This window comes from Streptomyces sp. NPDC058646, from assembly GCF_042716875.1.
In the GTDB taxonomy this organism is placed as follows: domain Bacteria; phylum Actinomycetota; class Actinomycetes; order Streptomycetales; family Streptomycetaceae; genus Streptomyces.
The window spans coordinates 1-113832 of record NZ_JBHXRK010000017.1; the positions used below are offsets into that span (position 1 = coordinate 1).

103 protein-coding genes, 1 pseudogene and 1 riboswitch (1 of these 105 only partly in view) are annotated in these 113832 nt (G+C 72.4%); of the genes and pseudogenes, 25 read left to right on the forward strand and 79 right to left on the reverse strand.

The window, feature by feature from the left end:
* Positions 1 to 497 precede the first annotated feature (497 nt).
* From ACFWUZ_RS21090 to ACFWUZ_RS21110, 5 genes are all read right to left on the reverse strand, one after another.
* Positions 498 to 1670 (reverse strand): acyl-CoA dehydrogenase family protein, encoded by a 1173-nt coding sequence (locus tag ACFWUZ_RS21090; RefSeq protein WP_384374838.1) that lies wholly within the window; start codon positions 1668 to 1670, stop codon positions 498 to 500.
* Between the two features lie 181 nt (positions 1671 to 1851).
* Complete coding sequence (locus ACFWUZ_RS21095; protein ID WP_384374842.1) at positions 1852 to 2526, reverse strand: TetR/AcrR family transcriptional regulator; 675 nt, start codon at positions 2524 to 2526, stop codon at positions 1852 to 1854.
* A 586-nt stretch (positions 2527 to 3112) separates the two neighbouring features.
* Positions 3113 to 3265 (reverse strand): SCO1431 family membrane protein, encoded by a 153-nt coding sequence (locus ACFWUZ_RS21100; RefSeq protein ID WP_384374845.1) that lies wholly within the window; start codon positions 3263 to 3265, stop codon positions 3113 to 3115.
* A gap of 137 nt (positions 3266 to 3402) precedes the next feature.
* Positions 3403 to 3834 carry an SPW repeat protein gene (locus tag ACFWUZ_RS21105; RefSeq protein ID WP_384374848.1) on the reverse strand — a complete coding sequence of 144 codons (432 nt, stop codon included), beginning with the start codon at positions 3832 to 3834 and terminating at the stop codon, positions 3403 to 3405.
* A 94-nt stretch (positions 3835 to 3928) separates the two neighbouring features.
* The gene (locus tag ACFWUZ_RS21110) at positions 3929 to 5281 is read right to left on the reverse strand and encodes a peptidase C39 family protein (protein ID WP_384374851.1); all 1353 of its coding nucleotides are present in this window, start codon (positions 5279 to 5281) and stop codon (positions 3929 to 3931) included.
* A 125-nt stretch (positions 5282 to 5406) separates the two neighbouring features.
* Between ACFWUZ_RS21110 and ACFWUZ_RS21115 the strand changes: the two genes are divergently transcribed.
* Both ACFWUZ_RS21115 and ACFWUZ_RS21120 read left to right on the forward strand, forming a co-directional pair.
* The gene (locus ACFWUZ_RS21115; protein WP_384374853.1) at positions 5407 to 6042 is read left to right on the forward strand and encodes a uridine kinase; all 636 of its coding nucleotides are present in this window, start codon (positions 5407 to 5409) and stop codon (positions 6040 to 6042) included.
* Positions 6043 to 6434: 392 nt separating this feature from the next.
* Positions 6435 to 8393 (forward strand): AAA family ATPase, encoded by a 1959-nt coding sequence (locus tag ACFWUZ_RS21120; RefSeq protein ID WP_384374856.1) that lies wholly within the window; start codon positions 6435 to 6437, stop codon positions 8391 to 8393.
* Positions 8394 to 8466: 73 nt separating this feature from the next.
* Here ACFWUZ_RS21120 and ACFWUZ_RS21125 read toward each other — a convergent pair whose 3' ends face one another.
* From ACFWUZ_RS21125 to ribD, 10 genes are all read right to left on the reverse strand, one after another.
* Complete coding sequence (locus ACFWUZ_RS21125; protein WP_384374859.1) at positions 8467 to 9579, reverse strand: hemolysin family protein; 1113 nt, start codon at positions 9577 to 9579, stop codon at positions 8467 to 8469.
* Positions 9576 to 10925 (reverse strand): hemolysin family protein, encoded by a 1350-nt coding sequence (locus tag ACFWUZ_RS21130; RefSeq protein ID WP_384374862.1) that lies wholly within the window; start codon positions 10923 to 10925, stop codon positions 9576 to 9578. Before ACFWUZ_RS21130 ends, ACFWUZ_RS21125 begins: the two co-directional genes overlap by 4 nt.
* A 243-nt stretch (positions 10926 to 11168) precedes the next feature.
* Complete coding sequence (locus ACFWUZ_RS21135) at positions 11169 to 11633, reverse strand: PH domain-containing protein (RefSeq protein ID WP_384374865.1); 465 nt, start codon at positions 11631 to 11633, stop codon at positions 11169 to 11171.
* A 93-nt stretch (positions 11634 to 11726) separates the two neighbouring features.
* Positions 11727 to 12575, reverse strand: coding sequence for an ATP phosphoribosyltransferase (gene hisG, locus ACFWUZ_RS21140; protein ID WP_384374868.1), 849 nt, complete (start codon positions 12573 to 12575; stop codon positions 11727 to 11729).
* 85 nt (positions 12576 to 12660) lie between these two features.
* On the reverse strand, positions 12661 to 12942 hold the full coding sequence (locus ACFWUZ_RS21145) for a phosphoribosyl-ATP diphosphatase (RefSeq protein WP_384374871.1): 282 nt from the start codon (positions 12940 to 12942) through the stop codon (positions 12661 to 12663).
* Between the two features lie 35 nt (positions 12943 to 12977).
* Complete coding sequence (gene ribH / locus ACFWUZ_RS21150; RefSeq protein ID WP_384374874.1) at positions 12978 to 13463, reverse strand: 6,7-dimethyl-8-ribityllumazine synthase; 486 nt, start codon at positions 13461 to 13463, stop codon at positions 12978 to 12980.
* Between the two features lie 87 nt (positions 13464 to 13550).
* Positions 13551 to 14861, reverse strand: a complete 1311-nt coding sequence (locus ACFWUZ_RS21155; protein ID WP_384374877.1) for a bifunctional 3,4-dihydroxy-2-butanone-4-phosphate synthase/GTP cyclohydrolase II — start codon at positions 14859 to 14861, stop codon at positions 13551 to 13553.
* Positions 14858 to 15511 carry a nicotinamide riboside transporter PnuC gene (locus tag ACFWUZ_RS21160; protein WP_384374880.1) on the reverse strand — a complete coding sequence of 218 codons (654 nt, stop codon included), beginning with the start codon at positions 15509 to 15511 and terminating at the stop codon, positions 14858 to 14860. Before ACFWUZ_RS21160 ends, ACFWUZ_RS21155 begins: the two co-directional genes overlap by 4 nt.
* Entirely contained in the window at positions 15508 to 16131 is a 624-nt protein-coding gene (locus tag ACFWUZ_RS21165; protein WP_384374883.1) for a riboflavin synthase, read from the reverse strand. Before ACFWUZ_RS21165 ends, ACFWUZ_RS21160 begins: the two co-directional genes overlap by 4 nt.
* The gene (gene ribD / locus ACFWUZ_RS21170; RefSeq protein WP_384374886.1) at positions 16132 to 17271 is read right to left on the reverse strand and encodes a bifunctional diaminohydroxyphosphoribosylaminopyrimidine deaminase/5-amino-6-(5-phosphoribosylamino)uracil reductase RibD; all 1140 of its coding nucleotides are present in this window, start codon (positions 17269 to 17271) and stop codon (positions 16132 to 16134) included.
* Positions 17272 to 17426: 155 nt separating this feature from the next.
* A riboswitch (FMN riboswitch) is annotated at positions 17427 to 17557 on the reverse strand.
* A 374-nt stretch (positions 17558 to 17931) separates the two neighbouring features.
* Between ribD and ACFWUZ_RS21175 the strand changes: the two genes are divergently transcribed.
* Together ACFWUZ_RS21175 and ACFWUZ_RS21180 are read left to right on the forward strand one after the other, a co-directional pair.
* Positions 17932 to 20289, forward strand: coding sequence for a chitinase C-terminal domain-containing protein (locus ACFWUZ_RS21175; RefSeq protein ID WP_384374889.1), 2358 nt, complete (start codon positions 17932 to 17934; stop codon positions 20287 to 20289).
* 186 nt (positions 20290 to 20475) lie between these two features.
* On the forward strand, positions 20476 to 21219 hold the full coding sequence (locus tag ACFWUZ_RS21180; RefSeq protein ID WP_384374892.1) for an SDR family oxidoreductase: 744 nt from the start codon (positions 20476 to 20478) through the stop codon (positions 21217 to 21219).
* 104 nt (positions 21220 to 21323) lie between these two features.
* On the opposite strand, the gene ACFWUZ_RS21185 is transcribed toward ACFWUZ_RS21180, so the two are convergent.
* Positions 21324 to 22490: an ROK family transcriptional regulator gene (locus ACFWUZ_RS21185; protein ID WP_384374895.1), complete on the reverse strand. Its 1167-nt coding sequence runs from the start codon at positions 22488 to 22490 to the stop codon at positions 21324 to 21326.
* Between the two features lie 56 nt (positions 22491 to 22546).
* Between ACFWUZ_RS21185 and ACFWUZ_RS21190 the strand changes: the two genes are divergently transcribed.
* The 3 genes from ACFWUZ_RS21190 (at position 22547) to ACFWUZ_RS21200 (ending at position 26020) form a co-directional block, all read left to right on the forward strand.
* Positions 22547 to 23773 carry an MFS transporter gene (locus ACFWUZ_RS21190; RefSeq protein WP_384374898.1) on the forward strand — a complete coding sequence of 409 codons (1227 nt, stop codon included), beginning with the start codon at positions 22547 to 22549 and terminating at the stop codon, positions 23771 to 23773.
* A 74-nt stretch (positions 23774 to 23847) separates the two neighbouring features.
* Positions 23848 to 25242: a uracil-xanthine permease family protein gene (locus tag ACFWUZ_RS21195; protein WP_384374900.1), complete on the forward strand. Its 1395-nt coding sequence runs from the start codon at positions 23848 to 23850 to the stop codon at positions 25240 to 25242.
* Positions 25243 to 25318: 76 nt separating this feature from the next.
* Positions 25319 to 26020: a DUF5995 family protein gene (locus tag ACFWUZ_RS21200; protein WP_384374903.1), complete on the forward strand. Its 702-nt coding sequence runs from the start codon at positions 25319 to 25321 to the stop codon at positions 26018 to 26020.
* A gap of 242 nt (positions 26021 to 26262) precedes the next feature.
* On the opposite strand, the gene ACFWUZ_RS21205 is transcribed toward ACFWUZ_RS21200, so the two are convergent.
* The 3 genes from ACFWUZ_RS21205 to ACFWUZ_RS21215 form a co-directional block, all read right to left on the reverse strand.
* The gene (locus ACFWUZ_RS21205) at positions 26263 to 27960 is read right to left on the reverse strand and encodes a flavin monoamine oxidase family protein (RefSeq protein WP_384374907.1); all 1698 of its coding nucleotides are present in this window, start codon (positions 27958 to 27960) and stop codon (positions 26263 to 26265) included.
* A gap of 39 nt (positions 27961 to 27999) precedes the next feature.
* Complete coding sequence (locus ACFWUZ_RS21210) at positions 28000 to 28800, reverse strand: carbon-nitrogen hydrolase family protein (protein WP_384374910.1); 801 nt, start codon at positions 28798 to 28800, stop codon at positions 28000 to 28002.
* A 178-nt stretch (positions 28801 to 28978) separates the two neighbouring features.
* A complete protein-coding gene (locus ACFWUZ_RS21215; RefSeq protein WP_384374913.1) occupies positions 28979 to 29362 on the reverse strand; it encodes a hypothetical protein in 384 nt (127 codons plus the stop codon).
* A 648-nt stretch (positions 29363 to 30010) separates the two neighbouring features.
* On the opposite strand from ACFWUZ_RS21215, the gene ACFWUZ_RS21220 reads away from it, so the two are divergent.
* A complete protein-coding gene (locus tag ACFWUZ_RS21220) occupies positions 30011 to 30310 on the forward strand; it encodes a WhiB family transcriptional regulator (protein WP_384374916.1) in 300 nt (99 codons plus the stop codon).
* A 202-nt stretch (positions 30311 to 30512) separates the two neighbouring features.
* Here the strand turns inward: ACFWUZ_RS21220 and ACFWUZ_RS21225 are convergent, their stop codons facing one another.
* Positions 30513 to 30968: an Lrp/AsnC family transcriptional regulator gene (locus tag ACFWUZ_RS21225; protein ID WP_030027017.1), complete on the reverse strand. Its 456-nt coding sequence runs from the start codon at positions 30966 to 30968 to the stop codon at positions 30513 to 30515.
* A gap of 10 nt (positions 30969 to 30978) precedes the next feature.
* Complete coding sequence (locus ACFWUZ_RS21230; protein ID WP_384374919.1) at positions 30979 to 32433, reverse strand: amino acid permease; 1455 nt, start codon at positions 32431 to 32433, stop codon at positions 30979 to 30981.
* A 375-nt stretch (positions 32434 to 32808) separates the two neighbouring features.
* On the opposite strand from ACFWUZ_RS21230, the gene ACFWUZ_RS21235 reads away from it, so the two are divergent.
* From ACFWUZ_RS21235 to ACFWUZ_RS21265, 7 genes are all read left to right on the forward strand, one after another.
* A complete protein-coding gene (locus ACFWUZ_RS21235; protein ID WP_384374922.1) occupies positions 32809 to 33822 on the forward strand; it encodes a GDSL-type esterase/lipase family protein in 1014 nt (337 codons plus the stop codon).
* A 117-nt stretch (positions 33823 to 33939) separates the two neighbouring features.
* Complete coding sequence (locus ACFWUZ_RS21240; RefSeq protein WP_384375286.1) at positions 33940 to 34875, forward strand: SCO0930 family lipoprotein; 936 nt, start codon at positions 33940 to 33942, stop codon at positions 34873 to 34875.
* A 168-nt stretch (positions 34876 to 35043) separates the two neighbouring features.
* The gene (locus ACFWUZ_RS21245) at positions 35044 to 35886 is read left to right on the forward strand and encodes a LytR/AlgR family response regulator transcription factor (protein ID WP_384374925.1); all 843 of its coding nucleotides are present in this window, start codon (positions 35044 to 35046) and stop codon (positions 35884 to 35886) included.
* Between the two features lie 186 nt (positions 35887 to 36072).
* Positions 36073 to 36348: a hypothetical protein gene (locus ACFWUZ_RS21250; RefSeq protein ID WP_384374928.1), complete on the forward strand. Its 276-nt coding sequence runs from the start codon at positions 36073 to 36075 to the stop codon at positions 36346 to 36348.
* Between the two features lie 117 nt (positions 36349 to 36465).
* Positions 36466 to 38199 (forward strand): cation acetate symporter, encoded by a 1734-nt coding sequence (locus tag ACFWUZ_RS21255; RefSeq protein ID WP_384374931.1) that lies wholly within the window; start codon positions 36466 to 36468, stop codon positions 38197 to 38199.
* Entirely contained in the window at positions 38196 to 39431 is a 1236-nt protein-coding gene (locus ACFWUZ_RS21260; RefSeq protein WP_384374934.1) for a histidine kinase, read from the forward strand. Before ACFWUZ_RS21255 ends, ACFWUZ_RS21260 begins: the two co-directional genes overlap by 4 nt.
* An 87-nt stretch (positions 39432 to 39518) precedes the next feature.
* On the forward strand, positions 39519 to 39926 hold the full coding sequence (locus ACFWUZ_RS21265; RefSeq protein ID WP_384374937.1) for a DUF1992 domain-containing protein: 408 nt from the start codon (positions 39519 to 39521) through the stop codon (positions 39924 to 39926).
* Between the two features lie 127 nt (positions 39927 to 40053).
* Here the strand turns inward: ACFWUZ_RS21265 and ACFWUZ_RS21270 are convergent, their stop codons facing one another.
* From ACFWUZ_RS21270 to fmt, 8 genes are all read right to left on the reverse strand, one after another.
* Positions 40054 to 41496: a GuaB1 family IMP dehydrogenase-related protein gene (locus tag ACFWUZ_RS21270; RefSeq protein WP_384374940.1), complete on the reverse strand. Its 1443-nt coding sequence runs from the start codon at positions 41494 to 41496 to the stop codon at positions 40054 to 40056.
* Between the two features lie 206 nt (positions 41497 to 41702).
* Complete coding sequence (locus tag ACFWUZ_RS21275; protein ID WP_384374943.1) at positions 41703 to 42122, reverse strand: barstar family protein; 420 nt, start codon at positions 42120 to 42122, stop codon at positions 41703 to 41705.
* On the reverse strand, positions 42119 to 42592 hold the full coding sequence (locus ACFWUZ_RS21280; protein WP_384374946.1) for a ribonuclease domain-containing protein: 474 nt from the start codon (positions 42590 to 42592) through the stop codon (positions 42119 to 42121). Before ACFWUZ_RS21280 ends, ACFWUZ_RS21275 begins: the two co-directional genes overlap by 4 nt.
* A gap of 49 nt (positions 42593 to 42641) precedes the next feature.
* On the reverse strand, positions 42642 to 42863 hold the full coding sequence (locus ACFWUZ_RS21285; protein ID WP_031145007.1) for a CarD family transcriptional regulator: 222 nt from the start codon (positions 42861 to 42863) through the stop codon (positions 42642 to 42644).
* 296 nt (positions 42864 to 43159) lie between these two features.
* Positions 43160 to 44182 carry a sugar-binding transcriptional regulator gene (locus ACFWUZ_RS21290; RefSeq protein WP_384375289.1) on the reverse strand — a complete coding sequence of 341 codons (1023 nt, stop codon included), beginning with the start codon at positions 44180 to 44182 and terminating at the stop codon, positions 43160 to 43162.
* Positions 44183 to 44317: 135 nt separating this feature from the next.
* Positions 44318 to 45004, reverse strand: coding sequence for a ribulose-phosphate 3-epimerase (gene rpe, locus ACFWUZ_RS21295; RefSeq protein WP_384374949.1), 687 nt, complete (start codon positions 45002 to 45004; stop codon positions 44318 to 44320).
* A gap of 130 nt (positions 45005 to 45134) precedes the next feature.
* Positions 45135 to 46604, reverse strand: coding sequence for an RsmB/NOP family class I SAM-dependent RNA methyltransferase (locus ACFWUZ_RS21300; RefSeq protein WP_384374952.1), 1470 nt, complete (start codon positions 46602 to 46604; stop codon positions 45135 to 45137).
* A gap of 89 nt (positions 46605 to 46693) precedes the next feature.
* Positions 46694 to 47638, reverse strand: a complete 945-nt coding sequence (gene fmt / locus ACFWUZ_RS21305) for a methionyl-tRNA formyltransferase (protein WP_384374955.1) — start codon at positions 47636 to 47638, stop codon at positions 46694 to 46696.
* A gap of 262 nt (positions 47639 to 47900) precedes the next feature.
* On the opposite strand from fmt, the gene ACFWUZ_RS21310 reads away from it, so the two are divergent.
* Positions 47901 to 48422 carry a hypothetical protein gene (locus ACFWUZ_RS21310; RefSeq protein ID WP_384374958.1) on the forward strand — a complete coding sequence of 174 codons (522 nt, stop codon included), beginning with the start codon at positions 47901 to 47903 and terminating at the stop codon, positions 48420 to 48422.
* A gap of 148 nt (positions 48423 to 48570) precedes the next feature.
* On the opposite strand, the gene ACFWUZ_RS21315 is transcribed toward ACFWUZ_RS21310, so the two are convergent.
* The 14 genes from ACFWUZ_RS21315 to pyrR form a co-directional block, all read right to left on the reverse strand.
* Positions 48571 to 50706 (reverse strand): primosomal protein N', encoded by a 2136-nt coding sequence (locus ACFWUZ_RS21315; RefSeq protein ID WP_384374961.1) that lies wholly within the window; start codon positions 50704 to 50706, stop codon positions 48571 to 48573.
* Between the two features lie 135 nt (positions 50707 to 50841).
* Positions 50842 to 52050: a methionine adenosyltransferase gene (gene metK / locus ACFWUZ_RS21320; protein WP_384374964.1), complete on the reverse strand. Its 1209-nt coding sequence runs from the start codon at positions 52048 to 52050 to the stop codon at positions 50842 to 50844.
* 194 nt (positions 52051 to 52244) lie between these two features.
* Entirely contained in the window at positions 52245 to 53459 is a 1215-nt protein-coding gene (gene coaBC, locus ACFWUZ_RS21325) for a bifunctional phosphopantothenoylcysteine decarboxylase/phosphopantothenate--cysteine ligase CoaBC (protein ID WP_384374967.1), read from the reverse strand.
* Between the two features lie 127 nt (positions 53460 to 53586).
* On the reverse strand, positions 53587 to 53859 hold the full coding sequence (gene rpoZ / locus ACFWUZ_RS21330; protein WP_004948662.1) for a DNA-directed RNA polymerase subunit omega: 273 nt from the start codon (positions 53857 to 53859) through the stop codon (positions 53587 to 53589).
* A gap of 69 nt (positions 53860 to 53928) precedes the next feature.
* Positions 53929 to 54492 (reverse strand): guanylate kinase, encoded by a 564-nt coding sequence (gene gmk / locus ACFWUZ_RS21335; protein ID WP_384374970.1) that lies wholly within the window; start codon positions 54490 to 54492, stop codon positions 53929 to 53931.
* Positions 54493 to 54553: 61 nt separating this feature from the next.
* The gene (locus ACFWUZ_RS21340) at positions 54554 to 54877 is read right to left on the reverse strand and encodes an integration host factor (protein ID WP_008740406.1); all 324 of its coding nucleotides are present in this window, start codon (positions 54875 to 54877) and stop codon (positions 54554 to 54556) included.
* 403 nt (positions 54878 to 55280) lie between these two features.
* The gene (pyrF, locus tag ACFWUZ_RS21345) at positions 55281 to 56123 is read right to left on the reverse strand and encodes an orotidine-5'-phosphate decarboxylase (RefSeq protein ID WP_384374973.1); all 843 of its coding nucleotides are present in this window, start codon (positions 56121 to 56123) and stop codon (positions 55281 to 55283) included.
* Positions 56120 to 57229: a quinone-dependent dihydroorotate dehydrogenase gene (locus tag ACFWUZ_RS21350; RefSeq protein ID WP_384375292.1), complete on the reverse strand. Its 1110-nt coding sequence runs from the start codon at positions 57227 to 57229 to the stop codon at positions 56120 to 56122. The genes pyrF and ACFWUZ_RS21350 overlap by 4 nt, the downstream gene beginning before the upstream one ends.
* 94 nt (positions 57230 to 57323) lie before the next feature.
* On the reverse strand, positions 57324 to 60632 hold the full coding sequence (carB, locus tag ACFWUZ_RS21355; protein WP_384374976.1) for a carbamoyl-phosphate synthase large subunit: 3309 nt from the start codon (positions 60630 to 60632) through the stop codon (positions 57324 to 57326).
* Positions 60625 to 61773, reverse strand: coding sequence for a glutamine-hydrolyzing carbamoyl-phosphate synthase small subunit (gene carA, locus ACFWUZ_RS21360; protein WP_384374979.1), 1149 nt, complete (start codon positions 61771 to 61773; stop codon positions 60625 to 60627). Before carA ends, carB begins: the two co-directional genes overlap by 8 nt.
* Positions 61770 to 62351 carry a hypothetical protein gene (locus ACFWUZ_RS21365; RefSeq protein ID WP_384374983.1) on the reverse strand — a complete coding sequence of 194 codons (582 nt, stop codon included), beginning with the start codon at positions 62349 to 62351 and terminating at the stop codon, positions 61770 to 61772. The genes carA and ACFWUZ_RS21365 overlap by 4 nt, the downstream gene beginning before the upstream one ends.
* Positions 62348 to 63634: a dihydroorotase gene (locus ACFWUZ_RS21370; RefSeq protein ID WP_384374986.1), complete on the reverse strand. Its 1287-nt coding sequence runs from the start codon at positions 63632 to 63634 to the stop codon at positions 62348 to 62350. Before ACFWUZ_RS21370 ends, ACFWUZ_RS21365 begins: the two co-directional genes overlap by 4 nt.
* 2 nt (positions 63635 to 63636) lie before the next feature.
* A complete protein-coding gene (locus ACFWUZ_RS21375; protein WP_384374989.1) occupies positions 63637 to 64623 on the reverse strand; it encodes an aspartate carbamoyltransferase catalytic subunit in 987 nt (328 codons plus the stop codon).
* Positions 64624 to 64748: 125 nt separating this feature from the next.
* Positions 64749 to 65318 (reverse strand): bifunctional pyr operon transcriptional regulator/uracil phosphoribosyltransferase PyrR, encoded by a 570-nt coding sequence (gene pyrR, locus ACFWUZ_RS21380; RefSeq protein ID WP_384374992.1) that lies wholly within the window; start codon positions 65316 to 65318, stop codon positions 64749 to 64751.
* A 247-nt stretch (positions 65319 to 65565) separates the two neighbouring features.
* Between pyrR and bldD the strand changes: the two genes are divergently transcribed.
* A complete protein-coding gene (gene bldD / locus ACFWUZ_RS21385; protein WP_030841550.1) occupies positions 65566 to 66066 on the forward strand; it encodes a transcriptional regulator BldD in 501 nt (166 codons plus the stop codon).
* Between the two features lie 163 nt (positions 66067 to 66229).
* On the opposite strand, the gene nusB is transcribed toward bldD, so the two are convergent.
* The 14 genes from nusB to ACFWUZ_RS21455 form a co-directional block, all read right to left on the reverse strand.
* Complete coding sequence (nusB, locus tag ACFWUZ_RS21390; RefSeq protein ID WP_384374995.1) at positions 66230 to 66658, reverse strand: transcription antitermination factor NusB; 429 nt, start codon at positions 66656 to 66658, stop codon at positions 66230 to 66232.
* Between the two features lie 3 nt (positions 66659 to 66661).
* Complete coding sequence (efp, locus tag ACFWUZ_RS21395; RefSeq protein ID WP_030706328.1) at positions 66662 to 67228, reverse strand: elongation factor P; 567 nt, start codon at positions 67226 to 67228, stop codon at positions 66662 to 66664.
* Between the two features lie 59 nt (positions 67229 to 67287).
* Complete coding sequence (locus ACFWUZ_RS21400) at positions 67288 to 68394, reverse strand: aminopeptidase P family protein (RefSeq protein ID WP_384374999.1); 1107 nt, start codon at positions 68392 to 68394, stop codon at positions 67288 to 67290.
* A 325-nt stretch (positions 68395 to 68719) separates the two neighbouring features.
* Complete coding sequence (locus ACFWUZ_RS21405; protein WP_384375002.1) at positions 68720 to 69457, reverse strand: AAA family ATPase; 738 nt, start codon at positions 69455 to 69457, stop codon at positions 68720 to 68722.
* A 119-nt stretch (positions 69458 to 69576) separates the two neighbouring features.
* Positions 69577 to 70017, reverse strand: coding sequence for a type II 3-dehydroquinate dehydratase (aroQ, locus tag ACFWUZ_RS21410; RefSeq protein WP_384375005.1), 441 nt, complete (start codon positions 70015 to 70017; stop codon positions 69577 to 69579).
* Positions 70014 to 71105 carry a 3-dehydroquinate synthase gene (gene aroB / locus ACFWUZ_RS21415; RefSeq protein WP_384375008.1) on the reverse strand — a complete coding sequence of 364 codons (1092 nt, stop codon included), beginning with the start codon at positions 71103 to 71105 and terminating at the stop codon, positions 70014 to 70016. Before aroB ends, aroQ begins: the two co-directional genes overlap by 4 nt.
* Positions 71102 to 71620: a shikimate kinase gene (locus tag ACFWUZ_RS21420; RefSeq protein WP_384375011.1), complete on the reverse strand. Its 519-nt coding sequence runs from the start codon at positions 71618 to 71620 to the stop codon at positions 71102 to 71104. The genes aroB and ACFWUZ_RS21420 overlap by 4 nt, the downstream gene beginning before the upstream one ends.
* On the reverse strand, positions 71617 to 72801 hold the full coding sequence (aroC, locus tag ACFWUZ_RS21425) for a chorismate synthase (RefSeq protein ID WP_384375014.1): 1185 nt from the start codon (positions 72799 to 72801) through the stop codon (positions 71617 to 71619). Before aroC ends, ACFWUZ_RS21420 begins: the two co-directional genes overlap by 4 nt.
* Before the next feature lie 180 nt (positions 72802 to 72981).
* Complete coding sequence (locus ACFWUZ_RS21430) at positions 72982 to 73803, reverse strand: shikimate dehydrogenase (RefSeq protein WP_384375017.1); 822 nt, start codon at positions 73801 to 73803, stop codon at positions 72982 to 72984.
* A 7-nt stretch (positions 73804 to 73810) separates the two neighbouring features.
* Complete coding sequence (mltG, locus tag ACFWUZ_RS21435; protein ID WP_384375020.1) at positions 73811 to 75496, reverse strand: endolytic transglycosylase MltG; 1686 nt, start codon at positions 75494 to 75496, stop codon at positions 73811 to 73813.
* Positions 75497 to 75624: 128 nt separating this feature from the next.
* Positions 75625 to 76095 (reverse strand): Holliday junction resolvase RuvX, encoded by a 471-nt coding sequence (ruvX, locus tag ACFWUZ_RS21440; protein ID WP_384375023.1) that lies wholly within the window; start codon positions 76093 to 76095, stop codon positions 75625 to 75627.
* Between the two features lie 2 nt (positions 76096 to 76097).
* Positions 76098 to 78767, reverse strand: a complete 2670-nt coding sequence (alaS, locus tag ACFWUZ_RS21445) for an alanine--tRNA ligase (protein WP_384375026.1) — start codon at positions 78765 to 78767, stop codon at positions 76098 to 76100.
* Positions 78767 to 79129 carry a DUF6167 family protein gene (locus tag ACFWUZ_RS21450; protein ID WP_384375029.1) on the reverse strand — a complete coding sequence of 121 codons (363 nt, stop codon included), beginning with the start codon at positions 79127 to 79129 and terminating at the stop codon, positions 78767 to 78769. The genes alaS and ACFWUZ_RS21450 overlap by 1 nt, the downstream gene beginning before the upstream one ends.
* An 8-nt stretch (positions 79130 to 79137) precedes the next feature.
* Positions 79138 to 79566 (reverse strand): DUF948 domain-containing protein, encoded by a 429-nt coding sequence (locus ACFWUZ_RS21455; protein WP_384375032.1) that lies wholly within the window; start codon positions 79564 to 79566, stop codon positions 79138 to 79140.
* 147 nt (positions 79567 to 79713) lie between these two features.
* Between ACFWUZ_RS21455 and ACFWUZ_RS21460 the strand changes: the two are divergent.
* Positions 79714 to 81961 (forward strand): annotated as a pseudogene (locus ACFWUZ_RS21460) (ATP-binding protein).
* A gap of 114 nt (positions 81962 to 82075) precedes the next feature.
* Here ACFWUZ_RS21460 and rpsD read toward each other — a convergent pair.
* A complete protein-coding gene (rpsD, locus tag ACFWUZ_RS21465) occupies positions 82076 to 82687 on the reverse strand; it encodes a 30S ribosomal protein S4 (RefSeq protein ID WP_150520470.1) in 612 nt (203 codons plus the stop codon).
* A 55-nt stretch (positions 82688 to 82742) separates the two neighbouring features.
* Between rpsD and ACFWUZ_RS21470 the strand changes: the two genes are divergently transcribed.
* A complete protein-coding gene (locus ACFWUZ_RS21470; protein WP_384375037.1) occupies positions 82743 to 83651 on the forward strand; it encodes a DUF2470 domain-containing protein in 909 nt (302 codons plus the stop codon).
* A gap of 221 nt (positions 83652 to 83872) precedes the next feature.
* Here the strand turns inward: ACFWUZ_RS21470 and ACFWUZ_RS21475 are convergent, their stop codons facing one another.
* The 4 genes from ACFWUZ_RS21475 to ACFWUZ_RS21490 form a co-directional block, all read right to left on the reverse strand.
* Complete coding sequence (locus ACFWUZ_RS21475) at positions 83873 to 85222, reverse strand: replication-associated recombination protein A (protein ID WP_384375039.1); 1350 nt, start codon at positions 85220 to 85222, stop codon at positions 83873 to 83875.
* Positions 85223 to 85263: 41 nt separating this feature from the next.
* Positions 85264 to 85881 carry a vitamin K epoxide reductase family protein gene (locus tag ACFWUZ_RS21480; protein WP_384375042.1) on the reverse strand — a complete coding sequence of 206 codons (618 nt, stop codon included), beginning with the start codon at positions 85879 to 85881 and terminating at the stop codon, positions 85264 to 85266.
* 232 nt (positions 85882 to 86113) lie between these two features.
* Positions 86114 to 87376: a histidine--tRNA ligase gene (gene hisS, locus ACFWUZ_RS21485; protein ID WP_384375045.1), complete on the reverse strand. Its 1263-nt coding sequence runs from the start codon at positions 87374 to 87376 to the stop codon at positions 86114 to 86116.
* A 10-nt stretch (positions 87377 to 87386) separates the two neighbouring features.
* A complete protein-coding gene (locus ACFWUZ_RS21490; protein ID WP_384375048.1) occupies positions 87387 to 88100 on the reverse strand; it encodes an MBL fold metallo-hydrolase in 714 nt (237 codons plus the stop codon).
* A gap of 153 nt (positions 88101 to 88253) precedes the next feature.
* Here ACFWUZ_RS21490 and ACFWUZ_RS21495 point away from each other — a divergent pair, with 153 nt between their 5' ends.
* Together ACFWUZ_RS21495 and ACFWUZ_RS21500 are read left to right on the forward strand one after the other, a co-directional pair.
* A complete protein-coding gene (locus ACFWUZ_RS21495; protein ID WP_384375051.1) occupies positions 88254 to 89036 on the forward strand; it encodes a peptidylprolyl isomerase in 783 nt (260 codons plus the stop codon).
* A gap of 193 nt (positions 89037 to 89229) precedes the next feature.
* Positions 89230 to 90459, forward strand: coding sequence for a DUF349 domain-containing protein (locus ACFWUZ_RS21500; protein WP_384375054.1), 1230 nt, complete (start codon positions 89230 to 89232; stop codon positions 90457 to 90459).
* A 92-nt stretch (positions 90460 to 90551) separates the two neighbouring features.
* On the opposite strand, the gene ACFWUZ_RS21505 is transcribed toward ACFWUZ_RS21500, so the two are convergent.
* The 12 genes from ACFWUZ_RS21505 to ACFWUZ_RS21560 all read right to left on the reverse strand — a co-directional run bounded on the left by ACFWUZ_RS21505 (position 90552) and on the right by ACFWUZ_RS21560 (position 103145).
* The gene (locus ACFWUZ_RS21505) at positions 90552 to 92975 is read right to left on the reverse strand and encodes a RelA/SpoT family protein (RefSeq protein ID WP_384375057.1); all 2424 of its coding nucleotides are present in this window, start codon (positions 92973 to 92975) and stop codon (positions 90552 to 90554) included.
* Between the two features lie 228 nt (positions 92976 to 93203).
* Positions 93204 to 93758 (reverse strand): adenine phosphoribosyltransferase, encoded by a 555-nt coding sequence (locus ACFWUZ_RS21510; protein ID WP_384375060.1) that lies wholly within the window; start codon positions 93756 to 93758, stop codon positions 93204 to 93206.
* Positions 93755 to 94822, reverse strand: a complete 1068-nt coding sequence (secF, locus tag ACFWUZ_RS21515; protein WP_384375063.1) for a protein translocase subunit SecF — start codon at positions 94820 to 94822, stop codon at positions 93755 to 93757. Before secF ends, ACFWUZ_RS21510 begins: the two co-directional genes overlap by 4 nt.
* Positions 94823 to 94825: 3 nt before the next feature.
* Positions 94826 to 96607 carry a protein translocase subunit SecD gene (secD, locus tag ACFWUZ_RS21520; protein ID WP_384375067.1) on the reverse strand — a complete coding sequence of 594 codons (1782 nt, stop codon included), beginning with the start codon at positions 96605 to 96607 and terminating at the stop codon, positions 94826 to 94828.
* Positions 96608 to 96758: 151 nt separating this feature from the next.
* Positions 96759 to 97238 (reverse strand): preprotein translocase subunit YajC, encoded by a 480-nt coding sequence (yajC, locus tag ACFWUZ_RS21525; protein WP_384375070.1) that lies wholly within the window; start codon positions 97236 to 97238, stop codon positions 96759 to 96761.
* 165 nt (positions 97239 to 97403) lie between these two features.
* Positions 97404 to 98477, reverse strand: a complete 1074-nt coding sequence (gene ruvB, locus ACFWUZ_RS21530) for a Holliday junction branch migration DNA helicase RuvB (RefSeq protein WP_384375073.1) — start codon at positions 98475 to 98477, stop codon at positions 97404 to 97406.
* Between the two features lie 365 nt (positions 98478 to 98842).
* A complete protein-coding gene (ruvA, locus tag ACFWUZ_RS21535) occupies positions 98843 to 99475 on the reverse strand; it encodes a Holliday junction branch migration protein RuvA (protein ID WP_384375077.1) in 633 nt (210 codons plus the stop codon).
* Positions 99472 to 100002 carry a crossover junction endodeoxyribonuclease RuvC gene (ruvC, locus tag ACFWUZ_RS21540; RefSeq protein WP_384375080.1) on the reverse strand — a complete coding sequence of 177 codons (531 nt, stop codon included), beginning with the start codon at positions 100000 to 100002 and terminating at the stop codon, positions 99472 to 99474. The genes ruvA and ruvC overlap by 4 nt, the downstream gene beginning before the upstream one ends.
* A gap of 128 nt (positions 100003 to 100130) precedes the next feature.
* Positions 100131 to 100883, reverse strand: coding sequence for a YebC/PmpR family DNA-binding transcriptional regulator (locus ACFWUZ_RS21545; RefSeq protein ID WP_384375083.1), 753 nt, complete (start codon positions 100881 to 100883; stop codon positions 100131 to 100133).
* Between the two features lie 57 nt (positions 100884 to 100940).
* Positions 100941 to 101531: a pyridoxal 5'-phosphate synthase glutaminase subunit PdxT gene (pdxT, locus tag ACFWUZ_RS21550; protein ID WP_384375086.1), complete on the reverse strand. Its 591-nt coding sequence runs from the start codon at positions 101529 to 101531 to the stop codon at positions 100941 to 100943.
* An 8-nt stretch (positions 101532 to 101539) separates the two neighbouring features.
* Complete coding sequence (gene pdxS, locus ACFWUZ_RS21555; protein ID WP_215018835.1) at positions 101540 to 102457, reverse strand: pyridoxal 5'-phosphate synthase lyase subunit PdxS; 918 nt, start codon at positions 102455 to 102457, stop codon at positions 101540 to 101542.
* A 145-nt stretch (positions 102458 to 102602) separates the two neighbouring features.
* Complete coding sequence (locus ACFWUZ_RS21560; RefSeq protein WP_384375090.1) at positions 102603 to 103145, reverse strand: hypothetical protein; 543 nt, start codon at positions 103143 to 103145, stop codon at positions 102603 to 102605.
* A gap of 101 nt (positions 103146 to 103246) precedes the next feature.
* Here ACFWUZ_RS21560 and ACFWUZ_RS21565 point away from each other — a divergent pair, with 101 nt between their 5' ends.
* Entirely contained in the window at positions 103247 to 103756 is a 510-nt protein-coding gene (locus tag ACFWUZ_RS21565; protein ID WP_384375092.1) for a hypothetical protein, read from the forward strand.
* Here ACFWUZ_RS21565 and ACFWUZ_RS21570 read toward each other — a convergent pair.
* The 3 genes from ACFWUZ_RS21570 to pgsA are packed head-to-tail and all read right to left on the reverse strand — an operon-like array spanning position 103666 to position 106405.
* The gene (locus ACFWUZ_RS21570; RefSeq protein ID WP_384375095.1) at positions 103666 to 104829 is read right to left on the reverse strand and encodes a glycosyltransferase family 4 protein; all 1164 of its coding nucleotides are present in this window, start codon (positions 104827 to 104829) and stop codon (positions 103666 to 103668) included. The two genes, ACFWUZ_RS21565 and ACFWUZ_RS21570, sit on opposite strands and share 91 nt — an antisense overlap.
* Positions 104829 to 105740: a phosphatidylinositol mannoside acyltransferase gene (locus tag ACFWUZ_RS21575; protein ID WP_384375098.1), complete on the reverse strand. Its 912-nt coding sequence runs from the start codon at positions 105738 to 105740 to the stop codon at positions 104829 to 104831. The genes ACFWUZ_RS21570 and ACFWUZ_RS21575 overlap by 1 nt, the downstream gene beginning before the upstream one ends.
* Complete coding sequence (gene pgsA / locus ACFWUZ_RS21580; RefSeq protein WP_384375102.1) at positions 105740 to 106405, reverse strand: phosphatidylinositol phosphate synthase; 666 nt, start codon at positions 106403 to 106405, stop codon at positions 105740 to 105742. Before pgsA ends, ACFWUZ_RS21575 begins: the two co-directional genes overlap by 1 nt.
* A gap of 271 nt (positions 106406 to 106676) precedes the next feature.
* Between pgsA and ACFWUZ_RS21585 the strand changes: the two genes are divergently transcribed.
* Both ACFWUZ_RS21585 and ACFWUZ_RS21590 read left to right on the forward strand, forming a co-directional pair.
* Positions 106677 to 108881, forward strand: a complete 2205-nt coding sequence (locus tag ACFWUZ_RS21585) for an elongation factor G-like protein EF-G2 (protein WP_384375105.1) — start codon at positions 106677 to 106679, stop codon at positions 108879 to 108881.
* 128 nt (positions 108882 to 109009) lie between these two features.
* Positions 109010 to 110689: a hypothetical protein gene (locus ACFWUZ_RS21590; protein ID WP_384375108.1), complete on the forward strand. Its 1680-nt coding sequence runs from the start codon at positions 109010 to 109012 to the stop codon at positions 110687 to 110689.
* Between the two features lie 48 nt (positions 110690 to 110737).
* Here the strand turns inward: ACFWUZ_RS21590 and ACFWUZ_RS21595 are convergent, their stop codons facing one another.
* A complete protein-coding gene (locus ACFWUZ_RS21595; RefSeq protein ID WP_384375111.1) occupies positions 110738 to 111298 on the reverse strand; it encodes an HIT family protein in 561 nt (186 codons plus the stop codon).
* Between the two features lie 82 nt (positions 111299 to 111380).
* Positions 111381 to 113357, reverse strand: a complete 1977-nt coding sequence (thrS, locus tag ACFWUZ_RS21600; protein WP_384375114.1) for a threonine--tRNA ligase — start codon at positions 113355 to 113357, stop codon at positions 111381 to 111383.
* A 201-nt stretch (positions 113358 to 113558) separates the two neighbouring features.
* Between thrS and ACFWUZ_RS21605 the strand changes: the two genes are divergently transcribed.
* Positions 113559 to 113832 carry the 5' portion of a GNAT family N-acetyltransferase gene (locus ACFWUZ_RS21605; RefSeq protein ID WP_384375117.1) on the forward strand. 197 nt of this gene lie beyond the right edge of the window, so only the first 274 of its 471 coding nucleotides appear in the window; it begins with the start codon at positions 113559 to 113561; its stop codon lies beyond the right edge, outside the window.

Consider the following 113832-nt stretch of genomic DNA (forward strand, 5'->3'; position numbering starts at 1 on the left):
CGGTCAAGGGGGGCCGAAGGCCATCGCGAAGCGACGCGACGAAGGAGCGCCCTTGACCGCCCGCCCCGCCACGGAGAGACGATAGGACTGGCGGGAAACCCCCAAACCCTCCCTGATCCCGAGAAGGGGTAACAGCCCCCCGAAGCCCAACCCCCACCCCCCACCCCCACCCCGGGGAGCTGTCGAACGGATGGGCGGGGGTGGGGGGCGATTACCCCGTGCTGGGGTGGGGCGTTGGCCGGGCATGACGATGCTTCAGTCTTCAACGGGCCGGCGGCGCCGCCCGGTGCAGCCGGGTTACGAAGAATCGGTTCAGCGCGATCCCGGCCAGCAGGGCCAGGCCCCCGATCCGCCCATCTACCGTGCGCTGCTGGCCCGCTGGGCCGATGACGGGCGTACGCTGCCCGGCCGGCGGGATCCGGAGTGGTCGCGCCTGACCGGGTCCCCGGTCTGGCCCGCCGGCGGCAGCGGGCTCTACCAGGCGCCGCGGGGTACGGTCAGCGGGTTTCCGGGCCAGCCAGGTGGCGGGCGATGACCATGCGCTGGATCTGGTTGGTCCCCTCCACGATCTGGAGCACCTTCGCCTCGCGCATGAGCCGCTCGACGGGGAAGTCCGCCGTGTAGCCGTAGCCGCCGAGGATCTGGACCGCGTCCGTGGTGACCGCCATGGCCGCGTCGGTGCAGAACAGCTTGGCCATGGCGGCCTGCCGGGAGAAGGGCTTGCCCGCGTCGCGCAGCCGCGCCGCGGCCAGGTAGAGGGCCCGGCCCGCTTCGATCTTGGTGGCCATGTCGGCCAGCATGAAGCGCAGCCCCTGGAAGTCCGCGATCGGGTGTCCGAACTGCTTGCGGTCCAGGGCGTACGTCACGGCCTCGTCGAGCGCGGCCTGGGCGACGCCGATGGCGCAGGCGGCGATGCCGAGGCGGCCCGCGTCCAGGGCGGCGAGGGCGATGGTGAAGCCCTGGCCCTCCTCGCCGATGCGGCGCGCGTCGGGTACCCGTACGCCGTCGAAGTGCAGCTGGGCGGTGGGCGAGCCCTTCATGCCCATCTTCTTCTCGGGCACGGCGGCGGTCAGGCCCGGGGCGTCCCCGGGGACCAGGAAGGCGGTGATCCCCTTGGGGCCGGCTACGCCGGTGCGCGCGAGGACGGTGTAGAAGTCGGCGACTCCGCCGTGGGTGATCCAGGCCTTGGTGCCCGTGATGATCCAGTCCTCGCCGTCGCGCTCCGCCTTGGTGGTCAGCGAGGCGGCGTCGGAGCCGGCGGCCGGCTCGGAGAGGCAGTAGGCGCCGAGCAGGCCGCCGCCGAGCATCGCGGGCAGGTGGGCGCCCTGCTGCTCCTTGGTGCCGTAGCCGGCCAGGCCGTGGCAGGCGAGCGAATGGACGCTGACGCCGAGGCCGACGGTCAGGCGGGCCGCGGCGAGCTCCTCGAGGACCTGGAGGTAGACCTCGTACGGCTGCTCGCCGCCGCCGTACTCGCCCGCGTACGGGAGGCCGAGCAGGCCGGCCTCGGACAGCAGGGTGAAGATCTCGCGGGGGAACCGGCCGGAGTCCTCTTCCTCGGCGGCCCGGGGGCGGATCTCCCGCTGGGCGATCTCGCGTACGAGGGCGAGGAGGTCCCGGGACTCCTCGGTGGGCAGCTGACGGTCCACCGGCTGCGGGGCGCGGTCAGTCATGGCGGCGCTCTCCTCCCTGATCGGGCACGGCGGCGACGCGTGAGGTGTGGGACGCGGCGCCGGGTCTCGGTGCTCTTACAGCCGATGGTGCCCTCCCGGGTCGCGGAAGGGCCTGTTCAGTGGCTGCGGCGGGTTGAGTATGCCTGATCAGGCGCCTCCCGTCACCGGTGCAAGATCGTCCCTATGGCCGGGCTGCTTCCCCCGGGACGGGCGGAGCGGGGCACTCCGGGACGAACTCCTCGATGACCGTCAAGGTCGCGCGCAGCTGGCGCACGAGCAGGGCTCCGAGCCGGGCCCGGCCGGGCCGGTCGGCGGCCGGGTCGGCCGGGCCGACGCCGGGGGCGCCGATCCACTCCAGGGTGATCCCCTCGACCGAGGAGAGCCAGCCGACGAGCGCCAGCCGGGCGACCGGCGGGACGGTGCGGCGTCCGTACGCGCCTTCGGCGATGGTGGCGACCAGTTCCTCGCGGACGGCGTCGCGGATGGCCAGGACCTCGGCGTCGGATCCGACGCCTCCGGTGACGATGGTCCGGTAGGCGGCGTGGTGGTGCTCGGCGTAGTGGAGGTAGCCGTCGACGGTGCGGCGCACCCGCTCGGCGGCCGGCAGGTCGGTGTCCCCGCCGGCGCGGGCGACGAGTTCGGCGACGGAGTCCTCGACGATGGCGAGGTAGTACCCGCGTTTGCTCTTGAAGTAGTAGTAGATCAGCCCCTTGGCGACGCCCGCCTGCTTGGCGATGTCGTCCATGGAGAGCGCGTCGTACGAGGTGTCGGCGAACAAGGTGCGCCCGGTGGCGATGAGTTCGGCTCTGCGGACCTGCGATCGGCCGGTTGCACCGCGCTGTTGACTGTGATTCAAAGTCAGCCCTAGCCTCGAACTGCCACGGGATGCCCCGAAGTATGGCAGACCTGCGCGTCGAGCTCGCTCCGCGCTTCCCCCTGCGCACCGGACGACGTACGGGGGGACAGTCACCAGGTGGACGGGGTCGGGGCGAGCCGGGGAGGTTCGGCCTCCGGGCCGGAAACATCGACGTGGCGGGTGACGTCGCACGGCCGGTCCGCGACGGGCGGCAACCTCGGGCTCAAGGGCATGAGGCTGAGCGTCGGCCCGGACGGCGGGTGTTTCCGAGGGGCCACGGCGGGAGGCCGCTGAGGGTGCTGGTGCTCAGGGTGCGTGCGGCCTCGCTGCGCGACCACCGGCTGCGCACCCGTGACGGCGGGGACGAGTACGGGCTCGGTGCGGCGCCCTGTCCCTGGAACCGGGGGGAGACGTGACCTCGTACCTGACGAGGTCCGGCGGCTGCAACGAGGGGCGGATGTGCGTCACCTTCAGCCCCGGGGGCTGCCCGCTCCCCCGGTCGTCCCGCCGTTCGTCTTCCTGCCGCAGGTCCGTGCCGAGCGGGCACCGGTCACCTCCGGCGTGATCGTCACCGGCGGTCTGCGGGTTACAGCCAGCCGACCTGGGTGACGAACATGGCCACGACGACCACGAGGGTCCAGCCCAGGACGTGTTCCAGCCAGGAGGAATCCTCCGTGGGGCCCCCGGTACGGACGAGGTTGCGGGCGCGGGCGGTCGGGGCGGCAGTCGTCGCGGTCATGGCGTCCAATGTGCCAGCGTTCGCGGCCTTCGCGGTAGATGACGAGGGTCACTGGTGGCACGCGTCACGTCGCCGGGCCCCGGCCGCTCCGGGGTTCCGGTGCGGTCGGGGCCCGGCGGCGGGTCCGGTGTCCCGGGTCAGACGCGGGTCTCCCGGTTGCGTCGGGCCATCGCCGCCATGGCGAGGCCCAGGCACAGGGCGACGAGGCCGGTGATCACGTTGTTGACCACGGTGCGGGTCGTGTCCATCTCACCGGCGATGGCCCAGGGGGCGATGATCGTCCACGCACCGAGGGCGACCGCCGTCCAGGCCATGGCATGGGTGCGTTCGTAAGCGGAACCCAGGCCGCCCATGCACAGGCAGAACGCCAATCCGGCTATCAGGTTGTTGACGGCGAGCGGGGTCAGGACGCTGAACCCGGCGATCCAGGGCGAGGCTGCCAGGTACAGGCCCGTGACCAGGGCCAGTGCCTCCACGGCCTGCGCGGCGGGAGTGCTGGTCACCCGCTCGAACCGGGAGCGCATCTCGGCGAGGTCGGGGTGGTGCTCGATGCTGGGATGGGTGGTCATGGCGGGCCGCCTCCTACGAGAAGCCTTTATCTGCCATTTACCCCAGCATGTTCTGTATATCCGGATTTCGGTCGACGGACAGGAGTCGTCGGGGTCAGATCAGTCCGACCGCCGCCAGCGCCGCGGCCTGGACGGGGCTCGGCGCGGCGGGCGCGTAGAGGTAGCAGACGCCTCCGCTGCCCGAGGCGACCTTGCCCGCCGCGTTGTAGCGCTTGGTGCGCAGCCAGATGTTCTCGAACTCGCGGCGCTTGTAGACGCGGCGGACGGCCGCGTTGTCGGGCGAGTTCGGGTCGTTGGCGACCACGTCTCCGGCGGCGGTGAAGCCGATGACGGTCATCAGGTGGCCCGCGGTGCCGTAGCCGGCGCCGGTGAGCTCCTCGGTCCGGAAGGACTGGGTGGTGATGGCGGGGATCCCGGCCCGGACCAGGACCTCCAGGTCGGTGAGGGAGGTGAGGCGGGTGACCACTGCGGCGAGCCGGCTGTAGGTGGCGGCGTAGGCGGCGTTGAAGGGCCAGTTCCCGCAGCCCTGGTAGGCGGCGTCGTAGGTGGAGCGCGCGGCGTGGCACACCTGCGGGTCGGAGTAGTCCGGGTCGACCCAGGCCAGGTCGGAGGCGGCTGCCCTGCACCCCCAGTACTCGACGACCATCTGGGAGGAGGTGGGGCTGCACCAGGCTTCGCCGCCGTTGTCGTACTGGGGGTAGCGGCCGGCGTGGACCTCCTGCGAATAGCGCGGGACAGCCAGCTCGTGGGCCTGGCCGGAGGGCGTGGAGGCGGGGACGGTGAAGCGGTCCGGGACGTCGGAGGCCATGGCTCCGGCCAGCCGGACGGTGGGCCCGTCGGTGGCGCCGGGCCTGCGGTACAGGGTGAGGCGCAGCTGCCAGTCGGTGAGGCGCAGGCCGCTCGTGGGGGCGTCGACGGCCAGGGTGTCGGTCCAGAAGGTGGAGCGGCCGTCGGTCTGGCCGTCCACGGAGGTGCGGCGGATGTCCGTGTCGGCGGAGGCCCAGCGGCCCATGACGTACCAGGGGGTGGTGGTGCCGTCGGTGTAGGTGCCGCGCAGTTCGGTCTGGATCCAGGTGCCCGCGGGGGTCCGGGCGTTCCAGGAGGCGATGGCCTCGGTGGCGGGCACGGTGGAGCGGTGCACGGGTGAGGTCCAGGCGGCGTACTCCCAGGTGCTCCTCCTCCCGGTGTGCGGGTCGGCGTACTCGGTGCGGCCGGCCGGGGTCCTGATCTCCAGGCCGGGGCGGGTGCCGGGGACGGCGTGGGTGCCCTGGTGGCGGCCGGCGAGCCAGTGCTCGTACGCGTACCAGAACCGGTTGTCGACGGTGCGGCCCGGGCCGCGGGGGGCGGGCGGGGCCGCCGCGGAGGCGCTGCCCCCGGAGACGGTGGCGGCGGTGGCGGCCGCGAGTGCGGCGACGAGTACGGCCCTGCGCGGTGTGGGTGCGGTCATCGCGGGCTTCCCCCAGGGGTGGGTCGGTGCATCGGTGGCTTCACCCTTCCAGTTCCCGGCGGCCGGGGGCCGAAGCCGCGTGCTCGTGTCGTGGGTGACGACCGGTCCGGCCGTAGGGTGGCGGGGTGGAGCCGCACCGGTCACTCGATTCCCTCGCGCGGGAGCTCGCCGCGCTGCCCCCGTCCCTCGGTCCGGTCCGGCTGATCGGCATCGACGGGCACGCCGGCTCGGGCAAGAGCACCTTCGCCGGGCGGCTCGGCGAGGCCCTGGGCGGGGCCCCGGTGCTGCACCTGGACGACGTGGCCACCCACGAGGAGCTGTTCGGCTGGCAGGAGCGGCTGCGCGCCCAGGTGCTGGAGCCGCTCGCCGCGGGGCGGCCCGCGCACTGGGCCCCGTACGACTGGGTGGAGCGGCGCTTCGGTGCGGAGCGGGTGCTGGAGCCGGCGCCGGTGCTCCTCGTCGAGGGGGTCGGGGCCGGGCGGCGGGCGCTGCGCCCGCACCTGGCGCGGCTGCTGTGGATGGAGACCCCGCGCGAGCGGTCCTGGGGGCGCGGACGGGAGCGGGACGGGCGGGAACTGTCCGGCTTCTGGGACGGATGGGAGCGCGCGGAGCGCGCGCACTTCTCGGATGACCCTTCGCGCCCCTTCGCGGACACCTTGGTGCGGCAGAGCGGTACGGGATACGAGTGGTCTTCCGGGGCCGGTGCGACGGCGGGAACCACCCGTTCCGTCACCGACGGTGACGACCTCCCCCGGGCCTGAGCGGGCCTGGACCCGGGCCCCACCGGGCCTCCGCCGGCGTGCTTGACCGGGGCCGGGCGGCGGCCTTACGTTCTGAATGCGGCGCCGTCACCGGCTGCCGCGGATGCGGAGCCCCCGATCGTTCCCCCGTGATCGGGGGCTTCGCTCTGCCCCCGAAAACGCCGGGGCCGCCGGTGTCCGGCGGGGTGGATCGCCCCCCGTTTCCTCACCCTGAGTCACGTGACGGGCTGGGCGGCGGCGTCCGAACCCGGGCCGTCGCCCCCTACGTAAGGTGCGAAACCGCAGGTACGATGCAGCCCTGATTTCAGCGACGCCAGTCGGGGCTCCGGACAACTCCCGTGCTCGACGCGGGGGTTGCCGCGCACCACGGGGGCAGGCTTGTGGGGGACGTGATGGATTTCGGCATGCCGGGCAGCACCCACGCCCCGGCCGAACTCGCCTGGCTGCGCGGGGTCGACGCCTGCACCATGGGCGCCTACCCGCAGGCCGAGGAGGAGTTCCGGGCGGCCGTACGACTCGATCCCGCGATGGCCGACGCCTGGCTGGGTCTGCACGCGCTCCGGGTGGACACCGCCAACGCCTTAGTGCGCATGTACGCGCACCGGGACCGTTTCGGCGAGCAGCGGGCCAGGCACCGGCGGACGCTGAACTCCTGGTACTGGCTGGGCTGGTGGGTGCAGCCGGTGCTGGAGAGCAGGCGGGACCTCCTGCTGGCGCACGCCTCGCACTGGCTCGACGGCCGCCACGTGCCGGAGCTGGACCAGGCGCTGGCCGCGCTGCCGCCGGTGGACACCGATCCGCAGGTCCGGTTCCTGCACGCCTGCCGGGCGTACCTGGTCAAGGACTGGGAGCAGTTGGTGCGGCACACCGAGCCGCTGGTGGACGATCCGCTGCTGGGGATCGAGGCGGGGCTGTTCGGCGGGATGGCCCGGGTCCGGCTGGAGATGTACGGGCAGGCGGAGCCGCTGCTGTCGGCGGCGCTGATGCGGTGCCGCAGCGAGCAGCCGCAGCGCAAGGAGCTGCGGTACTGGCTGGCGCGGGCGCACGAGGGCACCGGGCGCAGTGCGGCGGCGCTGCCGCTGTACCGGGCGGTGCACCGGGTGGACCCGTCGTTCATGGACACGGCGGCCCGGCTGACGGCCATCGAGGACGGTGACGACACCGACGGCATGGCCGGGCTGGCCGGTCCGGCGGGGTTCACGGGCTACGGGGCGTGGGGTGGGCACGGTCCGTCCCCGGCGGGCGGGGACTTCGCGGCGGTGGCCCTGGGCGGCGGGCCGGTCCCGGACACCGCCGCGGACGGCCAGCCGGAGGGGGATCCGCTGGCGGCGGCCGAGCCGCCGGATCCGCGCTACGGCCCGGGTTCGCCCGGGGTGCCCCCGGCCGGGCGGGGCGGGGGCACGCGGCGGAAGGCACCTGTCCCCCCGCAGGTCACGCCGGCGGGGCTGCCGGCCGGTCCGGCCGATCCGGCGGCGCTCGCCGAGGCGCTGGCGGAGCTGGAGCGGATGGTGGGTCTGGAGCCCGTCAAGCGGCAGGTGAAGGCGCTGTCGGCGCAGCTGCACATGGCGCGGCTGCGCGCCGGGCAGGGGCTGCCGGTGCAGCCGCCGAAACGGCACTTCGTGTTCTCCGGTCCGTCGGGTACGGGCAAGACGACGGTGGCGCGGATCCTGGGCCGGGTCTTCTACGCGCTGGGTCTGCTGGGCGGCGACCACCTCGTGGAGGCCCAGCGGGCGGACCTGGTGGGCGAGTTCCTGGGGCAGACGGCGGTGAAGGCGAACGAGCTGATCGATTCGGCGATCGGCGGGGTGCTGTTCGTCGACGAGGCGTACAGCCTGTCCAACTCGGGTTACAGCAAGGGCGACGCGTACGGGGACGAGGCCCTGCAGGTGCTGCTGAAGCGGGCGGAGGACAACCGGGACCACCTGGTGGTGATCCTGGCGGGCTATCCGGCCGGGATGGACCGGCTGCTGGCCGCCAATCCGGGGCTGTCCTCGCGGTTCACCACCCGGGTGGACTTCCCGAGTTACCGGCCGCTGGAGCTGACCGCGATCGGCGGTGTGGTGGCGGACGCGAACGGGGACCGCTGGGACGAGGAGGCGCTGGAGGAGCTGCGCAGCATCAGCGGTCACGTGGTGGACCAGGGCTGGATCGACGAGCTGGGCAACGGCCGTTTCCTGCGCACGCTGTACGAGAAGAGCTGCGCCTACCGGGACCTGCGGCTGGCGGGCTTCGCGGGCGAGCCCTCGCGGGACGACCTGGCGACGCTGCGGCTTGCGGACCTGATGCAGGCGTACGGGGAGGTGCTGTCGGGCCGGGGTCCGCAGGACCGCCCGGAGTCGCCGCCGCTGTGAGCGGGGGCGGCTGCGGGCGGTGGCGCCGCGGGTGGCCGTGGGGCGGGCCGCGGCGCTGCGGCGGGCGGCTCCGTCAGCCGGTCAGGGCACCCTCGGAGCTGTGTTCCGCACGCTCCGGGCGGTGCTCGAGGCGGGGCTCCGGGCGGCGGGCCGCGGGCGCGGTGCGGTGTGCGGGGTCGCGTACTTCGCCGACCAGCTTCTCCAGGACGTCCTCCATCGCGACGAGGCCGAGCACGCGTCCTGCGGCGTCCGCGACCTGGGCCAGGTGGGTGGCGTCCCGGCGCATGACGCTCAGCGCGTCGTCGAGCGGGAGGGTCGCGGACAGGGTGGTCATGCGGCGCCAGACCCGCTGGGGCACGGCCCGTTCCCGGTCCTCCAGGTCCAGTACGTCCTTGACGTGCAGGTAGCCCATGAAGGCTCCGCTGGCGGCGCGGACGGGGAAGCGGGAGTAGCCGGTGCGCACGGTCAGCTGCTCGATCTGCCGCGGGGTGGCCGAGGGGCCGACGGTGACGATGCGGTCCCGGGCGAGGAGGACGTCGGTGACGGGGCGGCTGCCCAGTTCGAGGGCGTCCTCCAGCCGTTCCTGCTCGCCCGGTTCCAGGAGCCCGGCCTGCCGGGAGTCCTCGACGAGGCGGCCGAGCTGGGCGCGGTTGCAGACGGCCTCGACCTCGTCCTTGGGCTCGACCTTGAAGAGCCGCAGGACGAGCGTGGCGCAGGCGCCGAGCGCGGTCGTGACCGGCCCGCACAGGCGGGCGAAGGCGACCAGTCCGGGGCTGAGCCACAGGGCGGTCTTCTCGGGGGCGGCCATGGCGAGGTTCTTGGGGAGCATTTCGCCGATGACCAGGTGCAGGAAGACCACCGCGGCGAGCGCGAGGGCGTAGCCGAGGGGGTGGACGAGGCCCTGCGGCACGTGGAGGGCGTGGAAGACGGGCTCCAGGAGCCGGGCGACGGTGGGTTCGGCGACGGCTCCCAGGGTGAGGGAGCACAGGGTGATGCCGAACTGCGCGGCGGCCATCATGCGGGGCAGGTTCTCCAGGCCGTGGAGGACCTGGCGGGCCCGCTTGGAGTCGGCGGCGAGGGGTTCGATCTGGCTGCGGCGTACGGAGACCAGGGCGAACTCGGCGCCGACGAAGAAGCCGTTGGCGAGGACGAGGAGCAGGGCGAACAGGAGCTGGAGGGCGTTCACCGGCCCACCGCTTCCAGTGCGGCGGGGGCGGTGGCGGTGGCCGTGCGCACCAGCCGGACCCGTTCGGCGCGGTAGCGGCCGACCTGCCGGACGGACAGCTTCCAGCCGGGGAGTTCCGCGCGGTCGCCGGGGGCGGGGATGCGGCCGAGCAGGTCGGCGACGAGGCCTGCCACGGTCTCGTAGGGCCCTTCGGGCACTTCGAGGCCTATGCGGCGCAGGGTCTGCACCCGGCAGCTGCCTTCGGCTTCCCAGGCGGGGCGGCCGTCTTCGGCGGGTACGGCGGCCAGCTCGGGGCGGCCGTCCTCCGCGTGGTCGTGTTCGTCGCGGACCTCGCCGACGAGTTCCTCCACGATGTCCTCCAGGGTGACCACGCCGGCGGTGCCGCCGTACTCGTCGACCACCACGGCCATGGGCTGTTCGCTGCGCAGCCGCTCCAGCAGGGGCTGGACCGGCAGGGAGCCGGGTACCAGCAGGGGGGAGACGGAGATCCGGCCGACGGTGGTGCGGGCACGTTCCTCCTCGGGTACCGCGAGGGCGTCCTTGAGGCAGACCACGCCGGTGATCTCGTCGATGCGCTCGCGGTAGACGGGGAAGCGGGACAGGCCGGTGGCCCGGGTCAGGTTCAGCACGTCGGCGGCGGTGGCCGTGTGCTGGAGGGCGCTGACCTTCACCCGGGGGGTCATGACGTGCTGGGCGGTGAGCTCGCCCAGCGAGAGGGTCCGTACGAACAGGTCGGCGGTGTCCTGTTCGAGGGCTCCGGCCTGGGCCGAATGGCGGACGAGGGAGACCAGTTCGCCGGGGGTGCGGGCGGAGGCCATCTCCTCGGTGGGTTCCACACCGAGGGCCCGTACCAGCCGGTTGGCGACGGCGTTGAGGCCGGCGATGACCGGTCGCAGGGCGCTGGAGAAGGCCTGCTGGGGGCCTGCGACGAAGCGGGCGACCTGGAGCGGCCGGGAGACCGCCCAGTTCTTCGGGACGAGCTCGCCGACGACCATCTGGACGGCGGAGGCGAGCAGCATGCCGATGACGACCGATACGCCGGCGGTGGCGCCTGCGGGGAGGCCTGCGGCGGTGAGCGGCCCGGCCAGCAGTGCGGCGAGGGCGGGCTCGGCGAGCATGCCGACCACGAGGGAGGTGATGGTGATGCCGAGCTGGGTGCCGGAGAGCTGGAAGGACAGCTCCCGCAGGGCTTCGACCACCGTGCGGGCACGTCGGTCGCCGTCGGCCGCGGCGCGTTCGGCCTCGGGCTTCTCCACGGTGACGAGGCCGAATTCGGCCGCCACGAAGAAGCCGTTGGCGAGGATGAGGGCGAATGCCGCCATGAGCAGGAGTAGCGGGGTGGTCATGCCGCCGCCTCCGGGGGGAGGGCGGCGCGGGTATTGCCGGACGTTCCGTCCATTGCTGGAGGGAGTCACTCCTCAAGTCGCAGGGGCCCGCGGGCCTCGGGGTCCCGGGGCCGGTGGGAGGGCGCACGGCGTCGCCCCGCCACCAGGGTAGTCACTGAGGTCGCCGCCGCAATGGGACGCAGCGGCGGGGCGCGGCCGCTCGGGTCCGTCGCGAGGACGGCTCCGGTGCGGCGCGGCGCGGGCTCAGTGGTCGTGCGCGCCGGTTCCGCGGGTCTCGGCGAGGGCGCGCAGGGCGCGGGCGTCGGCGACGGCCTGCTGCCTGGCCACGCCGGGCTGGATGCCGAGGGCGGGGAGGCTGGTGCCGTCGCTGAGGTCGAGGAAGACCCAGGGGTCGCCGGGTCGCAGGTTGACCCGCAGGATCTGGGCCCATTCCAGGCGGCGCGTGGTCGTGAGGTTGACGACGGTGACGCCGCTCTCGTCCGCGACCACCTTGGGGCGGCTGAGCAGGACGAGGACGGAGGTGAGGAGCGCCGCCGTGAAGACGAAGCTGACCCGCTCCCCGGGGCTGAGGTTCTCCAGGAGGACGGCGACCGCCGTGATGGTGACGAACATGGCGAGCCCGACGCCCAGCAGGACGACCCGGGTGCGGGTCGGCCGGAAGGTGACCGGCAGGGCGGGCGGTGCGGGCTGGGCGGCGGACTCGGCCATGTGCGTGCGATGCCTTCGGGAGGGGGCGTACGGGTGAGGGGGTGTCCGGTGGAGCGGGCGGGGCGGGCCCGGCCGTGGTCCGCCGGACGCCTCCTACAGACGGCAGGCGTGGATGGAGGTGGTGAGGATGGCGCGGGCGCCCAGCTCGTACAGGTCGTCCATGATCCGCTGGGCTTCCTTGGCCGGGACCATGGCGCGGACGGCGACCCAGCCTTCGTTGTGCAGCGGGGAGATGGTCGGCGACTCCAGGCCCGGGGTGAGGGCGACGGCGCGTTCCAGGTGCTCGGCGCGGCAGTCGTAGTCCATCATCACGTAGCTGCGGGCCACCAGGACGCCCTGGAGGCGGCGCAGGAACTGCTGGGCGCGCGGGTCGTCGGCGTCGGTGCCGTTGCCGCGGATGACGACGGCCTCGGAGGTGAGGATCGGTTCGCCGATGACCTGGAGGCCGGCGTTGCGCAGGCTGGTCCCGGTCTCGACGACGTCCGCGATGATCTGGGCGACGCCGAGCTGGATCGCCGTCTCGACCGCGCCGTCCAGGTGGACGACGGAGGCGTCGATCCCCTGGTCGGCGAGGTGCTTGGCGACGATTCCCTCGTACGAGGTCGCGATCGTCATCCCGTGGAAGTCCTCGGGGCCCTTCGCGGTGCCGGGCTTGGTGGCGTAGCGGAAGGTGGAGCGGCCGAAGTTCAGCGGCAGGATCTCCTCGGCGCTGGCGCCGGAGTCGAGCAGCAGGTCACGGCCGGTGATGCCGATGTCGAGCTTGCCCGAGGAGACGTAGATCGCGATGTCCTTGGGGCGGAGGTAGAAGAACTCCACCTCGTTCTCGGGGTCGACGACCACGAGCTCCTTGGACTCCTTGCGCTGGCGGTAGCCGGCCTCATGGAGCATCGCCGACGCCGGTCCGGAGAGTGAACCCTTGTTGGGGACGGCGATGCGCAGCATGGTGCTTCCTTGGGTGCGTAGGTGCGTGACGTGGGGTGCGGCGGTCGGCCCGGAGGGCCGGCCCGGCCGCGGGGGGGGCTCCGGCCTAGAGGTGCGCGTAGACGTCGTCGAGGGAGATCCCGCGCGCCACCATCATCACCTGGACGTGGTAGAGCAGCTGGGAGATCTCCTCGGCGGCGGCTTCCTTGCCCTCGTACTCGGCGGCCATCCAGACCTCGGCGGCCTCCTCGACGACCTTCTTGCCGATGGCATGGACGCCCTTGCCCACGAGTTCGGCGGTGCGGGAGGTGCTGGGGTCGCCGGTGGCGGCCTTGAGCTGGAGCTCGGTGAAGAGCTCTTCGAAGGTCTTCGAGGGTTGGTTCGCCATGATGGTCCTCAGAATACGGGGTTCCCGTGCGCCACTCAGCGCCAGGGTTCGCTGACGGTCCGCAGGGTCATGGCGGTGGAGACGGCGGCGGTGACCGCTTCGTGCCCCTTGTCCTCGTTCGACCCCTCGAGTCCGGCGCGGTCCAGCGCCTGCTCGTCGTTGTCGCAGGTCAGGACGCCGAAGCCGACGGGGACTCCGGTGTCGATCGACACCTGTACCAGGCCCTGGGTGACGCCCTGGCAGACGTAGTCGAAGTGCGGGGTGCCGCCGCGGATGACCACGCCGAGGGCGACGACGGCATCGTATCCGCGACCGGCGAGTACCTTCGCCACGACGGGGAGCTCGAAGCTTCCGGGGACCCGCAGCAGGGTGGGCTCGTCGATGCCCAGCTCGTGCAGGGCCCGCAGGGCGCCGTCGACCAGTCCGTCCATGACCTTCTCGTGCCACTGGGCCGCGACCACGGCGACTCGCAGGTCTCCGCAGTTCTTCACGCTCAGTTCGGGTGCGCCCTTGCCGCTCACAGCTCTGCTCCTCGGTTCCTCGGTGGTGGTGCGGTCACTGCTTCGGTGACCGGTGCTCGCTCGCTGGTACTGGTTACTGGTTACTGGTTACTGGTTGCCGCAGGCGGAGGTGGTCACGGCCCCCTCCAGCCAGGGCAGGTCGTGTCCCATCCGGTCCCGCTTGGTGCGCAGGTACCGCAGGTTGTGCTCGCCCGCCTCGATGGGCATGGCCTCGCGGCCGCTGACCGTGATGCCGTGCCGGACGAGGGCGTCGGACTTGTCGGGGTTGTTGGTCAGCAGCCGGACGCTGTGCACGCCGAGGTCGGCGAGGATCTGCGCGCCGGCGCCGTAGTCCCGGGCGTCGGCGGGCAGGCCCAGTTCGAGGTTGGCGTCGAGGGTGTCGCGGCCGCGCTCCTGGAGCTCGTACGCGCGCAGCTTGGACAGCAGTCCGATGCCGCGGCCCTCGTGGCCGCGCAGGTAGACGACGACGCCGCGGCCCTCGGCCTGGATGCGTTCCATGGAGGCGTGCAGCTGGGGGCCGCAGTCGCAGCGCTGGGACTGGAAGATGTCGCCGGTCAGGCACTCGGAGTGCATCCGGACCAGGAGGCCCTCCGTCCCGCCGCCGTCGCCGATCTCGCCGTGGACGAGGGCGACGTGCTCGACCCCGTCGACGGTGGAGCGGTAGCCGTACGCCGTGAAGTCGCCGAAGGCGGTCGGCAGGTTGACCTCGGCCTCGCGGCGGACGGTGGGCTCGGCGGAGCGGCGGTAGGCGATCAGGTCCTCGATGGAGATGATCGTCAGGCCGTGCTTGCGGGCGAAGGGGATCAGCTCGGGCAGGCGCAGCATGACGCCGTCCTCGCCGGCGATCTCCACGATGGCGCCGGCCGGGCGCAGGCCCGCGAGGCGGGCGAGGTCGACGGCGGCCTCGGTGTGGCCGTTGCGGACCAGGACGCCGCCGGGCTTGGCGCGCAGCGGGAAGACGTGGCCGGGGCGGACGAAGTCGCCGGGCTCGGAGGTCCCGTTCGCCAGGAGGCGCAGGGTGGTGGCGCGGTCGGCGGCCGAGATGCCGGTCGTGACCCCGTGGGCGGCGCTCGCGTCGACGGAGACGGTGAAGGCGGTCTGCATGGACTCGGTGTTGTGCTGGACCATCTGGGGGAGTTCGAGCCGGTCCAGTTCCGGACCCTCCATGGGGGCGCAGATCAGGCCCCGACACTCGCTCATCATGAAGGCGATGATCTCGGGGGTGGCCTTCTCTGCGGCGATGACGAGGTCGCCCTCGTTCTCGCGGTCCTCGTCGTCGACGACGACGATCGGCCGTCCGGCGGCGATGTCGCGGATGGCCTGCTCGACGGGGTCGAGGCGGAAGGTCTCTTCGGGGACGTCGAGGACGTCGGGCACGGGCTTGAGGGTGGGGGTCATGCCGTTGCTCCTTCCAGGGCCGGGGCGGGGGTGGTGCGCGAGCGCTGGTACCAGTCGTAGGCGCCCCACAGGACGAGGGCGAAGTAGACGACGTAGACGAGGCCGGAGAAGGCCAGTCCGCCGCTGAAGGCGAGGGGGACGCCGACCAGGTCGACGAGGAGCCAGGCGAACCAGAACTCGACGAGGCGCCGGGCCTGGGCGATCATCGCGACGACGGTGCCGACGAAGATGTAGGCGTCGGCCCACGGGCTCCAGGACAGGTGCGGGAAGAGGGTGAACAGCCCGCCGACGGCGAGTGTGCCCAGGGCCGCACCGGCGAGGAGCAGGCCGCGCTCCTTCCAGGTGGCGGTGCGCACGGCGATGGAGCCGTCCTGGGCCTGCTGCCGGCCGAGCTGCCAGGCGCGCCAGCCCCACGCGGCCACGCCGATGACCAGGAGCTGCTTGCCGACGCCGCCGGAGAGGTGGGCGGAGGCGTAGGCGGCGATGAGGATCAGGCCGGAGAGGAGCTGGGCGGGCCAGGTCCACAGGGAGCGGCGCCAGCCGAGGGCGAGGGCGGCCAGGCCCATCAGGTTGCCGATCATGTCGGACCAGATGACCTTCTGGCCGAAGACGGTGAAGGCCTCCGCGTTGAGCCAGGTCAGGGCGGTCACCGGTCGGCTCCTTCGGCGTGCAGCGGGTCGACCCCGGCGGCCAGCAGGCGTTCGACGTACTTCGCGAGGACGTCGACCTCGAGGTTGACGGGGTCGCCGGGCTGCTTGATGCCCAGGGTGGTCAGCGCGAGGGTGGTGGGGATCAGGCTGATGCTGAACCAGTCGGCGGCGGCCTCGACCACGGTGAGGCTGACGCCGTCCACGGTGATGGAGCCCTTCTCGACGACGTACCGGGCGAGGCTGTGCGGCAGCGCGATCCGGACGATCTCCCAGTGCTCGGAGGGGGTCCGGGAGAGGATCTCGCCGGTGCCGTCCACGTGCCCCTGGACCAGGTGTCCGCCGAGCCGTCCGCCGAGGGCCATGGGCCGCTCCAGGTTGACCCGGGAGCCCTGGGTGAGGGCGCCGAGGCTGGAGCGGTTCAGGGTCTCCTGCATGACGTCGGCGGTGAACTCGCCGTCGGCGGTGTCGACGACGGTGAGGCAGACGCCGTTGACGGCGATGGAGTCGCCGTGCTTGGCGCCCTCGGTGACGAGGGGGCCGCGCAGGCGGAAGCGGGAGGCGTCCGCGAGCTGCTCGACGGCGGCGACCTCGCCCAGTTCTTCGACGATTCCGGTGAACACTCAGTGCTCCTTGGTGGGGGTGGCGGCGGTGACGGGGACTGCGGTGATGCGGAGATCGGGGCCGATGCGGACCACCTCGGTGATGTCGAGGCGCTGCGCACCGGAGATGCTGCTGATTCCGGCGTCGGCGAGGGCGGCCGGGCCCGCGCCGAGGAGGGCGGGGGCGAGGTAGCCGATGACGCGGTCGACGGCTCCGGCTTCGAGGAAGGCACCGGCCAGGGCGGGTCCGCCTTCCAGGAGGACGGAGCGGATGCCGCGGTCGTGCAGCCGGGCGAGCAGGTCGTGGACGCCGATGCGTCCGTCGTGCAGGGGCAGGCGCAGGGTGTCGACGCCGGGCAGGTGGCGGGTGTCGGCGTCCTCGCCGACGACGATCAGGGTGGGCGCCGCCCCGTCGAGGATGCGGGCGGTGGCCTGGACCGTGGCGCGGGCGTCGAGGGCGATGCGCAGCGGCTGCCCCGCCCCGTCGATGCCGCGGACGGCGAGGTGCGGGTCGTCGGCGCGCAGGGTGCCGGAGCCCACCAGGACGGCGTCGCATTCGGCGCGCAGCCGGTGGACGTCGGCGCGGGACCCGGCGGAGCTGATCCAGCGGCTGCTGCCGTCCGCGGCGGCGCTGCGGCCGTCGAGGGTGGCGGCGTACTTCCAGGTGACGTGGGGGCGGCCCAGGCGTACGGAGGTCAGCCAGGCGGCGTTGCCCTGCTCGGCCTCGTCGGCGAGGAGTCCGGCCTCGGTCTCGATGCCGGCGGCGCGCAGGGTGGCGGCTCCGCCGCCGGCCTGCGGGCTCGGGTCGGACACCGCGTACACCACGCGGCCGACGCCGGCCCGGATCAGGGCCTGGGCGCAGGGGCCCGTACGGCCGGTGTGGTTGCAGGGTTCGAGGGTGACGTAGGCGGTGGCGCCGCGGGCGGCGTCTCCTGCCGCGCGCAGGGCGTGGACCTCGGCGTGGGGGCCGCCGGCCCGCTGGTGCCAGCCTTCACCGACGACGGTGCCCGCGGCGTCGAGGAGGACGCAGCCGACGACCGGGTTGGGCGTGGTGGAGCCGAGGCCACGGGCCGCGAGCTCGACGGCTCGGCGCATGGCGCGGATGCCCGCGTCGGGTGCTGCGTTCGTGGTGTGCGTCGCCACCGGGTCCTCCTGCCTCATCGGGCACGGACTCCGGGGCCTGTCGGGACACGACAGATGAAGCAGGCCGGCGCACACGGGGACGCCGATGCCGGAAAGAACGGTCCGGTCCGGCACGTATCCCGCAGGGAATACGCCGACGAACCGCCGACGGCGGCGTACCGGTCACTGGCCTGCCGCGCACTGCCTCCCATCCGGACTTTAACCGTCGGTCCAGGAATCTCACCTGGTCAACCGGCCGCTGGCTGCGGACGGGTCGCGGACTATAACCGCCGGTTCGGAATTACACCGACCCCGGAGTGCGCTGCTTACTGGTACTGGAGCCAGTCTGCCACGGGTGATCCGCGGCCGTCCGAGTGATGTCATGTGGCCTGGCTCACAGGGGGGCGGATCACAGGCGGACCCGGCCGGCCTGCCCAGCGGGAGAGCTTCCGGGAGTCGCGGCGGGCGGGGTGGGCGGCGGCCAGGCGCCGCACGGGTCGTGACCCGTTGACTCGCACTTTGGTCCAGACCTATTGACGGGTTGGTCTAGTCCTCTTAACGTTCCCTTCATCTTGCCGGGAACGGCTCGTCAGATGTGCGCACGTCACGGGCCAACACGAGTCAGTCACCTTGCTGTTGCCCTGCTCCTCTCCGTTGTGCTCCGCCATGTCCTGCCACCTCCCCTCCCCAGGAGGCACCATGCTGTCCCCCACACGTACGAGAGCGATGCTCCTGGCATCCGGCGCCGCAATCGCCGGTCTGCTGGTGGGCGGGCTCTCCGCGGGCGTCTCGCACGCCGCCGACAACGAATCCTGTCGCCCGGACGGTCTGTACAAGACGGCCGGCGTCGACGTCCCGTACTGCTCGGTGTACGACACCGAAGGCCGCGAGAAGATGGGCGCCGACCACCAGCGCCGTGTGATCGGCTATTTCACGGGCTGGCGCACCGGCAAGGACGGCACCCCCGCCTACCTCGCCAACAACATCCCGTGGTCGAAGATCACCCACATCAACTACGCCTTCGCGCACGTCGGTTCCGACAACAAGATCTCGGTCGGCGCCGACGGCACGAACAACGCGGCCACCGGGATGACCTGGCCGGGCGTCGCGGGCGCCGAGATGGACCCGTCGCTCCCCTACAAGGGCCACTTCAACCAGCTGACGAAGTTCAAGAAGCAGCACCCCGACGTCAAGACGCTCATCTCGGTGGGCGGCTGGGCCGAGACCGGCGGCTACTTCGGCGACGACGGCAACCGCGTGAACTCCGGCGGCTTCTACTCGATGGCCACCAACGCCGACGGTTCGGTCAACCAGGCCGGCATCGACACCTTCGCGGACTCCTCGGTCGAGTTCATCCGGAAGTACGGGTTCAACGGAGTCGACATCGACTACGAGTACCCGACCACGATGAAGGACGCGGGCAACCCGCTCGACTGGCAGCTGGCCAACGCCCGCCGGGCCGGGCTGGTCAAGGGCTACGACGCCCTGATGAAGAGCCTGCGCGAGAAGCTGGACCGGGCCGGCGCCGCCGACGGCAAGCACTACCTGCTCACCGTCGCCGCCCCCTCCTCCGGTTACCTGCTGCGGGGCATGGAGACGTTCCAGATGCAGAAGTACCTGGACTACGTCAACATCATGTCCTACGACCTGCACGGCGCCTGGAACGAGTACGTCGGCCCGAACGCCTCGCTCTTCGACGACGGCAAGGACGCCGAGCTGGCCGCCGCCAACGTCTACGGCAGCTCCCAGTACGGCGGCATCGGCTACCTCAACACCGACTGGGCGTACCACTACTTCCGCGGGTCCATGCCGGCCGGCCGCATCAACATCGGCCTGCCCTACTACACCCGCGGCCACAAGAACGTGCAGGGCGGCACCGACGGCCTGTGGGGCAAGGCCGCCGCGACCACCTGCCCGGCCGGTGCGGGTCTCACCAAGTGCGGTGACGGCGCGGTCGGCATCGACAACCTGTGGCACGACAAGGACACCAACGGCGTCGAGTCGCCCGCCGGATCCAACCCCATGTGGCACGCCAAGAACCTGGAGAAGGGGATCGTCGGCGACTACGTCACCAAGTACGGCTTCCCGGCGAACACCACCCTGACCGGCACCTACGCACGCAAGTACGACTCCACCCTGGTGGCGCCGTGGCTGTGGAACGCACAGAAGAAGGTCTTCCTCTCCACCGAGGACGAGCAGTCGGTGGCGGCCAAGGCCGACTACGTGGTCGACCGCGGCATCGGCGGCACGATGGTCTGGGAGATGGCCGGCGACTACGGCTGGAACGCCGCCAAGGGCCAGTACGAGACCGGCGACACGCTCACCTCGCTGATGTACGACAAGTTCAAGGCCGCCGCCCCGTACGGCGCGAAGAAGTCCGACACCGCGCTGCCCGCGCAGGCCGTGGACATCAAGACGGAGTTCACCGAGTTCAAGCTCGGCGACTCCAACTACCCGATCACTCCGAAGATCAAGATCACCAACAACACGGGGTCCGCGCTGCCCGGCGGCACGGAGTTCCAGTTCGACTACGCCACCGCCGCCCCGGGCAACGCCTCGGACCAGTCCGGCTTCGGCACCAAGGTGATCAGGAGCGACCACACCGGGAGCAACGCCGGCGGCCTCAAGGGCAACTTCCACCGGGTCTCCCTGAAGCTCCCGGCCTGGCAGTCGCTCGCCCCCGGCGCCTCGGTCGACCTGGCGTTCAACTACTACCTGCCGGTGTCCACCCCCTCCAACTGGACGGTGAACATCTCCGGCACGGCGTACGCCCTCGCCGGGGACCTGGCGCGCGGCACCACCGTGGTGCAGCCGGGCGGCACCCAGCCGCCGACCACGCCGCCCACGACTCCCCCGACGACACCTCCCACCACGCCCCCGACGACCCCGCCGGGCGGGACGTGCACGAGCCCGGCGTACGTGGCGGGCACGGTCTACAACAGCGGCAACCTCGTCTCCCACAAGGGCCGCAACTGGAAGGCCCAGTGGTGGACGCAGCACGAGGAGCCCGGCACCACCGGTGACTGGGGTGTCTGGAAGGACCAGGGAGCCTGCTGACTCCCGCAGGTGACCTGACGTGAGGACCCGGTGGCCCGGCGGCCACCGGGTCCTCGCGTACGTCCCGCCGTATGATCCTTCCGCGGTTCGGCTGCCCGTGCGCGGGGCGCCCGGCGGCGCCGCAACCGCCCCGGGACCTCCCGGTCCGCAGCGGTGAACGCTTTCCCCCCAGGAAGGACCGACGTCATGAGCACCGTCCTCGTCACCGGAGGCACCGGCACCCTCGGCACTGCGGTCGTCACGCGGCTGCGGGCCGCCGGGCACGACGTCCGCGTCCTGAGCCGGCACTCCCCGGACTTCCCGGTCGACCTGCGCGACGGCAGCGGACTGGACGCGGCGACGGCGGGCGCGCAGGTGGTCGTGCACTGCGCGTCGTCCCCGCGCGGCGGGGACGACGCGGCCGTCCGTCACCTGATCGCAGCAGCCCGGCGGGCGGGGACGGTCACGAACCTCGTCTACATCTCGATCGTCGGGGTGGACGTCGTGCCGCTCGGCTACTACCGGACGAAGTTCGAGGTGGAACGGCTGCTGGAGGCCTCGGGCCTGGGCGTGACGATCCTGCGCACCACGCAGTTCCACGACCTGGTGGCGCGCCTGGTGGACACGGCGGCGAAGCTGCCGGTGGTCCTCCTGCCGTCCGGGGTGCGGGTGCAGCCGGTCTCCGTCGGGGACGTGGCGGACCGGCTGGCCGAGCTCGCCGTCCCCACCCCGGCGGGCCGGGTCCCGGACATGGGCGGCCCGGAGATCCGCACCCTGCAGGAGTGGGCCCGCATCCAGCTGGACGCGACGGGCCGCCGGCGGCGGCGGGTCGTCGGACTGCGGCTGGCCGGAAGGGCGTACGCGGGCTTCCGGCGGGGCGGAAACCTGACGCCGTCCCACGGAACGGGCCGGGGGACGTTCGCCCGGTTCCTGGCGGAGCGGGGGCGGTAGCCCGGGCGGAGTCCGCGGCCGCGGGGCGGGCCCGGGCCTCGGGACGGGCCCCGGCCGCGCGGCCGCCGGACAGCAGGTCCGGCGCCGCAGGGCGGGGCGCCGGATCAGCCGCCGAACAGCACCTCCTGGGCCGCCTCGCGCGCCGCCAGGCGGGCCCCCGCCAGGACGGCCGGGCCGCCGAGGGCCGTGGCGCGGACCTCCGTCGGGACCGGGGTCAGCGCCGTGAGGCGGCGGGCGACCCGGGCGGCCAGGGCCGGGCCGCCCGCACGGCCGAGTTCGCCCGCCAGGACCACGCAGCCCGGGTCCAGGACCGCCGCGACCGCGGCCGCGCCCAGCGCGAGGCGCTCGGCCAGGGCGTCGAGGAAGGGCTCGCCCGCCGCGCCGGCCACGGCCTCCTCCGCCGGGCCCCGGAATCCGTGCTCGGCGGCCAGCGCGGCCACCGCGTCCCGGCCCGCCAAGGCGTGGAACCCGCCCCCGCAGTCGGTGGCGGAGGGCAGGGCGCCGGTGCCCGGGACCGGGAGGAAGCCGATCTCGCCCGCACCGCCGGAGGCTCCCCGGCGCAGCCGGCCGTCCAGGACCACGGCCGCGCCCACCCCGGCGCCGAGCCACAGCAGGACGAAGGAGTCGAGGTCGCGGGCGGCGCCCAGGCGCTGCTCGGCTAGGGCGGCCAGGTTGGTCTCGTTCTCGACGACGACCACGGCGGTCAGGCTCCGCTGGAGGGCGGCGACCAGGTCCCGGTGCCAGCCGGGCAGGCCGGTGGTGTCCCGCAGTTCGCCGCTGCCCGGGGCGACCAGCCCGGGGGCTCCGATGACGACGGTGTGCAGCGCGCCCGCGCCGGCTTCGCCGGCGGTGCGCAGCAGGGCGGCCACGGCGTCCTCGGGTGCCCCGACGGGCAGGGCGGCCTCGGCCAGGGGATGGCCGAGCAGGTCGGTGATCACCGCGGTGACGCTGTCCGTGCGGACGTCCAGGGCGGCCAGGTGGGCCCGGCGGGCGACGATCCCGTACAGCCGGGCGTTGGGGCCCCGCCGTTGTTCGCCGGCCTCGCCGACGACCTCGATCAGCCCCGCTCCGGTCAGCCGCTCGACGAGGTCGGCGACCGAGGGCCGCGAGAGGCCGGTCAGCGTCTTGAGCTGGGTGGCCGTCAGGGGGCCGGACTCCTGGAGGTGGCGCAGGGCGAGGCGGTCGTTGATGGCCCGGGCCGTGCTCGGGGAGGCGGGGGACGGAACGGTGGCGGCGGTCGCGGGGGCCTTGGCAGGAGTCACGGCGCCCATCTTAGGGAGGTCGGAGCCATTAACCATCAGGCAGGGTTCCTGATAATTTACCGCTCATGACCGGGGAAACAGAACTCAGCCCGGCGCGCCTGCGCCATGCCCGCTTCGCGATCGCCGCCGTCTTCTGCGTCCACGGCGCCGTCACCGGCTCCTTCGCCACCCGGATCCCGTGGATCCAGGAGAACGCTCAGCTCGGTGCGGGCACCCTGGGGCTGGCCCTCGCCTTCCCCGCACTGGGCGCGGCGCTCGCGATGCCGCTGGCGGGGCGGATCAACCACCGCCTCGGCGCCCGCACGGCGCTGCGGGCGCTGCTGGCGCTGTGGACCCTCTCCCTCGTCCTCCCGAGCCTCGCCCCGAACCTCCCGGTCCTGTGCGGTGCGCTGCTCGTCTACGGAGCCACGGCCGGCATGTCGGACGTGGTGATGAACGCGCTGGGCGTGGAGACGGAGAACCGGCTCGGCCGCTCGGTCATGTCCTCGCTGCACGGCATGTGGAGCGTGGGAGCGCTGCTCGGCTCCGCCGCCGGGACGCTCGCCGCGCACACCGGGACGGACGCGCGGCTGCACCACCTGATCGCCGCTCTGGTCCTCACTGCGGCCGGACTGGCCGCCGTACAGGGGGTGCTGGATCTGAAGAGCGCCGAGGACGCACCGGCACCTCCGCATTTCACGCTGCCGCCGAAGTCGGCGCTGCTCATCGGTGCCATCGGGTTCGCGGCGGTGTTCGCGGAGGGTGCGAGCCTGGACTGGTCGGCGGTCTACCTCAGGGACGTCCTGCACACCGATGCCGGTCTGGCGGCCGCCTCCACCACGGCGTTCGCGCTCACCATGGCCGCCGCGCGGCTGGCCGGGGACCGGGTGGTCGACCGGTTCGGGGCGGTGCGCACGGTCCGGGTGGGCGGTGTCCTGGCCACCGCAGGCGGGCTGCTGGTGGTCGCGGTCCGGGAGCCCGCCGCGGCCCTGGCCGGTTTCGGCCTGATCGGGCTGGGCATCGCGGTGGTGGTGCCGCTGGCCTTCGCCGCCGCGGCGCGCAGCGGTCCGAACCCGGCGCAGGCGATCGCCGGTGTCGCGACGATCACCTACACCTCGGGGCTGATCGCCCCCTCGGCGATCGGCGCGGTGGCCGACGCGACCTCGCTGGTGGTCTCCTTCGGGCTGGTCACCCTGCTGGCCTTCGCCCTGGTGGTGGGGGCGGCGGTGCTGCGGCCGGGAGCCGCGGTGGGGCAGGCTACGGGGGAGGCCGGTCCGGCCAACCGGGACGAACCTGCTGGAACCCGGCCGTAATACATCGCCGGCCGCGGCGGCACCTCCTGCGCCGCGGCCTCGACGTGTGAGCAGCCGGAGAAACGGAGCGGAACATGGGCCTCGGCGTGCGCTGGACCCTGCACGGCGACGGGAGGACCCCCGCCCCCGGCGCGGTGGTCCGGCCGGAGGAGCGGCTGACGTGGCCGCGGACCGCGGGGCTCGGCGCCCAGCACGTGGTGGCCATGTTCGGTGCGAGTTTCGTGGCGCCGGTCCTCATGGGCCTGGACCCGAACCTCGCCATCATGATGTCCGGCGTCGCCACGGTGATCTTCCTCCTCGCGACGCGCGGCCGCATTCCCTCGTACCTGGGCTGCTCGCTCTCCTTCGTGGGCGTGGCGGCGGCGATCCGGGCCTCGGGCGGCGACAGCGCGGTGGTGACCGGCGCCGTCTTCGTGGTCGGAGCGGCCCTGTTCCTGTCCGGTCTGGCCGTCCAGCGGTTCGGCGCGCGGATCATCCACGCGGCGATGCCTCCGGTGGTGACGGGCGCGGTGGTCATGCTGATCGGCTTCAACCTGGCCCCGGTGACCGCTTCGACGTACTGGCCGCAGGACCAGTGGACGGCCCTGCTGACCATGCTCTTCACCGGGCTCGCCGTGGTCTGCCTGCGCGGGTTCTGGTCGCGGATCGCGATCTTCCTCGGTCTGCTCTTCGGGTACGGGATCTCCTGGATCTTCGACCTGGCCTTCGGGAAGATCCACTCGACGGCGGGCGGACCCGAGGCCGTCGACCACTGGCGCCTCGACCTGTCCGGGGTCGCCGAGGCCGACTGGATCGGCCTGCCCTCCTTCCACGCCCCGGTCTTCGAGTGGTGGGCGATCCTGATCGCGCTGCCGGTGGTGATCGCGCTGATCGCGGAGAACGCCGGGCACATCAAGGCCGTCGGAGAGATGACCGGCGACCCCCTCGACGACAAACTCGGCACGGCGATCGCCGCCGACGGGGCCGCGTCCATGCTGTCCACCGCGGTCGGCGGCCCGCCCAACACCACGTACTCCGAGAACATCGGCGTCATGGCCGCCACCCGCGTCTACTCGACCGCGGCCTACTGGGCGGCGGCCGGCTTCGCGCTGCTCTTCGGCCTGTGCCCCAAGTTCGGCGCGGTCGTCGCCGCGATCCCCGGCGGGGTCCTCGGCGGCATCACCGTGATCCTCTACGGCATGATCGGACTGCTCGGCGCGCAGATCTGGATCAACGGCCGGGTGGACCTGCGCAATCCGCTGAACCTGGTGCCGGCCGCGGCGGGCATCATCATCGGCGTCGGCGGGGTCGAGCTCCAGATCACCGACAGCTTCGAGCTCGGCGGCATCGCCCTGGGCACGATCGTGGTGATCACCGGCTACCACGCGCTGCGGTACTTCGCCCCCGCGCACCTGAAGGAACAGCAGCCCCTGCTCGACGCGGGCACCTCGGCCTACGACGGCGAGGAGCCGCAGGACAAGCAGCGTTGACGGGGTTTCGCCCGAACCGGGGAAGCGTACGGCCAAGTTCCCCGGATCCCCGGCGGGGCCTGCGACGCTGCCTCCCATGGAAGCGGTGCTGGCGCGGATGAGCGCCCTGGACGAGCGGCTGCCGCCGCAGGACGGCGTCGCCGTCTTCAACCGGGTGTACCTGACGGTGACCCGGAACCTGCACCGCCGGATCGAGAGCGGGGAGTTCCCCGCGCCACGGGCGGCGCAGACCCTCGGCGTGCGGTTCGCCCAGCGGTACCTGGCGGCGGTCGAGTCGGACCGCGCCCCGGCCTGCTGGCGCCCCCTGCTCCAGTACCGGCGTCACCCGGGGGTGCGTCCGCTCCAGCACGCCCTGGCCGGGATCAACGCGCACATCGGCCACGACCTGGCGCTCGCGGTGGTGTCGGCCTGCCGGGCCCTGGACTGCGAACCCCGCGCCCTCGAAGCGGACTTCGACCGGGTCGGGGACACCCTGGTCGCGCTGGAGGAGCAGATCCGGGAGGAGCTGATGCCGGGCCCGGACCTGCTGGAGATCGCCGACCCGCTGACCCATCTGCTCGGCTCGTGGAGCCTGGAACGGGCCCGCGGGGGCGCGTGGGCCTCCGCCCGGCTGCTGTGGACCCTGCGCCGCTCGCCCGAACTGGCCGGTGAGTTCCGCGAGTCCCTGGACGCGAGCGTGGGCCTGATCGGCCGATGCCTGCTCACCCCCCTCCCGGCCGCGGCGGTCCCCTGCCGGACGGGGCCGCCGGTCGGCGCCGGGGGGCCCGGCTTCCGCTGACGGCGGCACCCGTCGCGTGCCGTGTCGTGCCGGTCGGCCCCGGGCGGAGTCCGGACCCGGGAAGAAGCCGGCGCCCGCGCCGTACTCCGTCGCCGCGGTGGAATCCGGGTCCCGGGACCGGCGCTCCACGGGCCGGACAGCTCCTGCGCGCCGGCGTGCCGCCGGGCATGAGAACGGGCCGCCGCCGCGCTGTTCGCGCGGGGACGGCCCGTGGTCACGGGGATCCGGGGATCCGGGAGGGATCAGTCCTCCGGGAGTTCCACCGGGGCGATCTCGTCGTAGAGGTCGCCCGGGCCCGGGTTGGTGGCGTCGGTGGAGCCGCCGAGGTGGTGCATGACGCCCCAGACGGCGTTCAGGGCCGTCTGGACGGCGCCCTCGGCCCAGCCGGCCGTCCAGGAGATGTCGTCGCCCGCGAGGAAGATGCCGCGCTTGTCCTCGGGGAGCCGGTCCTGCATGAAGTGCGTGAACAGGCGGCGCTGGTAGCGGTAGTGGCCCGGGAGGTTGGCCTTGAACGCGCCCATGAAGTAGGGCTCGTTCTCCCAGGACACGGTCACCGGGTTGCCGATGATGTGCCGGCGGATGTCGACCTTGGGGTAGATCTCGCCGAGGGACTTCAGCATGACCTCCATCCGCTCGTTCGCGGACAGCGGCAGCCACTTCAGGCTGTCGTCGCACCAGGTGTACGAGAGGCAGATCACGGCGGGCTTGTCCGGCCCGTTGTCCAGCAGGTAGGTGCCGCGGGTCATCCGGTCGGTCAGCGTCATCGACATGACGTCGCGGCCGGTCTCTTCGTCCTTGTCGAGCCAGAACGGCCGGTCGACGGGGACGAAGAGCTTCGAGCTCTCCATGTAGTGGGTGCGCTCGATCGCCGTCCAGTGGTCGATCGGGAAGAGCGTGTCGTCGCACGCGATCTTGGACAGCAGCATCCAGGACTGGGCCGTGAAGATCGCGGCCCGGTAGGTGCGGATGTCGCCCGAGGAGTCGGTGACCGTGATGCGGTTGCCCGCGGTGCGGTGCAGGCGGGTCACCGCGGGGCGCGGGGTGCCGTCGTGGAGCGAGGACAGCGAGGTCCCCTGGGCCCAGTGGATGATCTTCTCGGGCTCGCGCTCCCACAGGCGCAGCGGCAGCTGCTGCGAACCGCCGACGATGCCGCGGTGGTGGTCGTCCGCCTCGGTGTAGACGACGCGCAGGATCTCCAGGATGGAGTTCGGGAAATCGGTGTCCCAGCCGCCGGTGCCGAAGCCGACCTGGCCGAAGATCTCGCGCTTGCGGAAGGACTGGAAGGCCTCGGACTTGCAGAGGAACCCGTAGAAGGTCTCGTCGTCGAGCTTCTCGACGAGCTTCGCCCAGATCTCGCGGATGCGCGGGACGTCCCGCTCGCGCATCGCGGTGTTCATGTCGGAGAAGTCGGCGCCCTCGTCCAGGCAGGCGTTCCAGGCGGCGGACACGTCGCGGTAGACCTGCGGCAGGTCGGCGATCGTCTCGGCGTAGTGCGTCTCGCCCTTCAGGTCCACGACCGTCGAGGGGGTGGCCTCGGCCAGCGGGTTCGGGAAGGGCTCCGTGACCAGGCCGACGAGGTCGATGTAGTGCTGGAGCGCCGTGGAGGACGGCGGGAAGCGCATGGCGCCCATCTCCGCGGTCAGCTCCTCGGTGCCCGCACCCTCGAAACCGACGGTGCGCAGCCGCCCACCGATCTGGTCGGCCTCGTAGACGACGGGCTTGAGGCCCATCTTCATCAGCTCGTAGGCGGAGATGATGCCGGACAGGCCGCCGCCGATGACGGCGACCTCGGTGCCGTGCTCGGTCGCCGGTATCTGACCCAGGCCCGCGGGGTGGGCGAGGAAGTCGTCGTACGCGTACGGGAAGTCCGGGCCGAACATGGTGATCGGCGGCTGTCCGTCGCTGTGCGGGACGGCGGTGGTGGGCACCGTGGACGTCATGGGGGTACGTCTCCTTGCGGCAGAGCTGGGGGAAGGGGGTCAGACGAGGGAGGCGTAGAGCCCGGGGCGGCGGTCGCGCAGATAGGGGTTGGTCGCGCGGGACGCCGCCAGCAGCTCGGGGTCGGCCTCGCCGAACACCAGCTCCTCGCCGCGTCCGGCCCGGGTCCTGGTGGTCCCGTCGGGGCTCGCCAGGCAGCTGAGTCCGACGAACTCGAACTCGCCTTCCGGGCCGGTGCGGTTGACGTACGCGATGTACATCTGGTTCTCGAAGGCCCGTACGGGGACGAGCTGTTCCGCGACGAACTGGAACGGGTGCATCTGCGCGGTCGGCACCAGGAGGAGGTCGGTGCCGGCGAGCGCGTGGGCCCGGACGTTCTCGGGGAACTCCACGTCGTAGCAGATCATGACGCCGACCCGGAGGCCGTTCAGGTCCGCCTGGACGACGGGGGCGTCGCCGGGGGTGAAGGCCTCCTGCTCGAAGCTGCCGAAGAGGTGGGTCTTGCGGTAGTTCGCGAGCGGGGTCCCGTCGGGGCCGATGAGCTGCGCCGCGTTGAAGACGGCGGTGCCGGCGCGCTCGGGGTAGCCGTACAGGACGGCCACCCCGTGGCGGCGGGCGATCTCGCCGATGGCCCGGGCGGACGTGCCGTCGGCCGGTTCGGCGAGTGCGGCGATGTCCTGGACGTCCAGCGCATAGCCGGTCAGGAACATCTCCGAGGTCACGAGCAGCCCGGCCCCGCCCTGTGCGGTGCGTGCCGCTGCCTCGTCGAGCACCTTGAGGTTCTCGGCGGTGTCGCCGAGCCGTCCGGAACTCTGGAGGAGGGCGGTGCGCAGCGGGGGCATGGGCGTACCTCAGTGGCAGGAGGGGTGGGGGTGTCCCAAAACGGTACGTTCGCGCGTTCGATCCGGACAAGCCGTGACCGTTGCGCGGCGCGCATCGAATCGTTGCGTGTTCCGCGGCGTGCGCGGCGATTCGTTGCGCACACCCCGTGGAGCCCCGTTCCCCTCCGTCCCGGCGGCCCTAGGCGGCGGCGCGGAAGGCCGGATGCGCGGCCAGGAGCCGCAGGTCCTCGAGTATGTCGGGGGTGTGATGGGTCACTATGCGGCCGCTCCAGGTGTCGCACAGGGCGGGGACGGTCAGCGCGCCGTCGAAGTGGTGACCGGCGGCCTCGTAGGCCCGGCGCAGCGCCGTGTGTCCGGGGGCCGCGGGGTCGGGCCCGAGGACGGTGGCGGCGACGGTGCCTTGGAGGCCCAGCAGGGCGCGGGCTGTGAGCGCGCGCAGGGAGCGCGGACAGTCCGCGGAGAGGTAGAGGTGGTAGCGGTGCGGGACGGGTGAGAAGCCGGTGCCGATGCGGCCGCGCAGGGCGGGGGCCGGTCCGGTGCGGGGCAGGGCGGTCGGGGACATGGCTCTCCAGGGGAGCGGGTACGAAGACGCGGGCGGGGCGTGCCGGGGCCGGCTGGGCGGCCTCGGGCACGGGGGCCGTACGGGATCGGCCGGCACGGGCCGGGGCCTGGTGCGGGCCTGGCGTACGGGGGCCCGTACGGGATCAGCCGCGCGGGACCGGGCCGGGCGGCGGGCCTGGCGTACGGGGGCCCGTACGGGATCGGTGGCCGGAGCCGGGTGGAGGGCCTGGGCCGGGGTCCGTACGGGGTCAGCCGCGCGGGCCGAAGGCGCTGCAGACGCGCTGGAGGTCGATGTGCAGGCGCCGGGTCAGCCACCAGCGGCGGAGGGTCCGTGCCCCCGCAACCGCCGTCCGGGCCGTGTCCACCGGTGCCGTCCTCCCGCTGGGGCCCGTCCCACGGGATGACCTTCCCGCGGCGGGCGCTGTCCGTCGTGTCCGTCCCCCGCAGTCTCGTGGCGGGTGTGCGGGGCCGTCAAGAAGGCGGCGGCGCCGCGCTCCGGCGCGCGGCGGTCGCGCACGCATGTCCCCCGGGACGGGCCGCAGTTCGGCCGCCGCGTCCGGCGCCGACCGCGCGGGCCGGGGTTTCAAGGCGCGGTGGGTGGTCAGACGCGGATTACCGACACGGACTGACCCCACGGGAGGGAACTGCCATGACCGACGTCTCACGCCTGCCCGGCGCCACACACCACTCCTGGCAGTGGCAGTCGCGGGCGGCCTGCCGGGATCTGGGGACCGGCCGGTTCTTCCATCCCGCCGGTGAGCGGGGCGAGGACCGCGAGGAGCGGGACGCGGCCGCGAAGCGGGTCTGCGCGGGATGCCCGGTACGGACGGCGTGCCTGGAGCACGCGCTGCAGACCCGCGAGCCGTTCGGGGTCTGGGGCGGTCTGACGGAGGAGGAGCGCCGCGCCCTGTCCGGCCCCGCGGAGGCCGCACTGGCGGGCCGCCACTGAGCCGGCCCGCGCCGTCCGCTGCCCGTCGGGGGACCCCCGAGGCACGGCCTTCGGGCGCGGGGGTCCGAAGGGGGCCGGGCGTAGGCCTCAGGCGCGAGTATCCGCAACGGACGCCAGGAGCGTGCCCAGGGCGCGGGCGGCCGCCACGGACCCGGGCGCGAGCGTCAGGTAGGGGCCCCGGAGGGGCTTCAGGCGGGGGTGCTCACGCCGGGGCGCCGGAGGTGAAGCGGCGCAGGAGGGGCGAGAGGACCAGCACCGACTTGGTGCGCTCCACGAAGGGCTCGCCCGCGATCCGCTCCAGTACGCGCTCGAAGTGGCGCATGTCGGAGGCGAAGATCTGTACGAGGGCGTCCGCGTCGCCGGTGACGGTCGACGCGGACACCACCTCGGGGTACCGCTCCAGCCCTCGCCGGATGTCGTCCGGCGAGGTGTTGTGGCGGCAGTAGATCTCGATGAAGCCCTCGGTCTCCCAGCCCATCGCGGCGGGGTCCACCCGGACGGTGAAGCCGGTGATGGCGCCTTCGGCGCGCAGCCGGTCCACTCGCCGCTTGACGGCGGGGGCGGAGAGACCGACCTCGGAGCCGATGTCCGCGTAGGAGCGGCGGGCGTCCTCGGCGAGGGCGTGCACGATGCGTTCGTCGAGATCGTTCAGTCGCACTGCGGGTGGATCACTTCTCTGCTGTGGCCAGTCGGGAGCGGCGGATGCCGTACTGGAAGTAGAACACGAGGCCCGCAACCATCCAGCCACCGAAGACGATCCACGTGGCGGTGTCCAGGCTGAACATCATGTAGCCGCAGGCGAGCAGGCCGAGGATCGGCGTGACCGGGAAGAGCGCCACCTTGAAGGTGCGCGGCATGTCCGGGCGCGTCCGGCGCAGGATGACGACGGCGACGTTGACCAGGCCGAAGGCGAAGAGGGTGCCGATGCTGGTGGCGTCGGCGAGCTTGCCGAGCGGGATGAAGGCCGCGAGCGTGCCGCAGAAGAGGGAGACGATCACCACGTTGGCGCGGGGCGCGCCGGTCTTCGCGTCGACCCGGCCGAAGACCTTGGGGACGAGGCCGTCGCGGGACATGGCGAAGAGGATGCGGGTCTGGCCGTAGAGGACGGCGAAGACGACGGAGGCGATGGCGACGACCGCACCCGCGGCGAGGACGACGCCCCAGAAGGTGTGGCCGGAGACGTCGGTCATGATCTGGGCGAGCGCGGCCTCGGTGCCCTCGAAGTCCTGCCAGGGCATGGCGCCGACGGCGACGAAGGCGACGAGGACGTACAGCACGGTGACGATCAGCAGCGAGAGCATGATCGCGCGGGGCAGGTCGCGCTTGGGGTCCTTGGCCTCTTCACCGGCGGTGGAGGCGGCGTCGAAGCCGATGTACGAGAAGAAGAGGGTGGCGGCGCCCGCGCTGATGCCGGCGACGCCGAGCGGGGCGAGCGGGGCGTAGTTGCCGCCCTTGATGCCCAGGAAGCCGATGCCGATGAAGAGCAGCAGGGTGACGATCTTCACCGCGACCATGATCGAGTTGATCCGGGCGCTCTCCTTGGCGCCGCGCATCAGGAAGACCATGGCGAGGAGCACGACGACCAGGGCCGGCAGGTTGATCAGGCCGCCGTCGCCCATGGGCGAGGACAGCTGTTCGGGGATGGTGACCCCTATGGTGCCGTCGAGGAGTTCGTTGAGGTACTCGCCCCAGCCGACGGCGACCGCCGCGACGGAGACGCCGTACTCCAGGACCAGGCACCAGCCGCAGATCCAGGCGATGAGCTCGCCCATGGTGGCGTAGGCGTACGAGTACGAGGACCCGGAGACCGGCACCGATCCGGCCAGCTCCGCGTAGGACAGGGCGGAGAAGAGGGCGGTCAGGCCCGCGATCACGAAGGAGATCGTCACGGCGGGGCCGGCCTTGGGGGCGGCGGTGCCGAGGACGACGAAGATGCCGGTGCCCAGGGTCGCGCCGATGCTGATCATCGTCAGCTGCCACATGGTGAGCGAGCGGCGCAGCATGCCGCCCTCCCCCTGACCGCCCTCGGCGACCATCTGCTCGACCGGCTTGCGGCGGAGCAGCGGGTTGACGGGCCTGGGGGGCTCGGTCGTGACGGATGGCGCGTGGCCGTGGTCGAGCACGAGGGGACTCCTTCTTCACTGCGGATGGGGACTGTCAGGCGTCGACCGCAGCGGTCCGGAGCAGGAGCAGGCGAGCAGAAGCCTGCCTGGGCATGGGGGACCGCCGAGCAGGCGATCCGCGCCACTCCACGTACAGCGAGTGAGCCTACGAGCTGAGTGATACCGCCCGTAATGCACCATCCTTGCACATTGCCGCACGATCGTTGCGCGGATCTGTCCCGGATGGTCCTTTGTTGCGCGCGGATGATCGATCAGTGCGCAGGGGCCTCCGACCCCCCTTATTGACACCCCGTCAGATCTACCGCAGCGTGCCGCCATGACGTGGAACGGACCCGCACGGGGTACGGGGGCCGTATCCGACGAGCGGAGGCGAAAGTGAGCGGACCGAGCCCTGACGGGCGGTGGCTGGACCCCGGGCCGTTCCTGCGCGGGGTCGCCTGGCTGGACGAGGGCCGCCCGGTCCGGGCCGACCCGGCGGACACCATGCGGCTGCCGTGGGACACCGGCGAGCGGGCCACGCTCCCCATCGGGGTGCGGCTGGAATTCACCACCGGGACCGCCTCGGCCGTGGAGGTCCGCTACCGCGGGACCGTCCCGGGACCCACCGACGCGCTGCGCGACCTGTCCCACGGCTTCGCCCTCTGGGACCGGCACGGGGTGGTCACCGAGGTGTTCACGGAACCGGCCGCGGAGGCCGTCGTGCGGATCGAGCTGCCGGGCGGCCCCGGCCCCTTCACCGTCCACCCCCCGGAGGCCCAGTCACCGCTGATCCTGGGCCTGCGCGGGATCGGCGGCGCCGTGACCCCGGCGCCGGCCGCCCCGCGGTGGGTGGTGCACGGCGATTCCATCACCGAGGGCTGGTGGTCCACCCGGCCCGCGCACGGCTGGCCCGCGGTCGCCGGCCGCGCCCTGGGCTGGGACACCGTGAACCTCGGCTACGCGGGCGCCGCGCGCGGCGAACTCGCCACGGCGGAACAGCTCGCGACCCTGCCGGCCGATGCCCTCACACTTGCCTTCGGCACCAACTGCTGGTCCCGGGTGCCCTTTTCGGCACCCCTGCTGTACGAGACCACGCGCACCTTCCTCGAACTCGTCCGGCAGGGGCATCCGCGGACCCCGCTCCTGCTGGTCTCCCCCCTCCTGCGGCCCGATGCCGAACGCACCCCGAACCGGCTCGGCGCCACCCTGGGCGCCCTGCGCGACGCCATGGAGCGCGCGGCCCGGGACCGGATCACCGCCGGGGACGACCGCCTCGCCGTGCTCCCGGGCCGGGACCTCCTCGGTCCCGAGCACCTGGAGGACGGTCTGCACCCCAACGACGCCGGACACCGGACGCTCGGCCTCGCTGTGGCCACGGCTCTGCGGCGGACCGGGTTCGGCACGGGGTGAGTGAAACAGCCCACACCGCCCCCCTTGAACAGATCCCTCCGACCAGGGCGTGTCCTGAGCACAGTTGCCGCCGCCGGGGCGACGGCACGAAGGACACCACACGTGGGAGAGATCAAGATGGGTATGAAGCGCGCAACCACCCTTGCCGCGGTCGCGATGGCCGTCGTCCTCGCGGCGACCGCCTGCGGGCCCTCGCAGGACAAGGCGGCCGACAACACCCAGCCGGCCGGGGCCGCTTCCTCCCAGGGCTCCCAGGCTCCCGCGGCGGACGCCGGACCGGGCGCCCAGCCCGCCGGGCAGCTGGCCGTGGCCGCCGACGAGAAGCTCGGGCCGGTCCTGACCGACAGCGCCGGGCTCACGCTGTACCGCTTCGACAACGACACCGCCGAGCCCCCGAAGTCGAACTGCGACGGGGACTGCGCGAAGACCTGGCCCGTGGTCGCCGCGGGCGACGCGACCGCCTCCGCGGGCATGGACCCGGCCCTGCTGGGCGAGGTCGTGCGCAGCGACGGCACCAAGCAGCTGACGGTGGCCGGCTGGCCCGCGTACCGCTTCGCCAAGGACACCAAGGCGGGCGACGTCAACGGCCAGGGCGTCGGCGGCGTCTGGTTCGCCTTCGCCCCCGACGGCAAGAAGGCCGCGAAGGCCGCTGCGGCACCGGCCGGCGGCGGTGCCGCCGGGACCGGCGCGACGGACGCGGCGCTGTCCGTCGCCAAGGACCCCGAGCTGGGCGAGCACATCGTCGACGGGAAGGGCATGACCGTCTACCGGTTCAAGCCGGACACGGCGTGGCCGATGGTCTCCAAGTGCGTCGGGGACTGCCTGGCCAAGTGGCCGGTCGTGCCGCCGGTCGACAAGGCGGACGCCAAGGGCATCACCGAGCGGAACTACCTGGTGCTGGACCGTCCCGACGGCGCGAAGCAGCAGACCGTGGACTGCTGGCCGGTGTACACCTTCACGGGCGACAAGAAGCCCGGCGACACCAACGGCCAGGGCGTCGGCGGGACCTGGTACGCCGTCGCCCCCGACGGCAAGCTCATCACCGTCCAGTAGCCACCGCCGTGCCCCCTCCCCCCACCGCCGGACCGCGCGGTCCCCGGCATCCCCCCCGGGGCCGCGCGCCGGTCCATGACCCCGGCCCCGGCCCTCCCGCCCGGGGCCGGTGCCTCCTGCGGCCCGGGGCCCGGCCGCACCCGTACGGCACGGCCTAGACTCGGCCGCATGCTGCGTGTGCTGGCCGTCGACGACGAGAAGCCGCTCCTGGAGGAGCTCCTCCACCTGCTGCGCTCCGACCCCCGGGTACACAGCGCGGAGGGCGCCTCGGACGCCACCGGGGCCCTGCGCCGGATCACCCGGGCACTGGAGACGGGCCCGGACGGGGCCGACGGCATCGACGTGGTCTTCCTCGACATCCACATGGCCGGGCTGACCGGCCTGGACATCGCGCGGCTGCTCACCGGGTTCGCCCGGCCGCCGCTGATCGTGTTCGTCACCGCCCACGAGGGCTTCGCGGTCCAGGCCTTCGACCTCAAGGCCGTGGACTACGTCCTCAAGCCCGTGCGCCCGGAGCGGCTGGCCGAGGCCGTGCGGCGCGCCTGCGCCCTCCTGGACCGCTCCGGCGAACGGCTGCCCGCCGCCCGCTCGGAGGCCGCCGCGCCCCTCTCCTCCGCCTCCTCCGTCTCCCCGGCGGCGGCGCACCGCCCCGCTTCCGAGGCCGCCGCCGACCGGACCCCGGAGCAGATAGCCGTGGAACTGGGCGGGGTCACCCGGTTCGTGGCGGTCGCCGACATCGCCTACGTCGAGGCCCAGGGGGACTACGCCCGGCTGCACACCGACGAGGGCAGCCACCTGGTCCGGATCCCGCTGTCCACGCTGGAGGAGCGCTGGGCGGCCCGCGGGTTCTTCCGCATCCACCGCCGCCACCTGGTGGCCCTGGGCCGGATCGACGAACTCCGGCTGGACGCGGGCACCACCACCGTCCGGGTCGGTTCCGCGGAACTCCAGGTGAGCCGCCGGCACGCGCGGCACCTGCGAGACCTGCTGATGCACCGGGCCACGGGCTGACACCCGCCGCGCCGCCCACGACCCGGGAGCACCGCCCGCGACCGTCCGGCGTGCGCGGACGCCGTTCGTCGCTCCGGAAGGGGCGTACGGCGATCCGCCGGGTCCGCCGGACGCACGGGCGGCCGGAACCGCCCGCCGCTCCCGCCGCCCCGCGTATCGTGGATCTTCCGGCGCGGGAGGAGCGTGATGTCCGAGATCCAGGCGCTGCTCGACACCCTGGCCGGGCTGCCCCGCACCCGGCCGGCCGGCCCCGCCGAGGCCGAACTGCTGGTGGCCGGACTGCGCAGCGCGGCCGCCCGCTGGGCCGACGTCCTGTACGAGGCCGGCGAGGGCGTCCGCAGGCAGGTCCCGCCCCGCGCCGAGGCGGCGCTGACCCTGGCCTTCCGGCGCGCCGAGGAGTCGTACGTGGAGCTGGAGATCGCCCTGCGCGACTGCACCGATCACCGCGACCCCGCTGCCTGACCGGCACGGCGCCCCCCAGCCCGGCGCCCGGCCGGTCTCCGGGCCGGATCGGCTCTGTCGCCCGGTCCGGGGCCTGCATAGAATCCGGTCACCCCGCCCCTGCCGAAGGACCGCCCGGTGAACCAGACGTACGCGCTGACCGCGGTCGCCGTCGTCGTCCTGGCCACGGTCCTCGTCGGCTCGCTGGGGCTGCGCATGTCCCGGACCACCTCCGACTTCTACGTCGCCTCGCGCACCGTCGGACCGCGGCTGAACGCGGCGGCCATCAGCGGGGAGTACCTCTCCGCGGCCTCCTTCCTGGGAGTCGCGGGCCTGGTGCTGCTCCAGGGGCCCGAGATGCTCTGGTACCCGGTCGGCTACACCGCCGGGTACCTGGTGCTCCTCGTGCTCGTGGCGGCCCCGCTGCGCCGCTCCGGCGCGTACACCCTGCCCGACTTCGCCGAGGGCCGGCTGGAGTCGCAGGCCGTGCGCAGGATCGCGGTGCTGTTCGTGGCCGGGGTCGGCTGGCTCTACCTGGTGCCGCAGCTCCAGGGCGCGGGCCTGACCCTGGAGATCCTCACGGGGGCCCCGCGCTGGGTGGGCGGAGTGGTCGTCGCCTCCGTGGTCAGCGCGGCCGTCGCCGCGGGCGGGATGCGCAGCATCACCTTCGTGCAGGCCTTCCAGTACTGGCTCAAGCTGGCCGCCCTGCTGGTCCCCGCCTTCTTCCTGGTCGCCGCCTGGGCCGGGGACGGCGCCCCCCGCGCCACTTTCGACGCCCCCGCCGTCTTCCGCGAGCACACGGCCGTCACCGTCGCCGACGACGTCCGGCTGTCGGTGGCTGCTCCGCTCGCGGTGACCGTCACCGGCCGCGTGGACGGGCGGGCGTACGAGGCCGCCCCGCTGGTGCTGCCCGCCGGGCAGCACTCCGTAGCGGCCCGTACGCGCCTGGAGTTCACCCCGGGCACGGCCGTCCCGCAGCCCCGTACGGAGCCGGGGACCGGCGGGGCGGCCGGCTGGTCCTCGCCGCTGTCCGGGGACGACCGGGAGCAGCGGCTGTACGCGACGTACGGGCTGATCCTCGCGACCTTCCTCGGCACCATGGGTCTGCCGCACGTCGCGGTCCGCTTCTACACCAGCCCCAACGGGCGGGCGGCGCGGCGCACCACACTGGTCGTCCTCGCGCTGGTCGGCGTCTTCTACCTGCTGCCTCCGGTGTACGGGGCGCTGGGCCGGATCTACGCCCCCGAGCTGGCCCTCACCGGCGACGCGGACGCGGCGGTGCTGGTACTGCCGGAGCGCGTGCTCGGCGGGCTGCTCGGCGACCTGCTGGGGGCACTGCTGGCGGGAGGCGCCTTCGCGGCGTTCCTGTCGACGGCTTCGGGGCTGACCATGGCGGTGGCGGGGGTGCTGCACCAGGACGTGCTGCGGGCCCGCGGGGTGCGCAGCTTCCGGCTCGCGGTGCTGATGGCGGTCCTCGTGCCGCTCGCCGGGAGCGTGGCGGCCCGCGAGGTGCCGGTGGCGGACGCGGTGGGGCTGGCCTTCGCGGTGTCGGCCTCGTCGTTCTGCCCGCTGCTGGTGCTGGGCATCTGGTGGCGCGGGCTCACCCCGCCCGGCGCGGTGGCCGGGCTCGTCACGGGCGGCGGGGCGGCGCTGGGCGCCGTACTGGCGACCCGGGCCGGGCTGCCGCCGGCGGGCTGGGCGCACACGCTGCTGGCGTGGCCCGCCGCGTGGTCGGTGCCGCTGGGGTTCCTGACGATGGTCCTCGTGTCGGTGGCCACCCGGTCGCGGATCCCGGCCGGGACGGCGGGCACGCTCGCCCGGCTGCACCTGCCGGAGGACGTGGCCGTGGACCGTGCGGGGGGTGCGCGGTGAGCGCGGCCCTGCTCGCGGTGGCGGCGGTGGCCGGCGCGGCGCTGCTGCTGGGCGCCGGCTGGGCCGCGGGCCGGTGGCACGCCCGGCACGGCGAACGGGCCGCCGGGCTGGACCTGGGGACCCCGGTGGAGCGGGCCACCTTCCACACCCTGCACACGGCTTCGCTGGCCGCTCCCCCGCTGCGCGCCGGACTGACCGAGGACGCCGCCCGCAAGGCGGCGAAGCGGCTGCGGTCGCTGCTGGGAACGGAGGCGCTGTGCCTGACGGACCGGGAGTCGGTGCTGGCCTGGGACGGCCCGGGGGACGACCACCACGAGCGGCGGGCGATGGCCCGGGTGGCGGTGATGCTGGAATCGGGGCGCAGCCAGAGCGAGCGGACGGGGTGCGAGCGGCCGGACTGCCCGCTGAAGTGGGCGGTGGTGGCACCGCTGACCGGTGAGGACGGGCTGCTGGGGGCACTGGTGGCCTACGGTTCCCGGGAGTCGGCGGTCCTGGTGCGGGCGGCGACCGAGGTCGCGCGCTGGGTCTCCGTACAGCTGGAGCTCTCCGAGCTGGACCGGTCGCGGACCCGGCTGATGGAGGCGGAGATCAAGGCGCTGCGGGCGCAGATATCCCCGCACTTCATCTTCAACTCCCTCGCGGCGATCGCCTCGTTCGTGCGGACGGACCCGGAGCGGGCCCGGGACCTGCTGCTGGAGTTCGCGGACTTCACCCGGTACTCCTTCCGCCGCCACGGCGACTTCACCACCCTCGCCGACGAGTTGCGTTCCATCGAGCAGTACCTGGCGCTGGCCGGTGCCCGGTTCGGGGACCGGCTGAAGGTGACCTTGCAGGTCGCCCCGGAGGTGCTGCCGGTGGCGCTGCCGTTCCTGTGCCTCCAGCCGCTGGTGGAGAACGCGGTCAAGCACGGCCTGGAGGACTCCACGCAGGTGTGCCGGATCAGCATCTCCGCGCAGGACGCGGGCGCGGAGGCGGTGATCACGGTGGAGGACAACGGCGTCGGGATGGATCCGGCCCTGCTGCGCCGGATCCTGGCCGGGGAGCGGGGTACGGCCTCCTCGGGCATCGGGCTGCCGAACGTCGACGAGCGGATCCGGCAGGTGTACGGGGACGAGTACGGGCCGGTGATCGAGACGGGTGTCGGCGCCGGGATGAAGGTCACGGTGCGCATTCCCAAGTTCCGTGCCGGAGTGCACAGCTCGCCCGCGGAACCGCCTGCGCGCCGGCCCTGAGGTGCGGGGCGGACGAGGCACGCCGGCGGGCGCGGGCGGTGGCTACGGTGGGGTCAGGCCCTTCTCCGAGGTACAGGAAGTGATCCCGTGACCGAGCGCAAGCCCCCGGGTGTGAGCTTCGAGTCCTGGACGGACCGGCAGATCCGTGAGGCCGAGCAGCGCGGCGCCTTCGCCGACCTGCCCGGTTTCGGCAAGCCGCTGCCCGAACTGGACCAGCCGTACGACGAGCTGTGGTGGATCCGCAAGAAGATGGCCACCGAGAACGTGACCTGCATGCTTCCGCCGGCCCTGGCCCTGCGGAAGGAGGCGGAGGACGCGGTCGCCGCGGTGGCGGGGGCGCCGTCCGAGCGGGCCGTGCGGGACCTGTTGGAGCCGGTGAACGAGAAGATTGCCGCCGCCCTGCGGATGCCGCCGCCGGGCCCGCCGCTGGGGCGGGGGCCGATCGACGTGGACGAGGCCCTGCGGGAGTGGCGCGAGGCCCGCGGCAGGGCCTGAGCCCCGCCCGCCGCCCGCAGCGGCACCCGCGCCGGGCCCGGGTGCGCCCGTGGCCCCGGCCGTCACGGGGACGGCGGGGGCCACGGGCAGGACGGGCCCGCCCGGAGGCCCGCCGGGGTCCTGGTGCCTAGCTCCAGCTGGCGTGCAGCGGCTTGCCCTCGGCGTAGCCGGCGGCGGACTGGATGCCGACCACGGACTTCTCCTCGAACTCCGCGAGGGAGCCGGCGCCGGCGTAGGTGCAGGAGGAGCGGACGCCCGCGATGATCGAGTCGATCAGGTCCTCGACGCCCGGACGGGTCGGGTCGAGGAACATGCGGGAGGTGGAGATGCCCTCCTCGAACAGTGCCTTGCGGGCGCGGTCGTAGGCGGACTCCTCCGAGGTGCGGTTGCGCACCGCGCGGGCGGAGGCCATGCCGAAGGACTCCTTGTAGAAGCGCCCGTCGGCGGACTGCTGGAGGTCGCCCGGGGACTCGTACGTACCGGCGAACCAGGAGCCGATCATGACGTTGGAGGCGCCGGCGGCCAGGGCCATCGCCACGTCGCGCGGGTGGCGGACGCCGCCGTCGGCCCACACGTGCTTGCCGTACTTCTTCGCCTCGGCGGCGCACTCCAGCACCGCGGAGAACTGCGGGCGGCCCACGCCGGTCATCATGCGGGTGGTGCACATGGCGCCGGGGCCCACACCGACCTTGATGATGTCCGCGCCGGCGTCGATGAGGTCCTTGACGCCCTCGGCGGCGACGATGTTGCCGGCCACGATCGGGACCTGCGGGTCCAGGGCGCGGACGGCCTTGATCGCGCTGATCATCGATTCCTGGTGGCCGTGCGCGGTGTCGATGACGAGGGTGTCCACGCCCGCGTCGAGCAGCTGCTTGGCCTTCTCCACGAAGTCGCCGTTGATGCCGACGGCGGCGGCGATGCGCAGCTTGCCGTTGGCGTCGGTGGCCGGCGTGTACAGGGTGGCGCGCAGAGCGCCCTTGCGGGTGAGGATGCCGACGAGCTTGCCGTCCTTGTCGACGGCCGGGGCCAGCTTGCGGTGCCCGGCGTCGAGCTTGTTGAAGGCCTCGCGGGGGTCGATGTCGGCGTCGATGAGCAGCAGCTCCTTCGACATGACCTCGGAGAGCTGGGTGAAACGGTCCACGCCGGTCAGGTCGTGGTCGGTGACGACGCCGACCGGGCGGCCCTCGGCGTCGACGACGACACCCGCGCCGTGGGCGCGCTTGGGCAGCAGGGACAGGGCGTCGGCGACGGTCTGGACGGGCGCCAGCGTGATCGGGGTGTCGAGCACGAGGTGGCGGGTCTTCACCCAGGAGATGACGTCGGTGACGACGTCGATCGGGATGTCCTGCGGGATGACGACGATGCCGCCGCGGCGGGCCACGGTCTCGGCCATCCGGCGGCCCGCGATGGCGGTCATGTTCGCGACCACGAGGGGAATGGTGGTGCCGGTGCCGTCGGGCGAGGAAAGGTCCACGCCCTGGCGGGAACCGACCGCGGAGCGGCTCGGCACCATGAACACATCGTCGTACGTCAGGTCGTACGGCGGCTTCAGGTCATTGAGGAAACGCACGTGCTAGACATCCCAGTCAATCGGAGGTGCCTCGACAGGGCAGCCGAGGAAACGCACGTACTTCATTCTCCCACGTCCAGATGTCCGCCACTCCCGGGCTGATCGTCCAGGACATACCGGGCCCTGTGGTCCGTTCCTACGGGAAGCAGCGGCCCCGGCGGCAGGACCGTCGGCGCGGGGAGCCGGGGGCGGAGCCCCCGTTCCGGTCAGCCGCGCCGACGCTCGGGGCGCGGGGGCCGTGCCCCGCGGTCCGCCCCGGGCTCCGGCTCGGCCAGCAGCACGGTCAGCGGCGGCGCCGCCCCGGCCTCCCGCCAGAAGTCGACGGCCTCCTCCAGCACCTCCCGCAGGACCTCCCAGTCACCCGGCCGCGCGGCGGCGTACCCGCGCCACGAGGTCACGGCGACCAGCCTCCCGGCAGTACCCGGCAGCCAGGACAGGTCCCGCAGCGCGTCCGCCAGCGCGTCCCAGTTCCCGCCGACCCAGTCCGGCAGCCGCAGGGCCTCCCCGCACCGGCGCATCAGCTCCGCCTTGGTGCGCACGCCGTCCAGGTCCAGCCGTACGGTCGTCCAGCCCGCCTGCACCGCGGCTGCGAGCGCGGGGGCGAGCGGCTGCGGGTCCAGGGTCATCGGAGAACCGCCTTGAAGGTCTCGTAGTGGTCGTCCGTGTAGAAGAACTCCCCACCCTGACCCGTCACGATCCGCCGGGCGCCACGGTCCCGCTCCCCCGGCGTGCGCACCGTGTACTCGTGGTAGTAGCCGCGCTTCTGCCGGGGCAGGACCTTCTCGAAGTTCCCGAAGACGGTACCGTCCTGCCGGTACGGATACGGGCCGCCCCGGTCGATCAGCGCGAGGACCTCCCGGGCCTGCCGGGGCAGCTCCTCGGCCCGTACGGCGGCCATCCCCTCGGCCCACCCGGGCACGGCCGATCCGGCCGTGGACTCACCGGTGCCCGGCCCCGCAGTGCGCTCGACGCCGGCGCTGGCGGCGGCAGGCGCGGGTGTCTTCCCACCGCAGCCCGCCGCACCGACCAGCGCGGCGCACAGGAACACGGCCCCCAGCAGACGCAGCAACGATCGGGGCACGGTCCGGAAGATCATGCACCGATCGTGCCAAACATCCGATTCGCTCGCGAATCGCCCGATGGCTTCAGAGAGCGGCCATCTTGGTGTAGGGACTCAGGATTCGTTTCTGGACCGACCCGAAGTCGACGAGAACAGCGATCCCCTCCTCGATTCCGACGACACGGCCGAGGCCGTGCTCATCGTGAGTGACCCGGTCGCCGACGCTGAACTGCCGGAGCGGCGGTTCCACGGGGGCCTTGAACGGGCTGGACGGCAAATGGCGGCGAGGTACTGCTGACTTTGTCATTGGAACCAGTATGCGCCCCGCAGGGCGCCGCGCGGGCCGCCGTTCGGATCTCAATTCCGGCACCATCCGCACCGGCGTCCCCCGGGACGGCCGCGTGCGGGGCCGGCCCGTCCCGTCGGGCCTCGTCAGACCCCGCCGGGCCCCGGACGGCCCGTCTACGCCACCGGTGGAGCGCGTCAGTCCCGGTGCGCCCCTATCACCCGCACCGGGCCGTGCGGGTACCCCTCCGCCGACCGCCCGGACCACGGCCGGTCCGGGTATTCCCCGGACGGCCCGGGCCGTCGCGTCGTGCGGCCTCAGGCCGCGTCGGTGTCGGGATCGGCCCGGTCCAGCGCGGGCCGCAGCCCCGGGGCCGACTCGGTCAGCAGGTAGTCGGCCACGGCCGTGTCGGTGACGAGGCTGGTCACCAGCCCCGACCGGAGCACCGCACCGATGGCCGAGGCCTTCCGCAGGCCGCCCGCGATCGCGACGACCTCGGGGATCCGGCGCAGCCGGTCCGCCTCGACGGTGATGCACCGCTCGCCGAGGTCCCGGCCGACGCGCCGCCCTTCGGCGTCGAAGAGGTGCGCGGACATCTCGGCCGCGACGCCCAGCGAGGCGTAGTGCGCCCGCTCCTCGTCGGTGAGCATGTCGTGGACGGTCGAGATCCCCGGCTCCCAGGAGCCGATGGAGACGGCCGCGACGGTCACCTTGTCGAAGTACTCGAAGGCGCGCGCGATCCCCGTCTGGCCCCGCAGGGCCGCCGCCGTCGCCGGGTCCGGCAGCAGCATCGGGGCGTAGATGGGGTGCGCGTCCCCTCCGGAGACCTGCGCGGCCCGCCGGACGGCCTCCACGGATCCGCGTTCGGCGGTCCCCGCGTCGTACACCCCGGTCAGCTGCACCACGGTGCACTGCGGCAGCCGGTGCAGGGAAGCAGCCATGTGGATGGTGGACCTGCCCCACGCCAGACCGAGGACGTCGCCCTCGTTGACCAGTTCGCCCAGCAGGTCGGCCGCGACCGCCCCGAGGTTCTCGGGGTCGGGCGCGTCCTCGGTGGCGTCGGCCGGCGACTCCACCACCACGGCGTGCCGGAGCCCGTACCGGGCGCGCAGCGCGTCGGAGCGCTCCGCGTCGAGTTCGGCGGGCACCCGGATCTCGATCCGTACGAGGTCGCGCTCGAGGGCGGTCTCCAGGACCCGGGCCACCTTGAAGCGGCTCACGCCGAACTCCTCGGCGATCTGGATCTTCGACTTGCCCTCGAGGTAGAAGCGGCGCGCCATGGCCGCCGCCTGCACCAGCTCCGCGGGTCCCATCCGCAGGGCTGACCGTCCCGCCGACATTGCAGACACCGCGTTCTCCTCACTGCTCACACTCTCGTGTTCACACTCTCGACTCGCCGTTCATCCTGTCAGATCCGACGGCAGTTGATCAGCCCGGACGGCTCCCGTTCACCGAGCTGTTCACCAACCCTTGGCTCAGTGGTCGCAAGCCCACGGCGCGACGGCGATCGCCGCGTCCGCCTGCTCACGCAGCGTGCGCACGGCGGTCGCCGGGTCGACCGCCCCGTAGACGGCGCTGCCGGCCACGAACACGTCGGCGCCCGCCTCGGCACAGCGTTCGATCGTCGAGGCCGAGACCCCGCCGTCCACCTGGAGCCACAGCTCCAGGCCGTGCTTGGAGATCAGCTCACGGGTCCGGCGGATCTTGGGCAGCATGATGTCCAGGAAGGGCTGGCCGCCGAAGCCGGGCTCGACCGTCATGATCAGCAGCATGTCGAGTTCGGGGAGGATGTCCTCGTACTGCTCGATCGGCGTGGCCGGCTTGAGGGCCATGGACGCCCGCGCCCCCTTCGCCCGGATCTCCCGCGCCAGCCGCACCGGCGCCGCGGCCGCCTCCGCGTGGAAGGTGACCGAGCCCGCGCCGGCCTCCACGTACTGCGGGGCCCACCGGTCCGGGTCCTCGATCATCAGGTGGAGGTCCAGCGGGATGTCCGTGGCCCTGCTCAGTGATTCCACGATCGGCATGCCGAGGGTGAGGTTGGGGACGAAGTGGTTGTCCATCACGTCGACGTGCAGCCAGTCGGCACCCTCGACGGCCTTCGCCTCCTCGGCGAGGCGGGCGAAGTCTGCGGACAGGATGCTGGGAAAGATCTGAGCGGCCATGCCCCCAAGCCTGCCATGCCCCCGGCCACTTCCGGCCACGACCCCGGAAGTCGGGGGCGGACGACGGCGTTCGATCGATCACCTTCCGCCCGGCCGGGGCGGGTCCGGAGACCGCCCCGGCGCGGTCCCGCTACGCGGTACGCCTCAGCAGCGCCAGGTACATCGCGTCCGTACCGTGCAGGTGCGGCCAGAGCTGGACGTCCGGGCCGTCGCCCAGGCCCGGTACGCCCGCCATGTACGGCCGGGCGTCGACCAGTTCGGCGGCGACCGGGGCCGCGCCCGCGCCGCGCCCCTTCAGCACGTCCTCCACGACCACCCGGGTCTCGGCCAGGTGCGGCGAGCAGGTCGCGTAGCCGACGACGCCACCCACCCGCACCGCCGCGAGGGCCTGCCGCAGCAGTCCCCGCTGGAGCGGGGCGAAGCCCTCCAGGTCCTCCGGGCGGCGGCGCCAGCGGGCCTCCGGCCGGCGGCGCAGCGCGCCCAGGCCCGAGCACGGCACGTCCACCAGGACCCGGTCGAAGGAGCCGGGCAGCCACGGCGGCCGGGTGCCGTCGGCCGCGATGACCTGGTAGGGGCCGGGGTTGCCGGCCAGCGCGTGCTCCACGAGGCGCGCCCGGTGCGGCTGCTTCTCCGAGGCCAGCAGGAACGCGCCGCGCTGTGCCGCCAGCGCACCGAGGAGTGCCGCCTTGCCTCCCGGGCCGGCGCAGCCGTCCAGCCAGCGCGCGTCCCGGCCCTCGACGGGCACGGCCGCCAGCGCCATCGCCACCAGCTGGCTGCCCTCGTCCTGGACGCCGGCCCGCCCGTCGCGCACGGCTTCCAGCGCGCCGGGCTCGCCGCCCTCGGACATCCGCACGGCGTACGGGGACCAGCGGCCCGGCAGCGCGGAGTCCTCACCGACGGCTTCCAGCAGTTCCTCGGGCGTGGACCGGCCCGGGCGGGCCACCAGGGTGACCTCGGGCCGCTCGTTGTCGGCCTCCAGCAGGTCCTCGATCCCGGCCCGGCCGCCGCCCAGTGCGTCCCAGAGGGCACTGACGACCCAGCGCGGGTGCGAGTGGTAGACCGCGAGGTGCTCCTCCGCGTCCTCCTCGTACGGCGGCGCGACCCGCTCCAGCCAGCCGTCCAGGTCGTGCGCGGCGATCTTGCGCAGCACGGCGTTCACGAACTTCGCCCGCCCGTCCCCGAGCACCACCCGGGCCAGCTCCACGCTCGCCGAGACGGCCGCGTGCGTCGGGATGCGGGTGCCCAGCAGCTGGTGCGCGCCCAGCGAGAGCACGTCCAGCACCGGCGGGTCGACCTCGCGCAGCGGACGGTCGATGCACGCCTTGATGACGGCGTCGTAGGTGCCCTGGCGGCGCAGCGTCCCGTAGACCAGCTCGGTGGCCAGGGCCGCGTCCCGCGCCTGGAAGCTCTCGTCCTGACGGGCCTTGCGCAGCAGCGGGGGCAGGACGAGGTTGGCGTACGCGTCCCGCTCGTCCACCGCCCGCAGCACCTGGAAGGCGAGCATCCGGACGGGGTCCTTCCGGGGACGGCGGTGCGGCTTGGCCTGCTTGCCGCCGCCCGCGGCTGCGGCGCCGCGACGGGGACGGGACTGATCGCTCACGTGAAAGGTGCTCCGGGGTTTACGAAGTGCTGCGGGTGTGACGCATGGGGGTGGGGCTGTTCGGACGGCCCGGCCGAAGGGGGCTGGGATCAGCCTACGTCCGCCCCGCCGAGCCGCTCACCTGGAGCGATGCGCACCCCGCGCGCCCAGTCGGCGCCGCGCATCGGCTTCTTGCCCTGGGGCTGAACCCAGAGCAGCTCCACGGCGTGCGAGCCGGTGCCCACGTAGACGTTGTTCTTGGCGGGGGCCAGTGCGCCGGGGGTCAGATCGGTGCGGTCGGTCACCAGGCCCACCGAGATCAGCTTGAGCCGCTCGCCGCGGAAGACGGTCCACGCGCCCGGCGCGGGGGTGCAGCCGCGCACCACGCGGTCCGCGCGCATCGCCGGGGCCGCCCAGTCGATCCGCGCGTCCTCCACGGTGATCTTTGAGGCGAGGGAGATCCCGTCCACGGGCTGCGGGACGGCCCGCAGGGTGCCGTCCTCGATCCCGTCCATGGTGGCGGCGAGCAGGCCGGACCCGGCGAAGGCGAGCCGGGTCAGCAGGTCGCCGCTGGTGTCGGTCGGCCGGATCTCCTCGGTCAGGATCCCGTAGACCGGGCCGGTGTCCAGGCCCTCCTCGATCTGGAACGTGGACGCGCCGGTGACCTGGTCGCCCGCCATGATCGAGTGCTGGACGGGGGCCGCCCCGCGCCAGGCCGGCAGCAGGGAGAAGTGCAGGTTCACCCAGCCGTGCCGGGGGATGTCGAGCGCGCTCTTGGGGAGCAGCGCCCCGTAGGCGACGACCGGGCAGCAGTCCGGGCCGATCTCCCGCAGCCGGGCCTGGAACCCGGGGTCGCGCGGGCGGACGGGCTTGAGGACCTCGATGCCCGCTTCCTCGGCGCGCTCGGCGACCGGGCTGGCGACGAGCCGCCGGCCGCGGCCGGCCGGGGCGTCGGGCCGGGTGACGACGGCCGCCACCTCGTGCCGCCCGGAGGCGATCAGGGCGTCCAGGGCGGGCACGGCGACCTCGGGGGTGCCTGCGAAGACCAGCTTCACTGGGGTCCTACCTCGCTATCTCGGCTGTCAGCAGCGCACCAGTCTATGGGGCCCGGGCGCGGCGCACCGCCTGGGTGGGTGCGGGCGCCGCGAGGGGGCGTACGCACACACGCGCGCCTCTCGCATATGCCGACACGCCCCCAGAGCGTGACCTGGCCGCCCGGTGGAGCGTTGGTCAAGAGAGATTGACCCAAAACGGGCCGTGTTCGAACGGTGTAGCCGGCCCGCTCCGCCCTTCAGCACCGGTTCGAGAGGCTTCTTCATGGCCGACCACGCCACCCACGACGCCCAAGCCCGGGCCAGCCTGCACCTGCTGGTGCGGGACATCGAGCGGGTTCGCCGGCAGGTGGATGCCCTGCGTACGCTGACCGCACAGCTCGGCAATGTGTACCGCCCGCGCCGCTCAGGTCCCTCCACGGGCTTCGTCGTCTACGGCAGGGCGCCCGCGCCCACCGTCCGCCTCGCCCAGGAGCTGCGCGACAGCGTCGAGACGCTGGTCACCGCCGCGGTGGACTTCGACCGCTCGCTCGGCTTCTCGTGGGACGCGGTCGGTTCGGCGCTCGGCGTCACCAAGCAGGCCGTGCACCGGCGCTACGGCGCCCGGCGGGCGCAGAGCGCCGAGTCCGCCGAGCAACTGGCCGAGGGCCCCACCACCCGGACCCTCGGGCCGCTGCCCACGGTCCCGGCCGCCCGCTCCGTGCCGCCGCAGCCGGTGCGCGAGGAGTCCCAGGCCACGGCGGGCGCCGCCCGCCAGTCGGCCTTCCCCGGCCCCCGCAACGGCTGACCGGACGCACCGCCCACCGCCGGGTCGCCGACCCCCGACGGCCGGGCACCCAGGGGCACCTGACGGGCCCGTACCGGACGCGCCCCCGGCGGAACGATCCTCGTGGTCGCCGCGCCGGGGGCGCCCGGCGTTCCCGGCCCGGGCGCCGTCAGCCGATGTCCAGCGGGTCGATCCGGACCCGGACCGCCTCCGAGGGGGGGACCCCCCGCGCCAGGCGGGCCGCCTGGGCGGACTTGAGGGCCGCGGCGAGCGCGGCCCCGCTGCCCGGGGGGACCCGGACCAGGGCCCGCTCCCCCGGTGACGGCTCCCCCCGCCGCGCGGCCAGCGGCACCGGGCCCAGCACCTCGGCTTCGGGCGGCAGGTCCGCGGCGGCCAGGAAGGCCTCCACGGCAGCGGGGCCGCGCCCGATGACGGAGGCCATCCGGGACACGGGCGGGAACCGCAGCTCGGCACGTTCCGCCAGCTCGCGCAGTGCGTGCCCGACCGGGTCCCACCGCACCAGCGCCTGAACGGGCCGCAGCGTCGGCTCGGCCACGACGACCACCTGGCCGTCGCCCCGTACGAGGCAGGCCGCGGCGATCCAGCGCCGCAGGGCCTCCTCCCCGGCCCGCAGGTCGGGGAAGCCGACCATGGCCCAGCCGTCGAGCAGCAGGGCCGCCGCGTACCCGGCGCCCTCGGCCACCGGTTCCGCCCCCGGGGTCGACACGACGAGCGCGGGCGCGTCGGGCACGCGCTCCAGGACGTGGTCGCGGCCCGAGGTGCGCACCGGCACCGCGGGGAAGGCCCGGCCCAGTTCCTCCGCGGTCCGCCGGGCCCCGACGACCTGCGCCCGCAGCCGGAACGAGCCGCACTCCTCGCAGTGCCAGGAGGTCTCCTGGAGCCCGCACCACGCGCAGTGCAGCTCCCGCTCGTCCGGCGCCTCCAGGGGTCCGGCGCAGGTCCGGCAGCGCGCCGGCGTCCGGCACCGCTCGCAGGCCAGCCGGGGCACGTAGCCGCGCCGCGGCACCTGGACGAGTACGGGGCCGTGCTTGAGCCCCTCCCGTACGGTCTCCCAGGCGAGGCTCGGCAGCCGGGCGGCCCGGGCCGCGCCGTCGCGGGCCAGGAGCTCGTCTCCGACGGTCCGGATCCGGGGCGCGACGGCGCGTACGGTCTCGCGGTCGGCGACCAGCGGCCGGGCCCAGCCGGACTCGACGAGCTGGGCGGCCTCCACGGTGCAGCTGGTGCTGCCCAGCAGGAAGCCGCAGCCCTCGGTCAGCGACCGCAGCTGGAGCACTTCGCGCACGTGCGGGTGGGGGACGTTGGTGTCGCTGTGGCTGGCGTCCCCGTCGTCCCAGATCGCCACCAGGCCGAGGTGGTGGACCGGGGCGAACATCGCGGCGCGGGTCCCGATGACGGCCCGCACCGAGCCTCGGTGCACCGAGAGCCACTGGGAATAGCGTTTCTGCGGACCGGACTCGGCGGTGAGGAGGGCGTGCAGCCCCTTGCCGACCAGGGCGGTCAGCGCCTCGTCCACCCGCGCGGCGGAGCGGCCGTCCGGCAGCACGGCCAGCGCTCCCCGGCCCGAGGCGAGGGTGGCCGCCATGGCCCGGGCGAGTTCCTCGGGCCAGCCCGGTCCGGGCAGGGCGGTCCACACCGTACGCGGGCTCGCGCCGGAGGCCAGCTCGCGCAGGAAGCCGGGCCCCGCCGGGTAGCGCTGCCAGCCGCCGGGGGCGGGCTCGGCCGGCGGGGGCAGCGGCTCGGGCGAGGGACGGCTCTCCGCCTGTCCGTGCCGGGGCGGGATCGCCAGTTGCAGGACGTCGGCCAGGCTGCCGCCGTAGCGGCGGGCCACGGCCCGCGCGAGCTGCTCCGTCTGCGGGCTGAGGACCCGCTCCGGTGACACCACCTGGGCCAGGGCCGCCAGGGGGCCCTCGTAGTCGGTCTCGGCGACCCGTTCGATGAGGTAGCCGTCGATCAGGCCGCCGCCCTCGCGCCGCCCCTCCCGCACCCGCCCCTCGCCCGCCCCGAAGCGCACCCGGACGCGGACACCGGGCTGGGCCTCCTCGGCCAGGCTCTCGGGGACCGCGTAGTCCCAGGTCTGGTCGAGGTGCAGGACACCCTTGTTGACGAGGACCTTGGCGATCGGCAGCTCCTGGGCGAGCGCGGCGCCCCGCCAGGTGCGCGGTTTCGCCTTGGGCGCCTTGGCCTTCGCCTCGGCGACCATCTCCCGGATCAGCGCGAGCTGCTCCGGCGGACCGCCGGGACCCGCGTCCCCGGCCCGCTCCCCCGAATCGCTCGTGCTGCTCACAGCTGCATTCTTACCAAACCCCGCCGACAGCGGACGGCCCGGCGGGGGCCGTCCCGAGGCGGGGTCGCGGGCCCGGGGCACGCGAACGGCCCCGGACCGCAGGGGGTCCGGGGCCGTTCGGCGATGCGGTGCTGCCTACAGACCGGCGGCCGCGCGCAGGGCGTCGACGCGGTCGGTGCGCTCCCAGGTGAAGTCCGGCAGCTCACGGCCGAAGTGGCCGTAGGCGGCGGTCTGGGCGTAGATCGGGCGCAGCAGGTCCAGGTCGCGGATGATCGCGGCTGGACGCAGGTCGAAGACCTGCCCGATCGCGTCCTCGATCTTCTGGACCTCCACCTTGGCCGTGCCGAAGGTCTCGACGAACAGACCCACCGGCTCGGCCTTGCCGATCGCGTACGCGACCTGGACCTCGCAGCGCGAGGCCAGTCCGGCGGCGACCACGTTCTTCGCCACCCAGCGCATCGCGTACGCGGCGCTGCGGTCGACCTTGGACGGGTCCTTGCCCGAGAAGGCGCCGCCGCCGTGGCGGGCCATGCCGCCGTACGTGTCGATGATGATCTTGCGGCCGGTCAGGCCGGCGTCGCCCATCGGGCCGCCGATCTCGAAACGGCCGGTCGGGTTCACCAGCAGCCGGTAGCCCTCGGTGTCCAGCTTGATGCCGTCCTCGATGAGCTGGGCCAGCACGTGCTCGACGACGAACTCGCGGATGTCGGGAGCGAGCAGCGAGTCCAGGTCGATGTCCGAGGCGTGCTGCGAGGACACCACGACCGTGTCCAGGCGCACGGCCTTGTCGCCGTCGTACTCGATGGTGACCTGGGTCTTGCCGTCGGGACGCAGGTACGGGATGGTCCCGTTCTTGCGGACCTCGGACAGCCGGCGCGAGAGCCGGTGTGCCAGGTGGATCGGGAGCGGCATCAGCTCGGGCGTCTCGTCGCACGCGTAGCCGAACATCAGGCCCTGGTCGCCCGCGCCCTGCTTGTCGAGTTCGTCCTCGTCGCCCTCGACGCGCTTCTCGTACGCGGTGTCGACACCCTGCGCGATGTCCGGGGACTGTGCGCCGATGGACACCGACACGCCGCAGGAGGCGCCGTCGAAGCCCTTCTTCGAGGAGTCGTAGCCGATCTCGAGGATCTTGTCGCGGACGAGCTGCGCGATCGGCGCGTACGCCTTCGTCGTCACCTCTCCCGCGATGTGGACGAGACCGGTGGTGATGAGGGTCTCCACGGCCACACGCGAGGTCGGGTCCTCGCGCAGCAGGGCGTCGAGGATCGTGTCGCTGATCTGGTCAGCGATCTTGTCGGGGTGGCCCTCGGTCACGGACTCCGAGGTGAACAGGCGGCGGGACACATCGCTCCCTGGGGTTGCAGCGGCTGCTGGCTGATCATTTGGCGGAACCACATCGGAGGCTGCGCCCGATCACGTTCCGAATGCAGTTTATCGGTCGCCACCGGCGAACGGACCACCTGTCTCGCCTTATGGGAGCCACGTGACCTGCGACACTCCATTCTGGCGTACGGATTCCTCCAGGAGAAGCGCCCCGCTCATGCGCGTCGCGGGGAAAGCCTGGGGGCCACCTGGTCCCAGATCACCTCCGCCAGAGCTTCCTTCGGGCCATAGGGAACCTGAACCTCCGTCCCGTCGGAACCCAGGATCACCGCCTCGTTCTCCTCGGAACCGAAGGTCTTGGCTTCGCCCACCTCGTTCACGACGAGCAGATCGCAGCCCTTGCGCAGCAGCTTGGCGCGGCCGTTGGCCAGGACGTCGTCGGTCTCGGCGGCGAAACCCACGACCACCTGCCCCTCCCGTGCGCGGTCGGCCGAGATCTCCGCGAGCACGTCGGGGTTGCGCACGAGCACGACGGGCGCGGGCTCCTGCCCGTCCTTCTTCTTGATCTTGCCGGACGCGTACGCGGCGGGCCGGAAGTCGGCCACGGCCGCGGCCATGACCACGGCGTCGGCGTCCCGGGCGGCCTCGATCACCGCCTCCCGCAGCTGCACGGCCGTCCCGACGCGTACGAGGTCCACACCGGCCGGGTCGGCGAGCGCCGTGCCGGCCGCGACCAGGGTGACCCGGGCCCCGCGCGCCACGGCGGTACGGGCGAGCGCGTACCCCTGCTTGCCCGAGGAGCGGTTGCCGAGGAAGCGGACCGGGTCCAGCGGCTCCCTCGTGCCGCCGGCGCTGATCACCACGTGCCGGCCGGCGAGGTCGGCGGCGGCGGTACCCCGCGCCAGGACGGCCCGGCACACCTCGAAGATCTCCTCCGGGTCGGGCAGCCGGCCCTTGCCGGTGTCCTTGCCGGTGAGCCGGCCGACGGCGGGCTCGATGACGAGGGCTCCGCGCCGGCGCAGCGTTGCGACGTTCTCCTGGGTGGCCGGGTGCTCCCACATCTCGGTGTGCATGGCCGGGGCGAAGACCACCGGGCAGCGCGCGGTGAGCAGGGTGTTCGTGAGCAGGTCGTCGGCCAGCCCGTGGGCGGCCTTGGCCAGCATGTCCGCGGTGGCCGGGGCGACGACGACCAGGTCGGCGCTCTGGCCGATGCGTACGTGCGGCACCTCGTGGACGGTCTCCCACACCTCGGTGGAGGCCGGGTTCCCGGAGAGGGCGGCCCAGGTGGCCTCGCCGACGAAGTTCAGGGACGCGGCGGTGGGCACCACCCGCACCTCGTGCCCGGACTCGGTCAGCCGGCGCAGCAGCTCGCACGCCTTGTAGGCGGCGATCCCGCCGCTGACCCCCAGCACGACCTTCGGCTTGCCCATCGGCGTACACCCCTCAACCAGCTCGACGCGTCCGACGGCTCCGGCGCGGGCCGTCGTGCACCTCCATGACACACCACAGGCCCGGCAGATGTTCTGCCGGGCCTGTGGTGAAAGGACTCTCGGTGTCCTACTGAGCCGGGGCCTCGATGGCCTCGGAGGTCAGCAGACCCGCATTGATCTCGCGCAGCGCGATCGAGAGCGGCTTCTCGTGGACGTGGGTGTCCACCAGCGGGCCGACGTACTCGAGCAGGCCCTCACCGAGCTGCGAGTAGTACGCATTGATCTGACGCGCACGCTTGGCCGCGTAGATCACGAGGCTGTACTTCGAGTCCGTGGCCTCGAGCAGCTCGTCGATCGGCGGGTTGATGATGCCCTCGGGCGCAGTGATGGAAGAGGACACGCTCTACCTTCCGAAGATGGGTGAATGATCGAAACGTTGACTAACAACGATCGAAGAATCGATCAACGATCAGACAACTTCCATCAAGGCTAGCAGCTCGCGGGCCACGTCCTCGACGGAGGTGTTGACGAGGGTGGTGTCGAACTCCGATTCGGCAGCGAGCTCGACCTTGGCCTGCGCCAGCCGGCGTTCGATGACCTCGGCCGATTCCGTGCCGCGGCCGGTCAGCCGGCGGACCAGCTCGTCCCAGCTCGGCGGGGCCAGGAAGACCAGCTGTGCCTCGGCCATGGACTGCCGGACGAGGCGGGCGCCCTGGAGGTCGATCTCCAGCAGCACCGGCTCGCCGTTCTCCAGGCGCTCCAGTACCGCACCGCGCGGTGTGCCGTAGCGGTTGCCCGCGAACTCGGCCCACTCCAGCAGCTCACCGTTGGCGATCAGCTTGTCGAACTCGTCGTCGTTGACGAAGAAGTAGTGGACTCCGTGTCGCTCACCGGGCCGCGGCTTGCGGGTGGTGGCCGACACCGAGAGCCATACCTCCGGGTGGACCTTGCGCATATGCGCGACGACCGTGCTCTTGCCGACCCCCGAAGGGCCGGAGAGCACGGTCAGCCGCGGACGAACCTCTGCTGCCATAGAGCGATTATCCAGGTTCTCGGGACTGCCTGAGAACGCCGGAAGGACTCCGGGCGACGCGTCAGCCGGCAGGAGTGCCGAACTCACGCTCCAGAGAAGCGATCTGGTTGGAGCCGAGACCTCGAACACGCCGGGACTCGGAGATGCCGAGGCGCTCCATGATCTGCTTGGCGCGCACCTTGCCCACGCCAGGCAGGGACTCCAGCAGGGCGGAGACCTTCATCTTGCCGATGACGTCGTTCTCCTGGCCTGTCTTGATGACCTCTTGGAGCGAGGCGCCGGAGTGCTTGAGTCGATTCTTCACCTCGGCCCGCTCCCGGCGAGCCGCGGCGGCCTTTTCGAGCGCGGCTGCGCGCTGTTCAGGGGTAAGGGGCGGAAGAGCCACGCCTACGTCACCTCGGATGTCGAACTGTCGGATACGGACCGGTGGGGAACCCGCAGGCACCACACCTGGCGAGGTCCCGAACAGCGGTGATGCTCGTCCGCTGCTCGTTCACTCTGATCGGAGACTAGCGGCCATGGCCGCTCCAGTCAGCGAGAACGGACGAAAAGTCCTGGTCAGCCTCCACTGAACCGCACATCACGGACAAAATACCCCTGTTTTGTCCGGTGAAGGACGTTCGATTTTCGTCACGTCGTGCGATGCGCCCGCCCCACGGCCACCTCACGGACGCCGGCCAGGGGGTACGGGCGGCCTCACTGCCGGCCGTACGCGTGATGCGCCTCACACCCCAGGCTCCTGCCCGCGGGCCGGACCGCGGGGGCACGGGCCGGTCCCGCGGGCGGCGTCACGCGGAGACGGCCGCCCGGACCTCGTCCGCGAAGGCCGCCGCCGAGGCGCGCAGGGCCGCGGTGTCCGGGCCGTGCTGCAGGACACCCCGCGAGACGTTGGGCACGACGTTGCGCACGGCCTTGCCGAACACGGCCGGCAGGTCGGCGGCCGTCGCGCCCTGCGCGCCGATGCCGGGGGCCAGCAGCGGCCCGTTGATGTCCAGGTCGAAGGAGGACAGGTCCCCCAGCGTGGCGCCGACCACCGCTCCGAAGGAGCCCATGGGCTCGGCGCCCGCGTTCTCCGTGGCCAGGTGCGCCAGCATCGTCGCGCCGATGGTGCGGCCGTCCTCCCGGACCGCCCGCTGGACCTCGGCGCCCTCCGGGTTCGAGGTCAGCGCCAGGACGAAGAGCCCCGCGCCCGACTCCCGCGCCAGGTCCACCGCGGGCTTCAGCGAGCCGTAGCCCAGGTACGGGGAGACGGTCAGCGCGTCGGAGAAGAGCGGGGAGGCCGGGTCCAGGAAGGCCGAGGCGTACGCCGCCATCGTCGAGCCGATGTCGCCCCGCTTGGCGTCCATCAGGACCAGCGTGCCGGCCGCCCGCGCGTCCGCGACGGTCCGCTCCAGCACCGCGACGCCCCGGGAGCCGAACCGCTCGAAGAAGGCGGCCTGCGGCTTGAAGACCGCCACCTGGTCGGCGAGCGCCTCCACGACGGTCCGCGAGAAGGTCTCCAGTCCCGCGATGTCGTCGGCCAGGCCCCACTGCGCCAGCAGCGCGGCGTGCGGGTCGATCCCGACGCAGAGCGGGCCGCGGGTGTCCATCGCCTCGCGGAGGCGGGTGCCAAACGGGGTCACAGTGCTCACTGCGCGGCCTTTCGGGTCTGCGCGCCCACCGCTTCGGCGAGGGTCGCGTACGGGCTGGCGGCCAGGCGCGCGGCCAGACCCTTGTGGATGGCGCGGGCGTAGAAGGGGCCCTCGTAGATGAAGGCGCTGTAGCCCTGGACCAGCGTGGCACCCGCCAGGATGCGCTGCCAGGCGTCCTCGGCGGTCTCGACGCCGCCGACCCCGACCAGGACCAGCCGGTCGCCCACGCGGGCGTACAGGCGGCGCAGGACCTCCAGCGAGCGCTCCTTGACGGGGGCGCCGGACAGGCCGCCGGTCTCCTTCACCAGGGACGGGGCGGACTTCAGCCCCAGGCCCTCGCGGGCGATGGTGGTGTTGGTCGCGATGATGCCGTCGAGGCCGAGCTCCAGGGCCAGGTCGGCGACCGCGTCCACGTCCTCGTCGGCCAGGTCGGGGGCGATCTTGACGAGCAGCGGGACCCGGCGGTCGGTGACCACCCGGTCCGCGGCCTCGCGTACGGCGGTCAGCAGCGGCCGCAGCGATGCGGTGGCCTGGAGGTTGCGCAGCCCCGGGGTGTTCGGGGAGGAGACGTTCACCACGAGGTAGTCGGCGTGCCGGGCGAGGCGCTCGGTGGAGGCCACGTAGTCCGCCACGGCCTCCTCCTCGGGCACGATCTTCGTCTTGCCGATGTTGACGCCGACGACGGTCCGGAAGACCGGCGTACGGGCGGCCAGGCGCGCGGCGACGGCGGCCGAGCCCTCGTTGTTGAAGCCCATGCGGTTGATCAGCGCACGGTCCTGGACCAGTCGGAACAGCCGCTTCCCGGGGTTGCCCGACTGGGCCTGGGCCGTGACGGTGCCGATCTCGACGTGGTCGAAGCCGAGCATCGACATGCCGTCGATGGCGACGGCGTTCTTGTCGAATCCCGCGGCGAGGCCGAAGGGGCCGTGCATCCGCAGGCCGAGGGCCTCGGTGCGCAGCTCCTCGAAGCGGGGGGCGAGCCAGGCGGCGAGGAAGGTGCGCAGCACCGGGATGCGGGCGGCGAGGCGGATCCAGCGGAAGGCCGCGTAGTGGGCCCGCTCGGGGTCCATCCGCTTGAAGACCAGGTTGAAGAAGAGTTTGTACATCGTCGAGAAGGATCCCTCTGCGCTCATGGAAAGGGGGACACCCGTCGTGAAACCGGTGTCCCCCCTCCCGTGTCCGGGCTGTACGGGCTGCTTGCTAGTCGCGGGCCGCGATCAGGTGCTGCGCGTGCTCCTGGAGGGAGCGCACGCCCACGCCGCCGTGGTTGAGGGCGTCGATGCCCTGGACGGCCGCGGCGAGCGCCTGGACCGTCGTCAGGCACGGGACGCCGCGTGCCACGGCCGCCGTGCGGATCTCGTAGCCGTCGAGGCGGCCACCCGTGCCGTACGGGGTGTTGACGATCAGGTCGACCTGGCCGTCGTGGATGAGCTGGACGATGGTCTTCTCGCCGTCCGGGCCCTCGCCCTCGCTGAGCTTGCGCACGACGGTGGCGTTGATGCCGTTGCGGCGCAGCACCTCCGCCGTGCCGGAGGTGGCCATCAGCTCGAAGCCGTGGGCGACCAGCTCGCGGGCCGGGAAGATCATCGTGCGCTTGTCGCGGTTGGCGACGGAGATGAAGGCGCGCCCCTTGGTGGGCAGCGGGCCGTACGCCCCGGCCTGCGACTTGGCGTAGGCCGTGCCGAAGACCGAGTCGATGCCCATGACCTCGCCGGTGGAGCGCATCTCCGGGCCGAGGACGGTGTCCACGCCGCGGCCCTGGATGTCGCGGAAGCGCGACCAGGGCATGACGGCCTCCTTGACGGAGATCGGCGCGTCGAGCGGCAGGGTGCCGCCGTCGCCGGTCTTCGGCAGCAGGCCTTCGGCGCGCAGCTCGGCGATGGTGGTGCCGAGCGAGATGCGGGCGGCGGCCTTCGCGAGCGGGACGGCCGTCGCCTTCGAGGTGAAGGGGACGGTCCGGGAGGCGCGCGGGTTGGCCTCCAGGACGTAGAGGATGTCGCCGGCCATCGCGAACTGGATGTTGATCAGGCCGCGGACGCCGACGCCCTTGGCGATGGCCTCGGTGGAGACCCGCAGGCGCTTGATGTCGTGGCCGCCGAGGGTGATCGGGGGCAGGGCGCAGGCGGAGTCGCCGGAGTGGATGCCGGCTTCCTCGATGTGCTCCATGACGCCGCCGAGGTAGAGCTCGTGGCCGTCGTAGAGGGCGTCGACGTCGATCTCGATGGCGTCGTCGAGGAAGCGGTCGACCAGCACGGGGCGGGTCGGGGAGATCTCGGTGGACTCGGCGATGTACGACTCCAGCCGGGTCTCGTCGTAGACGATCTCCATGCCGCGGCCGCCGAGCACGTAGGAGGGGCGCACCAGGACCGGGTAGCCGATCTCGTCGGCGATGGCCTTGGCGCCGGCGAAGGTGGTGGCGGTGCCGTGCTTGGGGGCGGGCAGGCCCGCGTCGGCCAGGACCTGGCCGAAGGCGCCGCGGTCCTCGGCGGCGTGGATGGCCTCCGGGGAGGTGCCGACGACGGGGACGCCGTTGTCCTTGAGGGCCTGGGCGAGACCGAGCGGGGTCTGGCCGCCGAGCTGGACGATGACACCGGCGATGGGGCCGGCCAGCGACTCGGCGTGGACGATCTCCAGCACGTCCTCGAGCGTCAGCGGCTCGAAGTACAGGCGGTCGGAGGTGTCGTAGTCCGTCGAGACGGTCTCCGGGTTGCAGTTGACCATCACGGTCTCGTAGCCGGCGTCGCTGAGGGCGAAGGAGGCGTGGACGCAGGAGTAGTCGAACTCGATGCCCTGGCCGATGCGGTTGGGGCCGGAGCCCAGGATGATGACCGCGGGCTTCGTGCGCGGGGCGACCTCGGACTCCTCGTCGTAGGACGAGTAGAAGTACGGGGTCTTCGCGGCGAACTCGGCGGCGCAGGTGTCGACCGTCTTGTAGACCGGGCGGACGCCGAGGGCGTGCCGGACCTCGCGGACGACGTCCTCGCGCAGGCCGCGGATCTCGGCGATCTGGGCGTCGGAGAAGCCGTGCCGCTTGGCCTCGGCGAGGATCTCGGGGTGGAGCTTCTCCACGGAGGCCAGGTCGTCCGCGATCTCCTTGATGAGGAAGAGCTGGTCGACGAACCAGGGGTCGATCTTCGTGTACTCGAAGACCTCCTCCGGGGTGGCGCCGGCGCGGATGGCCTGCATGACGGTGTTGATGCGGCCGTCGGTGGGGCGCACCGCGGTGGCGAGCAGCTCCTCCTTGTCGCCGACCGGGCCGACGAAGGTGAACTGCGAGCCCTTCTTCTCCAGGGAGCGCAGGGCCTTCTGGAGGGCCTCGGTGAAGTTGCGGCCGATGGCCATGGCCTCGCCCACCGACTTCATGGTGGTGGTGAGGGTGGCGTCGGCGAGCGGGAACTTCTCGAAGGCGAAGCGCGGGGCCTTGACGACGACGTAGTCGAGGGACGGCTCGAAGGAGGCCGGGGTCTTCTCGGTGATGTCGTTGGGGACCTCGTCGAGGGTGTACCCGATGGCCAGCTTGGCGGCGATCTTGGCGATCGGGAAGCCGGTGGCCTTCGAGGCGAGCGCCGAGGAGCGCGAGACGCGCGGGTTCATCTCGATGACGATGACGCGGCCGTCGGCCGGGTCGATCGCGAACTGGATGTTGCAGCCGCCGGTGTCGACGCCGACCTCGCGGATGATCGCGATGCCGATGTCGCGCAGCCGCTGGTACTCGCGGTCGGTGAGCGTCATCGCCGGGGCGACGGTGATGGAGTCGCCGGTGTGGACGCCCATCGGGTCGAAGTTCTCGATGGAGCAGACGACGACCACGTTGTCCTTGGTGTCGCGCATCAGCTCCAGCTCGTACTCTTTCCAGCCGAGGATGGACTCCTCCAGGAGCACCTCGGTGGTCGGGGAGAGCGTGAGGCCCTGGCCGGCGATGCGGCGCAGCTCGTCCTCGTCGTGGGCGAAGCCGGAGCCGGCGCCGCCCATGGTGAAGGAGGGGCGCACGACGACGGGGTAGCCGCCGAGGGTGTCGACGCCCTTGATGACGTCGTCCATCGAGTGGCAGATGACCGAGCGGGCGGACTCGCCGTAGCCGATCTTGGCCTTGACGGCCTCGACGACGCCCTTGAAGAGGTCGCGGTCCTCGCCCTTGTTGATGGCCTCGACGTTGGCGCCGATCAGCTCGACGCCGTACTTCTCCAGCACACCCTGCTCGTGCATGGAGATCGCGGTGTTGAGCGCGGTCTGGCCGCCCAGGGTGGGCAGGAGCGCGTCGGGGCGTTCCTTGGCGATGATCTTCTCGACGAACTCGGGGGTGATCGGCTCGACGTACGTGGCGTCGGCGATCTCCGGGTCGGTCATGATCGTCGCCGGGTTGGAGTTCACCAGGATGACCCGCAGGCCCTCGGCCTTGAGGATGCGGCAGGCCTGGGTGCCGGAGTAGTCGAACTCGGCGGCCTGGCCGATGACGATCGGGCCGGAGCCGATGACCAGGACGGACTGGATATCGGTGCGCTTAGGCACGCTCGGCCTCCATCAGAGATACGAAGCGGTCGAAGAGGTACGCGGCGTCGTGCGGGCCGGCGGCCGCCTCGGGGTGGTACTGGACGGAGAAGGCCGGCTGGTCGAGCAGCCGGAGACCTTCGACGACCTGGTCGTTCAGGCAGACGTGGGAGACCTCGGCGCGGCCGTAGGGGGTCTCGGAGACCTTGTCGAGGGGCGCGTCGACGGCGAAGCCGTGGTTGTGCGCGGTGACCTCGACCTTGCCGGTGGTGCGGTCCTGCACCGGCTGGTTGATGCCGCGGTGGCCGTACTTCAGCTTGTAGGTGCCGAAGCCGAGGGCGCGGCCGAGGATCTGGTTGCCGAAGCAGATGCCGAAGAGCGGGGTCCTGCGCTCCAGGACGCCCTGCATGACGGCGACGGGGCCGTCGGCGGTGGCCGGGTCGCCCGGGCCGTTGGAGAAGAAGACGCCGTCCGGCTGGACCGCGTAGACGTCCTCGACGGTGGCGGTGGCGGGCAGCACGTGCACCTCGATGCCGCGCTCGGCCATCCGGTGCGGGGTCATGCCCTTGATGCCGAGGTCCACGGCGGCCACGGTGAACTTCTTCTCACCGATGGCGGGGACGACGTACGTCTCCTTCGTGGCGACCTCGGCGGCGAGGTCGGCGCCCTTCATCTGCGGGGCTTCCTTGACGCGGGCCACCAGGGCCGCGTCGCGGACGCCGTCCCAGGCCTCGCCGGAGAAGATGCCGACGCGCATGGCGCCGCGCTCGCGCAGGTGGCGGGTCAGGGCGCGGGTGTCGATGCCGCTGATGCCGACGACGCCCTGGTTGACGAGTTCCTCGTCCAGCGAGCGCTGGGAGCGCCAGTTGGAGGGGACGCGGGCGGGGTCGCGGACGACGTAGCCGGCCACCCAGATGCGGGAGGACTCGGGGTCCTCGTCGTTGACGCCGGTGTTGCCCACGTGCGGGGCGGTCATCACGACGACCTGCCGGTGGTACGACGGGTCGGTCAGGGTCTCCTGGTAGCCGGTCATGCCGGTGGAGAACACGGCCTCGCCGAAGGTCTCCCCCACAGCGCCGTAGGCACGGCCGCGGAAGATGCGACCGTCCTCCAGGACGAGTACGGCGGGAGCTTTGGCTGCTCCCCTGGTGGAGGTCGTCATCGTTCGGCGCCTTCCGTCGTGGTGGATGGGTTCATGAGGTTGATCGCTTCGACCCAGGCGGCGTGCTCGGCCGCGCGGTCGGAGCGGAATCCGGAGTCGATCTGCTTGTCACCGTGCGCCCAGGTGACGACGAGCAGACCGCCCTCGGTGAGTACCTTGCCCGCGATTCCCTTGTCGAGGCGGGCGCCGCGCAGCTGCGCGGCCGGTACGAAGAAGTCGGTGGCACCCGGACGGACCACGTCGAGGCCCGCGTCGGTGAGCGTGAGCTCGACCCGGCTGCGGACGCCCAGCCCGTGGGCGACGATCCGGTCGAGCCACTGCCCGGCGGTGGTGGACCCGTGGTACCGGCCGGTCAGTGCCAGCCGGTGCTCGGGAAGGCCCTCGGGGGCGGCGGGCAGCTCCGGCAGATCGTTCTGCAGAGCGCCTCGCCATTTCCAGCCCTGCCGCATCAGCCAGTACACGAACGCGATGAAGACGAGCAGACCGATCACCCACGCCATGCGGGCGCCCCAGTCCGTCACCTCCGCCGACCGTCGTTCGGCGGCCTCGGCGGCCAGTTGGATTACTGCAGGTGTCACGCCAGCGTCCCGTCCACGACCGTTGCCCGGCCCCGCAGGAAGGTGTGAGTGACGCGACCCGGCAGCTCACGGCCCTCGTAAGGCGTGTTGCGGCTGCGGGAAGCGAAGTGTGCGGGGTCCACGACACCACGGTACGAGGTATCGACCAAGGTCAGGTTCGCGGGTTCACCTGCCGAGACGGGACGGCCGTGGTTCTCCAGGCCGCCGATGCGCGCCGGGGCGAAGGACATCCGCTCCGCGACGCCCGCCCAGTCGAGCAGTCCGGTCTCCACCATCGTCTGCTGGACGACGGAGAGCGCGGTCTCCAGGCCCACCATGCCCATGGCGGCGGCGGCCCACTCGCAGTCCTTGTCCTCGTGCGGGTGCGGGGCGTGGTCGGTGGCGACGATGTCGATCGTGCCGTCGGCGAGCGCCTCGCGCAGGGCCAGTACGTCGCGCTCGGTGCGCAGCGGCGGGTTGACCTTGTACACGGCGTTGTACGAGCGGACCAGCTCCTCGGTGAGGAGGAGGTGATGCGGGGTGACCTCGGCGGTGACGTCGATGCCGCGGGACTTGGCCCAGCGGACGATCTCGACGGAGCCGGCCGTGGACAGGTGGCAGATGTGGACGCGGGAGCCGACGTGCTCGGCGAGGAGCACGTCGCGGGCGATGATCGACTCCTCGGCGACGGCCGGCCAGCCCCCGAGGCCCAGCTCGGCGGAGACGACGCCCTCGTTCATCTGGGCGCCCTCGGTGAGGCGGGGCTCCTGGGCGTGCTGGGCGACGACGCCGCCGAAGGCCTTCACGTACTCCAGGGCGCGGCGCATGATCACGGCGTCGTCGACGCACTTGCCGTCGTCGGAGAAGACGGTGACGCGGGCGGCGGAGTCGTGCATGGCACCCAGCTCGGAGAGCTGCTTGCCCTCCAGTCCGACGGTGACGGCGCCGATGGGCTGCACGTCGCAGTAGCCGGACTCCTTGCCCAGGCGCCAGACCTGCTCGACGACGCCCGCGGTGTCGGCGACGGGGAAGGTGTTCGCCATGGCGAACACGGCGGTGTAGCCGCCGGAGGCGGCGGCGCGGGTGCCGGTGAGGACGGTCTCGGAGTCCTCGCGTCCGGGCTCGCGCAGGTGGGTGTGCAGGTCGACGAGGCCCGGGAGGAGGACCTGGCCCGCGGCCTCGATGACGGTCGCGCCCTCGGCGGAGAGGTCGCGCCCGACCTCGGCGATGGTCTCGCCGTCGATCAGGACGTCCTGCGCCTCGCCGCCGAGTACCTTCGCGCCACGGATAAGGATCTTGCTCATGGTTACTTGGTCTCCTCGGTGCGGGCGGGCGTGGTGGTGACGGCGGGCTCGGAGCCTCCGAGCAGCAGGTACAGGACGGCCATCCGGGTGGAGACGCCGTTGGCGACCTGCTCGACGGCCGTGCACCGGTCGGAGTCGGCGACCTGGGCGGTGATCTCCATGCCGCGGTTCATCGGGCCGGGGTGCATCACGATGGCGTGCTCGGGCATCTTCGCCATGCGGTCGCCGTCGAGCCCGTACCGGCGGGAGTACTCGCGCTCGGTCGGGAAGAAGGCGGCGTTCATGCGTTCGCGCTGCACACGCAGCATCATCACCGCATCGGACTCGGGGAGCACCTTGTCCAGGTCGTAGGAGACCTCGCAGGGCCAGCTCTCGACGCCGATCGGGACGAGCGTGGGCGGGGCCACCACGGTGACCTGGGCGCCGAGGGTGTGCAGCAGCTGCACGTTGGAGCGGGCCACGCGGCTGTGCAGGACGTCGCCGACGATGGTGATCCGGCGGCCGTTCAGGTCCTTGCCCAGTCCGGCGTCCCGGCCGACCAGGCGGCGGCGCATGGTGAAGGCGTCGAGCAGGGCCTGCGTGGGGTGCTCGTGCGTGCCGTCGCCGGCGTTGACCACGGCGGAGTCGATCCAACCCGAGGTGGCGAGGCGGTAGGGGGCGCCGGAGGCGTGGTGGCGGATGACGACGGCGTCCGCTCCCATGGCCTCCAGGGTCAGGGCGGTGTCCTTCAGGGATTCGCCCTTGGAAACGGAGGAGCCCTTGGCGGAGAAGTTGATGACGTCGGCGGAGAGCCGCTTGGCGGCCGCCTCGAAGGAGATCCTGGTGCGGGTCGAGTCCTCGAAGAAGAGGTTGACGACGGTGAGGCCGCGCAGGGTGGGCAGCTTCTTGATCGGCCGGTCCGCGACACGGGCCATCTCCTCGGCGGTGTCGAGGATCAGGACGGCGTCGTCGCGCGTGAGATCGGCGGCCGAGATGAGGTGGCGCTTCATCTGGATGGCTCCGTAGGTCGGAAGGGCGCAGGCAGGCGGGCTGACTGACGGGAGTACGGGCAGGGCGGGGCCGAGCAGGGCACGCCACGGCGCGGGACCCCGCGGGGCCCCTCACGGCGTACGGTCTACTGCCCTGCCGCCCGGGCGGTCTGCTGGCCGAGCAGCACGGCGTCTCGGCCGTCCTCCTCCTGGAGCTGGACCTTGACGGTCTCCCGCAGCGACGTGGGGAGGTTCTTGCCGACGTAGTCGGCGCGGATCGGCAGTTCGCGGTGGCCGCGGTCGACGAGGACGGCGAGCTGCACGGCGCGGGGGCGGCCGAGGTCGCCGAGCGCGTCGAGGGCGGCCCGGATGGTGCGGCCGGAGAAGAGCACGTCGTCGACGAGGACGACGAGGCGTCCGTCGAGGTCGTCCCCGGGGATCTCGGTACGGCCGATCGCGCGGGCGGGCTTCATCCGCAGATCGTCGCGGTACATGGTGATGTCGAGGGAGCCGACCGGGATCCTGGTGCCGGTGATCTCTTCGAGCTTGGCGGCCAGCCGGCGGGCGAGGTACACACCGCGGGTGGGGATGCCGAGGAGCACCACGTCGTCGGCGCCCTTGGCGCGTTCGACGATCTCGTGGGCGATGCGGGTCAGGACCCGCGCGATGTCCTGCGCCTCGAGGACGGGGCGTGCATCGCTGTGGTGAGCGTCCATGGGAAGGACCTCCTTCTCCGCCTCACGGGACGGACCTTAAAGGACGTCTGATCTACGCGGTCCACGGTACCAGGGCCTTTGCGCCCGCTCCGCACGGGGCCCCGTGCGGGCCCCCGGAAAGGGGCGGCGGAGACCATTCGGCTTGACGCATCCAAGTAACGCTGCGTAACCTCACAGTGAGTTACCAGCCGCGCGGCGGAGCCGCATGCTGTCCATTCGTCACAGCGTCACAGCGTCCGGGAGCGTTATGTCCAGCGAATACGCCAAACAGCTCGGGGCCAAGCTCCGCGCCATCCGCACCCAGCAGGGCCTCTCCCTCCATGGTGTCGAGGAGAAGTCGCAGGGCCGGTGGAAGGCCGTGGTGGTCGGGTCGTACGAGCGCGGGGACCGCGCCGTGACCGTCCAGCGCCTTGCCGAGCTGGCGGACTTCTACGGGGTTCCGGTGCAGGAGCTGCTTCCGGGCACGACTCCCGGCGGGGCGGCCGAGCCGCCGCCGAAGCTCCGTCTCGACCTGGAGCGCCTCGCGGGCGTGCCCGCGGAGAAGGCCGGTCCGCTCCAGCGGTACGCGGCGACCATCCAGAGCCAGCGCGGCGACTACAACGGCAAGGTGCTGTCGATCCGCCAGGACGACCTGCGCACCCTGGCCGTCATCTACGACCAGTCCCCCTCGGTCCTGACCGAGCAGCTCATCAGCTGGGGCGTGCTGGACGCGGACGCCCGTCGCGCGGTGGCTCACGAGGACGCCTGAGTCCCGGGCCCCAGGCCAGCAGAAACGTTTACCGGTGGCGCCGGTCCCGCACGGGGCCGGCGCCACCGGCTTTTTCGCGTACGGCCGCAGGCGCGCAAGGGCGGAGGGCCCGCAGCGCGTGCGCTGCGGGCCCTCCGCCCCCGTCCGACCGAACCGCCGCGGACTACTCGCGGCGCAGGTTCGGCTTCAGCTCCTTGAAGCGGCCCAGCAGACCGTTCACGAACGTAGGAGAGTCGTCCGTGGAGAACTCCTTGGCCAGCTGGACGGCCTCGTCGATGGCCACGGCGTCCGGGGTGTCGTCCACCCAGATCAGCTCGTAGGCACCGAGCCGCAGGATGTTGCGGTCCACGACCGGCATGCGGTCGAGGTCCCAGTCCACGGCGTAGGTGACGATCAGGTCGTCGATGCGGTTCACCTTCTCGGCGTACCCCTCGACGAGATCCATCGTGAAGGCGCTGACCGGCGGCTGCCGGTCGTCCGACCGCGCGTGGCGGATCCAGTCCGCGAGGACCTCGCGCACGGGGACGTCTCGCTGGTCGGCCTCGAAGAGGATCTGGAAGGCGCGCTTGCGCGCATTGCTCCGAGCAGCCACGGGTTAGTTGCTCTTCCGGCCGAGGTAGTCGCTGGTGCGGGTGTCGACCTTGACCGTCTCGCCGGTGGTGATGAAGAGCGGGACCTGGATCTCGTAACCGGTCTCCAGGGTGGCGGGCTTGGTGCCGCCGGTGGAGCGGTCGCCCTGGACGCCCGGGTCGGTGTGCTGGATCTTGAGCTCGACCGCGGCCGGGAGCTCGACGTAGAGCACCTCGCCCTCGTGCTGGGCGACGGAGGCGGTGAAGCCCTCGATCAGGAAGTTGGCGGCGTCGCCGACGGCCTTGCGGTCGACCATCAGCTGGTCGTAGGTGTCCATGTCCATGAAGACGAAGTAGTCGCCGTCCATGTACGAGAACTGCATGTCGCGGCGGTCGATGGTGGCCGTGTCGACCTTGACGCCGGCGTTGAAGGTCTTGTCGACGACCTTGCCCGAGAGCACGTTCTTGAGCTTGGTGCGCACGAAGGCCGGGCCCTTGCCGGGCTTGACGTGCTGGAACTCGACGACGGACCAGAGCTGGCCCCCGTCGAGCTTCAGCACCATGCCGTTCTTGAGGTCGTTCGTGGAAGCCACGGTTGCGGAATCTCCTGCACTGGAAGACCACGGGTGCGCGCACAGCCCGGCGGAGCGGGCTAGAGCGCGAGCAGCTCCTTGGTCGTAATGGTGAGTAGCTCGGGACCGCCGTCCGCCTCGGGGCGTACGACGAGCGTGTCATCGATCCGGACACCTCCCCGGCCCGGGAGGTGAACCCCCGGTTCGACGGTGACCGGCACGCAAGCGTCCAGTTTACCCATGGCCGTAGGTGCAAGCTGCGGGTCCTCGTCGATTTCGAGACCGACACCGTGTCCCGTCCACGGCGCGATGGCTTCTCCGTGGCCCGCGGAGTCCAGTACGGAGCGTGCCGCGTGGTCCACGTCCCGGTACGCGGCTCCGGGCAGGAGCGCCTCACGGCCGGCGCGCTGGGCGGCGAAGACGAGTTCGTACAGCTCGATCTGCCAGTCCGCCGGGGTGGTCCCGATCACGAACGTGCGGCCGATCTCGCACCGGTAGCCCCGGTAGTTGGCGCCCAGGCAGACGGAGAGGAAGTCGCCCTCCTCGACCCGGCGGTCGGAGGGCCGGTGCCGGGACCGGCCGGAGTGCGGGCCGGTGCCGACGGAGGTAGGGAAGGCGGGTCCGTCCGCGCCGTGGTCGACGAGCCGCCGCTCCAGCTCCAGGGCGAGGTGGCGTTCGGTGCGCCCCACCAGGATCGACTCCAGCAGCTCGCCGAGGGCTTGGTCGGCGATCTCGGCGGCGATCCGCAGGCAGGCGATCTCCTCCTCGTCCTTGACGAGGCGCTGCTGCTCGACGGCCGTCCCGAGGTCGGCGAGGCGCAGGCCCGGTGCGACGGAGTGCAGGGCCCGGTGCCTGCCCACGGTGAGGTGGTGTTCCTCCACCGCCAGCGAGTCGGCCCGTACGGAGCCGGCGAGGTCGGCGGCGGCGACCGCCGGGTCGCCGCCGCGGGCCGACAGCACCGAGACGGTGAGCCGCTCGTCCAGGCGGCCCTCGTCGGCCTCGCCGGTGGGCGGCGCGGCGCAGAAGAGCACGTCCTCGGCCGGCCCCACGAAGAGGACGGCGCCCAGCGGGGACGCCCCGGAGAGGTAGCGGACGTTCGCCGGACGCGTGATCAGTGCGGCGGCGTTCCCCGCGGCGGCACAGCGGTCGCGGAGCAGGCCACGGCGGGCGGCGTACACGTCTGACATGTCTTCGAGCGTACGAGCGCCCCGCGCATCCGGCCCGACGAGCGCGTCCGGACGTGCTGCTCGCACTCCCCCCGCCCCCTCCCGGGCAGCCGCCACCAGCACCGTCCGGCCCCGCCGGCGATCGAGGCGCAGGGGCTCGGGGCAGCGCCCCGACAACGGCGCCGCAGGGTGCGGTCACGGGGGGCCGCCAGGGGTGTCACCAGGCGGGGGTACCCCTGGGCCCTGTCGTCACAGTGGCGCCGGTCAGGCCGCGGCGTCCGGCGCCGTGCATCGCAAGGCGGATGCCGGGCGCCGCGGGCCAGGCGGCACTGCGACGGACAGGGCCTCAGGCCAGCGCACGTGCCAGGGCTTCGTCCAGGGCCCGTGCGGTGCCTTCCACGTCGAGGTGGGAGTTGTCGATGATCGGCAGGCCCGAGCCGTACCAGCCCGCCATCCGGCCGTGGATCCGCGCGACCTCCTCGTCGGAGAGCCGCCGGTTGCCCGACCGGGCCGCGTTGCGCTCCAGGACGATCTCCAGGCCCGGCAGCAGGACCACCGGCAGCAGCGCCGGGCCCACGTGCCGCTTCCAGCCGCCCAGCCCCACCACGGGCCGGTCCGGGAAGACGGCGTCGTCGAGGATGCAGGAGATCCCGTTCGCCAGGAAGTTGCGGGCCGCGAATCCGCAGGTGCGGCGGGCGAGGCGGTACTGGGCCTCGGAATGGTCGTTCCAGCCCGCCTGGGGGTCCGCGAAGCCCGAGCAGACCCATTCCCGGACGTCGTCCAGGCTGACGTGGGCGGTCGGCACCGGGCGGGTGCTCGCCCAGTGCCGGGCCACGGTGGTCTTGCCCGCGCCCGCCGGCCCGATCAGCAGCACGGCGAGGGTGGCCCCTCCCGTGCCCGCCACGGCGGGCGGGAGCGGAATGTGCCCGGTGGCCTCCGCCACGGGCGGTGCCGCGTGCGGCGGCAGGGTCGGCGGGGTGCCCGGCCAGCCCTGCCCCGGGGGTATCGGAGGCTGTGGCGGCGCCGCCGGGTGCTGTCCCGACTGTCCCCAGCCCGCGCCCCCGCCCCCCACTCCTTGCTGCATCCGCTGCCACTCCGTCTCGTTCCGGCGACTGATGCGAGAACGTTATATGACTCCGGGGGCCACCCCGTCCACCAGCTCCGGCAACCGGTCCCGCCCGCCGCCCGCGACGAAGCGGAAGGTCAGCCGGAGACCTCTTCCGCCAGCGCCCGCAGCGCCAGCCGGTACGATCCGATGCCGAAGCCCGCCACCGTCCCGGTCGCCACTGCGGCGATGACCGAGGTGTGGCGGAACTGCTCGCGGGCGTACGGGTTCGAGATGTGCACCTCGATCAGCGGCGCGGTGCGCTGCGCGGCCGCGTCCCGCATCCCGTACGAGTAGTGCGTGAAGGCGCCCGGGTTGATCACCACGGGGATCTTCCCGTCCGCCGCCTCGTGGAGCCAGCGGATCATCTCGCCCTCGTCGTTGGTCTCGCGGACCTCCACGTCGAAGCCGAGCTCCTCGCCGACCGCCCGGCAGCTCTCCACCAGCCCGGCGTACGAGGTGGCCCCGTACACGTCGGGCTCGCGCGAGCCGAGCCGGCCCAGGTTGGGGCCGTTCAGCACCAGGACCTGGCGGCTCACGCCGACACCTCGCCGTATGCGGCGACCAGGTGCGCGGGGTCGGGGCCCTCCAGGACGGTGGGCTTGCCCAGTCCGTCCAGGACGATGAACCGCAGCAGGTTGCCGCGGGACTTCTTGTCGACCTGCATCGTCTGGAGCAGCTTGGGCCACTGGTCGCCGCGGTAGGTCAGCGGCAGGCCGACGGAGGCCAGGATCTCGCGGTGGCGGTCCGCCGTCGCGTCGTCGAGCCGCCCGGCCAGCCGGCCGAGTTCCGCGGCGAAGACCATGCCGACGGAGACGGCGGCGCCGTGCCGCCACTTGTAGCGCTCGTTCTTCTCGATGGCGTGCGCGAGGGTGTGCCCGTAGTTGAGGACCTCGCGCAGTCCCGACTCCTTGAGGTCGCTGGAGACCACGTCGGCCTTGACCTGGATGGAGCGCACGATCAGCTCGGCGGTGTGCGGGCCGGCGGGCGTGCGGGCGGCCTGCGGGTCCTCCTCGATCAGGTCGAGGATCTTCGGGTCGGCGATGAACCCGGCCTTGATGATCTCGGCCAGGCCGCTCACGTAGTCGTTGACCGGCAGCGAGTCCAGGGCCGCCAGGTCGCACAGCACCCCGGCGGGCGGGTGGAAGGCACCGACGAGGTTCTTGCCCTCGGCGGTGTTGATGCCGGTCTTGCCGCCCACGGCCGCGTCCACCATCGCGAGGACGGTGGTCGGTACGGCGACCCAGCGCACCCCGCGCAGCCAGGAGGCCGCGACGAAGCCCGCGAGGTCGGTGGTGGCTCCGCCGCCGACGCCGACGATGACATCGGTCCGGGTGAAGCCGGACTGGCCGAGGGCCTTCCAGCAGTACGCGGCGACCTCGACGGTCTTGGCCTCCTCGGCGTTCGGCACCTGGATGGCGACCGCCTCGTAGCCCTGCGCGGCCAGGTCGTCGCGGAGCGCCTCGCCCGTCGACGCGAGGGCCTCGGGGTGGATGACGGCGACCCGCTGGGCCTTGGTACCGATCAGGGTGCCGAGTTCGCCGAGCAGCTGCCGGCCGACCAGCACGTCGTACGGGTCATGGCCGGCGCTTCCGCCGACGTGGATCCGCGTCACCTGGTCTGTCATACGTCCTTCAACTCCAGAGCGTCGAGGACCGCCTGGGCGACCTCTTCGGGGGTGCGGTCGTCGGTGGCCACCACGACGCGCGCGACTTCGGTGTACAGGGGGCGCCGGGCGTCCATCAGCTCGCGCCACTGGCGGCGCGGGTTGACGGCCAGCAGCGGGCGGGCGGCGCCAAGGCCCACGCGGCGCACGGCTTCCTCGACGTCCATCGACAGGTAGGCGACGGGCAGGCCGCTCAGCAGTGCGCGGGTGCCCTCGTCGAGGACGGCGCCGCCGCCGAGGGCGAGGACTCCGGTGTGCCCGGCGACGGCGGCGGCGACCGCCTGCCGCTCCAGCTCACGGAAGTACGGCTCGCCCTCGTCGACGAAGATGTCGGAGATCGCGCGGCCCTCGGCCGCGACGATGTCGGCGTCGGTGTCCCGGTACGGAACGCCGAGCCGCCCGGCCAGCAGCGCGCCCACGGTGGACTTGCCGGACCCCATGGGGCCGACGAGGACGACCAGTGGTCCGCGCGTCACCGGATCTGCAGGTTGTCGAGGTACGAACGGACGTTGCGCCGGGTCTCGGGGACGGAGTCCCCGCCGAACTTCTCGACGACGGCGTCGGCCAGCACCAGCGCGACCATGGCCTCGGCCACGATGCCCGCGGCGGGCACGGCGCACACGTCGGAGCGCTGGTGGTGGGCCGCGGTCGCCTCGCCGGTCACCACGTCGACGGTGGCCAGCGCGCGCGGCACGGTAGCGATGGGCTTCATGGCGGCCCGTACGCGCAGCAGTTCGCCGGTGGTCAGACCGCCCTCGGTGCCGCCGGAGCGGCCGGAGGTCCGCTTGAGGCCCTCGGGGGTGGAGACGATCTCGTCGTGCGCCTTGGAGCCGGGCACGCGGGCCAGTTCGAAGCCGTCGCCGACCTCGACGCCCTTGATGGCCTGGATGCCCATGAGCGCGGCGGCGAGCCGGGCGTCGAGGCGGCGGTCCCAGTGCACGTGCGAACCGAGCCCGACGGGCACCCCGTAGGCGAGGACCTCGACGACGCCGCCCAGGGTGTCGCCGTCCTTGTGGGCCTGGTCGATCTCCGCGACCATCGCCTTACTGGCGTCCGCGTCGAGGCAGCGCACCGGGTCGGCGTCGAGCTTCTCGACGTCGGCAGGGGTCGGGTAGACCCCGTACGGGGCCTTGGCCGCGGCCAGTTCCACCACGTGCGAGACGATCTCGATGCCGGCGACCTCCTTGATGAAGGACCGGGCGACGGCGCCGAGGGCGACACGGGCGGCCGTCTCACGGGCGCTGGCGCGCTCCAGGATCGGCCGGGCCTCGGAGAAGCCGTACTTCTGCATGCCCGCCAGGTCGGCGTGGCCCGGGCGCGGGCGGGTCAGCGGCGCGTTGCGGCCGGTTTCCTTCAGCAGCGAGGGGTCGACCGGGTCGGCCGACATGACGGTCTCCCACTTCGGCCACTCGGTGTTGCCGATCATGACGGCGATCGGCGAACCCTGGGAGAGTCCGTGGCGGACGCCGCCGAGGAAGGTGATCTCGTCCTGCTCGAACTTCATCCGGGCGCCGCGGCCGTAGCCGAGCCGGCGCCGGGCCAGGTGGTCGGCCACCAGCTCGGTGGTGACCGGAACGCCGGCGGGAAGTCCCTCCAGCGTCGCCACCAGCGCCGGTCCGTGCGACTCACCGGCAGTCAGCCAACGCAACCTGCTCAACGATGCTCCTCATGCTCGCGCCTGATACAGCGACGGCGCGACCGGGTGCGCGGCCCGGACCCGCCGTACCCGATCCTCCCATGTCCGGGCCGGTACACCGGGCCCGGTCCAGCAATCGGACGGCTTGTCCATCAGGTGAGCCGCCGCGGAGCCGCGCACCGGACGCCGGGCCCGGGAGCGCTAGCGGGCGGCGAGGGCGCTTTCTCCGGCGGACCTCATGGCCGCGAGGGGTCCCGGGCGGCCGGTCATCTGCCCGACCTGGAGCACGGCCTGGTGGACCAGGAGGTCCAGTCCTCCGACGACCTTGCCTCCGCGACCGGACCAGGCCGCCGCGAGGGCGGTGGGCCAGGGGTCGTAGAGGACGTCGAAGAGGGTCCCCGCCGCTTCGGGTACGGCCGGTGCGAGGGCGTCCGTCGTGCCGGCCGGGGTGGTCGCGATCACGAGAGGCTCGGTCAGCGCCTCGGCCGCCCGCGACCAGTCGGCCGTCCGGACCTGGACGCCGAGCCGCTCGCCCCACTGCCGCATCTCCGTGGCGCGGGCGGACGAGCGGACGTACGCGGTGACCTCGCCCGTGCAGATCCGCGCGAGCGCGGCGAGCGCCGAGGAGGCGGTGGCGCCCGCGCCGAGGACGGCGGCGGACGGCACCTTCTCGATGCCGCGCTCGTGGAGGGCGGCGACGATGCCGGGGATGTCCGTGTTGTCGCCGAGGCGACAGCCGTCCTCGGTTACGACGACGGTGTTGACCGCCTCCACCGAGGCGGCGGTGTCGCTGATGCCGTCGAGCAGCGGGATGATCGCCCGCTTGAGCGGCATGGTCAGCGACAGCCCGGCCCACTCGGGGCCGAGGCCGCTGACGAAACCGGGGAGCGCGGCCTCGTCGACCTCGAAGCGGTCGTACGACCAGTCGTCGAGGCCGAGCTCCCGGTACGCGGCGCGGTGCAGCACTGGTGAGAGGGAGTGCTCGATGGGCGAACCCAGCACCGCGGCCCTTGTGCGTGACATGCCCTGCCTACCCGCCGTTCTTCTGCTTCTGCCGCTCGAGGAAGTCCGCGACGAGCTTCTGGTGTTCGTCGTAGGTCTGCGTGAAGGTCGTCGTGGTCCCGTCGACCGACACGAAGAACATCCAGCCGCCGTGGTCGGGGTCGAGCGTAGCGGAGAGGGCGTCCGCGCCGGGGTTCCCGATCGGGCCCGGAGGCAGCCCCTTCACGAAGTGCGTGTTGTAGGGGTGGTCGAGCGCCCTCGCCTCCTTGATGGAGAAGTTGATCTCGCTCGTGCCCTTGATGTAGTTGTACGTCGAGTCGAACTCGAGCTTCTGGTTCGTGACGTCGTTGGTCTTCTTGAGACGGTTGTAGATGACTTCCGACATCTTCCGGAAGTCCTCGTGGTTCTTGCCCTCGGCGTTGACGAGGCTGGCGACCGTGACCACCTGGAGCGGGTTCTCCAGGCCCAGTTCCTTGGCCTTGCCCTCGATGCCCAGCTCGCTGTACTTGTCCGAGGCGTTCTTGACCATCTGCTTGAGCACGGACTCGGGCGTGCTGTCCTTGCTGATGTCGTAGCGCGCCGGGTACAGGAAGCCTTCGAGCGGGTCCATGAGCTTCTGGTTGTTGCCCGCCCAGGCGGGCAGACCGAGGTTCTTGCCCTCGCGCTTGGCGATCTCCTCGGTGGTGCCCTCCGGCTTGCCGAGCCGCTTGTCGATCGCCTTGTAGACCTCGACGTTGCGCTTGCCCTCGGGGACCGTGATCACGTTCAGCTTCGTGGGGTCGGTCATCAGGGTGACGGCGGCCGCGGCCGACATCTTCTTCTTGAGCGGGTAGACGCCCGGCTGGATCGTCTTGCCCTTGGGGTTGACGTTGGCGGCCGTGGTGAAGGCCTCCACGCTCGCGACGACTCCGGCCTTCTTGAGGATGTTGCCCATCGCCGTCAAAGTGGAGCCCTGGGGGATCTCGACGTCGATCGTCTCCCCGCTGCCCTCGCCCGCGTAGTCCTCGGCCGTGGCGAAACGGTCCTTGAGGTAGGTGTAGCCGTAGTAGCCTCCACCGCCGACCACACCCACGATCACCAGGGCCGCGATCAGGCAGGCGGCGCCGCTGCGCTGCTTCCTGCCCTTGCCGCCCTTCGAGCGGCCGGCCCGCCGGCTGCCGCGCCCCGGAGGCTCGTCGCCGTCGTCGTCGGCGAGCAGGGGGGTCCCGGCCTCCTCCTCCGCCGCTTCGTCCGGTTCCGGCTCCAGGTGGCGCCGGTCCGGCGGCTGCGGCGGAGGGTACGCCTCGGGCGTGCTGTACGGGTCGGGGGCCTCGCCCGGATACGCCACGACGGTCTGCTGCGCGTACGGGTCCGCCGCCACGTAGGGGTCGGCCTGGACGGCGGCGGCCGCGTACTCCCCCTGGCCGGTGTCCCAGCCCTGGCTGTCGTACACCGGCTGCTGCGGCTGCGACTGGGCCTGCAGGTGCTGCTGCTCGGTGTACTGCTGCTGCGCGTACTGCTGCTGCTCGCCGTACTGCGGCTGCTGCGGGTACGCAGCGGGGTACTGCTGCTGGTACTGCTGCTCCTGCGGCTCCTGCGGATACTGCTGCTGCGGGTCCCCGCCGTAGGGCAGCTGGCCCTGCTGGGTCTGGTGCGCGGTCCACCCCTGGTCCCCGTACAGGGGGTCCTCGGGGTGCCACGGTTCCGGGCCACGGCCCCGGCCATACTCAGTCATCGGTCCCCTAGAGCCGCGAGACGAAGGCCACGGATTCCGACTCCCGTGGCACCCGGTTCCGCCTCTTTAGTGGTGGGCGACGGCTGTTCGAATGCCGTCTCATCCCGCGGAACGTTACCGTATTGCGATCAGACAACCACTTCGACGCACTCACCGGGCGGATTACCTGATACCCGTTCGGTCTCAAGAGCGTTCTGCAGGATCACCACCGCGGCCGCCTGGTCGATGACCGAACGGCCTTTCTTCGCGTTCTTCCCGGAGGCCCTCAGCCCCTGGGCGGCGGTGATCGTGGTCATCCGCTCGTCGACCAGCCGGACCCCCACCGGCTTGATGCCCTTGGCGAGTTCCATGGCGAAGGCGCGGCACTTGGCCGCGGCCGGCCCCTCCCGCCCGCTGAGCGAGCGCGGGAGGCCGACCACGACTTCGAGCGGCTCGTACTCCTCGACGAGCTGCCGCAGCCGCCGGTGGGCGGCCGGGATGTCACGTCCCGGCACGGTTTCGACCGGTGTGGCCAGCACCCCGTCGGGGTCGCACGAGGCGACCCCGATCCGGGCGTCACCGACGTCGATCGCGAGGCGGCGGCCGCGGCGCAGCGTCATCGTCAGGCCGTCTCGACGACGAGGCGCTCGACCGCGGCGATGGCCTCCGGCACGGCGGCCGGGTTCTGGCCGCCGCCCTGGGCGACGTCCGGCTTGCCGCCACCGCCGCCACCGAGGGTCTTGGCGGCGGTGCGCACCAGGTCACCGGCCTTGAGGCCGCGCTCGCGGGCCGCCTCGTTGGTGGCGACGACCGTCACCGGACGGCCGCCCGCGACGGTGAACAGGGCCACGACGACGGGACGGTCGCCCTGGATGCGGCCACGGACGTCCAGGACCAGCTTGCGCAGGTCGTCGGCGCCGGTGCCGTCCGGCACCTGGCCGACGACGAGGGCGACGCCGTGGATGTCCTGGGCGTTGGAGGCGAGACCGGCGGCGGCCTGGAGGACCTTCTCCGCGCGGAACTTCTCGATCTCCTTCTCGGCGTCCTTCAGCTTGCCGAGCATGGAGGCGATCTTCTCCGGCAGCTCCTCGGGGCGGCCCTTGACCAGCTCCTGGAGCTGGGCGACGACCGTGTGCTCCCGGGCGAGGAAGTTGTACGCGTCCACGCCGACGAGGGCCTCGACGCGGCGCACGCCGGAGCCGATGGAGGACTCGCCGAGCAGCTTCACCAGACCCAGCTGGGCGGTGTTGCCGACGTGGGTGCCGCCGCACAGCTCCTTGGAGAAGTCGCCGATGGTGACGACGCGCACGCGCTCGCCGTACTTCTCGCCGAACTCGGCGATGGCGCCCTGCTTCTTCGCCTCGTCGATGCTCATGATCTCGGCGGTGACGTCCAGCTCGTGGGAGAGGACGTCGTTGATCTTCTGCTCGACGTCGGTGAGGACCGTGCCGGGGACGGCGTTGGGCGAACCGAAGTCGAAGCGGAAGCGGCCGGGCGAGTTCTCCGAACCGGCCTGGGCGGCCGTCGGGCCGAGGGCGTCGCGCAGCGCCTGGTGCGTCAGGTGCGTGGCCGAGTGGGCGCGGGCGATGGCCCGGCGGCGCTTGACGTCGATGGCGGCGTAGGCGGAGGCGCCCACCGTCACCTCGCCGACCTGGACGGAGCCCTTGTGCACGGAGACGCCGGGAACCGGCTGCTGGACGTCGCGGACCTCGATCACGGCGCCGGAGTCGAGCTTGATGCGGCCCTGGTCGGCGAGCTGGCCGCCCCCCTCGGCGTAGAAGGGGGTGCGGTCGAGGACGACCTCGACCTCGTCGCCCTCGGAGGCGGCGGGCGCGGAGACGCCGTTGACCAACAGGCCGACGATGGTGGACTCGCCCTGGTTGGTGGCGTAACCGGTGAACTCGGTGGCGCCGGAGCCGTCGGCGATCTCCCGGTAGGCGGACATGTCCGCGTGCCCGGTCTTCTTGGCCTTGGCGTCGGCCTTGGCCCGGTCGCGCTGCTCCTGCATCAGGCGGCGGAAGCCGGCCTCGTCCACGGAGAGGCCCTGCTCGGAGGCCATCTCCAGGGTGAGGTCGATCGGAAAGCCCCAGGTGTCGTGGAGCAGGAACGCCTTGTCGCCGGAGAGGACCGTGCCGCCGGTGGCCTTGGTCTCCGTCACGGCGGTGTCGAGGATGTTCGTGCCGCCCTTCAGCGCCTTCAGGAAGGCGGCCTCTTCGGCGAGGGCGACGGTCTCGATGCGCTTGCGGTCGGTGACCAGCTCCGGGTACTGCTGCCCCATCGTGTTGATCACGACGTCCACGAGCTCCTGGACGACGGGACCGGTGGCGCCCATGAGGCGCATGTTGCGGATGGCGCGGCGCATGATGCGGCGCAGCACGTAGCCGCGGCCCTCGTTGCCGGGGGTCACGCCGTCACCGATGAGCATCACCGAGGTGCGGATGTGGTCGGCGACCACGCGCATCGAGACGTCTGTGCCCTGCTCGGCGCCGTAGCGCACGCCGGTCAGCTCAGTGGCCTTGTCCATGACGACGCGCAGGGTGTCGGTCTCGTACATGTTCTGCACGCCCTGCAGGATCATGGCGAGACGTTCGAGGCCGAGGCCGGTGTCGATGTTCTTCGACGGCAGGTCACCGAGGATCGGGAAGTCTTCCTTCCCGTCGCCGGCGCCGCGCTCGAACTGCATGAAGACCAGGTTCCAGATCTCCACGTAGCGCTCGTCGTTGACGGCGGGGCCGCCCTCGACGCCGAACTCCGGGCCGCGGTCGTAGTTGATCTCCGAGCACGGACCACAGGGGCCCGGTACGCCCATGGACCAGAAGTTGTCCTTCTTGCCCAGGCGCTGGATGCGCTCGGCGGGGACGCCGACCACGTCGCGCCAGATCGTCTCGGCCTCGTCGTCGTCGAGGTAGACGGTGATCCAGAGCTTCTCGGGTTCGAGGCCGTAGCCACCGTCCGCCACGGAGCTGGTGAGCAGCTCCCAGGCGTACTTGATGGCGCCTTCCTTGAAGTAGTCCCCGAAGGAGAAGTTGCCGCACATCTGGAAGAACGTGCCGTGGCGGGTGGTCTTGCCGACCTCTTCGATGTCCGGCGTACGGACGCACTTCTGCACGCTCGTGGCCCGCGGGGCCGGGGGCTTGGTCTCGCCGAGGAAGTACGGCTTGAACGGGACCATGCCCGCGTTGACCAGCAGCAGAGTCGGGTCGTCCGCGATGAGCGACGCCGAAGGGACAACGGCGTGACCGCGCTCCTCGAAGAAGCTCAGCCAGCGGCGGCGGATCTCAGCCGACTCCATCAGTGGTCCTCATTCCGGTTGTACGAAAACTTCGTTCGGGGGGTGGTCTTGTCGTGCTCGTCCTGCGCGTCGTGCTCGATCGCCCGCAGCCGCCGCGGCCCGGAGAGGGCGGTGACGTTGTCGGGGCGGTCGGGGTCCTGGGTCAGGCCCAGTGCGTCGTTCAGCTCGTCCTCGCGCTGGGTCATTCCCGCTCTGACGTCGAGGGCGAAGTCCTTGAGGCGGTGACCCGCCTCCACGGCCTTGTCGGCGGCCTGGGCCGCGAGGCTCTCGGGCGTCAGCTTCTTGAGCTGACGGTTGACCTTGGTGGTGGCCCACACGCCGGCGGCGGCGCCTGCGGTGAACCAGAAGGCTCGGCGGAACATCGGCGGTCTCAGCCCTTCTGCTTCCGGCGCCGGGCGGCCGGCACCGTACGGCCGACGATCACGGTGCGTCGGGAGGTCTTCGCGGGCGCCTCGTCCGCCCGGCCCAGGGCCTTGCGGACGCCGTAGCCGAAGGCCGCGACCTTGACCAGCGGTCCGCCGAAGGCGGAGGCGACGGTGGAGGACAGCGCGGAGGCGTTGGAGGTGACTTCCTGGACGTCGCTCGCGATGGCGTCGACCCGGTCCAGCTGGGTGCGCGCGGAGCGGACCGTGGTGGAGGCGTCGGCCAGCAGCGGGACGGCCTGATCGGTCACGTCGGCCACCAGCTTGGCGGTCGCCTTCAGCACCTGGGCCAGCCTCACCAGCACCACGGCGAGGAAGGAGACCAGAATGGCCCAGAAGACGGCCACGAGGATCCCGGCCACCTCTCCACCGGACACGTCACACCGCTCTCTGTCTGTACCTGCACTGCATGAAGATGCGCCCTCCGACCCTATCGCGCCGGAGATCCCCGGCCGTACCCGAATTCCGAGGCCGGCGGGACCGCCTTGTACGCACCGCATGCGGACCACTACCCTCCGTGTCCCATGCGACAGAGGACGCGGGGCAATCTTCCCTCGGAGCTGAACCGGTTCGTCGGCCGGGGTGGCGAACTCGCCGGGCTGGAGCGGCTGCTGGAGTCCTCCCGGCTGGTCACGGTGACCGGCGTGGGCGGGGTGGGCAAGTCCCGGCTGGCGCTCGCGGCGGCCCGGCAGCTCGCCGGCGGTGCCGCTCCGGCGGACCCGCCGCATCCGCCCGACGACCCTGGCGGCCCCGCCGGCCGCCCCGCCCGGGATCCGGTGCAGGAACGCTACTGCGACGGTGTCTGGCTGGCCGAGCTGGCCACCGTACGGGACCCGGCGCTGCTGGAGTTCGCCCTCGCGGAGGCGCTCGGGCTGACCGACCACACCACCCGGCCGCCCCGCACCGTACTCGCCGAGCACCTGGCCGGGCAGCGCCTGCTGCTGGTCCTGGACGGCTTCGAGCAGCTGGTCGGCGAGACGGCGGAGCTGGTACGGGAGCTGCTGCTGCGCTCCCCCGGCCTGCGGGTGCTCGCGGCGGGCCGGCGGCCGCTGGACCTGGACGGGGAGCGCACCTTCCCGCTGGCCCCGATGGCCGCGGACGAGGCCCTGGCGCTGCTGGCGGAGCGGGCCGCCGAGTCCGATCCCGGCTTCGCGGTGACGGGGGCGAACCGGGCCGGGCTGGCGGAGGTGTGCGCCCGCCTGGACGGGATCCCGCTGGCCCTGGAGCTGGCGGCGGCCCGGCTGCGGGTGCTGTCCCCCGCGCAGGTGCTGTCCCGCCTGGAGGACCGCTTCGCGCTGCTGGCGGGCGGCCCGCGCGGGGTGCTCCCCCGGCACCGGACGCTGCGTACGGCCATCGGGTGGAGCCACGAGCTGTGCACGGCCGACGAGCGGCTGCTGTGGGCGCGGCTGTCGGTGTTCGCGGGCCTGTTCGACCTCGACGCCGCCGAGTACGTGTGCGGGCCCGGAGCTGCCGGTGGCGAGCGTGCTGGACCTGATCGGGGAGCTGCTCGCCCAGTCGCTGCTGGTCCGGGAGGAGACGGGTGCCGGGATCCGCTACCGGATGCTGGAAACCGTACGGCTGTACGGAGCGGGCTGGCTGGAGTCCACGGGTGACGCGCGGCGGCTGCGACGGCGCCACCGGGACTGGTACACGGGGCTGGCGACCTGGTGCGAGCTGGACTGGTTCGGCCCGCGTCAGCAGGAGGTGGCCGCGCTCGTCGAGGTGGAGCTGGCGAACCTGCGGCTCGCTCTGGAGTGCTGCCTGGAGGAGCCCGACGAGGCCCACCTGGGCCAGTACCTGGCGAGCACCCTGTGGTTCTACTGGGCCGGCTGCGGGTGGCTGACCGAGGGCCGGCACTGGCTGGACCGGACCCTGGAGTCCGGCCCCGGCCCCGCGGACGGCGGGTACGGGAGCTCGCGGCTGAAGGCCCTGTGGGTACTCGGCTACGTCGCCGCCCTCCAGGGGGACGCGGTGGCCTCGATGAGCGCACTGTACGAGTGCCGGGACGGGGCGGAGCGGGCGGAGAACCCGGTGGCGGCGGCCTACGCGGTGCACCGGCTGGGCTGCCTGGCCCTGGTCTCCGACGACATGCCGCGGGCCCGGGAGCTGCTGGGTTCGGCGCTGGAGCGGTACCGGGAGGCCGGCGAGCTGAACAGCAGCGTGCTGATGTGCCAGGTGGAGCTGGCGGCGATGGCGCCGGCCTTCCAGGGCGAGCCGGCGGGCGCCCTCTCGCTGTGCGAGGAGGTACGGGAGATCTGCGAGGAGCGCGGGGAGCGCTGGACCAAGGCCTACGCCCTGTACGTCCTCGCGTACGCGGCCCTGGACGCGGGGGTCACGGCCGAGGCGCGCCGGCTGCTGACCGAGTGCGTGGAGATCAACCGCACCTTCCGCGACCTGGTGGGGCTGGTGCTGGCGCTGGAGCTGCCGGCCCTGGTCACGGTCGCCGAGGGCAACCCGGCCGAGGCGGCGGTGCTCCGGGGCGCGGCGGAGCCGATGTGGGACGGGGTGGGGCTGCAGCTGTTCGGCTCGGGGTACTTCAACGCCCCGCGGCTGATGTGCCAGGAGCTGGCGGGCGAGCTGCTGGGTGCCGAGCGCTACGCGGTCCACGCAGCCGAGGGGCGGGAGCTGAGCCTGGAGGCCCTCGTCGTGCGGGCGCGGCTCGCCCCCGGGGAGCGGGGTGCCACGAGCCCGGCCCAGCGGCCGGCCGGCCGGGGCGGTCTGCGCGGGCCGCGGGCACCGCGGCGGGCGGCGGCGGAGCGGCCGCAGCCGTGAGGGCCGGCGCAGGCGCCCGGTGACGGGCGCGGGCCGGGGCGGCCGTGACGCGGAGAACCCGCCGCCCCCCGAAGGGGACGGCGGGTTCTCCAGCCGGTTGAGACCAGGCCTGCGTCAGCGGGCGTAGTACTCGACGACGAGCTGCTCGTCGCAGATGACCGGGATTTCCTTGCGGTTCGGGTCGCGGTCCAGGCGGAAGGCCAGGGCCTTCAGGTTGACCTGCAGGTAGCGCGGGGTCTCGCCCTCGCCTGCGTAGCCACCCTCACGGGCGACCTGGAACGGAACCTTCTCGCGGCTGCGCTCGCGCACGGTCACGACGTCGTCCGGGCGGACACGGAACGACGGCTTGTCGACCTTGCCACCGTTGACCTCGATGTGGCCGTGAACGACCATCTGGCGGGCCTGGTAGATGGTGCGGGCGATGCCCGAACGCAGGACCAGGGCGTCGAGGCGACGCTCGAGCTCGACGACCAGCGCCTCGCCCGTCTTGCCTTCGGCCTTCTTGGCGCGGTCGTACGCGCGGGCCATCTGACGCTCAGAGATGTCGTACTGAGCGCGCAGACGCTGCTTCTCCAGCAGACGAACCTTGTAGTCCGAGTTCTGCTTGCGGCCACGGCCGTGCTCGCCCGGCGGGTAGGGGCGGGCCTCGAAGTACTTGACGGCCTTCGGGGTCAGCGCAATGCCGAGGGCACGCGACTTCTTGACCTTGGGTCGCTTCTGGTTCACGTGGAACCTACCTCCATGTAAGTTAGGTGAGGCTTACCTTAGCGAGGAGGACGTAATGTCTCGACCACATGGGATCCCCCTGCCCAGTGCGCGTCGAAGTTCAGATTCCAACGAAACGGAATCTGCTTTCGACGACGATAAGCAAGGTCAGCCGCGTCCCAGGGAAGGCGTTCGGCAGCTCACCGGAGCCGAACGCGTACGAACCCTCGTAGAGAACAACGCCTCAGTATCCCTCACCCTGCCGGGTGCTCGTGACAGCCAGGCGGCCGACGAGTTCGGGACAGGGATGCCGGTCGCACGGACCGTCACCCCGGACGGGGACGTGATTCTCCTTGTTTCCGGGGAATCCGCGGCTGCCAGGGCAGCCGCTCACGCCCAGGACGACGACCTCCCGGCCGTGATCGAGATCACGGACGTGGCGCCGGTGTCCGTGCCCCATCGTATCCGAGGCCGCGCGTGGCTGACCGGGTGGCTCACGCCGGTGCGCGGCAGCGACCGCACGGCCTGCGCGGTGCTCCTCGCCGAACGGCAGCCGGTGGGCGAGCTGCTGGGCATGACGGAGTCCCTGGATCCGCCCTACGCCGGACGGCCGGCCTGGATGATGCTGCGCCTGGAGGTCGGCGAGATATCGGTGGACGACCTGTGGGGCGCCGAGCACGTGGAGCCCGATGCCCTCGCCGCCGCGGAGCCGGACCCGGTGTCCCGGCACGAGGCCGAGCTGCTCCAGCACCTGTACGCGGCCCACGGCGCCCGCCTCGGGGAACTGTGCGGGCTGCTGGGGTCGCGGGGTGCGGACGGCATGACCGCCGTGCCCCTCGCCCTGGACCACCTGGGCCTGCGGGTCCGCTTCACCGGCGGCGCGGCCCGACCCTTCGACGCCCGCTTCGACTTCCCGGAGCCGGTCGCCGACGTCTGCGGCCTGCGCCGGGCGATGCACAGGCTCTTCTCGGCCGCGGCTCACTGAGGGCAGGTCGACGGCAGCTCCTGGGCGAGCTTTTCGGGCGCCGTCACGGACGGCCGGTACTCGGCCTTCCCCGGGCCTCGCCCTGCGGGGTGTCGTGGTGGCACCCCGTGAGCAGCAGCACCGCCCGTCACGGCGAGGAGCCGAGCGCGGCGTCCCCTGCGCGTAGCCCGGGGGCCCCGTCCAGCAGCCCCCTGCGGCGCTCCGGCGGCAGCGGCGCGCCCTCAGGCTCCGCGCAGCCGCTCCCGGACCTTCTCCACCACGTCCGCGTACCGGGCCTCGGCCCCGTACCGCGTCGGCTCGTAGTAGTGCTTCCCGTGGATCTCGTCCGGCGCGTACTGCTGCGCGGCGATGGCTCCCGGCACGTCGTGCGGGTACACGTACCCCTGGGCGTGCCCCAGCTTCGCCGCGCCCTTGTAGTGCCCGTCCCGCAGGTGCGGCGGTACCGAGCCCGCCAGCCCCGCCCGTACGTCGGCCAGCGCGGCACCGATCGCGGTCGTGGCCGTGTTCGACTTCGGGGCCAGGGCCAGGGCGATCGTCGCGTGCGAGAGCGTCAGCGCGGCCTCGGGGAAACCGATCATGGCCACGGCCTGGGCCGCGGCCACCGCGAGGGGCAGCGCGGTCGGGTCGGCCAGCCCGATGTCCTCGCTCGCCGAGATCATCAGCCGCCGGGCGATGAACCGCGGGTCCTCCCCCGCGTCGATCATCCGCGCCAGGTAGTGCAGGGCCGCGTCCACGTCGGAGCCGCGGATCGACTTGATCAGGGCGCTCGCCACGTCGTAGTGCTGGTCGCCGTCCCGGTCGTAGCGCACGGCCGCCCGGTCGACCGCCTCCTCGACCGTTTCGAGGGTGATCTCCTCCTCGCCCTTGGCGAGGGCCGATCCGGCACCGGCCTCCAGCGCCGTGAGCGCCCGCCGGGCGTCGCCCCCGGCGATCCGCAGCAGGTGCGCCTCCGCGTCCGCCGGGAGGGTGACGGCGCCCCCGAGGCCCCGCTCCTCCGTCAGGGCCCGGCGCATCAGCGCGCTGAGGTCCTCGTCCGTGAGCGGCTCCAGCGTGAGCAGCAGCGACCGCGACAGCAGCGGGGAGATGATCGAGAAGTACGGGTTCTCGGTGGTCGCGGCGATCAGCGTCACCCAGCGGTTCTCGACGGCGGGCAGCAGGGAGTCCTGCTGTGCCTTGCTGAAGCGGTGGATCTCGTCCAGGAAGAGGACGGTCTCCTTGCCGTAGCCGCCGGCCGCGCGCCGCGCGCCCTCGATGACGGCCCGTACCTCCTTGACGCCCGCCGTGATGGCGGACAGTTCCACGAACCGCTTCTGCGTGGCCTGGCTGACCACGTACGCGAGGGTGGTCTTGCCGATGCCGGGCGGGCCCCAGAGGATCACCGAGGAGGCGCCGGCCGGGCCGCCGGCCCCCTCCCCGACCAGCCGCCGCAGCGGCGATCCGGGCTTCAGCAGGTGCTGCTGGCCGACGACCTCGTCCAGGGTGCGCGGACGCATCCGGACGGCGAGCGGAGAGCTCGCGGGGTCCTTCTCCTGGCGGTCCTCGGCGGCGGCGGTGAAGAGGTCTGGTTCCACACCGGAAGCCTATGCGAGGCCACCGACAGGACCGCCCGGCCTCAGGAGGTCCAGAAGTCCCACCAGCGGGTCAGGATCAGCATGCCGATGATCCCGATGTGCAGGACGGGCAGCACCCAGGTGAACTCGGCGAAGAAGCCCCGCAGCCAGGCGGGGGCGGGCAGCAGCCCCTCGCGGACGTTGTGCGAGGTCACGTACCAGAACATGACGATCGTGGCGACCCAGGCCAGGCAGCACCACAGGCAGAGCGAATTGATGTTGTACAGCGACTGGTACATCAGCCAGGCGCAGAAGACGACGCCGAAGAGGGTGCCCGCGTTGAGCGTCAGCCAGTACCAGCGGGCGAACCGGGCCCCGGCCAGCAGGCTCATGCCGACGCAGATCACGATCCCGTAGGTCACCAGGCCCAGCATGGGGTTGGGGAAGCCGAAGACGGCCGCCTGGTCGCTGGTCATGATGTTGCCGCAGGAGACGATCGGGTTCAGGCTGCAGCCCGGCACGAAGTCCGGGTCCTCCAGCAGCTTGAACTTGTCGATCGTGATCACCCAGGCGGCGAGCAGACCGGCCGCCCCCGTGATCACCAGCAGCAGCGCCAGGGCCCGGCCGGCCCCCACGGTCGTCCTCGGGGCGGTGTCCGCGTCCGTACCTCGTGTCGTCATACCTACCGCCCGCTCCGCCCATCCCCGTCCACGGCCGGCCGGCCGTCCCTGCAAGGTCATCAAGCACCGGCCATTGTGCCGTACCGGGCTGTGCGGGCACCGTTCGAAACGGGTAAGGACCGGCCCCCGCACCGGCGGACCCCCGGGAGCGGGCGGGAACGCGAAGGGCGGGGCCGGGTCCGCACGGCGGAATCCCCCGGCCCCGCCCTCGCGGCGGTGCGCTCCTGGCCGGTCAGGCCAGGCGCGCCCGGACGGTGTCGACGAGGTCGGCCGCCGCCACGGCGGTCTGCTCCCCGGACTCCATGTCCTTCAGCTGGACGACGCCCTCGGCGAGGTCGCGCTCGCCGGCGACGACCGTGAAGCGCGCCCCCGAGCGGTTGGCGTCCTTCATGGCCCCCTTGAGGCCCTTGCCGCCGTACGAGAAGTCCGCCGCGACCCCGGCCCGGCGCAGCTCGGTGACCTTCCCGAAGAGCACCCGGCGGGCCTCCTCGCCCAGCGCCACCGCGAAGACGGACGTCGCTGCGGGGAGGTCCAGCTGCACGCCCTCCGCCTCCAGGGCCAGGACCGTGCGGTCCACGCCGAGCGCCCAGCCCACGGACGGCAGGGCCGGTCCGCCGATCATCTCGGACAGGCCGTCGTAGCGGCCGCCGCCGCCCACCGCGGACTGGGAGCCCAGACCGTCGTGGACGAACTCGAAGGTGGTCCGCGTGTAGTAGTCGAGCCCGCGGACCAGCTTCTCGTCGTCCTCGAAGGCGACCCCGGCCGCCGTCACCAGCGCCCGCACCTCCTCGTGGTACGCCTTGCAGGCGTCGCAGAGGTGGTCCCGCAGCAGGGGCGCGCCGACGAGCTGCTTCTGGACGGACTCGCGCTTGTCGTCGAGGACGCGCAGCGGGTTGATCTCGGCCCGGCGGACGGTCTCCTCGTCGAGGTCCAGTCCGCGCAGGAAGGACTGGAGCGCCTCCCGGTAGACGGGCCGGCACTCCTTGTCGCCCAGCGAGTTCAGCAGGATCCGGAAGGTGCGCAGGCCGAGCGAGCGGTACGCCTGGTCGGCCAGGATGATCAGTTCGGCGTCCAGCGCCGGGTCCTCGGCCCCGATGGCCTCGGCACCGACCTGGGAGAAGTGGCGGTAGCGGCCCGCCTGGGCGCGCTCGTAGCGGTAGTACGAGCCGGAGTACCAGAGCTTGACGGGCAGCAGGCCGGCCTTGTGCAGGTTGCCCTGGAGCGCGGCGCGCAGCACGGACGCGGTGCCCTCGGGGCGCAGGGCCAGCTGGTCGCCGCCCTTGGTGGTGAGGGTGTACATCTCCTTGGTCACGATGTCGGTGGACTCACCGACGCCGCGCGAGAACAGCTCGACGTTCTCGAAGCCCGGGGTCTCGACGTACCCGTAGCCGGAGTTCTTCAGAGGTGCGGCGATCGCCTCGCGCACCGCGAGGAAGGTCGCGGACCGGGGGGGCAGCAGGTCGTACGTGCCCTTGGGGGCCTGAAAAGTACTCACGAAACTCTCGTCACATTCCTCGTCGTGGAGCGGCTGTCGGGTCCGCTGCCAGGCCGGCGGCGACCTCCCGCAGGTACGGGTTGGTCGCGCGCTCCCGGCCGATGGTGGTCTGGGGACCGTGGCCGGACAGCACCACGGTCGAGTCGTCGAGCGGCAGGCACACGCGGGCCAGCGACTCGAGCATCTCGGCGTGGGAGCCGCCCGGCAGGTCGGTGCGTCCGATGGAGCCGGCGAAGAGCAGGTCGCCCGAGAAGAACACCGGCGGGACGTCGGCCAGCTCGGGCATCCTGAAGGTCACCGACCCCTTCGTATGTCCCGGTGCGTGCGCCACGGAGAAGTCCATTCCGGCCAGTTCCAGGCCGGTGCCGTCGGTGAGTTCGCGGACGTCGTCCGGCTCCCCCACGGTCAGCTCGCCCATGAGCGGCATCCCGATGGAGCGGCCGAGGGCCTTCTCCGGGTCGCTCATCATGTAGCGGTCCTCGGGGTGGATCCAGGCCGGTACGTCGTGTGCTCCGCACACCGGGACCACGGAGGCCACATGATCGATGTGGCCATGGGTGAGCACGACCGCGACGGGCTTGAGCCGATGCTTCTTCAGCGTCTCCTCGACACCCTGGGCGGCCTGGTGGCCCGGGTCGATGATGACGCACTCCTCGCCTGCGGCGGGGGCGACCACGTAACAGTTGGTCCCCCAGGCCCCGGCGGGGAACCCGGCAATCAGCACGTTCGTCCTCAATCGTCGTCCGGCGGGAGGCTGCGGATCGGAATGCAGCTGCTCAGAGCCTACCGGCGCCGCTCATTACACAGCCAACCCATATACGGTACGGGCTAGCCCAGCCCGGACAGCGGTACCAGACACGCACAAGGAGACGACCCGGTGGTCACGAGCGATCAGCGGCGGCGACAGCTCGCCAGGGAGAAGTACGAGCGCCAGCAGAAGCGCCGGGCCGAGGCCCGGCAGAAGGCGCGCCGGCGTGCGGCGGTGATCGGTGCGGCGGTGGCCGTGGTGATCGCGGCGCTGGTGGGCCTGATCGTCGGCGGCGTCTTCGACTCGGACAAGAAGGACCAGGCGGCCGACCCGTCGGCGAGCCCGTCCGCCGAGCCCACGCCGAAGCAGTCCCCCTCGCCGGAGATGGCGATCGACCAGAAGGCGAAGTACACCTTCGCGCTGAAGACCAGCGCGGGCGACATCGACTTCGCGATGGACGCGGCGAAGACCCCGCAGACGGTGAACTCCTTCAAGTCGCTCGCCGACAAGGGGTACTTCGACAACACCAAGTGCCACCGGCTGACGGCCGGCGGGATCTTCGTGCTCCAGTGCGGCGACCCGGAGGGCACCGGCCGGGGCGGCCCCGGCTACACCATCCCGGACGAGAACCTGGACTCCCTCGGCAAGCCGAACGAGCAGGGGCAGGTGACGTACCCGGCGGGCACGGTGGCCATGGCCAACACCGGGCAGCCGGGCACGGGCGGCAGCCAGTTCTTCCTGGTCTACAAGGACAGCCCGCTGGCTCCGGGGTACACCCCGTTCGGCAAGATCGACCCGGCCGGCCTGAAGGTCCTGGAGGACATCGCCAGGGCCGGGACGGCCGACGGCGGCCAGGACGGGGCGCCGAAGGTCGAGGTGAAGATCGAGAAGGGCACCGTCACCCAGAGCTGACGGCCCGCGGCGGCCTGGAGCCGCGGCCGGCGTCCCCACCCCGCTGCGCCGATATTCCGTCGTGCGGGATGCGGACAGCCGGCCCGGCGGTCGCCTATGTTGGCGTTGTGCAGGGCGGGCGCTGCCCGCCCCAGGAAACTGTGGACGATGCCCGGGGGTGAACCCCTCACAGGCATCAGGTGGAGGAGGCGCTGTGAGCAGCGACCCGTGGGGCCGAGTCGACGAGACGGGCACCGTGTACGTGCGTACTGCCGATGGCGAGAAGGTCGTCGGTTCGTGGCAGGCGGGCACCCCTGAGGAGGCGCTGGCCTATTTCGAGCGCAAGTACGAGGGCCTGGTGGTCGAGATCGGCCTCCTCGAAAAGCGGGTGCGGACCACCGATCTGTCCGCCAAGGACGCGCAGACGGCGATCGACCACCTGCGGACGCAGGTCGACGAGCACCATGCCGTGGGCGACCTCGACGCGTTGCGCGTCCGGCTGGACAAGCTGGTGGCGACCGTCGAGTCCCGCCGCGAGGAGCGCAAGGCGCAGAAGGCCAAGCAGACGGACGAGGCCCGTGCGGCCAAGGACGCGCTGGTCGTCGAGGCCGAGCAGCTGGCCCAGAGCGACCAGTGGCGCAGCGCCGGCGAGCGGCTCCGCGCCCTGGTGGACATCTGGAAGGGTCTGCCGCGGCTGGACCGCAAGTCCGACGACGAGCTGTGGCACCGCTTCTCGCACGCCCGCTCCGCCTTCTCCAAGCGCCGCAAGGCGCACTTCGCCTCCCTCGACGCGCAGCGCGAGGACGCCCGCAAGGTCAAGGAGAAGCTGGTCGCGGAAGCGGAGTCGCTGTCGAAGTCGACCGACTGGGGTCCGACGGCCGCCCGCTACCGCGAGCTGATGGCGGACTGGAAGGCGGCGGGCCGGGCGCAGCGCGAGTCCGAGGACGACCTGTGGAACCGCTTCCGCGGTGCCCAGGACGTGTTCTTCGCGGCGCGCAGCGAGGTCTTCGCCGAGCGGGACGCCGAGCAGACGGAGAACCTGAAGGTGAAGGAGGAGCTGGCCGCCGAGGCCGAGAAGCTCGTCCCGATCACGGACCTGAAGGCGGCCCGTGCCGCGTTCCGCTCCCTCAACGAGCGCTGGGAGGCCGTCGGTCACGTGCCGCGGGACGCCCGGCCGAAGGTCGAGGGCCGGATGCACGCGGTGGAGCGGGCGATCCAGGAGGCCGAAGAGGGCGAGTGGCGTCGTACGAACCCGGAGGCGCGGGCCCGTGCGGCCGGTCTGACGGGGCAGCTGCAGGCGGCCGTGGACAAGCTGCGCGGCCAGATCGACGCGGCGCGCGCGGCGGGCAACAACGCCAAGGCCGACAAGCTGGCCCGTGAGCTGGAGGGCCGCCAGGCCCTGCTGGACCAGGCGCTGAAGGGCCTGGAGGAGTTCGGCGGCTGAGCCGGCTCCTGCGCCGGCCCCGGTCACGGGAAGGGCCCCGGTACGGATCTCCGTACCGGGGCCCTTCCCGTGCGTGTGCCTGCCGGGCGGAGCTAGGGCCTGCGGGCCGAGGTGACGCGGTAGACGTCGTAGACGCCCTCGACCCCCCGGACGGCCTTCAGGACGTGCCCCAGGTGCTTCGGGTCGCCCATCTCGAAGGTGAACCGCGAGGTGGCCACCCGGTCGCGGGAGGTCTGCACGGCCGCCGACAGGATGTTCACGTGCTGGTCCGACAGGACGCGGGTGACGTCCGACAGCAGGCGGGACCGGTCCAGGGCCTCGACCTGGATGGCGACCAGGAAGACGGAGGACTGGGTGGGTGCCCACTCGACCTCCAGCATCCGCTCGGGCTGCTGGGAGAGGGAGTCCACGTTGACGCAGTCCGCGCGGTGAACCGATACGCCACTGCCGCGCGTCACGAACCCGATGATCGGATCGCCCGGTACGGGGGTGCAGCAGCGGGCCAGCTTGACCCACACGTCGTCGACGCCCTTGACGACCACGCCGGGGTCGGCGTTGCCGCGCCGCTTGCTGCGGCCCCGGGCCGGCGGGATGGGCTCCTCGATGTCCTCGTTGGCCGCATCCTCGCCGCCGAGGGCCTGCACCAGCTTCTGCACGACGCCCTGAGCGGCCACGTGGCCCTCGCCGATCGCCGCGTACAGCGAGGAGATGTCGGGGTAGCGCATCTCGTGGGCGAGGGTGACGAGGGAGTCGCCGGTCAGGATGCGCTGGATCGGCAGGTTCTGCTTGCGCATGGCCCGCGCGATGGCGTCCTTGCCGTGCTCGATGGCTTCGTCGCGGCGCTCCTTGGAGAACCAGCCGCGGATCTTGTTGCGGGCCCGCGGGGACTTGACGAAGCCCAGCCAGTCGCGGGAGGGACCGGCGCCCTCGGCCTTGGAGGTGAAGACCTCGACCAGGTCGCCGTTGTCGAGCGTGGACTCCAGCGGCACCAGTCGGCCGTTGACCCTGGCCCCTATGGTCCGGTGACCGACCTCCGTGTGGACGGCGTACGCGAAGTCCACGGGGGTGGCGCCGGCGGGCAGCGCTATGACGTCGCCCTTGGGCGTGAAGACGAAGACCTCGTTGCGGGAGAGGTCGAAGCGCAGCGAGTCGAGGAACTCGCCGGGGTCCTCGGTCTCCTTCTGCCAGTCGAGCAGCTGGCGCAGCCAGGCCATGTCGTTGACCGTGTCCTGCCCGGCGCTGCCCTTGGCGGCCTGCGGGACGTCGGTGCGGACCTTGGAGGTGCCGGCGACGGTCTGCTGCTTGTACTTCCAGTGCGCGGCGATGCCGTACTCGGCGCGGCGGTGCATGTCGAAGGTGCGGATCTGCAGTTCGACCGGCTTGCCGCTGGGCCCGATGACCGTCGTGTGGAGCGACTGGTACATGTTGAACTTGGGCATCGCGATGTAGTCCTTGAACCGGCCGGGTACCGGGTTCCACCGCGCGTGCACGGTGCCGAGGGCGGCGTAGCAGTCGCGGACCGTGTCGACGAGGACGCGGATGCCCACCAGGTCGTAGATCTCCGCGAAATCGCGGCCGCGGACGATCATCTTCTGGTAGACGCTGTAGTAGTGCTTCGGCCGGCCCGTCACGGTGGCCTTGATCCGAGCGGCCCTGAGGTCGACCATCACCTCGTCCGTGACGACGGCGAGGTACTCGTCCCGCTTGGGCGCCCGCTCGGCGACGAGCCGCACGATCTCGTCGTACATCTTGGGGTAGAGGATCGCGAAGGCGAGGTCCTCCAGCTCCCATTTGATCGTGTTCATGCCGAGGCGGTGGGCCAGCGGCGCGTAGATCTCGAGGGTCTCGCGGGCCTTCTTCTCCTGCTTCTCCCGCTTGAGGTAGCGCATGGTGCGCATGTTGTGCAGGCGGTCGGCGAGCTTGATCACCAGGACGCGGGGGTCCTTGGCCATCGCGACGACCATCTTGCGGACGGTCTCGGCCTGGGCGGCCTCGCCGAACTTGACCCGGTCGAGCTTGGTGACGCCGTCGACGAGCAGGGCCACTGCGTCGCCGAAGTCCCGGCGCAGGTCTTCGAGCCCGTACTCGGTGTCCTCGACGGTGTCGTGCAGCAGTCCGGCCATGAGGGTGGCCGGGTCCATGCCCAGTTCGGCGAGGATCGTGGTCACCGCGAGCGGGTGGGTGATGTACGGGTCGCCGCTCTTGCGCTTCTGGCCGCGGTGCCAGCGCTCGGCGACCTGGTAGGCCTGTTCGAGCTGGCGCAGGGTGGCCGTCTCGATCTTCGGGTCGTTGCTGCGGACTATCCGGAGCAGCGGTTCCAGCACCGGGTTGTACGGGTTGGACCGCTGGACGCCGAGGCGGGCGAGCCGGGCGCGTACCCGGTTGGAGGACCCGGCCGACTTCGCCGGCGCGGGCTTGACCGGCGGAGCCGGCGGGGGCGTGGCGGCGGGCGCCGCGGCCGGCTCGGCCTGCGGGTCGGGCTGCGCGGCGGAGATTGGCTGGACCTCGTCTGGCAAGAGCGCTCCTCACGGGGGTCCCCCAGAAGGGGTCTGGGGGAGGATCCGGTGCCCGTGTCCGGTCCGGACAACCCATCGTAGCGAGGGTTCGGCCAGCCCGTTCGCCGAGCCTCCGTCCGGTGCGCGTCCGCCGCCGGGGTGCGGTGCCGGCCCCCGGCAGCGGCGCGGCACGCAGAAGCGGCGGGCACCCGGGCGAACCCGGACACCCGCCGCTCGGCGCAGCAGGGGTCAGACGACGATCAGCGCGTCCAGCGGAGCCGCGCCCAGCGCGGCGGCCAGCGCGGCCCGGCCGGGAAGGAAGGACAGCTCCATCAGGACCGCCACCCCGGCGACCTCCGCGCCGGCCCGCCGGATCAGCTCCAGCGAAGCCCCCGCGGTGCCGCCGGTGGCCAGGACGTCGTCGATGACCATGACGCGGTCACCGGCCGACAGGTCCTCCGCGTGGACCTCGATCTCCGCCGTCCCGTACTCCAGCTCGTAGGACTGGGCGAGCGTCGCACCCGGCAGCTTCCCGGCCTTGCGCACCGGTACGAAGCCGATCCCGGCCTGCACGGCGACCGGGGCCGCGAGGATGAACCCCCGCGCCTCCAGCCCGACGATCTTCGTCGCGCCGTACCGCCCGGCCAGTTCCACCAGCGCGTCCGTCAGGGCCGCGAAGGCCTTGGGGTCCGCCAGCAGCGGGGTGATGTCCTTGAACATCACGCCCGGCTCCGGGTAGTCGGGCACGTCCTTGATCCGGCTGAGCAGCAGCCCGCGGACGTCCTCGGACAGTGGCGCGGTCACCGGCGCCGCCCGGCCCGGCCCTGGGGCACGGCCTGCGGGGCCTCGCCGTCGTCGGAAGCGGTCTCGTACTCCTCGTCCGGGTTCTCGCCCTTCGCCGTGGCGGCGGCCCGCTTGGCGAGCACCCGCTTCTTCAGCGCCTTCATCGCCGGCTCGCGCTCCTTCAGGTCCACGACCAGCGGGGTCGCGATGAAGATCGAGGAGTACGCACCGGCCGCGAGGCCGACGAACAGCGACAGCGAGATGTCGTTGAGCATGCCCGCGCCGAGGAAGCCGCCGCCGATGAACAGCAGGGCCGCGACCGGGAGCAGCGCCACGACCGTCGTGTTGATCGAACGGACCAGGGTGCCGTTGATGCTGCGGTTGGCGATCTCGCTGTACGTCCAGCGGGTCTGCTTCGTGATGTCCTTCGAGCCCTCCTTCAGACCGTCGAAGACGACGACGGTGTCGTAGAGGGAGTAACCGAGGATGGTCAGCAGACCGATCACGGTGCCCGGCGTGACCTCGAAGCCGACCAGCGCGTACACGCCGACGGTGATGGTGAGGTCGTGGATCAGGGCGATCAGGGCCGCGACCGCCATGCGCCACTCGAAGGCGATGGCGAGGTAGATCACCACGAGGATCATGAAGACGCCGAGGCCGGTCCAGGCCTTGTTCGCGATCTGGGAGCCCCAGCTGGGGCCGACCAGGTCCGCGTTGATGTCGGCCTCGGTGACCTTGAGGTCCGTGGCGAGCTGCTTCTTCACGTCGGTGGCCGCGGCGGTGTCCAGACCGGAGATCTGGAGTCGCAGGCCGCCGGTGCCGAGCTCCTGGACGATCGCGTCGTGGCCGGAGGCCTTCTCCGCGTGCTCCGTCGCGTCGGCGACGGAGACGGCCGTCTTCGGCGTGGTGAAGACGGCACCGCCCTTGAACTCGATGCCCATGTTGAGGCCCTGAACGGCCAGGGCCACGATCGCCGTGATGGTGATCAGGATGGAAACGCCGTACCAGAGAAAGCGCTTGCCGACGAAGTCGTAGCCGACCTCACCGCGGTACAGCTTGGCGCCGAGATCTCCCAGCTTCGACATCTCTCACGCCTCCTTTGCGTCGACGGGGGCGGGGGCGGCACCGGTACGACGGGACCGGCGCAGCGGCGGCTTGGCGCCGAGCCGCTTGGGGTCCAGCCCGGACCACGGGTGTCCGCTGGAGAAGAACTTCGTGCGCGCCAGCAGCGTCATGACGGGCTTGGTGAACAGGAACACCACGACCACGTCGAGCAGGGTGGTCAGACCCAGCGTGAAGGCGAAGCCCTGGACCTTGCCCACGGTGACGATGAAGAGCACCGCCGCGGCCAGGAAGGACACGAAGTCCGAGACCAGGATGGTGCGCCGGGCACGGGGCCAGGCCCGCTCGACGGCCGGACGCAGGGTGCGGCCCTCGCGGATCTCGTCACGGATGCGTTCGAAGTACACGATGAACGAGTCCGCCGTGATGCCGATCGCGACGATCGCACCGCAGACGGCGGGCAGGTTCAGCGCGAAGCCGATGCCCTTCCCGAGCAGCGCCATGATCGTGTAGGTGAGGATCGCGGACACCAGGAGGCTGATGATCGCGATGAACGCCAGACCGCGGTAGTACACCAGCAGGTAGATCACCACGAGGAGCAGGCCGATGGCTCCGGCGATCAGGCCGGCCCGCAGCTGCTCACCGCCGAGCGCGGCGGTGACGGTGGTGACGCTGTCCTCCTGGAAGGACAGCGGCAGGGCGCCGTACGAGAGCATGTTGCCCAGGTCCTGCGCGGACTGCTGGGTGAAGCCGCCGGAGATCTGGGCGTTGCCGCCCGTGATCGCGGTGCTGACGGACGGGTCCGAGACGACCGACCCGTCCAGCACGATCGCGAACTGGTTCTGCGGCATCTGCTTCGCGGCCAGCTCGCCGGTGACCTTGGCGAAGGCGTCGCTGCCCCGGTCGTTGAAGTCCATGGTGACGATCCACTGACCGGACTGCTGGTCGATGACGCCCTTGGCGCTCTTCACGTCCTTGCCCTCGACGGCGGCCGGACCGAGCACCCACTTGCCCCAGGCGTCGCCGCGCTGGCCGCAGGCGAGCGTCGGCTCCTCGGGCTTGACGCCCTTGCCGACGGCGGTGCGCTGCGCCTCGTCCGTGCAGTCGAGCGCGGCGAACCTCGCCTGGAGGTCGGCGGCAGCGGCGTCGCCCGACGGGGTCGGGGTCGGGGTGGGCGCCTTGTCGTCTGCCTTCTTCGACTCGCTCGCCGAGGGCGAGGGAGTGGGGGTGCCCGGGGCCTTGAGGGCCTCACTCAGTGCACGGCCCTGGGAAGTGGCGCTGGACGACGGGGTGGCCTTGTCGGGGGAAGGGCTGGACTTGCCGTCCTGTGCCTTCGGAGCACCGGAACCGCTCGCCGAGGGGCTCGGGCTCCCCGAGGCCTCGGGGGTGGCCGGGGCGCCGTCCGCGAAGGCGATGACCGGGCGGAAGTAGAGCTGGGCGGTGGTGCCGACCTGCTCGCGCGCCTGCTTCTCGTTCATCCCCTTGGGGATGTTCACGATGATGTGGTCGCGGCCCTGGGTCTGGACCTCGGCCTCCGACACGCCGAGACCGTTGACGCGGCGCTCGATGATGCCGACCGCCGTGTTCATGTTGGTCTCGTTGATCGCGTCCGGCTTGCCGGGCTCGCTCTTGGCCTTGAGCGTGATGCTCGTGCCGCCGGCGAGGTCGATGCCCAGCCGGGGAGTCGTCTGCTTGGAGAGGAACATCCCCGCGGTGAGCGCCACCATCGCGATCAGGATGATCGCCAGGGCGCGCCCCGGCCTCCCCTGAGCCCCCGTGGGCCGCCGGCCCTTCTTCGGTGCTGCCACCTTGTCGTTTCTCCCTGTCCAACCGCCCCGCGCCGGGTCAGCGCGCGGACGGCCACGAAATGTGTGGTGGGGACCCCTGCCCCCCGCAGAAGTGTCACGGGCGGGGACCGCGGCCGCCGCCGGTCAGGCGCCTCCGCGGTCCCGGCCGGCGCTACTTGGCGCCGGCCTCGCCGTCGCCCTTGCCGTCCTTGGGCTCGCCGGCGGAGCCGTCCGTGCCGGGGGCGTCCTTCTTGCCCAGGTCGAGCTTCGGGGACTCGTCCCCGTCCTTGGCGAGGTCCGTCTTCGGGGCCTCGGTCAGGGAGGACGCGTCGTCCGGGACGACCGGCGTGTCGGTCGGCGCGTCGTCACCGATGCCGTGGACGATGCGGTTGTACTCCGCGTCCTCGAGGACGGCGCCGATGGCGTTCTTCGCGTAGATCGCGTGGACGCCCGGGGCCACCTCAAGGGTGACGGTGTCGTCGCCGAGCTCCTTCACCGTGGCGTACATGCCGCCGATGGTGCGGACTCCGGTGCCGGGAGTCATCTGGTCGCGCATCTGCGCGGCCGCCTGCTGCTTCTTCTTCGCGGAACGGGTCATCAGGAACATCGCCCCGATGAGCACGATGAACGGGAGGAGTGTCACGAGATTCACGGGACGGAGATCCTTCGCACGACCGCACGGGAGACGGCCTTTTTCTACGGGGGGTGGGCACGCCGACCCGAAGGGTCGGCATCGGCGGAGTCTAGGCGAGTCCGCACCGATGGAACAACGCCCAGCATGGCACCGCAGTTCCGGGCCGGTCGAACCTCCGCGCCGTCAGGCCCCGAACAAGCCCTGTTGTCCGCTTGATCCGTTCCCCCCGTGCTGCGGCGGTACGAGGCCCAGGTGGGCCCATGCCGCTGGTGTCGCCACCCGCCCCCGGGGCGTCCGCGCGAGCAGGCCCTCGCGGACCAGGAAGGGCTCCGCGACCTCTTCCACCGTCTCCCGCTCCTCGCCGACGGCCACGGCGAGGGTCGACAGGCCCACGGGTCCGCCGCCGAACAGCTTGAGCAGTGCCTCCAGCACGGCCCGGTCCAGCCGGTCGAGGCCCCGCCCGTCCACCTCGTACACCTGGAGGGCGGTGCCGGCGACCTCGCGGTTGATCACGCCGTCGGCGCGGACCTGGGCGTAGTCGCGGACGCGGCGCAGCAGCCGGTTGGCGATGCGCGGGGTGCCGCGGGAGCGGCCGGCGATCTCGGCGGCCCCGGCGGTGTCGATCTCCACGTCGAGGAGGCGGGCGGAGCGGTGGATGACGCGCTCCAGCTCCTCGGGGGCGTAGAACTCCATGTGCCCGGTGAAGCCGAAGCGGTCGCGCAGCGGCGGGGGCAGCAGTCCTGCCCTGGTGGTGGCCCCGACCAGGGTGAAGGGGGGCAGTTCCAGCGGGATCGCGGTGGCGCCGGGACCCTTGCCGACGATCACGTCGACCCGGAAGTCCTCCATGGCCATGTAGAGCATCTCCTCGGCGGGCCGGGACATGCGGTGGATCTCGTCGAGGAAGAGGACCTCGCCCTCCTGGAGGGAGGAGAGGATGGCGGCGAGGTCGCCGGCGTGCTGGATCGCGGGGCCGGAGGTGATGCGGATGGGTGCGCCCATCTCGGCCGCGATGATCATCGACAGCGTGGTCTTGCCGAGGCCGGGCGCGCCGGAGAGCAGGACGTGGTCCGCGGTGGCGCCGCGCTGGCGGGCCGCCTTGAGGACGAGGTCCAGCTGCTGGCGGACCTTCTCCTGGCCGACGAACTCGCCGAGGTCCTTGGGGCGCAGCGCCGCCTCCACGGCGGTGTCCTCCCCGTCGGCGGCGGCAGCGACGATGCGTGCCTCTTCCTCGGCGGTGGTGTCGTCGTCCCAGTTCACGGTGTCAGTCTGCCTTCTCGGTGGTGGTGCGGGTGGATCGGTCCCCTGCGGGTGCGTCTCCCGGGCGCCGCCCGGACCCGCGCCCCGGACGCCTGTGCGGCCGGGACCGCCCGGCGTCGAGCGGGCCGCACCGTCCGGATCCGGCCCCACGGACGATGGCCGCGCGGAATCCGGCGCGCAGCCCGCTCCCTCGGCCGCACCGGCGATCGCGGCCGGGGTCCGGGGCGGAGCTGTGGTCCTTCAGCGCTGCGGGCGGTGTGCGGCGCGGCGGCCGGGCCGGACCGCCCGCGGGGTGGTTCCGGCGCCTGCCACGGCCGAGGAGCGGGGGTCCGGGGCGGGCTCCGGGCCACGGCGCCGCGCGGGCGTCACCGGGCACGGTTCAGGGACTGGAGGGCGGCCCGCAGGAGCTGCGGGACGGGGGCCGAGCCGCCGGCGGCGAGGGCGGCCTCGGCCTGCGGGGTCACCGCCGAGACCGCGTCCTCGGCCTCCCGCGCGGCGTAGCCCAGGCCGATCAGGGCCGCCGCGAGCTGCTCGGTCCACGGCGCGGGCCCGGTGGCGACGGCCCGCTGCGCCCCGACGAGGCCGCTCGCACCCAGCGGGGCCCCCAGCTTGTCCTTCAGCTCCAGCAGCAGCTTCTGCGCGCCCTTCTTCCCGATGCCCGGCACGGCCGTCAGTGCCTTCTCGTCCCCGGTGGACACCGCCAGGCGCAGCGCGTCCGGGCTGTGCACCCCGAGCATGGCCTGTGCCAGCCGGGGACCGACCCCGCTCGCCGTCTGGAGCAGCTCGAAGACCTGCCGCTCGTCGTCGTCGGCGAAGCCGTACAGGGTCAGCGAGTCCTCCCGTACGACCAGGGAGGTCGCCAGCCGGGCGGGCTCGCCGATCCGGAGGCCTGACACGGTGTTCGGCGTGCAGTGCACGGCCATGCCCACTCCCCCGACCTCGATCACGGCCAGGGTGGGGGCGAGCGCGGCGACCGGGCCGCTGACGAAGGCGATCATCGGGTACGGCCTTTCGAGGCGTGCAGGGCGACCGCCTGCTGGAGGCGGTTCTGGGCGGGGGCCCGCCAGATGTGGCAGATGGCGAGGGCGAGGGCGTCGGCGGCGTCGGCGGGCCTGGGCGGCTCGCTCAGCCGCAGCAGCCGGGTCACCATGGCCCCGATCTGCGCCTTGTCGGCCCGGCCGCTGCCGGTGACGGCGGCCTTGACCTCGCTGGGGGTGTGCAGGGCGACCGGCAGTCCGCGCCGGGCCGCGCACAGCATCGCGACGGCGCTCGCCTGGGCGGTGCCCATCACGGTGCTGACGTTGTGCTGGCTGAACACCCGCTCCACGGCGACGACTTCGGGCCGGTGCAGGTCGAGCCATTCCTCGATGCCCTGCTCGATGGCGACGAGGCGGTGTCCCAACTCGGCGTCCGCGGGCGTGCGTACGACTCCCACGCCGAGCATGGTCAGGGGACGCCCCGCGACCCCCTCGACGACGCCGACGCCGCACCGGGTCAGCCCCGGGTCCACGCCGAGAACGCGCACGGCCGCCCCCCTTCATCGCTCACCTGTCCGTGTCCGTGCAGGCTATAGGGCGCCACTGACAAAGGGACGGGCCGACGGGGTGTGTCCCGTCGGCCCGTCCGGAGCAGCAGCCCTCGGTCGAAGGGGGCTCAGGCGTCGACCTTCTCCATGACCTCGTCCGAGACGTCGAAGTTGGCGAAGACGTTCTGCACGTCGTCGCTGTCCTCGAGCGCGTCGATCAGCTTGAAGATCTTGCGCGCGCCCTCTTCGTCCAGCTCGACCTGCATGGTCGGCAGGAAGTTGGAGTCGGCCGAGTCGTAGTCGATGCCCGCCTCCTGGAGCGCGGTGCGGACCGCGACCATGTCGGTGGCCTCGCTGATGATCTCGAAGCTGTCCCCGAGGTCGTTGACCTCTTCGGCGCCCGCCTCGAGCACCGTCTCCAGGACGTCGTCCTCGGAGAGTTCCCCCTTGGGCAGGATGACGACGCCCTTGCGGTTGAACAGGTACGAGACCGAGCCCGGGTCCGCCATGGAGCCGCCGTTGCGGGTCATGGCGACGCGGACGTCGGAGGCGGCACGGTTGCGGTTGTCGGTGAGGCACTCGATGAGCACCGCGACGCCGTTCGGGCCGTAACCCTCGTACATGATCGTCTCGTAGTCGGCGCCGCCGGCCTCCAGGCCGCCGCCGCGCTTGACCGCGGAGTCGATGTTCTTGTTCGGGACCGAACTCTTCTTGGCCTTCTGCACGGCGTCGAAGAGCGTCGGGTTGCCGTCGATGTCGGCGCCGCCCATACGGGCCGCGACCTCGATGTTCTTGATCAGCTTCGCGAAGAGCTTGCCGCGCTTGGCATCGATCACGGCCTTCTTGTGCTTCGTCGTAGCCCATTTAGAGTGGCCGGACATCCGCCTGTCTCCTTCGCGTAACCAACAGTGTTCGTCTCCGATCCTACCGGGACCCGCTCACAGCCCCGCGCGCACCATGTCGACGAAGTACGCGTGGACGCGGTCGTCGCCGGTCAGCTCGGGGTGGAAGGAGGTGGCGAGGACGTTGCCCTGGCGCACGGCGACCGTGTGGCCGTCGTACGTGGCGAGCACCTCGGCGGCGGCGCCGACGGACTCCACCCAGGGGGCGCGGATGAAGACGCCCTCGACGGGGCCGCCCTCGATGCCCGCGAACTCGACCTTCGCCTCGAAGGACTCGTTCTGGCGGCCGAAGGCGTTGCGGCGGACGATCATGTCGACGCCGCCGAGCGTCTCCTGGTCCTCACGGCCGTCGAGCAGCTTGTCGGCCAGCATGATCATGCCGGCGCAGGTGCCGTACACGGGCATGCCGGCCCGGACGCGCTCGCGCAGCGGCTCCAGCATGCCGAACAGCACGGCGAGCTTCGACATGGTCGTCGACTCGCCGCCGGGGATCACCAGGGCGTCGACCTCGGCGAGCTCTTCGGGGCGCCGGACCGGCCTGGCCACGGCGTCCGCCGCGGCCAGGGCGATCAGGTGCTCCCGTACGTCGCCCTGCAGGGCCAGGACACCGATCACGGGGGTGGTCATGGCGACGACTACCAGCCGCGGTTGGCGTAGCGCTCGGCCTCGGGCAGGGTGTCGCAGTTGATGCCGACCATGGCCTCGCCCAGGTTGCGGGAGGCGTCCGCGATGATCTTCGGGTCGTCGTAGAAGGTGGTGGCCTTCACAATGGCGGCGGCGCGCTTGGCCGGGTCGCCGGACTTGAAGATGCCGGAGCCCACGAAGACGCCCTCGGCGCCGAGCTGGCGCATCAGCGCGGCGTCGGCCGGGGTGGCGACGCCACCGGCGGAGAACAGCACCACGGGGAGCTTGCCGAGCTCGGCGACCTCCTTGACCAGCTCGTACGGGGCGCGCAGCTCCTTGGCTGCGGCGTACAGCTCGTTGTTGTCGAAGCCGCGCAGCTTGGCGATCTCGTTCTTGATCTGGCGCAGGTGGCGGACGGCCTCGACGACGTTGCCGGTGCCGGCCTCGCCCTTGGAGCGGATCATGGCCGCGCCCTCGGCGATGCGGCGCAGGGCCTCGCCCAGGTTGGTGGCGCCACAGACGAAGGGGGTGGTGAACGCCCACTTGTCGGAGTGGTTGACCTCGTCGGCCGGGGTCAGGACCTCGGACTCGTCGATGTAGTCGACGCCGAGGGACTGCAGGACCTGGGCCTCGACGAAGTGGCCGATGCGGGACTTGGCCATGACCGGGATCGAGACGGCCTCGATGATCTCTTCGATCATGTTCGGGTCGGACATGCGGGCGACCCCGCCGTCCTTGCGGATGTCGGCCGGAACCCGCTCCAGGGCCATGACGGCCACGGCGCCGGCGTCCTCGGCGATCTTCGCCTGCTCGGCGTTGACCACGTCCATGATCACGCCGCCCTTGAGCTGCTCGGCCATACCGCGCTTGACGCGCGAGGTGCCGATGGCCGACTCGGCGGACTGGGGGGAGGTGGGAAGCGTGCTCACGGATGACCTCACTCGAAGGAACGCGGAAGGAAGACGGTTCTACTCCGCTGAGGAAACCCCACCGACCAGTCCACAGCAAGGGCCAATGTGGAGCCGGTGGCTCCTTCACTTGTCCCCCGCGGCACTGGACTCCCCCGCGCCCCGGCTAGACGGGCCGTTCCGCGAGATCCGCCGGAGGCTCGTCGTCCATTTCGAAGGCGAGGGGGAAGGGGGCGTGTCCGGCGAGCCGGAACCAGCGCACCTTGCGGTGCCGGCGCAGGGCGCGGGCGGCCCGTACGGCGTCGTTGTGGAAGCGCCGCGCCATGGGCACCCGGCGGACGGCCGCGGCCAGCTCCTCGGTGGCCTCCGCCCCGCCCGGGGCCGCCTTGAGCACCTCGACCTGGTCGGCGTCGGCGAAGACGGCCCGCAGGGCCTGGCTCAGCTCGCTCTCGGCCACCTCCCGGTGCTCCTCCTCGGCCTGCCGGGCCGCGTGCGCGGCCTCGTACAGCACGAGGGAGGAGGCGGGGTCGAGCACCCCGGAGGTGGCGACCTCCAGGACCACGGAGGCCCGCCGCACGAGCTGCGCGTCGAGCGCGGCCCGGGCCGCGTCCATGCGCGAGTGCAGCCGGTCGAGACGGCCGGCGCTCCAGCTGAGGTAGACCCCGATGACTCCGAGAGCCAGGGCGATCCAGACAAGGGTTTCGATCACGCTGCGCGACCCTACCGCTCCGCGGCGGCCGGGCCCCCATCGCCCCTGGCACCCGTCCCGCCCGCTCCCCCGGGCTGCGTGATCCACATCTTTGGGCGGACATGGACTTCACGCGTCACCGCGGAGCGGCGGCCCTGGTGCTGCTGACGGTGGGGATCGCGTTCGCCGCCGCGGCAGGGCTGCACGCCGGCGACCAGGGCGGTCCGGTCCTGCTGGTCCGGCTCGGCGGGTACGTCGTCCTGCTGGGGTGGCTCGCCCTGTCCGCGCGGGTCGGGGCGGTCCTGCTGTGGCCGGCCGGATCCCCGCTGCGCCTGCCCCGGGTCGCCGCGCTGCTCGTCCCCGGTGTCCCGCTGCTGCTCCTCGCCGGCTTCGTCTGCGCGTGTTCGGCGGCGCCGCGCAGGAGGAGGGTTCCGGGACGGCGCCCGGCGGCGGCGACCGCCGGCTGGTCGTGGAGCGGGACAGCGGCTCCTTCGGTCCCGTCCGGCTCGTCCGCGTCCACCAGGGCTGACGGTCCCGCGGGTCAGGAGTCCCGGGAGAAGCCCAGGCGGGTGCGGAGCGGGACGCGTTCGTCGGCGGCGACCGCCGCAGCGCCGTCCGTGACCGTCTCGTAGACGGCGAGGATGTCCGCGCCGACCGTCGACCAGTCGAAGCGGCGCACGTGCGCCGAGCCGCGCGCGCTCAGCTCCGCCCGCCGGGCCGGGTCCCGCAGCAGGCCGATGGCCGCTGCCGCGAGCGCGTCGGAGTCCTCGTTCGCGAAGAGCTCCCCGGCCCCTCCCTGGTCCAGCACCTGCGCGAAGGCGTCCAGGTCGGAGGCCAGTACCGCCGCGCCCGCCGACAGGGCCTCGACGAGGATGATGCCGAAGCTCTCGCCGCCGGTGTTGGGGGCCACGTACACGTCCACGCTGCGCAGCAGCCGCGCCTTGTCCTCGTCCGAGACCATGCCGAGGAACTCGACCCGGGAGCGGAGTCCGGCCGGGAGGGAGGCCACCGCCTCCTCCTCGTCACCGCGGCCCGCGACCAGCAGCCGTACCCCGGGGCAGGCCTCCACGATCTTCGGGAAGGCCGCCATCAGGACCGGCAGGCCCTTGCGCGGCTCGTCGATGCGGCCGATGAAGCCGAGCGTCTGCCCGGACCAGTCGGGGTGGGGGTCGGCCTTGGCGAAGAAGTCCACGTCGACCCCGTTGGGGATGACCACCGCGTCCCCGCCGAGGTGCTCGACCAGGGTGCGGCGCGCGTACTCGCTCACCGCGATCCGGGCGCTGATCTTCTCCAGCGCCGGCTGGAGGATCGGGTACGCCGCGATCATCGCCCGCGAGCGCGGGTTCGAGGTGTGGAAGGTGGCCACGATCGGCCCCTGCGCCGCCCAGCAGGACAGCAGCCCCAGCGAGGGCGAGGCGGGCTCGTGGATGTGGATCACGTCGAAGGTGCCGTCGTGCAGCCAGCGCCGTACCCGGGCCGCCGAGAGGAAACCGAAGTTCAGCCGGGCCACCGAGCCGTTGTAGGGCACCGGCACCGCCCGCCCCGCCGAGATCACGTACGGCGGCAGCGGGGTCTCGTCGTCCGCCGGGGCCAGCACCGACACCTCGTGGCCGAGGCGGATCAGGTGCTCGGCCAGGTCGCGGATGTGGAACTGGACGCCGCCGGGCACGTCCCACGAGTACGGACACACGATGCCGATCTTCACTACGGGCGCTCCCCCTGGTCGGTCAGGTCGTCCAGCCACAGCCGCTGCAGCATGTGCCAGTCCTCCGGGTGCCGGGCGATGCCCCAGGCGAACGCGTCAGCGAGCGCCTGGGTCATGACCGTGCTCTTCTCGGTCCGGGTGCCCGTCTTCGGCACTTCCACCTCGGGGTGGATCCGGCCGTACAGCTTCGGCGTGTCCCCGTAGTAGAGGGTCGCCGGGAGCAGGACCGCCCCCGTCTGCTGGGCGAGCAGCGCCGGGCCCGCCGGCATGCGCGCGGTGGCGCCGAAGAAGTCCACCTCGACCCCGGAGGCCGACAGGTCCCGGTCCGCCACCAGGCAGACCAGGCCGCCCGAGCGGAGCCGGCGGGCGAGGGTGCCGAAGGCGGCACCCCCGCTGTGCGGCAGGACCTCCATGCCGAGGCTCTCGCGGTAGGCGACGAAGCGGTCGTAGAGGCTCTCGGGCTTGAGCCGCTCGGCGACCGTGGTGAACGGCACGCCGATGTGGCCGGTGGCCCAGGCCCCGGCGAGGTCCCAGTTGGCCAGGTGCGGCAGGGCGACGACGACCCCGCGGCCGGAGGCGAGGGCCTCCCGCAGGATGTGGTCGTCCTGCATCTCGACGTCGGAGCCGAACCGGCGCGGGTCCATGGTCGGCAGCCGGAACGACTCCATCCAGTACCGCATGTACGAGCGCATGCCCGCCTGCGACAGTTCGCGCAGCCGCTCCGGGCCGGCGTCCGGCACCACCCGGGCCAGGTTGGACTCCAGCCGCAGCACGCTCTTGCCGCGCCGCTTCCACGCGAAGTCCGCGATCCGGCGGCCGAGGGCCACCGCCGCGGGTTCGGGGAGCTTCTTGACGCCGGCCCAGCCGAGCCCGTAGAGCCCGTCGACCAGCTTGTCCTGTGCGGTGCCCATCAGGCGGCACCCCCCTCTGCGGCGGCCGCGGCGGCGTCCGCCTCGGCCGACTCGCGGCGTACGGTGACCACCCGCTGGATCAGCGTGACCAGCGAGCCGACGGCCACGATCCACAGGGCGACCGGCAGGAGCACCCCGATCCAGGACGGCACCCCGAAGGTCTGCAGCCCGGACAGGCCGGCCGCGACCAGCGAGATCACCAGTCGCTCGGCCCGCTCGATGAGCCCGTTGACGGCCACCGGCAGCCCGATCGACTCGCCGCGCGCCTTGGTGTAGGAGACCACCTGGCCGCTGGCCAGGCAGAAGATCGCCACCGCGCAGAGCACGTTGTCGTTCCCGGAACCGGCGTACCAGAGCGCGAGTCCCCCGAAGATCGCCGCATCGGCCACCCGGTCGAGGGTGGAGTCGAGGAAGGCGCCCCACCGGCTGGAGACGCCGGCCTGGCGGGCCATGTTCCCGTCCACCAGGTCGGAGAAGACGAAGAGGGTGATGGCGATCGTGCCCCAGAAGAACTCTCCCCGGGGGAAGAAGACCAGCGCTCCCGCCACCACTCCGGCCGTGCCGATCAGCGTGACCGCGTCCGGACTCACCCCCCGACGGAGCAGAAATGCGGCGAACGGCGTGAGGACACGCGTGAAGAATGCACGCGCGTACTTGTTCAGCATGGCCTTCCCGGAGGGTCGCTGGGCCGCACGGCCACCACGGCCACCGGCTGGCCCATCGTAGCCAGCGCGCCGCCGCCCGGACGCCGCGCACCCACCGGTTCGCGCCACGTAAGACGTACTTCACGTCGCGGACCGCCCCACGACCCCCTCCCGCACGCCACCGCTACGACGTATGGACGCGATGTGACACCGGTGCAAAGCTCGAAGAGCCGCGTTTTCTCCTCGCAGGAACCCACCCTCCTCACCGTCACCACCGGGAGGCACGAGAATCATGGGAGCCACATCTCAGCAAGCCGGAGCCGCCGGCAGGGCACTGACGGCCGACCGACCGTCCTCCGTACGGAACGTCGTGCTGGTCGGCCACAGCGGATCGGGCAAGACCACGCTGGTCGAAGCCCTGGCCCTGACCGCGGGAGCGGTCAACCGGGCGGGCCGGGTCGAGGACGGCGCCACCGTCTCGGACTACGACGAGATCGAGCACCGGCGACAGCGTTCCGTCCAGCTCTCCCTCGTCCCCGTGGAATGGGACGGAATCAAGATCAACATTCTGGACACCCCCGGATACGCCGACTTCGTCGGGGAGCTCAGGGCCGGTCTGCGCGCAGCGGATGCGGCCCTCTTCGTCGTCTCGGCCGCGGACGGCGCCGAGGGGCTCTCCGGAGCCACCCGCATGGTCTGGGACGAGTGCGAGGCCGTCGGCATGCCCCGGGCCATCGTCGTCACCCACCTGGAGGCGGCCCGCGCCGACTACACGCAGATGGCCGCCGTCTGCGGCGAGATCTTCGGCGCCGAGGACCCCGACGCCGTCGTCCCGCTGTACCTCCCGCTGCACGGGCCGGCCGGCGCCGACGGGCACGCCCCCGTCACGGGCCTGCTGGGCCTGCTCACCCAGCGCGTCTACGAGTACGCCTCCGGGGAGCGCACCGAGCGCGATCCGGACCCGGACGAGCTCGCCCTGATCACCGACGCCCGCTCCCGCCTCATCGAGGGGATCATCGCCGAGAGCGAGGACGAGGGGCTCATGGACCGCTACCTCGGCGGGGAGGACATCGACCTCAAGACCCTCGTCGACGACCTGGAGCGCGCCGTGGCCCGCGGTACCTTCCACCCGGTCCTGATGGCCGCCCCCGCCGCCGACGGGGCCCGCCAGGGCCTGGGCACCGTGGAACTCCTCGAACTGGTCACCGGCGGTTTCCCCACCCCGCTGGAGCGCGCGCCCGTCTCCGTCACCACCCCCGACGGGGCCGCCCGGCCCGAGGTGACCTGCGATCCCGACGGCCCGCTCCTGGCCGAGGTCGTCAAGACCTCCTCCGACCCCTACGTCGGCCGCGTCTCCCTCGTCCGCGTCTTCTCCGGCACGCTGCGGCCCGAGGAGACCGTCCACGTGTCGGGGCACGGCCTGGCCGACCGCGGGCACGAGGACCACGACGTCGACGAGCGGATCGGCGCCCTCAGCTCCCCCTTCGGCAAACAGCAGCGCACCCTCACCCGGTGCATCGCCGGCGACCTCGCCTGCGTGGCCAAACTCACCCGCGCCGAGACGGGCGACACCCTCTCCGCCAAGGGCGCCCCGCTCCTCATGGAGCCCTGGAGCATGCCCGAGCCCCTGCTCCCCCTCGCCATCGAGGCCCACAGCAAGGCCGACGAGGACAAGCTCTCCCAGGGCCTGTCCCGGCTGGTCGCCGAGGACCCCACCATGCGCCTGGAGCAGAACCCGCACACCCAGCAGCTCGTCCTGTGGTGCCTCGGCGAGGCGCACCAGGACGTGGCCCTGGAGCGGCTGCGGACCCGGTACGGGGTCCAGGTGGACCCCGTACCGCACAAGGTGAGCCTGCGCGAGACCTTCGGCGGCAAGGCCGCCGGTCGCGGCCGGCACGTCAAGCAGTCCGGCGGCCACGGTCAGTTCGCGATCTGCGAGATCGAGGTCGAGCCCCTCCCGCCCGGCAGCGGCGTCGAGTTCGTCGACAAGGTCGTCGGCGGGGCGGTTCCGCGCCAGTTCATCCAGTCCGTCGAGAAGGGGGTGCGCGCCCAGGCCGCCCGCGGGGTCTGCGCCGGGTACCCGCTGGTCGACGTGCGGATCGCCCTGGTCGACGGCAAGGCCCACTCGGTGGACTCCTCCGACGCCGCCTTCCAGACCGCCGGCGGCCTCGCCCTGCGCGAGGCCGCGGCCCAGGCCGCCGTCCAGCTCCTCGAACCCGTCGCCGAGCTCTCCGTCGTGGTGCCCGACGACTACGTGGGCCCCGTCATGAGCGACCTCGCCGGCCGGCGCGGCCGCGTCGTGGGCACCGAGCAGGCCGGGACGGGACGGACCCGGGTCCGCGCCGAGATCCCCGAGATCGAGATCGGCCGCTACGCGATCGAGCTGCGCTCCGTCTCGCACGGCACCGGCCGCTTCGACCGCTCCTACGCCCGCCACGAGCCGATGCCCCCTCAGATCGCCGACAAGGTGCGCGAACGGTCCGAGAAGGGAAGGTAGTTCACATAGCACTACACAGCCGCCCACCCAACCCGCTTGCGGTGGGCGGCATTTCCCTGTCCCATGACCACGGGGCGGGATGCGCCGATAGGCTCGTCGGCGCACCAAAAGAGCAGGAACGCACAGCGATGGGGGCAGCGGTGGCGGACGACGGATTCGACTTCAGGCCCGGGGCGCAGGTTCCGCTCCAGGGCAGCGGAGGCCAGACGGCGGCGACCAACGCACTGGCCTCCGCCGCGTACCGGGACGGCGCGAAGGACACGGACCTGGCCTCCATACTCGGGGCCAACAGCGAGAACCACCCCGCCACGGTGAAGCCGCCGAAGATCTCCCTCTTCGAGCCCAGCCTCGGTGAGGCCTTCTGCCGGGCCGTGGAGGCCCGCACCCTCGGCGCGGCCCGCAAGCCGCTCATCCAGTCCTTCGGCGCCGATCCGCAGACCGTCGTCGAGCACTGCCTGGCCGCCTCCCGCATCCGCAAGGAGCGCGACCAGAAGCTCCGCCTGATCATGCTGGTGTGCGGGGTGCTCTTCCTGCCCGGCCTGCTCCTGTGGCTGGGCCTCTTCCAGCTCCGCAGGACCCTGTCCTCCAGCGGGGGCAAGCACACCTCCTGGATCGGCACCGCGCTCCTGGTGGGCGTCGGCATCCTGGTGGCCGTCCTGATGTTCCGGCTGCCGTTCACCGGCTTCTTCGGCCTCTACCTCCGCGCGATGATCATCGCCCCGGCCCTGGGCTGGCTGCTCGCCCGGCGCCTGTGCGAGTCCACCGCCGCCGATCTGCGCTCCCGCTGGGACGGGCTGCTGGCCGGGGACGGCATCGGCGCCAAGATCCCGGACGCGGTCCCCGGGAACCCGGACGAGAAGGCCCGTGAGGACCTGCGCCACCAGCTGGCCAAGCTGACCGCCGAGGACCGCAGCAACCACGTGTTCTACGCGGGCCCCAAGGGCATCCTCGGCATGGGGACCCGCTGGGGCAGCTGGCAGATGGCCGAGGAGCTGTCCCCCCGGTCGGAGGGCGCCGAGATCCATCCCTTCCGCAGCTGGGACGTCATACGCGCGATCGACACGCAGCTCCGCAAGCTGGAACGCGGGCCCCTGCACACCGGCGGGTTCCCGCCCGCCGCCATCCAGCACTGGATCGTCACCCCGGTCGGCGAGGGCGCGGTCGAGGTGGCCCGCCCCACCGGGGAGAACACCGACACCTTCCTCATCAAGCCGCACGAGATCACCCGGATCTGCAACGAGCAGCAGTTCAGCGCCGGGAACCGGCACTACCTGGGCATCCAGTACCCGCTCTGGGACGGCCAGCTCGTCATCACCATGCTGGTGACGGTCACCGTGCTCTACAAGACGCTGCGGGTGGACGTGACCGCGCACGCCCTGGGCCCCGTGCACGGCCTGTTCACCACGAAGTCCAAGGCCCCCGTGGTCGAGGTCCCCAAGAGCATCCGCTTCTGGGAGACCGTGGAGCGCCCCCTGCCGCTGGTGGACACGCAGGAGGTGGTGCGCCTCGCCGTGCGGGCCCCCCTGACCTGGTACCCGCCGATCCTCGACTTCCTCGGCGGCAAGCTGGTCCTGCCCGAGCCCTTCGGCCTGCGCCACGTGTGGGCGGGCTCGATGTGGCGCCACCGCTTCATGGCCGATGACGCGCTGCGCACCGTGGCCCCCGTGCTGAGGTCGGTGCACGCCGCCACGTTCAAGGTCCTGGAGGAGAACGGCGTCGACACCGACCGCTTCACCAACCGGTCCTCGATCATGAGCGGCCTCATCCAGGAACCCGCACCGCGCAAGGCGGACGTCTACGACGCCTAGACGGACCGGCCCGCCGGACCGCCGGCCGGGCCGGGCGCCCGGTCCCCGTCAGCCGGTGGGCCAGGCGTCCGCGAGCATCTGCCGCGTGTCCGCGAGCAGTTGGGGCAGCACCTTGGTGTGGCCGACGACCGGCATGAAGTTCGTGTCCCCGCCCCAGCGGGGCACGATGTGCTGGTGCAGGTGCGCGGCGATCCCGGCGCCGGCGGCGGCGCCCTGGTTCATGCCGATGTTGAAACCGTGCGCCCCGGACGCCTTGCGCAGCGCGACCATCGCCCGCTTGGTGAGGTCCGCGAGTTCGGCGGTCTCGGGGCCGTCGAGCTCCGTGTAGTCGGCGACGTGCCGGTACGGGACGACCATCAGGTGCCCGCCGTTGTACGGGTACAGGTTCAGCACCGCGTACACGTGCTTGCCGCGCGCCACCACCAGGCCGTCCTGGTCGGTCATCTCCGGAATCCCGCAGAAGGGACAGCCGTCCCCGGCCTCCGGGCCGGTCGGCTTGTTCTCCCCTTGGATGTACGCCATCCGGTGGGGCGTCCACAGACGCTGGAACGCGTCCTGCGTGCCCACACCGATCTGCTGCTCCGGCTGAATCGTCATGGCATGCAGCATATGACCTCGCCTGCGTGTACGAGGAAGGCCCCCGGAAAGTGGTCGCTCTCCGGGGGCCGCCTGCGTTTCCTGCCTGGTCGGGTCAGACCTGGACGCGGTCCTCGACGACCTTGGCCAGCTTCGCCAGCGCCTCGTCGCGCGGGACGCCGTTCTCCTGCGAACCGTCGCGGTAGCGGAAGGAGACGGTGCCCGCGGCCATGTCCTCGTCACCGACGATGATCATGAAGGGGACCTTGAGCTTCTGGTGGTTGCGGATCTTCTTCTGCATGCGGTCCGAAGAGGCGTCGACCTCGACCCGCAGACCCTTCTTCTTCGCCTCGGCGGCGAACTCCTGCAGGTACTCCACGTGCCCGTCGCCGATCGGGATGCCGACCGCCTGGACCGGGGCCAGCCACGGCGGCATGGCGCCCGCGTAGTGCTCCAGCAGGACCGCGAAGAAACGCTCGATCGAGCCGAAGAGCGCGCGGTGGATCATGACCGGGCGCTGGCGGGAGCCGTCCGGGGCGGTGTACTCCAGGCCGAAGCGCTCCGGCAGGTTGAAGTCGAGCTGAATGGTCGACATCTGCCAGGTACGGCCGATGGCGTCCCGCGCCTGCACGGAGATCTTCGGGCCGTAGAAGGCCGCGCCGCCCGGGTCGGGGGTCAGCGGGAGGCCCTGCTTCTCGGCGACCTGCTGGAGGACGGCGGTGGCCTCCTCCCACACCTCGTCCGAGCCGACGAACTTCTCCGGGTCCTTGGTCGACAGCTCCAGGTAGAAGTCGGTCAGACCGTAGTCGCGCAGCAGGTTCAGGACGAAGGTGAGCGTGCGGTCGAGCTCGTCCGCCATCTGCTCGCGGGTGCAGTAGATGTGCGCGTCGTCCTGGGTGAAGCCCCGGGCGCGGGTCAGACCGTGCACGACGCCCGACTTCTCGTACCGGTACACGGTGCCGAACTCGAACAGGCGCAGCGGCAGCTCCCGGTAGGAGCGCCCGCGCGCGTCGAAGATCAGGTTGTGCATCGGGCAGTTCATGGGCTTGAGGTAGTAGTCGGTACCACCGTCGAGCTGCATGGGGGGGTACATGCCCTCCGCGTACCAGTCCAGGTGCCCGCTCTTCTCGAAGAGCGCGCCCTTGGTGGCGTGCGGGGAGTAGACGAACTCGTACCCCTCCTCCTCGTGCCGGCGGCGCGAGTAGTCCTCCATGGTCCGGCGGATGATGCCGCCGCGCGGGTGGAAGACGGCGAGGCCGGAGCCGATCTCGTCGGGGACGGAGAAGAGGTCCAGCTCGTTGCCGAGCTTGCGGTGGTCGCGCTTCTCGGCCTCGGCGAGGAAGTCGAGGTGCGCCTTCAGCTCGTCCTTCGAGGGCCACGCGGTGCCGTAGATGCGCTGGAGCATCGGGTTCTTCTCGCTGCCGCGCCAGTAGGCGGCCGCGTTGCGCATCAGCTTGAAGGCCGGGATGTTGCGGGTGGTGGGCAGGTGGGGACCGCGGCAGAGGTCCTTCCAGCACAGCTCGCCGGTCTTCGCGTCCAGGTTGTCGTAGATGGTCAGCTCGCCGCCGCCCACCTCGACGTTCGCGCCGTCGTCGGTCGAAGCGGAGCCCTTGATGCCGATGAGTTCGAGCTTGTACGGCTCGCCGGCGAGTTCCTCGCGGGCCGCCTCGTCGGTGACCACGCGGCGGGAGAAGCGCTGGCCGCGCTTCTGGATCTCCTGCATCTTCTTCTCGATGGCCTTGAGGTCATCGGGGGTGAAGGGCTTCGCGACGTCGAAGTCGTAGTAGAAGCCGTTCTGGACGGGCGGGCCGATGCCCAGCTTGGCCTCGGGGAACAACTCCTGCACGGCCTGCGCCATGACGTGCGCGGTCGAGTGGCGCAGGATGTTCAGGCCGTCCTCGGAGGAGATCTCCACCGGCTCGACGGTCTCGCCGTCCTTCACCTCGTACGCGAGGTCCTTCAGCTCACCCGCGACGCGCGCGGCGACGACGGTGCGCTCGCCGGCGAAGAGCTCGGCCGCCGTAGTGCCCGTGGCCACCACGCGCTCGTCCCGCTCGGAATCGCGTTGGATGATCACACGGACGTCTGACACGGTCTCTCCTGACTCAGGGGGTGCGCGAGCGAACACTGCGCGCCTGAATCGTACCGAGCGGAGTGGCCGCGCCGCTAAACGGTTACCCGCCCGGCCCGGCCGGTGGGCCCCGGGCCCCCGCGTGCCGGGGCCCGGCCCCGGCGGGGCGGCGCAGGCGGGGCGGGGGCGGGCCCCGGCGCCGCCGTGGGTAGCCTGGGCCGTATGCCGATCCTCCCGCTGGACCTGACCGACGACGCCACCGCGGCGGCCGTGCACCGTATCGGGCGGGCGGCGTACGCGGTGGAGGCGGAGCTGATCGGCTTCGACGGCATCCCGGCGCTGGGCGAGAGCCTCGTGCAGATGCGGGCGCACGGCCTGAACTGGGTCGGAGCGGTTGCGGACGGCGGCGAACTCGCCGGTTTCCTGGCCTGGGAGGAGCAGGGCGCAGGCGGCGTCGGCATCGACCGGCTGTGCGTGGACCCCGCCTGGTTCCGCC

Coding starts and splice junctions, on each gene's coding strand:
- ACFWUZ_RS21240 (WP_384375286.1), top strand. CDS start 33,940: ATGGGTATGAAGCGCGCAACCACCCTTGCCGCGGTCGCGATGGCCGTC.
- coaBC (WP_384374967.1), bottom strand. CDS start 53,459: ATGGGCAAGCCGAAGGTCGTGCTGGGGGTCAGCGGCGGGATCGCCGCC.
- gmk (WP_384374970.1), bottom strand. CDS start 54,492: ATGGCAGCAGAGGTTCGTCCGCGGCTGACCGTGCTCTCCGGCCCTTCG.
- rpe (WP_384374949.1), bottom strand. CDS start 45,004: ATGGCCGCTCAGATCTTTCCCAGCATCCTGTCCGCAGACTTCGCCCGC.
- ACFWUZ_RS21370 (WP_384374986.1), bottom strand. CDS start 63,634: ATGAGCAAGATCCTTATCCGTGGCGCGAAGGTACTCGGCGGCGAGGCG.
- ACFWUZ_RS21105 (WP_384374848.1), bottom strand. CDS start 3,834: ATGACCACCCATCCCAGCATCGAGCACCACCCCGACCTCGCCGAGATG.
- ruvX (WP_384375023.1), bottom strand. CDS start 76,095: ATGACGCTGCGCCGCGGCCGCCGCCTCGCGATCGACGTCGGTGACGCC.
- ribD (WP_384374886.1), bottom strand. CDS start 17,271: ATGAGGCAGGAGGACCCGGTGGCGACGCACACCACGAACGCAGCACCC.
- ACFWUZ_RS21450 (WP_384375029.1), bottom strand. CDS start 79,129: ATGTTCCGCCGAGCCTTCTGGTTCACCGCAGGCGCCGCCGCCGGCGTG.
- ACFWUZ_RS21575 (WP_384375098.1), bottom strand. CDS start 105,740: ATGGGCACCGCACAGGACAAGCTGGTCGACGGGCTCTACGGGCTCGGC.
- ACFWUZ_RS21470 (WP_384375037.1), top strand. CDS start 82,743: ATGTCTCGACCACATGGGATCCCCCTGCCCAGTGCGCGTCGAAGTTCA.
- ACFWUZ_RS21250 (WP_384374928.1), top strand. CDS start 36,073: ATGTCCGAGATCCAGGCGCTGCTCGACACCCTGGCCGGGCTGCCCCGC.
- ACFWUZ_RS21120 (WP_384374856.1), top strand. CDS start 6,435: ATGGATTTCGGCATGCCGGGCAGCACCCACGCCCCGGCCGAACTCGCC.
- ACFWUZ_RS21375 (WP_384374989.1), bottom strand. CDS start 64,623: ATGAAGCGCCACCTCATCTCGGCCGCCGATCTCACGCGCGACGACGCC.
- ruvA (WP_384375077.1), bottom strand. CDS start 99,475: ATGATCGCCTTCGTCAGCGGCCCGGTCGCCGCGCTCGCCCCCACCCTG.
- ACFWUZ_RS21245 (WP_384374925.1), top strand. CDS start 35,044: ATGCTGCGTGTGCTGGCCGTCGACGACGAGAAGCCGCTCCTGGAGGAG.
- hisG (WP_384374868.1), bottom strand. CDS start 12,575: ATGCTGCGCATCGCCGTCCCCAACAAGGGTTCACTCTCCGGACCGGCG.
- ACFWUZ_RS21090 (WP_384374838.1), bottom strand. CDS start 1,670: ATGACTGACCGCGCCCCGCAGCCGGTGGACCGTCAGCTGCCCACCGAG.
- ACFWUZ_RS21185 (WP_384374895.1), bottom strand. CDS start 22,490: ATGGGCGCCGTGACTCCTGCCAAGGCCCCCGCGACCGCCGCCACCGTT.
- ACFWUZ_RS21205 (WP_384374907.1), bottom strand. CDS start 27,960: ATGACGTCCACGGTGCCCACCACCGCCGTCCCGCACAGCGACGGACAG.
- ACFWUZ_RS21400 (WP_384374999.1), bottom strand. CDS start 68,394: ATGTCAGACGTGTACGCCGCCCGCCGTGGCCTGCTCCGCGACCGCTGT.
- mltG (WP_384375020.1), bottom strand. CDS start 75,496: ATGACTGAGTATGGCCGGGGCCGTGGCCCGGAACCGTGGCACCCCGAG.
- ACFWUZ_RS21215 (WP_384374913.1), bottom strand. CDS start 29,362: ATGTCCCCGACCGCCCTGCCCCGCACCGGACCGGCCCCCGCCCTGCGC.
- ACFWUZ_RS21595 (WP_384375111.1), bottom strand. CDS start 111,298: ATGCTGCATGCCATGACGATTCAGCCGGAGCAGCAGATCGGTGTGGGC.
- ACFWUZ_RS21110 (WP_384374851.1), bottom strand. CDS start 5,281: ATGACCGCACCCACACCGCGCAGGGCCGTACTCGTCGCCGCACTCGCG.
- ACFWUZ_RS21350 (WP_384375292.1), bottom strand. CDS start 57,229: ATGTACAAACTCTTCTTCAACCTGGTCTTCAAGCGGATGGACCCCGAG.
- ACFWUZ_RS21290 (WP_384375289.1), bottom strand. CDS start 44,182: ATGTCGGCGGGACGGTCAGCCCTGCGGATGGGACCCGCGGAGCTGGTG.
- ACFWUZ_RS21565 (WP_384375092.1), top strand. CDS start 103,247: ATGGACTTCACGCGTCACCGCGGAGCGGCGGCCCTGGTGCTGCTGACG.
- ACFWUZ_RS21310 (WP_384374958.1), top strand. CDS start 47,901: ATGGCCGACCACGCCACCCACGACGCCCAAGCCCGGGCCAGCCTGCAC.
- ACFWUZ_RS21180 (WP_384374892.1), top strand. CDS start 20,476: ATGAGCACCGTCCTCGTCACCGGAGGCACCGGCACCCTCGGCACTGCG.
- ACFWUZ_RS21100 (WP_384374845.1), bottom strand. CDS start 3,265: ATGACCGCGACGACTGCCGCCCCGACCGCCCGCGCCCGCAACCTCGTC.
- pdxT (WP_384375086.1), bottom strand. CDS start 101,531: ATGACCACCCCCGTGATCGGTGTCCTGGCCCTGCAGGGCGACGTACGG.
- ACFWUZ_RS21175 (WP_384374889.1), top strand. CDS start 17,932: ATGCTGTCCCCCACACGTACGAGAGCGATGCTCCTGGCATCCGGCGCC.
- ACFWUZ_RS21135 (WP_384374865.1), bottom strand. CDS start 11,633: ATGGCCGAGTCCGCCGCCCAGCCCGCACCGCCCGCCCTGCCGGTCACC.
- ACFWUZ_RS21220 (WP_384374916.1), top strand. CDS start 30,011: ATGACCGACGTCTCACGCCTGCCCGGCGCCACACACCACTCCTGGCAG.
- ACFWUZ_RS21145 (WP_384374871.1), bottom strand. CDS start 12,942: ATGGCGAACCAACCCTCGAAGACCTTCGAAGAGCTCTTCACCGAGCTC.
- ACFWUZ_RS21155 (WP_384374877.1), bottom strand. CDS start 14,861: ATGACCCCCACCCTCAAGCCCGTGCCCGACGTCCTCGACGTCCCCGAA.
- ACFWUZ_RS21430 (WP_384375017.1), bottom strand. CDS start 73,803: ATGTCACGCACAAGGGCCGCGGTGCTGGGTTCGCCCATCGAGCACTCC.
- ACFWUZ_RS21285 (WP_031145007.1), bottom strand. CDS start 42,863: ATGACAAAGTCAGCAGTACCTCGCCGCCATTTGCCGTCCAGCCCGTTC.
- ACFWUZ_RS21200 (WP_384374903.1), top strand. CDS start 25,319: ATGGAAGCGGTGCTGGCGCGGATGAGCGCCCTGGACGAGCGGCTGCCG.
- ACFWUZ_RS21585 (WP_384375105.1), top strand. CDS start 106,677: ATGGGAGCCACATCTCAGCAAGCCGGAGCCGCCGGCAGGGCACTGACG.
- secF (WP_384375063.1), bottom strand. CDS start 94,822: ATGTCGAAGCTGGGAGATCTCGGCGCCAAGCTGTACCGCGGTGAGGTC.
- ACFWUZ_RS21195 (WP_384374900.1), top strand. CDS start 23,848: ATGGGCCTCGGCGTGCGCTGGACCCTGCACGGCGACGGGAGGACCCCC.
- ACFWUZ_RS21405 (WP_384375002.1), bottom strand. CDS start 69,457: ATGCAGCAAGGAGTGGGGGGCGGGGGCGCGGGCTGGGGACAGTCGGGA.
- bldD (WP_030841550.1), top strand. CDS start 65,566: ATGTCCAGCGAATACGCCAAACAGCTCGGGGCCAAGCTCCGCGCCATC.
- alaS (WP_384375026.1), bottom strand. CDS start 78,767: ATGGAGTCGGCTGAGATCCGCCGCCGCTGGCTGAGCTTCTTCGAGGAG.
- ACFWUZ_RS21210 (WP_384374910.1), bottom strand. CDS start 28,800: ATGCCCCCGCTGCGCACCGCCCTCCTCCAGAGTTCCGGACGGCTCGGC.
- ACFWUZ_RS21280 (WP_384374946.1), bottom strand. CDS start 42,592: ATGATCTTCCGGACCGTGCCCCGATCGTTGCTGCGTCTGCTGGGGGCC.
- pyrR (WP_384374992.1), bottom strand. CDS start 65,318: ATGGACGCTCACCACAGCGATGCACGCCCCGTCCTCGAGGCGCAGGAC.
- ACFWUZ_RS21590 (WP_384375108.1), top strand. CDS start 109,010: ATGGGGGCAGCGGTGGCGGACGACGGATTCGACTTCAGGCCCGGGGCG.
- ACFWUZ_RS21190 (WP_384374898.1), top strand. CDS start 22,547: ATGACCGGGGAAACAGAACTCAGCCCGGCGCGCCTGCGCCATGCCCGC.
- ACFWUZ_RS21130 (WP_384374862.1), bottom strand. CDS start 10,925: ATGACCACCCCGCTACTCCTGCTCATGGCGGCATTCGCCCTCATCCTC.
- aroB (WP_384375008.1), bottom strand. CDS start 71,105: ATGACAGACCAGGTGACGCGGATCCACGTCGGCGGAAGCGCCGGCCAT.
- ACFWUZ_RS21545 (WP_384375083.1), bottom strand. CDS start 100,883: ATGTCCGGCCACTCTAAATGGGCTACGACGAAGCACAAGAAGGCCGTG.
- ACFWUZ_RS21275 (WP_384374943.1), bottom strand. CDS start 42,122: ATGACCCTGGACCCGCAGCCGCTCGCCCCCGCGCTCGCAGCCGCGGTG.
- pgsA (WP_384375102.1), bottom strand. CDS start 106,405: ATGCTGAACAAGTACGCGCGTGCATTCTTCACGCGTGTCCTCACGCCG.
- ACFWUZ_RS21480 (WP_384375042.1), bottom strand. CDS start 85,881: ATGACGACACGAGGTACGGACGCGGACACCGCCCCGAGGACGACCGTG.
- carA (WP_384374979.1), bottom strand. CDS start 61,773: ATGACGACCTCCACCAGGGGAGCAGCCAAAGCTCCCGCCGTACTCGTC.